Origin of the sequence: Hydrogenophaga intermedia, from assembly GCF_000723405.1 — a bacterium.
GTDB classification, from domain to species: domain Bacteria; phylum Pseudomonadota; class Gammaproteobacteria; order Burkholderiales; family Burkholderiaceae_C; genus Hydrogenophaga; species Hydrogenophaga intermedia.
This window is the reverse complement of sequence record NZ_CCAE010000018.1, coordinates 1-84,533: the sequence shown is the minus strand read 5'-3', so window position 1 is coordinate 84,533 and position 84,533 is coordinate 1. Positions and strand designations below refer to the sequence as shown.

General features: G+C 67.9%; 78 protein-coding genes, 1 tRNA gene and 1 pseudogene. 35 read left to right on the top strand and 45 right to left on the bottom strand.

Annotation, left to right across the window (positions count from 1 at the left end; all coding sequences use genetic code 11):
• A pseudogene (locus tag BN948_RS27275) lies at positions 1–347 on the bottom strand (SPOR domain-containing protein); the annotation flags it as partial.
• 29 nt (positions 348–376) lie between these two features.
• Positions 377–1,723, bottom strand: a complete 1,347-nt coding sequence (gene folC, locus BN948_RS12570; RefSeq protein WP_009518000.1) for a bifunctional tetrahydrofolate synthase/dihydrofolate synthase — start codon at positions 1,721–1,723, stop codon at positions 377–379.
• Between the two features lie 57 nt (positions 1,724–1,780).
• On the opposite strand from folC, the gene BN948_RS12565 reads away from it, so the two are divergent.
• The 3 genes from BN948_RS12565 (at position 1,781) to argG (ending at position 3,885) form a co-directional block, all read left to right on the top strand.
• The gene (locus tag BN948_RS12565) at positions 1,781–2,128 is read left to right on the top strand and encodes an ArsC family reductase (protein WP_009517999.1); all 348 of its coding nucleotides are present in this window, start codon (positions 1,781–1,783) and stop codon (positions 2,126–2,128) included.
• Positions 2,129–2,210: 82 nt separating this feature from the next.
• Positions 2,211–2,528, top strand: a complete 318-nt coding sequence (gene ppnP, locus BN948_RS12560) for a pyrimidine/purine nucleoside phosphorylase (RefSeq protein ID WP_009517998.1) — start codon at positions 2,211–2,213, stop codon at positions 2,526–2,528.
• Between the two features lie 25 nt (positions 2,529–2,553).
• Entirely contained in the window at positions 2,554–3,885 is a 1,332-nt protein-coding gene (argG, locus tag BN948_RS12555; RefSeq protein WP_009517997.1) for an argininosuccinate synthase, read from the top strand.
• An 81-nt stretch (positions 3,886–3,966) separates the two neighbouring features.
• On the opposite strand, the gene BN948_RS12550 is transcribed toward argG, so the two are convergent.
• The 3 genes from BN948_RS12550 to murB are packed head-to-tail and all read right to left on the bottom strand — an operon-like array spanning position 3,967 to position 5,953.
• Positions 3,967–4,530: a DUF4256 domain-containing protein gene (locus BN948_RS12550; RefSeq protein WP_009517996.1), complete on the bottom strand. Its 564-nt coding sequence runs from the start codon at positions 4,528–4,530 to the stop codon at positions 3,967–3,969.
• Positions 4,527–4,883 (bottom strand): DUF2200 domain-containing protein, encoded by a 357-nt coding sequence (locus tag BN948_RS12545; protein WP_236953911.1) that lies wholly within the window; start codon positions 4,881–4,883, stop codon positions 4,527–4,529. The genes BN948_RS12550 and BN948_RS12545 overlap by 4 nt, the downstream gene beginning before the upstream one ends.
• Before the next feature lie 17 nt (positions 4,884–4,900).
• Positions 4,901–5,953 (bottom strand): UDP-N-acetylmuramate dehydrogenase, encoded by a 1,053-nt coding sequence (gene murB / locus BN948_RS12540; RefSeq protein ID WP_009517994.1) that lies wholly within the window; start codon positions 5,951–5,953, stop codon positions 4,901–4,903.
• 33 nt (positions 5,954–5,986) lie between these two features.
• Here murB and BN948_RS12535 point away from each other — a divergent pair, with 33 nt between their 5' ends.
• Entirely contained in the window at positions 5,987–6,472 is a 486-nt protein-coding gene (locus tag BN948_RS12535) for a YajQ family cyclic di-GMP-binding protein (protein ID WP_009517993.1), read from the top strand.
• 2 nt (positions 6,473–6,474) lie between these two features.
• Positions 6,475–7,122 carry a retropepsin-like aspartic protease family protein gene (locus tag BN948_RS12530; protein WP_009517992.1) on the top strand — a complete coding sequence of 216 codons (648 nt, stop codon included), beginning with the start codon at positions 6,475–6,477 and terminating at the stop codon, positions 7,120–7,122.
• Positions 7,123–7,210: 88 nt separating this feature from the next.
• Here the strand turns inward: BN948_RS12530 and BN948_RS12525 are convergent, their stop codons facing one another.
• The 4 genes from BN948_RS12525 to BN948_RS12510 are packed head-to-tail and all read right to left on the bottom strand — an operon-like array spanning position 7,211 to position 9,798.
• Positions 7,211–7,582, bottom strand: coding sequence for a RidA family protein (locus BN948_RS12525; protein WP_009517990.1), 372 nt, complete (start codon positions 7,580–7,582; stop codon positions 7,211–7,213).
• On the bottom strand, positions 7,579–8,208 hold the full coding sequence (gene plsY, locus BN948_RS12520; protein WP_009517989.1) for a glycerol-3-phosphate 1-O-acyltransferase PlsY: 630 nt from the start codon (positions 8,206–8,208) through the stop codon (positions 7,579–7,581). The genes BN948_RS12525 and plsY overlap by 4 nt, the downstream gene beginning before the upstream one ends.
• A gap of 46 nt (positions 8,209–8,254) precedes the next feature.
• Complete coding sequence (locus BN948_RS12515; RefSeq protein ID WP_009517988.1) at positions 8,255–8,749, bottom strand: aminoacyl-tRNA deacylase; 495 nt, start codon at positions 8,747–8,749, stop codon at positions 8,255–8,257.
• Complete coding sequence (locus BN948_RS12510) at positions 8,746–9,798, bottom strand: aldo/keto reductase (RefSeq protein WP_009517987.1); 1,053 nt, start codon at positions 9,796–9,798, stop codon at positions 8,746–8,748. The genes BN948_RS12515 and BN948_RS12510 overlap by 4 nt, the downstream gene beginning before the upstream one ends.
• Positions 9,799–9,930: 132 nt before the next feature.
• Here BN948_RS12510 and BN948_RS12505 point away from each other — a divergent pair, with 132 nt between their 5' ends.
• Entirely contained in the window at positions 9,931–10,614 is a 684-nt protein-coding gene (locus BN948_RS12505; protein WP_009517986.1) for a YiaD family glycine zipper/OmpA-like lipoprotein, read from the top strand.
• A gap of 50 nt (positions 10,615–10,664) precedes the next feature.
• Here BN948_RS12505 and BN948_RS12500 read toward each other — a convergent pair whose 3' ends face one another.
• The 5 genes from BN948_RS12500 to BN948_RS12480 are packed head-to-tail and all read right to left on the bottom strand — an operon-like array spanning position 10,665 to position 16,092.
• Entirely contained in the window at positions 10,665–12,119 is a 1,455-nt protein-coding gene (locus tag BN948_RS12500) for a gamma-aminobutyraldehyde dehydrogenase (RefSeq protein WP_009517985.1), read from the bottom strand.
• Positions 12,120–12,149: 30 nt separating this feature from the next.
• A complete protein-coding gene (locus tag BN948_RS12495) occupies positions 12,150–12,950 on the bottom strand; it encodes an ABC transporter permease (RefSeq protein ID WP_009517983.1) in 801 nt (266 codons plus the stop codon).
• Complete coding sequence (locus tag BN948_RS12490; RefSeq protein WP_009517982.1) at positions 12,940–13,890, bottom strand: ABC transporter permease; 951 nt, start codon at positions 13,888–13,890, stop codon at positions 12,940–12,942. The genes BN948_RS12495 and BN948_RS12490 overlap by 11 nt, the downstream gene beginning before the upstream one ends.
• A 2-nt stretch (positions 13,891–13,892) precedes the next feature.
• Positions 13,893–14,900 carry an ABC transporter ATP-binding protein gene (locus BN948_RS12485; protein ID WP_009517980.1) on the bottom strand — a complete coding sequence of 336 codons (1,008 nt, stop codon included), beginning with the start codon at positions 14,898–14,900 and terminating at the stop codon, positions 13,893–13,895.
• Positions 14,901–14,904: 4 nt separating this feature from the next.
• Complete coding sequence (locus BN948_RS12480; protein ID WP_035621890.1) at positions 14,905–16,092, bottom strand: ABC transporter substrate-binding protein; 1,188 nt, start codon at positions 16,090–16,092, stop codon at positions 14,905–14,907.
• A gap of 202 nt (positions 16,093–16,294) precedes the next feature.
• Here BN948_RS12480 and BN948_RS12475 point away from each other — a divergent pair, with 202 nt between their 5' ends.
• A complete protein-coding gene (locus tag BN948_RS12475; RefSeq protein WP_035621887.1) occupies positions 16,295–17,215 on the top strand; it encodes a LysR substrate-binding domain-containing protein in 921 nt (306 codons plus the stop codon).
• 123 nt (positions 17,216–17,338) lie between these two features.
• Here the strand turns inward: BN948_RS12475 and BN948_RS26645 are convergent, their stop codons facing one another.
• Positions 17,339–17,518 carry a hypothetical protein gene (locus BN948_RS26645; RefSeq protein ID WP_138819964.1) on the bottom strand — a complete coding sequence of 60 codons (180 nt, stop codon included), beginning with the start codon at positions 17,516–17,518 and terminating at the stop codon, positions 17,339–17,341.
• Between the two features lie 66 nt (positions 17,519–17,584).
• On the opposite strand from BN948_RS26645, the gene BN948_RS12470 reads away from it, so the two are divergent.
• The 4 genes from BN948_RS12470 (at position 17,585) to BN948_RS12455 (ending at position 21,794) form a co-directional block, all read left to right on the top strand.
• Positions 17,585–18,319, top strand: coding sequence for a hypothetical protein (locus tag BN948_RS12470; protein WP_035621884.1), 735 nt, complete (start codon positions 17,585–17,587; stop codon positions 18,317–18,319).
• 14 nt (positions 18,320–18,333) lie between these two features.
• Positions 18,334–19,794, top strand: coding sequence for a phosphopantetheine-binding protein (locus BN948_RS25675; RefSeq protein ID WP_051756126.1), 1,461 nt, complete (start codon positions 18,334–18,336; stop codon positions 19,792–19,794).
• Positions 19,787–20,665 (top strand): alpha/beta fold hydrolase, encoded by an 879-nt coding sequence (locus tag BN948_RS12460; RefSeq protein WP_035621880.1) that lies wholly within the window; start codon positions 19,787–19,789, stop codon positions 20,663–20,665. The genes BN948_RS25675 and BN948_RS12460 overlap by 8 nt, the downstream gene beginning before the upstream one ends.
• A gap of 226 nt (positions 20,666–20,891) precedes the next feature.
• Entirely contained in the window at positions 20,892–21,794 is a 903-nt protein-coding gene (locus BN948_RS12455) for an HTH-type transcriptional regulator ArgP (protein ID WP_035621877.1), read from the top strand.
• On the opposite strand, the gene BN948_RS12450 is transcribed toward BN948_RS12455, so the two are convergent.
• On the bottom strand, positions 21,791–23,032 hold the full coding sequence (locus BN948_RS12450) for a hypothetical protein (RefSeq protein ID WP_411914399.1): 1,242 nt from the start codon (positions 23,030–23,032) through the stop codon (positions 21,791–21,793). The two genes, BN948_RS12455 and BN948_RS12450, sit on opposite strands and share 4 nt — an antisense overlap.
• A gap of 108 nt (positions 23,033–23,140) precedes the next feature.
• Positions 23,141–23,428, bottom strand: coding sequence for a hypothetical protein (locus tag BN948_RS12445; RefSeq protein WP_138819960.1), 288 nt, complete (start codon positions 23,426–23,428; stop codon positions 23,141–23,143).
• A gap of 1,002 nt (positions 23,429–24,430) precedes the next feature.
• Between BN948_RS12445 and BN948_RS26170 the strand changes: the two genes are divergently transcribed.
• Positions 24,431–26,659, top strand: a complete 2,229-nt coding sequence (locus tag BN948_RS26170) for an NACHT domain-containing protein (protein ID WP_162182746.1) — start codon at positions 24,431–24,433, stop codon at positions 26,657–26,659.
• Between the two features lie 109 nt (positions 26,660–26,768).
• Here BN948_RS26170 and BN948_RS12440 read toward each other — a convergent pair whose 3' ends face one another.
• Positions 26,769–28,523: an acetate--CoA ligase gene (locus BN948_RS12440; protein ID WP_051756124.1), complete on the bottom strand. Its 1,755-nt coding sequence runs from the start codon at positions 28,521–28,523 to the stop codon at positions 26,769–26,771.
• Positions 28,524–28,571: 48 nt separating this feature from the next.
• Here BN948_RS12440 and BN948_RS12435 point away from each other — a divergent pair, with 48 nt between their 5' ends.
• The 6 genes from BN948_RS12435 (at position 28,572) to BN948_RS12410 (ending at position 35,080) form a co-directional block, all read left to right on the top strand.
• Complete coding sequence (locus BN948_RS12435) at positions 28,572–29,489, top strand: alpha/beta fold hydrolase (RefSeq protein ID WP_035621920.1); 918 nt, start codon at positions 28,572–28,574, stop codon at positions 29,487–29,489.
• 59 nt (positions 29,490–29,548) lie between these two features.
• Positions 29,549–30,058: a hypothetical protein gene (locus BN948_RS12430; protein ID WP_009517975.1), complete on the top strand. Its 510-nt coding sequence runs from the start codon at positions 29,549–29,551 to the stop codon at positions 30,056–30,058.
• Between the two features lie 71 nt (positions 30,059–30,129).
• Positions 30,130–31,234 (top strand): peptide chain release factor 2 gene (prfB, locus tag BN948_RS12425; RefSeq protein WP_138819958.1). Its coding sequence is split into 2 segments (ribosomal slippage): positions 30,130–30,210 and positions 30,212–31,234, totalling 1,104 coding nucleotides; the frame shifts between segments, so codons are not numbered across the junction.
• Positions 31,235–31,237: 3 nt separating this feature from the next.
• Positions 31,238–33,913 carry an aminopeptidase N gene (pepN, locus tag BN948_RS12420; protein WP_174545017.1) on the top strand — a complete coding sequence of 892 codons (2,676 nt, stop codon included), beginning with the start codon at positions 31,238–31,240 and terminating at the stop codon, positions 33,911–33,913.
• A gap of 14 nt (positions 33,914–33,927) precedes the next feature.
• A complete protein-coding gene (locus tag BN948_RS12415) occupies positions 33,928–34,935 on the top strand; it encodes a class 1 fructose-bisphosphatase (protein ID WP_009517971.1) in 1,008 nt (335 codons plus the stop codon).
• Between the two features lie 69 nt (positions 34,936–35,004).
• A tRNA-Thr gene (locus BN948_RS12410) sits at positions 35,005–35,080 on the top strand.
• A gap of 80 nt (positions 35,081–35,160) precedes the next feature.
• On the opposite strand, the gene BN948_RS12405 is transcribed toward BN948_RS12410, so the two are convergent.
• The 3 genes from BN948_RS12405 to BN948_RS12395 form a co-directional block, all read right to left on the bottom strand.
• Entirely contained in the window at positions 35,161–36,588 is a 1,428-nt protein-coding gene (locus BN948_RS12405; protein ID WP_009517969.1) for a trypsin-like peptidase domain-containing protein, read from the bottom strand.
• A gap of 16 nt (positions 36,589–36,604) precedes the next feature.
• Positions 36,605–36,910, bottom strand: a complete 306-nt coding sequence (locus tag BN948_RS25670; RefSeq protein WP_009517968.1) for a hypothetical protein — start codon at positions 36,908–36,910, stop codon at positions 36,605–36,607.
• A 90-nt stretch (positions 36,911–37,000) separates the two neighbouring features.
• Entirely contained in the window at positions 37,001–37,447 is a 447-nt protein-coding gene (locus tag BN948_RS12395) for a host attachment protein (RefSeq protein WP_009517967.1), read from the bottom strand.
• Between the two features lie 155 nt (positions 37,448–37,602).
• Here BN948_RS12395 and BN948_RS12390 point away from each other — a divergent pair, with 155 nt between their 5' ends.
• Positions 37,603–38,052: a universal stress protein gene (locus BN948_RS12390; RefSeq protein WP_009517966.1), complete on the top strand. Its 450-nt coding sequence runs from the start codon at positions 37,603–37,605 to the stop codon at positions 38,050–38,052.
• 31 nt (positions 38,053–38,083) lie between these two features.
• Here the strand turns inward: BN948_RS12390 and BN948_RS12385 are convergent, their stop codons facing one another.
• The 6 genes from BN948_RS12385 to BN948_RS12360 form a co-directional block, all read right to left on the bottom strand.
• A complete protein-coding gene (locus BN948_RS12385) occupies positions 38,084–38,914 on the bottom strand; it encodes a universal stress protein (RefSeq protein WP_009517964.1) in 831 nt (276 codons plus the stop codon).
• 87 nt (positions 38,915–39,001) lie between these two features.
• The gene (locus BN948_RS12380; RefSeq protein ID WP_009517963.1) at positions 39,002–39,667 is read right to left on the bottom strand and encodes a tetratricopeptide repeat protein; all 666 of its coding nucleotides are present in this window, start codon (positions 39,665–39,667) and stop codon (positions 39,002–39,004) included.
• Complete coding sequence (locus BN948_RS12375) at positions 39,664–40,470, bottom strand: SDR family oxidoreductase (RefSeq protein ID WP_009517961.1); 807 nt, start codon at positions 40,468–40,470, stop codon at positions 39,664–39,666. The genes BN948_RS12380 and BN948_RS12375 overlap by 4 nt, the downstream gene beginning before the upstream one ends.
• A 10-nt stretch (positions 40,471–40,480) precedes the next feature.
• Positions 40,481–41,155, bottom strand: coding sequence for an iron-containing redox enzyme family protein (locus BN948_RS12370; protein WP_009517960.1), 675 nt, complete (start codon positions 41,153–41,155; stop codon positions 40,481–40,483).
• Positions 41,152–42,642 (bottom strand): AMP-binding protein, encoded by a 1,491-nt coding sequence (locus BN948_RS12365; RefSeq protein WP_009517959.1) that lies wholly within the window; start codon positions 42,640–42,642, stop codon positions 41,152–41,154. Before BN948_RS12365 ends, BN948_RS12370 begins: the two co-directional genes overlap by 4 nt.
• 4 nt (positions 42,643–42,646) lie before the next feature.
• A complete protein-coding gene (locus tag BN948_RS12360; protein ID WP_009517958.1) occupies positions 42,647–43,315 on the bottom strand; it encodes a thermostable hemolysin in 669 nt (222 codons plus the stop codon).
• A gap of 305 nt (positions 43,316–43,620) precedes the next feature.
• Here BN948_RS12360 and BN948_RS25665 point away from each other — a divergent pair, with 305 nt between their 5' ends.
• Positions 43,621–44,637, top strand: a complete 1,017-nt coding sequence (locus BN948_RS25665; RefSeq protein ID WP_009517957.1) for a porin — start codon at positions 43,621–43,623, stop codon at positions 44,635–44,637.
• 128 nt (positions 44,638–44,765) lie between these two features.
• Here the strand turns inward: BN948_RS25665 and soxB are convergent, their stop codons facing one another.
• The 7 genes from soxB to soxC all read right to left on the bottom strand — a co-directional run bounded on the left by soxB (position 44,766) and on the right by soxC (position 51,688).
• Positions 44,766–46,487 carry a thiosulfohydrolase SoxB gene (gene soxB / locus BN948_RS12350; protein ID WP_009517956.1) on the bottom strand — a complete coding sequence of 574 codons (1,722 nt, stop codon included), beginning with the start codon at positions 46,485–46,487 and terminating at the stop codon, positions 44,766–44,768.
• 83 nt (positions 46,488–46,570) lie between these two features.
• Positions 46,571–47,218, bottom strand: coding sequence for a sulfur oxidation c-type cytochrome SoxX (gene soxX / locus BN948_RS12345; protein WP_009517954.1), 648 nt, complete (start codon positions 47,216–47,218; stop codon positions 46,571–46,573).
• A 14-nt stretch (positions 47,219–47,232) separates the two neighbouring features.
• A complete protein-coding gene (gene soxA / locus BN948_RS12340; RefSeq protein ID WP_009517952.1) occupies positions 47,233–48,039 on the bottom strand; it encodes a sulfur oxidation c-type cytochrome SoxA in 807 nt (268 codons plus the stop codon).
• A gap of 136 nt (positions 48,040–48,175) precedes the next feature.
• Positions 48,176–48,487, bottom strand: a complete 312-nt coding sequence (gene soxZ / locus BN948_RS12335; protein ID WP_009517951.1) for a thiosulfate oxidation carrier complex protein SoxZ — start codon at positions 48,485–48,487, stop codon at positions 48,176–48,178.
• A 45-nt stretch (positions 48,488–48,532) separates the two neighbouring features.
• The gene (gene soxY, locus BN948_RS12330; protein ID WP_009517950.1) at positions 48,533–48,988 is read right to left on the bottom strand and encodes a thiosulfate oxidation carrier protein SoxY; all 456 of its coding nucleotides are present in this window, start codon (positions 48,986–48,988) and stop codon (positions 48,533–48,535) included.
• A gap of 203 nt (positions 48,989–49,191) precedes the next feature.
• Positions 49,192–50,340 carry a c-type cytochrome gene (locus BN948_RS12325; protein ID WP_009517949.1) on the bottom strand — a complete coding sequence of 383 codons (1,149 nt, stop codon included), beginning with the start codon at positions 50,338–50,340 and terminating at the stop codon, positions 49,192–49,194.
• Between the two features lies 1 nt (position 50,341).
• On the bottom strand, positions 50,342–51,688 hold the full coding sequence (soxC, locus tag BN948_RS12320) for a sulfite dehydrogenase (protein ID WP_009517947.1): 1,347 nt from the start codon (positions 51,686–51,688) through the stop codon (positions 50,342–50,344).
• 217 nt (positions 51,689–51,905) lie between these two features.
• On the opposite strand from soxC, the gene BN948_RS12315 reads away from it, so the two are divergent.
• The 3 genes from BN948_RS12315 (at position 51,906) to BN948_RS12305 (ending at position 55,610) form a co-directional block, all read left to right on the top strand.
• A complete protein-coding gene (locus BN948_RS12315) occupies positions 51,906–52,208 on the top strand; it encodes a c-type cytochrome (protein WP_050980651.1) in 303 nt (100 codons plus the stop codon).
• 11 nt (positions 52,209–52,219) lie between these two features.
• Entirely contained in the window at positions 52,220–53,497 is a 1,278-nt protein-coding gene (locus BN948_RS12310; RefSeq protein WP_009517944.1) for an NAD(P)/FAD-dependent oxidoreductase, read from the top strand.
• Between the two features lie 121 nt (positions 53,498–53,618).
• Positions 53,619–55,610, top strand: coding sequence for a heavy metal translocating P-type ATPase (locus BN948_RS12305; RefSeq protein WP_009517943.1), 1,992 nt, complete (start codon positions 53,619–53,621; stop codon positions 55,608–55,610).
• Here the strand turns inward: BN948_RS12305 and BN948_RS12300 are convergent.
• From BN948_RS12300 to BN948_RS12290, 3 genes are all read right to left on the bottom strand, one after another.
• The gene (locus BN948_RS12300; protein ID WP_138819956.1) at positions 55,604–57,643 is read right to left on the bottom strand and encodes a hypothetical protein; all 2,040 of its coding nucleotides are present in this window, start codon (positions 57,641–57,643) and stop codon (positions 55,604–55,606) included. The genes BN948_RS12305 and BN948_RS12300 overlap by 7 nt on opposite strands.
• A 51-nt stretch (positions 57,644–57,694) precedes the next feature.
• Positions 57,695–59,746, bottom strand: coding sequence for a PAS/PAC sensor signal transduction histidine kinase (locus BN948_RS12295; protein ID WP_009517941.1), 2,052 nt, complete (start codon positions 59,744–59,746; stop codon positions 57,695–57,697).
• A gap of 170 nt (positions 59,747–59,916) precedes the next feature.
• Positions 59,917–60,633, bottom strand: a complete 717-nt coding sequence (locus BN948_RS12290; RefSeq protein ID WP_050980650.1) for a hypothetical protein — start codon at positions 60,631–60,633, stop codon at positions 59,917–59,919.
• A 51-nt stretch (positions 60,634–60,684) separates the two neighbouring features.
• Between BN948_RS12290 and BN948_RS12285 the strand changes: the two genes are divergently transcribed.
• A complete protein-coding gene (locus BN948_RS12285; RefSeq protein WP_009517939.1) occupies positions 60,685–62,961 on the top strand; it encodes an ATP-dependent DNA helicase in 2,277 nt (758 codons plus the stop codon).
• A 1-nt stretch (position 62,962) separates the two neighbouring features.
• Here BN948_RS12285 and BN948_RS12280 read toward each other — a convergent pair whose 3' ends face one another.
• On the bottom strand, positions 62,963–64,282 hold the full coding sequence (locus BN948_RS12280; protein ID WP_009517938.1) for a hemolysin family protein: 1,320 nt from the start codon (positions 64,280–64,282) through the stop codon (positions 62,963–62,965).
• A gap of 23 nt (positions 64,283–64,305) precedes the next feature.
• Between BN948_RS12280 and BN948_RS12275 the strand changes: the two genes are divergently transcribed.
• A complete protein-coding gene (locus tag BN948_RS12275) occupies positions 64,306–65,139 on the top strand; it encodes a symmetrical bis(5'-nucleosyl)-tetraphosphatase (RefSeq protein WP_009517937.1) in 834 nt (277 codons plus the stop codon).
• Between the two features lie 23 nt (positions 65,140–65,162).
• On the opposite strand, the gene BN948_RS12270 is transcribed toward BN948_RS12275, so the two are convergent.
• The 3 genes from BN948_RS12270 to dcd all read right to left on the bottom strand — a co-directional run bounded on the left by BN948_RS12270 (position 65,163) and on the right by dcd (position 68,263).
• The gene (locus BN948_RS12270) at positions 65,163–66,611 is read right to left on the bottom strand and encodes a DEAD/DEAH box helicase (protein WP_009517933.1); all 1,449 of its coding nucleotides are present in this window, start codon (positions 66,609–66,611) and stop codon (positions 65,163–65,165) included.
• Positions 66,612–66,762: 151 nt separating this feature from the next.
• The gene (gene ypfJ / locus BN948_RS12265; RefSeq protein ID WP_009517932.1) at positions 66,763–67,644 is read right to left on the bottom strand and encodes a KPN_02809 family neutral zinc metallopeptidase; all 882 of its coding nucleotides are present in this window, start codon (positions 67,642–67,644) and stop codon (positions 66,763–66,765) included.
• A 52-nt stretch (positions 67,645–67,696) separates the two neighbouring features.
• On the bottom strand, positions 67,697–68,263 hold the full coding sequence (gene dcd, locus BN948_RS12260; protein ID WP_009517930.1) for a dCTP deaminase: 567 nt from the start codon (positions 68,261–68,263) through the stop codon (positions 67,697–67,699).
• Between the two features lie 96 nt (positions 68,264–68,359).
• Between dcd and hemP the strand changes: the two genes are divergently transcribed.
• The 10 genes from hemP to BN948_RS12210 all read left to right on the top strand — a co-directional run bounded on the left by hemP (position 68,360) and on the right by BN948_RS12210 (position 79,939).
• Positions 68,360–68,542, top strand: a complete 183-nt coding sequence (hemP, locus tag BN948_RS12255; RefSeq protein ID WP_009517928.1) for a hemin uptake protein HemP — start codon at positions 68,360–68,362, stop codon at positions 68,540–68,542.
• Between the two features lie 107 nt (positions 68,543–68,649).
• Entirely contained in the window at positions 68,650–70,866 is a 2,217-nt protein-coding gene (locus tag BN948_RS12250; protein ID WP_035621858.1) for a TonB-dependent hemoglobin/transferrin/lactoferrin family receptor, read from the top strand.
• Between the two features lie 20 nt (positions 70,867–70,886).
• The gene (locus tag BN948_RS12245; RefSeq protein ID WP_009517925.1) at positions 70,887–71,960 is read left to right on the top strand and encodes a hemin-degrading factor; all 1,074 of its coding nucleotides are present in this window, start codon (positions 70,887–70,889) and stop codon (positions 71,958–71,960) included.
• 10 nt (positions 71,961–71,970) lie between these two features.
• The gene (locus tag BN948_RS12240) at positions 71,971–72,855 is read left to right on the top strand and encodes a heme/hemin ABC transporter substrate-binding protein (RefSeq protein WP_009517924.1); all 885 of its coding nucleotides are present in this window, start codon (positions 71,971–71,973) and stop codon (positions 72,853–72,855) included.
• On the top strand, positions 72,852–73,934 hold the full coding sequence (locus tag BN948_RS12235) for a FecCD family ABC transporter permease (RefSeq protein WP_009517922.1): 1,083 nt from the start codon (positions 72,852–72,854) through the stop codon (positions 73,932–73,934). Before BN948_RS12240 ends, BN948_RS12235 begins: the two co-directional genes overlap by 4 nt.
• Positions 73,931–74,731 carry a heme ABC transporter ATP-binding protein gene (locus BN948_RS12230; protein WP_009517921.1) on the top strand — a complete coding sequence of 267 codons (801 nt, stop codon included), beginning with the start codon at positions 73,931–73,933 and terminating at the stop codon, positions 74,729–74,731. The genes BN948_RS12235 and BN948_RS12230 overlap by 4 nt, the downstream gene beginning before the upstream one ends.
• 109 nt (positions 74,732–74,840) lie before the next feature.
• Positions 74,841–75,431, top strand: a complete 591-nt coding sequence (locus BN948_RS12225) for a GbsR/MarR family transcriptional regulator (RefSeq protein ID WP_009517918.1) — start codon at positions 74,841–74,843, stop codon at positions 75,429–75,431.
• A 24-nt stretch (positions 75,432–75,455) separates the two neighbouring features.
• The gene (locus BN948_RS12220) at positions 75,456–76,817 is read left to right on the top strand and encodes a cytochrome ubiquinol oxidase subunit I (protein ID WP_009517917.1); all 1,362 of its coding nucleotides are present in this window, start codon (positions 75,456–75,458) and stop codon (positions 76,815–76,817) included.
• Positions 76,818–76,843: 26 nt separating this feature from the next.
• Entirely contained in the window at positions 76,844–77,842 is a 999-nt protein-coding gene (locus tag BN948_RS12215) for a cytochrome d ubiquinol oxidase subunit II (protein ID WP_009517916.1), read from the top strand.
• A 153-nt stretch (positions 77,843–77,995) separates the two neighbouring features.
• Positions 77,996–79,939 carry a metallophosphoesterase family protein gene (locus BN948_RS12210; RefSeq protein WP_009517915.1) on the top strand — a complete coding sequence of 648 codons (1,944 nt, stop codon included), beginning with the start codon at positions 77,996–77,998 and terminating at the stop codon, positions 79,937–79,939.
• A 43-nt stretch (positions 79,940–79,982) separates the two neighbouring features.
• On the opposite strand, the gene guaD is transcribed toward BN948_RS12210, so the two are convergent.
• From guaD to BN948_RS12190, 4 genes are all read right to left on the bottom strand, one after another.
• Entirely contained in the window at positions 79,983–81,266 is a 1,284-nt protein-coding gene (guaD, locus tag BN948_RS12205) for a guanine deaminase (protein WP_009517914.1), read from the bottom strand.
• A 73-nt stretch (positions 81,267–81,339) separates the two neighbouring features.
• Complete coding sequence (locus BN948_RS12200) at positions 81,340–82,440, bottom strand: BMP family ABC transporter substrate-binding protein (RefSeq protein ID WP_009517913.1); 1,101 nt, start codon at positions 82,438–82,440, stop codon at positions 81,340–81,342.
• Positions 82,441–82,598: 158 nt separating this feature from the next.
• The gene (locus BN948_RS12195; protein ID WP_009517912.1) at positions 82,599–83,603 is read right to left on the bottom strand and encodes an adenosine deaminase; all 1,005 of its coding nucleotides are present in this window, start codon (positions 83,601–83,603) and stop codon (positions 82,599–82,601) included.
• Between the two features lie 117 nt (positions 83,604–83,720).
• Positions 83,721–84,533, bottom strand: an 813-nt coding sequence (locus BN948_RS12190; RefSeq protein WP_035621855.1) for an aromatic ring-hydroxylating oxygenase subunit alpha, incomplete at its 5' end; no start/stop codon positions are given.

Here is an 84,533-nt window from a genome sequence, read left to right as displayed (position 1 = left end):
TGGCGGGGGGCCGGCGCCGGGGTCGGGCTCGGCGCGGGAGCCGGGGTGGGCGCCGCCGCTGGCGAAGGCGCCGGTGAGTGAGTGGGTGTCGGCGAAGGACTGGGCGCCGGGGCCGGCCGGCTCGCGCCCGCCAACGGCGGCGCGCCATCGCGGCCGGGGATCTCGATCGGGATGTCCACCGCGATCGGGCGCGGCTGGCTGTCGAACAGCAACGGGAAGCCGATGACGCCGGCGGCGACCAGGATGCTGGCGCCGATGAGGCGGTGCCGCGCCCGGCGGCGCACCGCTTCGATGGTGGGAGGCGGTGCGGATGCGCTGCCCTGGGAGCCGGAGCGTGAGCTGATCATGGGGTCGCGAGGGCCTGGGTCGGCACGGTTCAGGCGGCGAGGTGCGGGGCCGCGAGTTTCGGCAATCCGTCCTGCAGCACACCACCGACGGTGTAGAACGAGCCAAAGACCACGATTCTATCAGCGGGGTCCACCGCGCTCAGGGCCGCGGCCAATGCCTCACGCGGGCTCGCATGGGTGCTGGTTTCGCGCGGAATGGCGCCGGGCAGGGCCTCGATGAGGGGCCGCAGATCCGCGGCCCGGCTCGCGCGCGGCAAAGGCAGATCGGTGAGGTACCAGTGGTCGATCAGTGGCGCGATGCGCGCCAGCATGGTGTTCAGGTCCTTGTCGGCCATGGCGCCGAACACGGCGTGCGTGCGCGGGTAGAAGCCCATGGCGTCGAGATTGACCGCGAGCGCGGCCACCGAGTGCGGGTTGTGCGCCACGTCGAGCACCAGCGTAGGCCGCCCGGGCAGGATCTGGAAACGCCCGGGCAGCTCCACCAGCACGAAGCCGGTTCGCACCGCCTGGGCCGTGACGGGCAGGCGCCCCCGCAGGGTTTCGATGGCGGCGAGCACGCCGGCCGCGTTGAGCAACTGGTTGGCGCCGCGCAGCGCCGGGTAGGCCAGGCCGCTGTAGCGTCGCCCGCCGCGCGAGGGGTGCGTGGCCCACCCCCACTGCTGCTGGTCGCCCGCGACGTGGAAATCGGCGCCCACGCGCCAGAGGTCGGCGTCGATCTCGCGGGCGTGGTCGATCACGCTCTGCGGCACCGCCGGGTCGCTCACTACCACGGGGCGACCGGTGCGCATGATGCCGGCCTTCTCGCGGCCGATGCTTTCGCGGTCGGGGCCCAGCAGGGCCATGTGGTCGAGGTCGATGCTGGTGATGACGGCGCAGTCGGCGTCGAGGATGTTGACCGCGTCGAGCCGGCCGCCCAGGCCGACCTCGAGGATGGCCACGTCCACCGCCGCGCGCGCGATGACGCGCAGGATGGCCAGCGTGGTGAACTCGAAGTAGGTCAGGCTCACCTCGGGCTCGCCGCCCTGGCCGCGCCGCGCCACGTCCACCTCGGCCATGGCGGGCACCAACTCCTCGGCCGACACCACCTCGCCGCCGATGCGGCAGCGTTCCTCGAAATGCACCAGGTGCGGCGAGGTGTACACGCCGGTGCGGTACCCCGATTGCGTGTAGATGGACTCCAGCATGGCGCAGGTGCTGCCCTTGCCGTTGGTGCCGGCCACGGTGATCACCGGGCAATTCAGTTGCAGGCCCATGCGCCGCGCCACGGTCTGCACGCGCTCCAGGCCCATGTCGATGGCCTGCGGGTGCAGGCGCTCGGCGTGGGCGAGCCAGTCGGCCAGCGACACGGGATGGTCGGGAACGGGGATCTCAAGCATCCGGCGATTGTCCCACCCACCTCCTGGCCCGACAGTCGTGACGGACAATCCCCGACCATGATCACGCTGCATGGCATTCCCAACTGCGACACGGTGAAGAAGGCGCGCGCCTGGCTGGACGCCAACGGCCGCGAACACCGCTTCCACGACTTCAAGAAACAGGGCGTGCCCGAGGCCGAACTGGACGCCTGGCTGGCCAGCGCCGGCTGGGAAACCCTGGTGAACCGCAAGGGCACCACCTGGCGCAAGCTCGACGACGCCACCCGCGCCGCCGTGGTAGACACCGCCAGCGCGCGCCGCCTGCTGCTGGAGCAGCCCAGCCTGATCAAGCGGCCCGTGGTGCGGTGGAGCGACGGCGCCCTCACCGTGGGCTTCGACGCCGCGGACTGGGCCGGCAGGCGCTGAGCCGCATCACCCCACCCCGACCGCCTACCGCGGGGCCGCGACCTAAAATCGCGGCTTTGCCTTCTCCACGCCCTCCATCACCATGACCACCACCCAGATCAGCGGCGTCACCGTCGCCACCCAGGCCAATGTGTACTTCGACGGCAAGTGCGTGAGCCACAGCCTCACCCTGGCCGACGGCACGAAACAGTCGGTGGGCGTGGTCCTGCCGGCCGAGCTGACCTTCAAGACCGGCGCGGCCGAGATCATGGAATGCGTGGCCGGCGGCTGCGAATACCGCCTCGCGGGCAGCACCGAATGGAAACGCTCGGGCCCCGGCGAGCGCTTCTCCGTCGCCGCCAACAGCAGCTTCGACATCCGTGTGAGCGAGGCCTACCACTACATCTGCCACTTCGGCTGATCCCGCCACCCTCAGGACACCCGACATGGCCACCATCCTGCAACACCTGCCCACGCAACAGAAGGTCGGCATCGCCTTCTCCGGCGGCCTGGACACCAGCGCCGCCCTGCTGTGGATGAAGAAGAAGGGCGCCCTGCCCTACGCCTACACCGCCCACCTCGGCCAGCCCGACGAGGACGACTACGACGCCATCCCGCGCAAGGCCATGGCCTACGGCGCCGAGAAGGCCCGCCTGATCGACTGCCGCCTGCAACTGGCGCACGAGGGCATCGCCGCGCTGCAAAGCGGCGCCTTCCACATCAGCACCGCCGGCATCACCTACTTCAACACCACGCCGCTGGGCCGCGCCGTTACCGGCACCATGCTGGTGGCCGCCATGAAGGAAGACGACGTCCACATCTGGGGCGACGGGTCCACCTTCAAGGGCAACGACATCGAGCGCTTCTACCGCTACGGCCTGCTCACCAACCCGAGCCTGAAGATCTACAAGCCCTGGCTCGACCAGCGCTTCATCGACGAGCTCGGCGGCCGCAAGGAGATGAGCGAGTTCCTCATCGCCAACGGCTTCGACTACAAGATGAGCGTGGAGAAGGCCTACAGCACCGACAGCAACATGCTCGGTGCCACCCACGAGGCCAAGGACCTGGAGCACCTGAACTCGGGCATCCGCATCGTCAACCCCATCATGGGCGTGCCCTTCTGGCGCGAGGACTGCGCGGTCAAGCCCGAAGAGGTGACGGTGCGCTTCGAGGAGGGCCAGCCCGTCGCCCTCAACGGCCAGACCTTCGCCAGCCCCGTGGACCTGATCCTGAAGGCCAACGAGATTGGCGGCCGCCACGGCCTGGGCATGAGCGACCAGATCGAGAACCGCATCATCGAGGCCAAGAGCCGCGGCATCTACGAGGCCCCGGGCCTGGCGCTGCTGTTCATCGCTTACGAACGCCTGGTCACCGGCATCCACAACGAAGACACCATCGAGCAGTACCGCATCAACGGCCTCAAGCTCGGCCGCCTGCTCTACCAGGGCCGCTGGTTCGACCCGCAGGCCATCATGCTGCGCGAATCGGCCCAGCGCTGGGTGGCGCGCGCCATCACGGGCGAGGTCACGGTCGAGCTGCGCCGCGGCAACGATTACTCCATCCTCAACACCGACAGCCCCAACCTCACCTACGCGCCCGAGCGGCTGTCGATGGAGAAGGTGGAGGACGCGCCCTTCACGCCGCTGGACCGCATCGGCCAGCTCACCATGCGCAACCTCGACATCACCGACACGCGCAGCAAGCTGGGTGTCTACACCCGCACGGGCCTGCTGACGGGTGGCGATGGCACCGACATGCTCAAGCTCGGCAAGGACTGAAGCGAGTACACCGCCCCCGCTAGAAGGGCTCGCCAGTTGGCGGGCCCTTTTTTGTTGGCCACCCTCCGGCCAGCGCCGCGTTCAGACCCGCAGCAGGCCCCGAAACCCGCGCGAGGCGTAGTAGGACTGCACGCCGTTGTGGTACGTGAACACCCGCCCGAAGCGGCGATCACAGAACAGCCCCCCGCCGAGCGCGCGGATCTCCTTCGGCGCGACCACCCAACTCGAGGTCTTCAGGTCGAATTCGCCCAGCTCCTGCAGTTGGCGGTACCGCGCCTCGTCAAGCATCTCGATGCCCATCTCGTCGGCCAGGCCCATGGCGCTGCCCTGCGGCTTGTTCTCCTTGCGCGCGGCCAGGGCCTCGCGGTCGTAGCACAGGCTGCGACGGCCCGTGGGGGTTTCCGGCGAGCAGTCGCAGAAGAGGAACGGCCCCGAGGATTTCTCGCGACCGATGACGTCCGGCTCGCCGCCCGTGGCCTCCATCTGGCGCAAGGACTCCAGGGCCTTCGGGTTCTTCTCCAGCCGCGCGCGCACCTCTGCCCAATCCAGGCCCTTGTGGCGCTCGGAATGCTTCTCGAAGCGGGTCTTCAGCGTCTGCAGCAGTTGGTCGCGTTCGGTCGTCTTCATGGTGGTGTTGCCCTTCATTGCCTCAGGATCTTTTCCATGGCCTTGCCCTTGGCCAGCTCGTCGATCAGCTTGTCCAGGTAGCGGATCTTGCGCATCAGCGGGTCCTCGACCTCCTCCACCCGCACGCCGCAGACCACGCCCTTGATGAGCGCGGTATTCGGGTGCATGCGCGGCGCCTCGGCAAAGAAGGTCTCCAGGTCGTTCTCCCCCTCGATCTGCTGGCGCAGCCCCGCCGCGTCGTAACCGGTCAGCCAGCAAATGATCTGATCCACCTCTTCGCTGGTGCGTTGCTTTCGCTGGGCTTTTTGCACGTACAGGGCATGGATCTTCGCGAACCTGTACGAGAACACCGGGTGTCTGGCCATCGTCATGCCTCCCTGAAGTGCGTTCAGATCACCACCGGCTCCGGCTCCAGCCGGATGCCGAAGCGCTCGTACACGCTGGTCTGGATCGCCTTGGCCAGCGTGACCACCTCGCCCCCGGTGGCCCCGCCACGGTTCACCAGCACCAGGGCCTGCTTGTCGTACACGCCCGCGTTGCCCACACCGCGCCCTTTCCAGCCGCAGGCGTCGATCAGCCAGCCCGCCGCCAGCTTCACCGTGCCGTCGGGCATGGGGTAGTGCACCACCTTCGGGTCGCGGGCGATGATGTCCGCGCACTGGTCCGGCGTGACCGTGGGGTTCTTGAAGAAGCTGCCGGCGTTGCCGATCACCGCCGGGTCCGGCAGCTTGGCGCGGCGGATGCCGCAGATCCAGTCGAAGATCGTGCGGGCGTCCGGCGCGGTGTTGCCCGTTTCGGCGATCTTGCGCTCCAGATCCGCATAACCCAGCACCGGCTTCCAGGCCTTGGGCAGCCAGAAACGCACCCGCGTGATCAACGCGCGCCCGCCCAGGCCGAAGTCGCGTGCGTCGGTGGGTACGTGCTTGAACACCGAATCGCGGTAGCCGAAGCCGCATTGCCCGGCGTCGAGCGTGAAAGTCTCGCCCGTGCGCAGGTCGATGGCGTCGAGCGAATGGAAGCGGTCCTGCAGTTCCACCCCGTAGGCGCCGATGTTCTGCACTGGCGATGCCCCCACCGTGCCCGGGATGAGCGCCAGGTTTTCCAGCCCGGGCCAACCCTGCTCCAGCGTCCATTGCACGAAGGCGTGCCAGTTCTCGCCCGCGCCGGCCTCCACCAGCCAGCCCTTGGGCGTTTCCTCCACCAGGCGCCGGCCGGCGATCTCCACCTTGAGCACCAAAGGCCTCACATCGCCCGTGATCACCAGGTTGCTGCCACCGCCCAGCACGAACGGGGCGGCCACGCGGGTGAGCTCGTCCCAGGGCGCGCAAGCGCGCAGCGCGGCCAGGTCGGCCTCGTCGCGGATGCGCGCGAGGTGGTGGGCCTTGGCCACAATGCCAAAGCTGTTGTAGCCCTGTAGAGGCACCTGCTTCTCGACTATCATGGCCGCGATTTTCTCACCCACTTCGCACCCGCCATGCCCTCGTTCGACACCGTCCTTGAAGCCGATCTCGTTGAAGTCAAGAATGCCGTCGATCAGGTCGCGCGCGAGATCGGCACGCGCTTCGATTTCAAGGGCACCAGCGCCGCGATCGAGTTCAAGGACAAGGAAATCACGCTGCACGGCGACGCCGATTTCCAGCTCCAGCAGATCGAGGACGTGCTGCGCAACAAGCTGGCCAAGCGCAACGTGGACGTGCGCTTCCTCGACATGGGCAAGGTCGAGAAGGTGGGCGGCGACAAGGTCAAGCAGGTGGCCAAGGTGCGCAATGGCATCGCCACCGAAGACGGCAAGAAGATCCAGCAGGCCATCAAGGCCAGCAAGCTCAAGGTGCAGGCCGCCATCCAGGGCGACGCGGTGCGCGTGACCGGCGCCAAGCGCGACGATCTGCAGGCCACCATGGCCATCATCAAGAGCGAGATGAAGGATCTGCCCTTGTCCTTCAACAATTTTCGCGATTGAACATGCGGCGCGGGGTCCTCGCGGCGGTGCTGTGCAGCGCGGCCGCCATGGGCTTCGCGCAATCGGTGTCGCTCTCCGGCGTGTCGGGCAGCAAGGCCCTGATCGTCATCGACGGGGGCGCGCCGCGCTTCATGGCCGCCGGCCAGGCGCACCAGGGTGTGCGCCTGGTGTCCTTGCAGGGCGACACGGCGGTCATCGACATTGGGGGGAAACGCCAGACCCTGCGCTTGGGGGAAGCCCCGGTGCACCTGGGTGGCGTGGCGACCGAGGCATCAGGCGGGAGCCAACGCGTGGTACTCACGGCCGATGGCAGCGGCCATTTCATGCCCCAAGGCCAGATCAACGGCCGCGCCGTGCAGTTCATGGTGGACACCGGCGCCACGCAGGTCATCCTCGGCGAGTCCGAGGCCAAACGCATCAACCTCGACTACCAGCGCGGCCAGCGCGTCACCGTGCAGACCGCCAACGGCGCGGCCATCGGCTACCGCCTCAACCTCGATTCGGTGCGCGTGGGCGACGCGCAGGTGCATGCGGTGGGCGCCATCGTGCTGCCGCAGCCCATGCCTTATGTGCTGCTGGGCAACAGCTTTCTCTCGCGCTTCCAGATGCAGCGCAACAACGACCAGATGACGCTGGAAAAGCGCTACTGACGGAGCACACCCCTGCGGCGCTTCGCGCCACCCCCTCAAGGGGGCAACACCTGCGGCCCGGCAAAGCCGGTTCCGCGGTGTTTCTCGATCAGACAGCGCGCTCCGACACGGCAGCGGTGACGACGATCTCGATGCGGTACGCCGGGTTGGCCAGCGCGGCCTGCACGGTGGCGCGCGGCGGCGCGGCGCCGGGCACCACCCAGGCGTCCCACACCTCGTTCATGGCGGCGATGTCGCGGATGTCGGTGAGGTAGATCTCGGCCCGCAGGATGCGCGACTTGTCGCTGCCGCATTCCTGCAGGCGCTGCGCCACCTGCTGCAGCACGTCCTCGGTCTGGCCGCGGATGTCGGTGTCGCCCCGCTCGGGCACCATGCCCGCCAGGAACACGGTGCCGTTGAACACGGCGGCTTCGCTGTAGCGCGCGGCCATGCCGACGCGGGTGATGTCCTTCTGGCTCATTGTTTCTTCGCTCCCAGTTTGCTTTCCTTGCCGGCCAGCAGGCGGTTGATGTTCTCGGCGTGGCGCCACACCAGCAGCACCGCCATCACGGCCAGGCTCAGCACCATCACGCCCGGCGCCTCCCAGGCCACGCCGCCACCCAGCAGGTAGTAGGCCGGCGCGAACACCGCCGTGACGATCGACGCCAGCGAGGAGTAGCGGAAGAAGAAGGCGATGATCAGCCAGGTGAGCAGCGAGGCCAGCCCCAGCCAGGGGTTGAAGCCCAGGATGACGCCGGCCGCCGTGGCGACACCCTTGCCGCCCTCGAACTTGAAGAAGACGGGGAACAGGTGCCCCAGGAAGGCTGCCAGCCCCACCAGCGCCACCGTGCCCGCGCCCAGGCCGAAGGGCTCGCCCCAGTGCATCACCACGAACACCGGCAACCAGCCCTTCACCGCGTCCAGCAGCAGCGTGACGATGGCCGCCGCCTTGCTGCCCGAGCGCAGCACGTTGGTGGCGCCGGGGTTCTTGCTGCCGTAGGTGCGGGGGTCGGACAGGCCCATCAGGCGGCTCACGATCACCGCGAAGGAGAGGGATCCGATCAGATAGGCGGCCACGGTGGCCAACGCGGGATAGAGCGCTTGCAAGGGCATCTCCTCGGTCAATTCTTGTGGTGGGCGCGAAGCGCGCGCGTCATTCTGCCAGCGCGCACTGCACCGGTTTCGCGCCCAGCGGGCCGCTCAGCACGGCGGGCTCGATGCCCACCAGGAAGCCGCGCCGCCCGCCGTTGATCCACAGGCGCGGCAGCTCAAGAACGGTCGACTCCACGTACACCGGCATCGCCCGCTTGAGCCCGAAGGGCGAGGTGCCGCCCACCAGGTAACCGCTGTGGCGGTTGGCCACCTCGGGCTTGCAGGGCTCCACCGATTTCGCTCCGATCTGGCGCGCCAGGTTCTTGGTGGACACGGTGCGGTTGCCATGCATGAGCACGGCCAGCGGTTTGCCAGATTCGTCCTGCATGATCAGCGTCTTGACCACCGCGAAAGGATCCAGGCCCAGCACCTGTGCGCTGTGCTGGGCCCCACCGTGCTCCAGGTACTCGTAGGGATGCTCGGTGTACGGCACGCCATGCGCCTTGAGCCAGGCCGTGGCCTGGGTCTCGCTGACGTGCGTCGCCTTCTTGCTCACTGCGCGGGGTCGCGGCTGTCCCAGCGGATCTTGTCCACCGCAGCGAGCAGCTCGGGCGTAAGCGTGGTGCCCCAGGCGTCCAGGCACTCGTCGAGCTGGGCCACGGTGGTCACACCGATGATGGTGCTGGCCACGCGCCAGTTGGTGTAGCAGAAGGCCAGCGCCAGTTGCGAGGGCGTGAGGCCGTGCTCATGCGCCAGCGCGTTGTAGCGCTTCGCGGTGGCCAGCGCCTCGGGCCGGCCCCAGCGCTGCTTGCGCATGCTCTCGAAGATCGCCAGCCGGCCGTGCTCGCCCACCAGGCCAGTGTTGTCGTACTTGCCCGTGAGCAGTCCGAAGCCCAATGGCGAATAGGCCAACAGGGACACGCCCAGGCGGTGGCTGGTCTCATCGAGCCCGTTTTCGTAGCTGCGGTTGATCAGGCAGTACGGGTTCTGCACCGTCGCCACGCGCGGCAGGCCGTGCTGTTCGGCCAGGCGCACGAACTCGTGCACGCCATACGGTGTTTCATTGGACAGGCCGATGGCGCGCACCTTGCCCGCCTTCACCAGCTCGGCCATGGCCTCCAGCTGTTCGTGGATGGAGGCGCAAGGCTTGTCCTTGCTCGGGTCGAACACCAGTGCGCCGAAGGCCGGCAGGTTGCGCGCGGGCCAGTGGATCTGGTACAGGTCGATCACGTCCGTCTGCAGGCGGCGCAGGCTTCCCTCGCAGGCCTTCACGATCTCGGCCTTGCTCAGGCCCGCGTTGTCACCGCGGATCCACGGCATGCCGCGCGACGGCCCCGCCACCTTGGTGGCCAGCACCAGCTTCTGACGCTGGCCCGGGTGTCTGGCGAACCAGTTGCCGATGATGGTCTCGGTGGACCCGCAGGTCTCGGCGCGCGCGGGCACCGAATACATCTCGGCCGCGTCGAGGAAGTCCACGCCGCGCTCGACGGCGCGGTCAAGGATGCGGTGCGCGGTGGCTTCATCCACCTGCTCGCCGAAGGTCATGGTGCCGAGGCAGATGGGGGTGACTTGAAGGGGGCTCTGGCCGAGTGAAACGGGTTTCATGCAAGGATTTGTAAATTCAGAAGAGTCCTACGGAGGCGGTATCCGGGCAGGGGTATAAGTTTAGGCGCTGGGCTACAACCCCACGTCGCCGCGCGCCGCGGCGATCTTCCGATCAACAAGAGGAGTCTCATCATGTCCAACACCGTTTCCCGATTCACCCGTGGCTTCACCGTCCTCGCGGCGGCCGCGGCGGTGGCCGTCACCGGCTGCGCCAACATGAGCGAAACGCAGCGCGACAGTGCCAAGGGTGCCGGCATCGGTGCCGCCGCCGGTGTCGTGCTGGGCGGCCTCACGGGTGGCTCCAAGGGCGCGGCGCAAGGCGCCGTGCTGGGCGCGGGCGCCGGTGCGCTGGGCGGCTACATCTGGTCCACGCGCATGCAGGAACAGAAGAAGCAAATGGAAGCGGCCACCGCCGGCACAGGCATCGGCGTGAGCCAGACGGCCGACAACCGCCTCAAGCTCGAGGTGCCGGCCGACGCGGGCTTCGCCACCGGCCGCTCGCAACTCAGCCCCACGCTGGTGGGTGTGCTGAGCCAGTTCAGCACCACGCTGCAGCAGAACCAGGCCACGCACGTCACCATCATCGGCCACACCGACAGCTCGGGCAGCGACGCCATCAACAACCCGCTGTCTTTCGACCGCGCCAATGCCACGCGTGACTACCTGGTGGGCCGCGGCGTCTCGGCCACGCGCATCACCACCGACGGCCGCGGCTCGCGCGAGCCGGTGGCCGACAACGGCACGCCCCAGGGCCGGGCCATGAACCGGCGCGTGGAGATCTACGTGGCCGAACCAGCCAGCACCGCAGCGCGCTGACCGAATCCTGCTGTCACCTCCTTCAAGCCCGGCCGCGCGCCGGGCTTTTTTTACAGCTTGGCCATCACATGCCGCGCCACGGTGTAGTCCTCCAGCGCGTACATCGACATGTCCTTGCCGTAGCCGCTGTGCTTCAGGCCGCCGTGCGGCATCTCGTTCACCAGCATGAAGTGTGTGTTGATCCAGGTGCAGCCGTACTGCAGCTTGCGCGCCACCTTCAGCGCGCGGCCCACGTCCTGCGTCCACACCGATGAGGCCAGGCCGTAGTCCGAGTCGTTGGCCCAGGTGATCGCCTCGTCGGGGTCGGAGAAGCGCGTGACCGATACCACGGGGCCGAAGACCTCGCGCCGCACGATCTCGTCGTCCTGGCGGGCGCCGGCGATCACGGTGGGCTCGTAGAAGAAGCCGCCGCCCGCTCGCATCTTGCCGCCGGCCGTGATCTCCATGTGCCCCACCATCTGCGCGCGCTCCACGAAGCTGGCCACGCGGTCGCGCTGGCGGTCGCTGATCAGCGGGCCGAGTTCCACGCCGGCTTCGTCCTGCGTGCCCATCTTGATGGTCTTCACCGCGCTGCTGAGGTCGGCCACCAGCCGGTCGTACACGCGGCTGCCCGCGTACAGGCGGCAGGCGGCCGTGCAGTCCTGCCCCGCGTTGTAGTAGCCGAAGGTGCGGATGCCCTCCACCACCGCGTCGATGTCGGCGTCGTCGAACACGATCACCGGCGCCTTGCCGCCAAGTTCCAGGTGCGTGCGCTTGAGCGTGCCCGTGGCGGCCTGCAGGATCTTGCGGCCCGTGGCCACGTCGCCCGTGAGCGAGACCATGCGCACCAGCGGGTGTTCCACCAGCGGCTGGCCCACGCTGGCGCCGCGCCCGCAGACCACGTTGAACACGCCCTTGGGCAGGACGTCGGCCACCACACGCGCCAGCAGCAGGCTGCTCAGCGGCGTCTGCTCGCTGGGCTTGAGCACCACGGTGTTGCCCGCCGCCAGCGCGGGCGCGATCTTCCAGGCCGCCATCATCAGCGGGTAGTTCCAGGGCGCGATGGAGCCCACCACGCCGATCGGGTCGCGCCGGATCATGCTGGTGTGGCCCGCCAGGTACTCGCCCGCCAGGGGCCCGTGCATGTTGCGCACCGCGCCCGCGAAGTAGCGGAAGCAATCGGCAATGGCGGGGATCTCGTCCTCGAGGGCGCGCGGATAGGGCTTGCCGCAGTTGAGCGACTCGACGCGCGCGAAGGCCTCGGCGTTCGCCTCGACGGCATCGGCCATCTTCAGCAACGCGCGCGAGCGTTCCTGCGGCGTGCTGTCGCCCCAACTGTCGAACGCCCGGTTGGCGGCCAGCACGGCGCGGTGGATCTGCTCGTACGAGGCTTCGGGCACCTCGACCAGCAGTTCACCGGTGGCGGGGTTGAGCACCTTCTCGGCCTCGCCCTCGCCACGCACGAACTGGCCGTCGATGAACAGCTCGGTGTGCAGGCTGCTCGCGAAATCGGGGGTCTTGCCCATGGTGGTCTCCGTGTGCGTTCGAGGTAAAGATCAGCGCCCGGGTTCGTCGGCGCGCGTGAGGTAGTAGGCCGCTAGGATCGGCAGGAAGGTCAGCGCGATGACCACCACCGCCACCACGTTGGTGACGGGCCGCTGGCGCGGGCGGATCAGCTCCTGCAGCATCCAGATGGGCAACGTGGTCTGCTGGCCGGCGGTGAAGGTGGTGACGATGACCTCGTCGAAGCTCAGCGCGAAGGCCAGCAGGCCGCCCGCGAGCAGGGCCGAGCCGAGCTGCGGCAGGATCACGTGGCGGATGGTCTGGAAGGTGTCGGCGCCCAGGTCCATGGACGCCTCGATGAGCGAGGGGCTGGTGCGCCGCAGCCGCGCCACCGCGTTGTTGTAGACCACCACCACGCAGAAGGTGGCGTGGCCAATCACGATGGTCCAGTAGCTGAAGGGAATCTCCAGCGTGCTGTAGGCGCTGCGCAAGGCGATGCCGGTGATGACGCCCGGCAGCGCGATCGGCAGGATCAGCAGCAGCGAGACCGCGTCGCGCCCGAAGAAGCGCGTGCGCGCCAGGCCGGCCGCCGCCAGCGTACCCAACACCATGGCGACGGCCGTGGCCAGCGCCGCCACGCGCAGCGACAGGCCGATGGCGGCCCAGACGTCCTCGCGTTCCCAGGCCACGGCGAACCACTGCGTGGTGAGCGCGGGCGGCGGGAACACGTAGCTCTTGTCCTCGGCGCTGAAGGCGTACAGGATGATCAGCGCCAGCGGTATGTGCAGGAACAGCACCGCGCCCCAGGTGGCCGCGCGCAGGCCCCAGCCGGGCCTCGATGGGTCAGAGCGCATCGAAGGCCCCCAGCTTCTTCGCAAACCACAGGTACACGCCGATCACCACGATGGGCACCAGCGAGAACGCCGCCGCGAAGGGAATGTTGCCCGCCACGCCCTGCTGGCGGACCACCACCTGGCCGATGAACAGCGTGGAGTCGCCGATCACCTGCGGAATGATGTAGTCGCCCAGCGTGAGCGAGAAGGTGAAGATCGACCCCGCCGCGATGCCCGGCATGGCCAGCGGAAAGACCACCCGCCAGAACGTGGTGGCGCCGCGCGCGCCGAGGTCGCTGGAGGCCTCGATGAGCGAACCCGGGATGCGCTCGATGGCCGCCTGGATCGGCAGGATCATGAAGGGCAGCCACATGTAGACGAAGACGACGAAGGTGCCCAGGCGCGAGAACGACAGCGACGGCCCGCCAATGCCCGGTGTGGCGAGCAGTGCGTCCAGCAGCCAGCCCAGGTGCAGCTCGGCCAGCACCCAGCCGATGGCGCCCTCCTTGGCCAGCAGCAGCTTCCACGCATACAGCCGCACCAGGTAGCTCGACCACAGCGGCAGCATCACCGCGATGTAGAGCAGCGCTTTGTGCGGGCCGCGCGCGTAGCGGGCCATGGTGTACGCGATGGGAAAGGCGATCACCGTGCACGCCAGCGTCACCGCCGTGGCCATGAGCACCGTGCGCCACACCACGTCGAGGTTGGCGGGGTCGAACAGGTCGCGGAAGTTCTTCAGCGTCAGCGTGGAGCGGTCCACCACGCCCGAGAACTCGTCGAGCGCGAAGAAGCTGTTGGCCAGCAGCGCGAACAGCGAACCCAGATAGACCACGCCGAACCACAGCAGCGGCGGCACCAGCAGCGCGGCCAATGCCAGCGCGCGGTGGCGGTACAGCACGTCCGACAGGCGCCGCAGCGCGCCGCGGCGGGCGGGCGGCGCGAGCGGCAGCGTCTCGGCCATGGTCATCTCAAGCCCAGCGGGTGCACCGCGTCGGCCGCCCAGCGCAAGCCCACGCGCGTGCCGGGCGCAGGCAGCATCGGGTGCTGCTCGGGGTTCAGGTCCACCGCCAGTGCTTCGCCACCGCAGTCCACGCGAAGGCGCGAGAAAGCGCCGAAGTACATCGCATCAACCACCGTGCCCTGCACCTGCGAGCCGGCCTCGTCCACCAGGTGGATACGCTCGGGCCGCAGCATGGCGCTGGGCAGGCCGGTGAGCGCCTGTGCGCGCTGGCCGTCCAGCACATTGGCCGCGCCCACGAACTCGGCCACGAAGCGCGTGGCCGGCTGGTTGTAGATGGCCGCGGGCGCGCCCACCTGCTCCAGGCGGCCGTTGTTGAACACGCCGATGCGGTCGCTCATGGACAGCGCCTCGTGCTGGTCGTGCGTGATGAACAGGAAGGTGATGCCCAACTGCCGCTGCAGTGCCTTCAGCTCGGTCTGCATCTGCTCGCGCAGCTTCAGGTCCAGCGCGCCCAGGGGCTCGTCCAGCAGCAACACCTGCGGCCGGTTGATGAGCGCGCGCGCCAGGGCCACGCGCTGGCGCTGCCCGCCCGACAACTGCCCGGGGCGGCGCTCGCCCACGCCCGGCAGGCGCACCAGGGCCAGCATCTCTTCGGCGCGGCGGTGCCGCTCGGCCTTGTCCACGCCTTGCACCATGAGCCCATAGGCCACGTTGTCGCGGATGCTCATGTGCGGGAACAACGCGTAGTCCTGGAACACGGTGTTCACCGGCCGTGCGTACGGCGGCTCCAGGGTTACGTCCTGCCCACCGATGCGGATGCGGCCGGCCGTGGGCAGCGTGAAACCGCCGATCATTCGCAAGCACGTGGTCTTGCCCGAGCCCGAGGGCCCGAGCAAGGTGAAGAACTCGCCGCCCTCGATCACGAGGTCGACACCATCGACGGCACGAACCGCCTGCGCACCGCTGCCGAACTGGCAGGACACACCTTCGAGGGCGACAGCGACGGCCATGGGCTCAGCGGCCGCCGAGGACAGCGATGTAGTCCGTGACCCAGCGGTGGTAGGGCACGCAGGCGTTGTTCTGCGTCGCGCACTTGGTGGTGGGCGTCTTCCAGAACGAGATGCGCTCGAAGGACTCGAAGCCCTGGCGCGCGCAGCCATCGTCACCCAACAGCTTGTTGCCCTTGCAGGCCGCGGGCACCGCCGGCACCGAACCGAACCAGGCCGCCAGGTCCCCCTGCAGCTTGGGGTTGAGCGAGTGCTCCATCCACATGTACGCGCAGTTCTTGTTCTTGGCGTCCACGTGCATCATGGTCGTGTCGGCCCAACCGGTGGCTCCTTCGGTGGGCACCACGGTGGCCACCGGCCGGTTCTTGCTCTTGAGGATGTTGGCCATGAACTGCCAACTGCTGGACGCCACCACGCCCTCGTTGGTGAAGTCGTCGATCTGCACGAAGGCGTCGTGCCAGTACTTGCCCACCAGCTTGCGCTGGCCGCGCAGCAGGTCCAGCGCGGCCTTGTACTGCGCCTCGCTCAGTTCGTACGGGTCCTTGATGCCCAGCGCCGGGTTCTTCTTCATCAGGTAGAGCGCGGCGTCGGCGATGTAGATCGGGCCGTCAAAGGCCTGCACACGGCCCTTGTTGCTCTTGCCGTCGGGCAGCGTGGTTTCCTCGAACACCACGCTCCAGCTGGTGGGCGGCTTGTCCTTGAAGACCGTGGTGTTGTACATGAGCACGTTCCAGCCCCACTGGTAGGGCGTGCCGTAGTGCGTGTTGTTCACGTAGTGCCAGGGCGCCTTCTGCAGGCGCTGGTCCACGTTCTTGAAGCTGGGAATCAGGTTCACGTTGATGGGCTGCACGCGCTTGCCGGCGATGAGCCGCATCGACGCGTCGCCCGAGGCGGTGACGAGGTCGAAGCCGCCCTCGTTCATCAGCGCCACCATTTCGTCGGAGGTGCCGGCGGTCTTCACGTTGACCTTGCAACCGCTCTTCTTCTCGAAGTCGGTCACCCAGTCGAAGTTCTTGTCGGTCTGGCCGCGCTCGATGTAGCCGGGCCAGGCCACGATGTCGACCTGGCCTTCGCCCTTGCCGAGCTTGTCCAGGGCCTTCTGGGCCAGTGCCGCGCTGCTGACGGCGCCCAGCGCGAACGCGCAGAGCAGCCCGCCGGTGAGGCGTCGGGCGATGGGGTGGTGTGCGTGTCTCATGGGTCAATCACCTCGGTTGAGTGCGGGTTGAAAACGACCACAGGGCCGCACGGCGCCTGGGCTGCGGGGCATCCTAGGCAGGGGCTTGACCGTTTCAAAATACAAAATAAGCTCGGCCAGCGTTCGAAAAAATCGATAGCCCAAGGCAGCGATTCCTTTTTTGCACCGCAACAGGGCGCCTTCAATCGAGGCGTGCACCGCGATGAACCGGCACCTCACGCTCAAGCAGTTCCGCTACTTCCTGGCGGTGGCCGAATCGGACTCGGTGGCCGCGGCCTCGCGCGTGCTCAACATCGCGCAATCGGCCATCACCAAAAGCGTGCTGGAGCTGGAAGACGCGGTGGGCCTCACGCTCTTCGAGCGCAGCACCAAGGGCATGCGGCTCACGCCCGAAGGGCACCGCTTCCTGGTGAAGGCGCGCCGCGTCATCGGCGCCGTGGCCGAGGCCACGCGCGGCGCGCGCGAGGGCGCGGCGCCGCTGGCGGGCTCGCTGTCCATCGGCGTGACCAGCCTCGTGGCGGGCTACTACCTGTCCGAAGTGTTCGCCCGCTTTCGGCGCACCTGTCCGGCGGTGGAGGTGCAGGTGGTGGAAGACGCCCCGCCCTTTCTGGAACACCTGCTCATCAATGGCGAACTGGACATCGCGATCATGGTGTCGAATGCGTTGGGCGAACCGCAGGCGCTGACGGCGGAGACGCTGACGCGCTCACCCAACCGCGTGTGGATGGCGGCTGACCACCCGCTGGCCGCGCAGGAGGAAGTGGGATTGGCGGAGATCGCGGCGCAGGACCTCGTGGTGCTGCAGGCTGACCGCATCGAGGTGCTGATGCGCAGCGTGTGGGCGCGGCATCAGTTGAAGCCGCGCACCCTGCTTCGGACGTCTTCGCTGGAGGCCGTGCGCTCGCTGGTGGGCGTGGGCGCCGGACTGGCGGTGCTGCCGGACTTTCTCTACCGGCCCTGGACGCTGGACGCGGAGCACGTGGAGGTGCGCACCCTGCGGGATGCGGTGCCGACCGTGGACGTGGGGCTGGTGTGGCGGCGTGGGTCGCAGCCTCGAGCGGAGGTGCTGGAGTTCATCGAGGTGGCGAGGGACCAGTCGCGGTCGAGGAGGCCGGTGGCATAGCCGGTTCACCTCGGGTTACCGCCCGGGCGACATGGTCTGTCCTACAGCCAGACGGGGCGATGGCTGACACGCGATGCGCCCCCGCCTACCTACGATGGACCTGACCGTACCTATGGAGGCAACTCAATGAACACCATCATCTATATCGTCGGCCTGGTCGTGGTCGTAGGCTTCATCCTGAGCTTTATCGGGCTGATCTGACGTCCGTTCCCTTGGCGACGGCCATCCGCCACCGTTCCCCAGCCCCTTGCCCTGCGGCGCGTCAGGCGCCAGCACCGCCTCACCATGCCAGTAGCCGGTCATGCCGCCGTGCCCGAAGCCACCCGGCCTGATCGCAGGGCGCTCTCCTGGTGGCGTGCACTGTGCATCTTGGCGGGCGCGAACATCGGCCTGTGGCTGATCGCCTGGTACGTGGGCTCGGGTGCGAGTGCCTACGCGAACTGGCACTTGGCGCTCTCGGGCGTCTACGTGATGGTGTGTGCGTACCGCTCGGTGCTGCCCCGTATCGACCTGGAGCGGCGGGTGCTGGTGGACTCGCCCCTGTCCAGCATCATGCTGGGCCGAACCGCGGCCACGGTGGCGGAAATCTGCTTTGCCGTGCAACTGGGTCTGAGCGTGCACCAGTTGGCGGCAAAGGCCGGCCTGCCGACAGTGCAACTGGCCGCTTGGGGCATCCCCATGTTCATGACGCTGGCCCAGGCCTTCTGCTGGCACAGCGTGCTCACGCTCAACCACATCACGCAGGCCGTGGAGTCGCTGTTGTGGGCGGCGGGGTTTTCGATGACGGGGGTCCTGCTGGCGGTGGTGGCGGGCCACAGCAGCGGCTGGGTGCAGGCGGCGGCGATCACCGGGCTGGTGGGATCGCTGGGCTTCGTCACGTATGCGCTCACCGTTGATGCGCCGATGTACCTGCGCCGCTACCGCGTGTGCCGGGCCCAGGGGCAGTGCTACCTGGACCTGACGAGTGGCGCGCGCGATGCCATGCTCCGGCGCGTGCCGAGCCGGCAATGGGCGGCCTGGAAAGAGGATGCCTTGTGGCTGACACCGTACTTCAGCCTGGGCGCCTGGTTCAGCATCGGGATGGCGTGGGCGGCGTCTTCGTGAGCCGAAGCCTCCTCATGGATGCCGAATTCGAACAGGGCTTCAGCGGCGCCACGGCAGCGCCCGCGATCCCTCCCGCCGCGGTGCAAACGATCGCACCCGTTATCCAGGGTGGTCACCCGGTTCACATGCTCATCCAGCAGCAGATCCGGTTGATGTCGCAGCAGCTCACGCTGTTGTCGGTGATCGGTCAGGCGCCCGTGGCCGAGCCTGCCCGGGCTGCAACGAGAACGACTGTGCCGACCACACCGGCCCCGGCCCCGGCGCCGAACCCGCCGGCACCGGCGGCCCCAGTCGCCGCGCCGGCCAGCACACACCACACACGCCCCCTGCTGATCACGGCCCAAGTGGCGATGCGCGACCCAGCAGGCTTCGCCATGCCGGCAAACGCCGCCGAGCAAGCCATCGCGGCCATCTGGGCTGGCCTGCTCGGCGTGGTACAGGTCGGACGAAACGACAACTTCTTCAATCTCGGCGGCCACTCCCTGCTCGCCGTGCGCGCCGCCCGGGAGATGCAGCGGGTCACCGGCGAGAAGATCGCGCTGCGCCGCCTGGTCTTTGAATCGCTCAGCCAGATCGCCACTGCCGTCGCGATCGAACCCGCACCCGCCACGCCGGGCGATGCCCTTTCAGTCGAAGACCCAATCGGGTCTCAGGCCGCGAGCGGCTTGCCCGGCCTCGCCCTGACACCCGTGCGTTTTGGCCATCCCGCGCCTTCCCTGTACGGCGTCTTCCATGCCGGCGCCGTTCGTCAGGCGCGTCCACGCGCGGTGCTCTTCTGCAATCCCTTCGGGCAGGAAGCGGTGCGTATTCATCGCTTCTTCCGGGTGTTGGCCGATCGCCTGTCGGGCGCCGGCGTGCCCTGCCTTCGCTTCGACTACCACGCCAGTGGCGAATCCATGGGCGACGACCACGAAGCCGATCTTGATCGATGGGTGTGCGATGTGCTCGCGGCCGATGCGCTGCTGCGCCAACGCGCGGGCGTTCAGGAGGTGGACTGGGTCGCGCCGCGCCTGGCCAGCGCACTGGCGGTGCGCGCCTCGGTGCAGGCGCCGCAAGCCCCACGGCAGCTCGTGCTCTGGGAGCCCGTGGTTGCGGGCGCCCGCTACGTGGACCACCTGCTGTCGGTGCACGCCTCGGTCGTCGCCAACTTGCCCGGTGGTGCTGAACTCGCGGGCCACGAAGAGATCCTGGGCTTTGGCGCGAGTCGGCGCCTGTTGGATCAGATGCGCGCCGTCGTGCCCGTTGACTACCACCAGGCGCGGACCCGCCGCGTCCTGTTGATCGCGCCGGATCGGCAGGCCCGCGAGGCCGATGACTGGCTCACGCCCCTGAGCTGCCGGGGCGTGGCCGTGCGGCGCCAGGCGCTCAGCCTCGACTTCGACTGGACCTCCGAGGAAGCCTTCAACACGGCACTGGTTCCCGCCGAGGCGCTGAACGTTCTTTCGGCGGCATTGGCGGGAGACCGGCTTGAATGAGGTCTCCATCAGCTTCGGCTCTCAAGGACACCTGAGCGCCACACTGACCTTGCCCGCTCGTGAACAGCGCGCGCGCATGGGCGTCGTATTGCTCAACGTGGGCATCATTCACCGCATCGGCCCACACCGCTTCAACGCCAAACTCGCACGCGCCCTCGCACAAGAGGGTGTGCCCACGCTGCGCATGGATCTCTCCGGGCAGGGCGACAGCGGCACGCCGCAGGCGGCCCTTCCTTTTGAACAACAGGCCGTGGTGGACCTGCAGGCGGCCATGGACCACTTCCAGCGTCTCTGCGACGTCGGGCAGTTCGTCATCGCGGGCATTTGCTCCGGCGCGCACAGCGGTCTGGCGGTGGCGCTGGCCGACACGCGTGTGACCGCCCTGTGGATGCTCGACGGGTTCGCCTATCCCACGGCCAGGACGCGATGGAACCGGCTCACCCAGCCATTGCGCGAGGCGCCGCTGCGCACCCTCACATCATGGGCACGAAGGCGCGTCAGGCGCGCCGCCCGAGCCATCAGGCGTGTGGCCAGCCAGACGCCAAAACAAGAGTTGCTGGACCTGGGCCGCCGTGCACCGCCGCGTGAGGTCTTTGGCCGCGACATCCAGGCGCTCGTTGATCGCGGGGTGGCGGTGCATTTGGTGTACTCGGGCAGCATGCGCTGGTACTTCAACTACCCGGGCCAGTTGCGCGATGCCTTCAGCGAATTCGACTTCGTCGACCGCGTGCGCTGCGACTACCTGCCGCAGGCCGATCACACCGCCACGACGCTGGCGGCGCAACAGCGGTTGATTCGCGGTCTGGCGGACTGGCTTCGGGGCGTGCTGGATGGCGCCTGCGGCGCAAATGCACGGAACAAGGCCTCGTGATCCGGCGTGGGTGCGTATCGGGATGGTTTGGAGGCGCAGTGAGCCGCCTCCCGGGGCCGCGTGAGCGGCGTTTCTTTCAAAGCTCCGACCTGCCCGCCACGAGCTATCACCAAATTGGCAAGCGCTGACTTTCAGTCTGCCAGCGGGCGACAGTTTCCACTACGCTGCCGTGCTGTGGCCTGGGCGCTTCTGCAGTAGGAGCCGCGGTCGCATCAGGAGATCAGCCGTGCTGGACCGCGAGCATCTGGAAACGTTCGCCACCGTCATCGAAGAAAAGAGCTTCGAACGCGCCGCATCAGTTCTTAACGTCACACGCGGGGCAGTGTCGCAACGCGTGAAGGCTCTGGAAGAATCACTGGCAACTGTGCTGGTCGTTCGCGAAAGGCCGGTGGCGCAAACGGCGGCAGGTGAGGTGCTTCTCCGCCACGTGAAGGCCCTGCGGCTCTTGGAGAACTCCACACTATCGGAGCTAAATCCCCAGGACAAGAGAGTTGCGCCAGTCCCCGTCGCCATAGCCGTGAACGCCGATTCGCTGGCCACCTGGTTTCCCCGAGTATTGTGGCCGCTGCTGCAGCGCCATCGATTGGCTATCGAAGTGATCAGCGACGATCAGGATCACACACTTCAGCGCTTGGTCAAAGGCGAAGTACTGGGTTGCCTGTCAACCGAGGCGAAGCCGGCCAACGGTTTCGTGGCCGAAGCATTGGGTGAAATGGAATACCGCTGCTGTGCAACGCCCGCGTTTGCAAACGACCATTTCCGCCATGGCTTGACCGTCGCCGCCGTTCTTGAATCGCCCTCGGTCCTGTTCAACCGCAAGGACTCGCTCCACGACGAGTTCCTGGAACAGCTCTTCGGCTTCCGTGTAGAGCGTTACGGGCGGCACTATGTGCCCGCACCCGCCGTACTGCTGGACGCCATTCTGGCCGGTGTGGGCTATGGCCTGGTGCCCAGCATGCAGGCTCAGCATCAACTGGACTCCGGAGACTTGGTCGATCTGGCACCCACCAAGCCCAGCCGCGTTCCCTTGTACTGGCATCACGGGGCCGCGGAGCCATCGTTTGCTCAAGAGATCACTCACCACATCGTCGAAGGTGCGCGCCAAGCTCTCGGGACAGCTGACTGCTAGAGGCTTTCACGTGTGCTCGTCGGGTGAGGAAAACGCCTGAGAAAGAACAGAAAAGCAGCGAGCGACAGCAGAAGACCTACTCCCAGCGACACGAGATCGGATTCGCTGACCGCGGACAACGAGCTCAGGGATGCGAAGACATAGACGGTCACCGACCCCAGAAACCCTGAGGCCACCACAATGCCCGCCTGCCACGAGGTGAGCACCCGCCCGGTCAGCAGCCCGACAAAGACCACCGCGATGCTGCCGATGTACACGACGTTCACCGACACCATCGTCTCGATGATGCCCTGCCCACGGGCTGCAAGAAGAGCGCCGAGGAGAAGCGCCACTCCCGCCGAGCGCGTGGGCGAAACCTCGCCCGCAACGGAGGAGCGAAGCGCATCGGCCATCGCGCGAAGAATCGCCGCGCCGCACCCGAGCGCAGCCACCGACAGGCCTATCAACAGGATGGGGCCAGCGGCCAGGCCCAGGCTTCTGGAACCAGTCAACAACGCAACGGGGATTGCCTGCTTGGGATCGGCGAGCGCCGTCAACTGACCGCCTGCCTGGAGCCCGAGAACCACTGAAGCTGGAACGAAGCTGATCGCGGTCAAGATGGTGCCCGCCAGCAGGCACCCAATCACCGCGGCCCGCGGCGTCTTGGCCGCCAAAACGAACTGGTGATAGTCCCCTCCAGTGCAGACCAGGACAACCACGGCGACGACGATTGCCAATAGCGCAGCCGGGCGAAAGCTCGACAGATCAACAAGGAATTGGGCAGGACCTCTTACGTAGATGCTGCCGCCCGGCCCCGTCAGCAAGACGTAGACGAACACCAAGCCGCTGAGTGCCAAGAAGAACGTGAACAGCGATGACGCTCGCGACAGATCGAGCCTGGAGGCGCCAAAGATCGCACCCAGCACGACCACATAAGAAGCCAGCTCCCCGAGACCCAGCAGTTTGACGATGGCTACACCACCGTGAACCTGCGCAGCGAGAACGCCCGCCATCCAGATCAGGGAGAGCAGTGCGACGCAGCGTCCCAGCCCGCTTCCGTATGCCCTGCCAAACAGGTTCCAGATCGGCTCGCCCGTTCGCCACAAACGGCGCGCGAACATGGCCAGCAACAGCATGCCAACCGCCGTTGCCAAACCATAGACGCTTGCGCCCATGCCGTGCTGCAGGGCCATTTCACCCGATCCGAAAAGGAACCCTATTCCGTAGCTGGCGGAGACCAGCAGCGCCGCCACTTGCACGGGGTTCAAGCCTTTTCGGCTCATATTCGGCTTCCAACCCGCCAGCCCACCAAGCGGAATCGAACCATTGGGTGACAAGCTTTGACCCAGGACATGTTCCCTATCCGCTCACCCTTCCCAGCCTTGCAGACCTGCCGCCCGGTACACACCCTCTTGCGTCTGCCGGATATCGTCCTTTCGCTCAATCAGGTCCAGCAGGATCTCCATGATCAACTCGGAATCGGAGGGTGGCTGTCGATCTCGGTGTTCGCGCAGGAGCGTCAGCGCTCCGTGCGCGAGAGCGGCCATCTTCTCGCGACGTTCGTCCAACACCTCGAAACTGGCGTCGAAAACCGCCTTGTTGCATTGCATAGCTGAGCCTTTCAGTGAAATCTGCGAGCCGACCGGCTCGAACAATCCCCGCGCCATTCTGCGCAGTGGAAACTATTCGCCAAGCGATCATCGCGGAAGGTTAGGAAAGATCGCGAAGGCCAAATTTCCTAACTGACACAACGTACGTCGTCGGAGGCAGCTTGGCCTCAGACAAGCGCGACGTTTTCGGCTATAGCACCTTCTGACCACGGTGAGCGACAACGACCCGACACGTGAACGCGATCTCACAAGCTGCTTCAGCACATGACACCCTGGTTCATCCGGAGGTATTCGCGCTCTGACACTTTCCCGATGAGTCACGCGCAGGCTTTGGAGATCCATTACCAATTCAAATCAAGAACGATCACCTTGACTGTGCATTCGGTCTTGTAAGCGGTGGCCTTCCTTTCCCGCATAACCACCGTACTTGCCACCAGCGACATTTCTTGCAACGTGGTTTCGGCGCATCGCCACGATCCCGTCTTCTCCTCGAGGAACCGGTTGAGCAACGCTCTGCAAGTGCTGGATCTGACGACCGTGCCGCTGGCGCTGGTGGCGGGCAAGCAACAGCTGGGAGCAGGCGGCGGCAATCGCCAAGCTGGTAGGGTCGCGGGGCTTCGCCACCTAGGTGCTCACCATCGACGCGCCGATGTACCTGCGCCGCTACCGCGTGTGCCGGCCGCAAGGGCAATGCCACCTGAATCTGGCGAATGGCGCGCGCGATGTGATGTGACGCGCTATCGGAGATGGCCGCCAAGTCATACGACGTTCAGCCGCTTGACTCCGATTAAGGCGCACCCGAGTCCCAAGTGCGACGTTGCTGCGGATGCTTCCAACCACCACCAACGCCTGACCGTGGGATGAATGCACGCTGAACGCGCGCCTCCCGCACCTTGGTGCAGGCGATACTCCCCTGCAATCACCATCATGAGGCAGGGGGTAGCCGTGTCATTTTTTGCAGAATTCTGTTTGACGGTCGGGAATAAATTGATGGGTAGCGTCGGGGCCAACGCTCTGACATATGTTGCGAGAGCGTTGCGAAAGCGCATGCCTTCATCCCTGAACATCATCCGCTTGGAGCGCACCTATTTAAGGCGCGTGGCCAAAGAAGTAGAAAAAATGCCGGTCATTTATCGGGGTATAGAGTTGAACACGCGTACCGAGTATGTGGAAGCATCACTCAACACGCTAACAGAGGCAGCAGATTCTCTGCGCTTGCCGAGACGCGGGCATGACGCTACCAAGCTGAGGAATCATGAGGTCAATCGCGCCAGAAGAATTGTCTGGCTCGGGGAGGCGGGTATAGGCAAGACAACGCTCCTTCGTAAAACCGTTTTAGAGATCGCATCGAGACAGATTTCGGAAGAGAGCTTGATTAAGCAGGATGGACTAATACCCATTTATGTGCCTCTTAAAGCCGTTTCTGTCTCACATCCTGCTCCCGTGTTGTATTACATTTTGAACTCCATCGACTACTTTCGAGGCTATTGGGGGAAAAGGCGACTGTTACGGCTAGCGCGAAGTCAGCGATTAGCCATCTTCTTGGATGGCTATGACGAAATCCCATATATAGACAAGGCACGACTTATCGAGAGTGAACTTGGCATCCTTCTCTCAAATCATCTATTTCTCGACACCTGGCTCTCGCCTTCTCGTGACTATGGTGAAATTCAACGCGCCATGCAGACATGCAGAATTTGGATGACGTCGCGCAAAGAGTTCTTTTTCGCCCACAGGGTTTCGCTGTCAAAGGCAAGCTGTTTTGAAGTCTGTGGGCTTTCCAGTAATGGAGCGGAATTGATACGAAAAATCCTTATTTATTACCAGAAAAAAATTAAGCGAGAAGGCGGAAAACCACTCGATGAGGGAGCATTTCTAAGCTCTCTGCATACGGGAATAAAAATTGGCCTCGCCGACCTCTCCAACAATCCGCTATTTCTCACAATCCTTGCCTATGCGATCTTCGAGGCAATGCGCAATGGCGAAGAAGTCTCAAAAGTATGGCGCCATGGCCAAGGAGGAATAATTAGCGCGTGCGCGAATCAACTATTACTTGACATGGACAAAGAGAAGTTTGAGCCCATATCGAGCATCGATCGATTTCGGCTAGTTAACAACCGCGCCCGCTGGGCGCATCAAAAACTCTTGATTGTGCGGCGGATTGCATGGTGCGGATATGAACGTGGGATCGCGATCTATAACTCAGCCGATATTGAGCGTGTTGCACGGGAACTAGTAAACGATGCGAAAGGTATGCAGGACCGAGATGACATCTTGCGCGGGATGGGCAGTGATGATTTCAGTGTCAACGTGGTAGCCCAAATTTGCTACTCGGGCATTCTAGTGGGCGTCCTCAACAGCGAGCGCGAAGTTGTCTATGACTTTATCCATCGCAGATTCCGAGAATCTCTCGCTACGCAGTGCGTCCTCGAGGACGTTGGCATTGAACGGCTCTGTGAGTTAATTCATATTCCGTCAATGTCCGAACTTGGAATGGTAGTAGCAAGAGAGGAAGGACGATGGTACCAAGTGTCGCTAGCTGTAATGGAGAAGATTTTCGTTCTTGACAAAGAAAGGCAGGAGTATTGGCACGTTTCCGCATTGCTCGCCGGGCTTTTTCAACTACCTACAGACCTCCTCGACAAGCGATTGCTCTTCAGGCAGCTATTAGAGAAGTGCTTTGACCGCAGCGTGTACCCCGTACTAGACCATAGGCTACTTTCCTTCCTGAATATCCAGACCTGCCCGGGCGTCCGAGAGTTCATCTTAACAGCCATCAACGCCGCGGCACAGCATAGTGACTATGCAAAACTGGGCTTTTGCCTCCCAATTCTTTTGACAATCGATCCAATTGAGCATGAAGCACAGATAGAGAGACTTCTAGAATCGTGCAACAAGCTGAACGATTTCGCACGATCGGTTATGACGGCTGCTTCGACAAAGGCAACCGAACATCGCGTCGCTGTCGAGCGACTCTTGGCGAGAGCATTCAAAGAAGGCTTCACCCCAAATGACCCGATAACATTAGCAACCATTAACTTGTTTTTGAGAAAGCCCGGTGGCGGTCGGATCATCGAGTGGGACTTGTCGGGAGTTATCAATTTACTTCAGAAGAATGAGATCGCTTCAAGCACAATTATCGAAACGGTCATCTCATTTCAGGAACAGGTGAACAATCTTCCGGATGAGGAGAGTGGCGGAGGGTCAGCACGAAACAGACTGCTCGGGAGTCGATTCCCATTAGACGGCAACTGGAGGGAAGCAGCCGACAAGTAGTGTTCGGCAACCCGCCAAACAAATCGTCCGTCATGGCGTAGCCCGCGGTGACCAGCACATCCTGCGCACGGATAACAAGAGGCGCCAGATCCGCTGGCAGGCTGCCCTTTTACGAAGTTGCCCCCGCCCCCCCTATCTCTTCTTTAGCCCTCAGCACCCGCCTCTGCACCTTCCCAGTCGTCGTCATCGGCAGCGCATCAATGAATTCGATCTCCTTCGGGTACTCGTAAGGCGCGAGCCGCCCCTTCACGTGCGCCTGCAGCGCCGCAATCAAGGAAGCATCGCCCACATACCCCGGCGACAGCACCACGAAGGCCTTCACCACCGCCCCGCGCTCCTTGTCCGGTTTCGGCACCACCGCCGCGTTGGCCACCGCCGGGTGCTTCACCAGGCAGTTCTCGATCTCGCTCGGCCCGATGCGGTAGCCCGCCGCCTTGAACACGTCGTCCGCACGCCCCTGGTACCAGAGATAGCCGTCCTTGTCGCGCACCGCCAGGTCGCCGGTACGGCACCAGCTGTTCGCCATGTTGCCGGTGAACTTGCCCTGCGTGGCGGCTTCGTTCTTCCAGTAGCCCAGGAAGAAGACCGGGTCCAGCTCGCCGTGCACGTCGCGGCGGTGTACGGCCACGTCGCCGGGCACACCCACGGGGCATTCGTTGCCGTCGTCGTCGATGACGGCCACGCGGTGGCCCGGGTAACCCTTGCCCATGCTGCCCGGCCTCGCTGGCCACAGGCGCGCGCAGTTGCCCACGATGTAGTTGATCTCGGTCTGGCCGAACATCTCGTTCACGGTGATGCCCAGCTCGTCGCGGCACCAGTTGAATACCGCGTCGCCCACGGCCTCACCTGCGCTCATCAGGCCCTGCAGCATGAAGCGGAAGTGGCGCTTGGGTTGCGGGTAGGCCTTCATCATGGCCTTGAGCGCGGTGGGAAAGAGGAAGCTGTGCGTGACGCCGTGACGCTCGATCAACTCGAAGGCCATCTGCGGGTTGAAGCGGCCGTTGTGCGCCACGATGGGCCGGCCAAAGTAGAGCGTGGGCAGCAAAGCGTCCATCAGCCCCCCGGTCCAGGCCCAGTCGGCGGGGGACCAGAACACGGCCTCGCTCGCGCGGCTGGCGTCGAAGGGATCGAAGCCGAACCAGTTCTGGCTGCACACAAAACCCGTGAGGTTGCCGATGAGCGCGCGGTGCGGGATGAGCGCTCCCTTGGGGTTGCCGGTGGTGCCGCTGGTGTAGATCAGCACGGCGGCTTCGTCGGCGCGGGTGCGCGCGGGTGCGAAGCTCTCTTCCTCTTGCGCGAGCAGTTGCGCCCAGTCCAGCGCGCCGCCGCGCGCGGCGCCGTCCGGTGCGTCCACGGCGATGAGTTCGGTCAGCAAGGGGCAGGCGGCGCTCACGCCCTGCACGGCGGCCAGGGTGCTGGCGTCGCAGATGGCGAGCACGGCCTCGCTGTCGCGCAGGCGGAACTCCAGCGCCTCGGGACCGAAGAGTTGCGACAGGGGCATGGCCACCGCACCCATTTGCAGCACCGCCATGTAGGCCACGGCGGTCTCGAAGCGTTGGGGCAACACGATGGCGACGCGATCGCCGCGTTGCACGCCCAGGGCGTCGAGCGCGTTCGACAAACGATTGGCTTGCGCGAACAGCTCGGCGTAGCTGTGTTCGCGGTCGGCCTGGCCGGGGGCGGTGGCGATGACGGCGGTGCGGCGGGCGCTGGCCGCACCCGTGGCCCAGCGGCGCATGCAGGCATCGGCCATGTTGAACTCGGCCGGCACCTGCCAGCGGAATTCCGCGTGCAAGGCGGCGTACAGGTCGAGCGGTGCCTGCGTGGCGGTGTCGCGGCCTTGACGGCGGGTGGCTGTGGGCATGCCTTTGTCTCCGGGCCCCGCCATCGGAGCCTCTCTATGATCGCGCGAATGTACCAAGCACGACGCCCCTCCCACAGCGAGTTTCTCCCCATCCGTGGCTGGCGCTACCACCTGCGCCACTGGGGAACGCCCGATGCGTCCCGCCCGCCGCTGGTGCTGGTGCACGGCTGGATGGACGTGGCCGCATCCTGGCAGTTCGTGGTGGACGCGATGCGGGAGGACCGCCACATCATCGCCCCCGACTGGCGCGGCTATGGCGACACCACCTTCGACGGTGCCGCGCCCGACAGCTACTGGTTCCCCGACTACCTGGGCGACCTGGACGCGCTGCTCGACGCCATCGCCAACGACCAGCCGGTGGACCTGGTGGGCCACAGCATGGGCGGGCACGTGGCCACGCTGTATGCGGGCGCGCGGCCGCAGCGCATCCGCCGGCTCATCAACCTGGAAGGCTTTGGCATGCCGGCCTCGCCGCCGGAGCAGGCGCCCAAGCGCTACGCACAGTGGCTCGACGAGATCCGCGCCCAGCGGCGCGGCGACATGGACCTGAGCACCTACCCGGACGCCGTGGGCGTGGCGCGCCGCCTGATGAAGACCAACCCGCGCCTGCCGCAGGACAAGGCCGACTGGCTGGCCCGCCACTGGGCGCGGCCCAACGCCGAGGGACGCTGGGCGATCCTGGGCGACCCCGCGCACAAGGTCACCAACGCGGTGCTGTTCCGGCCCGAGGAAGCCATCGAGGTGTACCGCCGCATCACCGCACCCACGCTGTGCGTGGTGGCCAGCGACGACAGCCTGGGCCTGTGGTGGAAGGGGCGCTACACGCTGGACGAGTTCCGCGAGCGCATTGCGCATGTGCCGAACCTGCGGCACGCCGTGATCGACGACGCCGGGCACATGATGCACCACGACCGCCCCGAAGAATTGGCCACATTGATCGAAACATTTCTGTCAGACAAGGCCTGATTCACCGGCTGTTGCACCCTGCTGGCACAGCCTGTACGGTATTCGGGCAGACTTGCCCGATGCCGCTTCGCCGACCATCCCTTGCCCTCGCCGTCCTGATCGCCTCCGGACCGGCCTTCGCCGTCAACCTCTGCCCTGGCTGGGACGACCCATTACCCGAGGGCGAGCCGCGGTACGAGGTCTTTGCTTCGCCCTACACCCACCACTGGCGCTTCGACGAGGAGCACCGGCAGGTCTACCTGATGAGCCTGAGCCGGCGCCTGCCGAACAACCAGATGTGCGGCGTGGCGCTGTTCAACAACTCGTTCGGCCAGCCCTCGGCCTACGCCTATGTGGCCAAGAGCATCCCGGACCTGTTCACGCGCTGGCCCGAGGTCTACGTCTCCGTGAGCGCCGGCATCATCTACGGCTACGTGGGCAAGTACAAGGACAAGGTGCCGCTGAACGTGGGCGGCTTCGCGCCGGCGATCATCCCCTCCGTGGGTTACCGCCTCAACGATCGGCTCTCGCTGGAGGTGCAATTCCTGGGCACGGCGGCCTTCATGGTGGGCACCACGGTGCGCTTCTAGGTGCCCCGCCCCGATGCCCTCCCCTGCATGAGAAAATCGCCCTTTTTCGCCGAAGACACGCAGGAACCGCCATGGACGCCGAACAGATCAATGCCATCCGCACGCAACTCGATGACCTGACCACCCGCGTGGTCGAGCTGCGGAGGTATCTTTGACTACGATGCCAAGGCATCGAAGCTGAAGGAAGTCGAGTCCGCGCTGGAGGACCCCACCGTCTGGGACAACCCCAAGCGTGCCCAGGAACTCGGCAAGGAAAAGAAGAGCCTGGAAGACGTGGTGCTGGTGCTGGACCGGCTGGCCGGTGAGCTGGCCGACAACACCGAACTCCACGAGATGTCCGCCGCCGACGACGACCACGCCGGCCTGCAGACCATTGCGGCAGAGGCCACCAAGATCGCGGCCGACGTCGAGAAGCTCGAATTCCGCCGCATGTTCAACAACCCGGCGGACCCACTCAACTGTTTCCTCGACATCCAGGCCGGCGCCGGCGGCACCGAAGCCTGCGACTGGGCCAGCATGCTGCTGCGCCAGTACCTGCGCTACGCCGAGCGCAAAGGCTTCAGCACCACGGTGGAAGACGAGACGCCCGGCGACACGGCCGGCATCAAGAGCGCCACCATCAAGATCGAGGGCGAGTACGCCTTCGGCCTGCTGCGCACCGAAACCGGCGTGCACCGCCTGGTGCGCAAGAGCCCCTTCGACAGCTCGGGCGGGCGCCACACCTCGTTCGCCTCGGTGTTCGTCTACCCCGAGATCGACGACTCGATCCAGATCGACATCAACCCCGCCGACGTGCGCGTGGACACCTACCGCGCCAGCGGCGCCGGTGGCCAGCACATCAACAAGACGGACTCGGCCGTGCGCCTGACGCACATGCCCACCGGCATCGTGGTGCAGTGCCAGGACAGCCGCAGCCAGCACAGCAACCGCGACCTGGCCTGGCAGCGCCTGCGCAGCCGCCTGTACGACCATGAGATGCGCAAGCGCATGGAAGAGCAGCAGAAGCTGGAGGACACCAAGACCGACGTGGGCTGGGGCCACCAGATCCGCTCCTACGTGCTGGACAACAGCCGCATCAAGGACCTGCGCACCAACGTCGAGATCTCCGCCACCCAGAAGGTGCTGGACGGCGACCTCGACCCGTTCATCGAAGCCTCGCTCAAACAAGGGGTCTGATCCATGATGAGTTCTCTGCGTGAAGGCCCCACCACCGTGGTGCGCCGTGAAGATTACGCCCCGCCCGCGTACTGGATCGACACGGTCGAACTCACGTTCGACCTGGATCCTGCCAAGACGCGCGTGCTCAACCGCATGACGCTGCGGCGCAATGCGGCGGTGCCCGCGCAGTCGCTGCGCCTGGACGGCGAGGACCTCAACCTCGCGCGCGTGCTGGTCAACGGCGCGGGTTGTTCGTTCAGGATGGACGCCGGCCAGCTCGTGCTGGACAGCCTGCCCGAAGGAGAGGCCCCCTTCACGCTGGAGATCTTCACCACCTGCGCGCCCGAGAAGAACAGCCAGCTCATGGGCCTGTACGTGAGCCAGGGCACCTTCTTCACGCAGTGCGAGGCCGAGGGCTTTCGACGCATCACCTACTTCCTGGACCGGCCCGACGTGATGGCCAGCTACACCGTGACGCTGCGCGCCGACAAGCAGCGCTACCCGGTGCTGCTGTCCAACGGCAACCTGGTGGAATCGGGTGATCTCGCGGAAGGTCGCCACTTCGCCAAGTGGGTGGACCCGCACCGCAAGCCCTGCTACCTCTTCGCCCTGGTGGCGGGCCAACTTGTCGGGCGCGAGCAGCGCATCGTCTCGCGCAGCGGCAAGGACCACCTCCTGCAGGTCTACGTGCGCCGCGGCGACATGGACAAGACCGAGCACGCCATGAACTCGCTCATGGCCAGCGTGGCCTGGGACGAGGCCCGCTTCGGCCTGCCGCTCGACCTGGAGCGCTTCATGATCGTCGCCACCAGCGACTTCAACATGGGCGCGATGGAGAACAAGGGCCTCAACATCTTCAACACCAAGTACGTGCTGGCCAACGCCGCCACGGCCACCGACACCGACTTCGCCAACATCGAGTCGGTGGTGGGCCACGAGTACTTCCACAACTGGACGGGCAACCGCGTCACCTGCCGTGACTGGTTCCAGCTCTCGTTGAAAGAAGGCCTCACGGTCTTCCGCGACCAGGAGTTCAGCATGGACCTGTGCGCCGAGGCCTCGGCGCGCGCGGTCAAGCGCATCGAGGACGTGCGCGTGCTGCGCACCGCGCAGTTCCCCGAAGACGCCGGCCCCATGGCCCACCCGGTGCGCCCCGACAGCTACGTCGAGATCAACAACTTCTACACCGTCACGGTCTACGAAAAAGGCGCCGAGGTCGTGCGCATGATGCAGACCCTCGTCGGACGGGACGGCTTCGCGCGCGGCATGAAGCTCTACTTCGAGCGCCACGATGGCCAGGCCGTGACCTGCGACGACTTCGCCCAGGCCATCGCCGACGCCAACCCCGACAGCGCACTGGCGCGCCTGCTGGAACCCTTCAAGCGTTGGTACAGCCAGGCCGGCACGCCGCGCGTGCGCGCCGAGGGCCACTACGACGCCGCGGCGCGCCGCTACACGCTGTCGCTGACGCAGCGCTGCGCGCCCACGCCGGGCCAGGCGCTCAAGCAGCCCTTCGTGATTCCGGTGGCGCTGGGCCTGCTCGACGCGTCCGGCCGCGAACTGCCGCTGTCGCCCGAACAGCGCCTCTTCGTGCTGACGGACGTGAGCCAGAGCGTGGTGTTCGAGGATATCGACAGCGCGCCCGTGCCCTCGCTGTTGCGCGGTTTCTCGGCCCCCGTGGTGCTGGAGTGCGACTACAGCGACGAGCAGTTGCTGAACCTGCTGGCCCACGACAGCGACCCCTTCAACCGTTGGGAAGCCGGGCAGCGCCTGGCGCTGCGCCGCGCACTGGCGGCCATTGCCGCCCCCGGCCCGGTGGACGCACCGCTGGACGCCGCCTTCATCGGCGCCATGCGCGCGGTGCTGCGCCACCACCAATTCGACGCGGCCTTCAAGGAGCTCGCGCTCACCCTGCCCAGCGAGACCTACATCGCCGAGCAACTGGACGTGGTGGACCCGCAGCGCGTGCACGCCGTGCGCGAGGCCATGCGCGAACAACTCGCCGACGCCCTGCAGGCCGACTGGGCCTGGGCCCACGAGGCGCACAAGGACAACGGCGCCTACCGCCCCGACCCGCTGAGCGCGGGCCGCCGCGCCCTGGCGGGCATGGCGCTCACCATGCTGTGCCTGAACGCGCGTCGAACCGGTGACACCGTGTGGCCCGGCAAGGCCTACCAGCGCTTCAAGGACGCCGGCAACATGACCGACCGCTTCAACGCGCTGTCGGCCCTGGTGGTGGCCGACCATGCGCTGGCGAGCGAGGCGCTTGCGCGCTTCCACAGCCTGTTCCGCGACGAAGCCTTGGTGCTGGACAAGTGGTTCGCGCTGCAGGCCGGCGCGCCAGATCGCGGCGGCAACGTGCTGCCGGCGGTGAAGCAGCTCATGGCGCACCGCGACTTCAACCTGCGCAACCCCAACCGGGCGCGCAGCGTCATCTTCAGCTACTGCAACGCCAACCCGGGCGCCTTCCACCGCGCCGACGCTTCGGGCTACGTGTTCTGGAGCGAGCGCGTGATCGAGATCGACCGCTTCAACCCGCAGGTGGCCGCGCGCCTGGCGCGTGCGCTGGACCGCTGGAAGAAGCTGGCCGAGCCCTACCGCGGTGCCGCGCGCGAGGCCATCGCCCGCGTGGCCGCGCAGACCGACCTGAGCAATGACGTGCGCGAGGTCGTCACCCGCGCGCTGTCCGACGATTGAACCGAAGCAAGACCATGAGCCAACGCATCTCCCTCACCCGCTACCTCGTCGAGAAACAGCGCGTGGACGGCCACATCCCTTCGCAATTGCGCCTGCTGCTCGAAGTGGTGGCGCGCTCCTGCAAGAGCATCAGCCACGCCGTGAACAAGGGCGCGCTGGGCGGCGTGCTGGGCACCGCCGGCAGCGAGAACGTGCAGGGCGAGGTCCAGAAGAAGCTGGACATCATCGCCAACGAGGTCCTGATCGAGGCCAACGAATGGGGCGGGCACCTCGCGGCCATGGCCAGCGAGGAAATGGACAGCATCTACGTGGTGCCCAACCGTTACCCGCAGGGCGAATACCTGCTGCTGTTCGACCCGCTCGACGGCTCCTCCAACATCGACGTCAACGTCAGCATCGGCACCATCTTCAGCGTGCTGAAGATGCCCGAGGACGACCGCGGCGTGGATGAAGGCGACTTCCTGCAGCCCGGCCACAAGCAGGTGGCGGCTGGCTACTGCGTCTACGGCCCGCAGACCACACTGGTGCTGACGGTGGGCGACGGGGTGGCCATGTTCACCCTGGACCGCGAGCAAGGCTCCTTCGTGCTCACGCAGGAGGACGTGCAGATTCCCGCCGACACGAAGGAATTCGCGATCAACATGAGCAACATGCGCCACTGGGACGCCCCGGTGAAGCGCTACATCGACGAATGCCTGCAGGGCAAGGAAGGCCCGCGCGGCAAGGACTTCAACATGCGCTGGATCGCCAGCATGGTGGCCGACGTGCACCGCATCCTCACGCGCGGCGGCATCTTCATGTACCCCTGGGATAAGCGCGAGCCCGACAAGCCCGGCAAGCTGCGCCTGATGTACGAGGCCAACCCCATGAGCTGGCTGGTGGAGCAGGCCGGCGGCGCCGCCACCAACGGGCGCGGGCGCATCCTCGACATCACGCCCACCAAGCTGCACGAACGCGTGAGCGTGATCCTGGGCAGCAAGAACGAGGTGGAGCGCGTGACCGCCTATCACCGGGAGGGCTGAGCCCGCGCCGGGGCGCCCTGCCGCCACGGTCCCGGGCGGCCCGAAGGCTTGGCTATAATGCCGGGCTTCGCCGGTGTAGCTCAGTTGGTAGAGCAGCTCATTCGTAATGAGAAGGTCGGGGGTTCGACTCCTCTCTCCGGCACCAGATTCAAGACCCCGCACGCTGTCATGGTGTGCGGGGTTTTTTGTTCCGCGCGTCGCACGCGGGCAACGCGTGCAACGCGGTCACTGCGGGCGCGTCAACACCCGCATCACCGGCACATACAGCGACATCGGCCCGCGCATGACCAGCAGCGCCACCGTGTCAGCCGTGAGCCCGGCCAGGGCGGCGTCGAACTCCGCGGGCGAGGCCACGGGCGTGGCGTTGACAGCGACGATGCGATCGCCGCCATCCAGGCCTGCAAGCAAGGCGGCGCCGCTCGCGCTTTCCACGTACACACCGGGTGGCAACTGCGCCGCGCGCGCCGCAGGGACCAGCAGCAGCCCGAGGCGATGGGCCGGTGCGGAGTCTGGTGCCGCGTCGGACGTGAGCGCCTCGCTGCGCGCGGCGCGCAGCTTCACGCGCAGGGTCTCGCGCCGGCCGGCGCGCCAGACTGCGACGCGCATCGTCGTCCCCGGTGCGCGAGCCGCCACCGCGTCGTCCAGGTCATCGCTGGTGACGATGGCTTGGCCGTCGATGGCCAGCACCACGTCGCCACGCCGCAGGCCGCCGCCCGGGCCGGGCTCGGGGTCGTCACCAGACACCAGCACCCCGCCCGCCTGCGGCAGGCCGAAGGCGCGCGCGAGCGCGGGTGAAACCGGCTGCGTGATGGCCACGAAAGCCGCCGGCGGCCGAGCGGCGGCCATGCGCAAGCGCTCGGCCACCTGCAAGGCGCGCCCGATGGGCACTGCGAAAGAAATGCCGAGGTAGAAGCCGGCGGATGAAAAGATCATGGTGTTGACCCCCACCACCTCGCCTGCCGCGTTGAACAGCGGCCCGCCCGAGCTGCCGGGGTTGAGCGCCACGTTGAGCTGGATCACCGCCACGCCCGCATAACCCGGCAGCACGCGCGGCTCGGCGCTGACAACGCCGACGGTGAGGGTCCGTTCAAAGCCAAAGGGCGCGCCAAGCGCCGCCACCCACTGGCCAGCGCACACGGGGCCCGCTGTTGCCAAGCGCGCCACGGGCAAGCCCTCGGCCGCCACCTTGAGCAGGGCCACGTCAGAGTGCTGGTCGATGCCGACCACACGCGCTGGCAACTGGCGGCCATCGGACAGCACCGCCCAGACCTCGCGCCGCTCGAGCACCGCGTGCGCACTGGTGAGGATGAAGCCGTCGGGCGAGAGCACGAAGCCCGAGGCGGTGACGCGCTCGGCGTAGCGGGTCTGCGCGGAGTCGTCCGGCGCAGGGGCCGGGCGGGTGCCCGCCATCGGGAACAGGTGCTCGGCATCGGGCGCGGACGCCTCTTCGCTCCATTCGCGCACGGTGAGCAGGTGCACCAGCGCGGGCGTGTTGCGCGCCACGGCCTGCACGAAATCCGGCGGCGCCGTCGAGGCCCGTGCGGCGCAGGTGGCGATGCCACCGGCCCGTGCCTCGACCGCCGCGCCGAGGCACAACCCGAACAGCAGCCCGGCCTTCCACAGCCAGGAGCTGCGACGGGCGCGGGCACTCATCGCTCGGGTGCGCGGCTCACCGCGCAGGGCATGCAGCCTCAGGCGGGGACTGCATGGGCATGCCGCGTTCAGCTGCGCGGCGCTGCATCAGGCGCCGGTGTTCGTCCATGACGCGCTGACATTCTTCAGGCGTTTTGGCCGCTTGCAGCTGCGCGTGATGCTGCGCGCGCTCCTGCTCGCTCATCATCGACCAGCCAGGCGTGTGGTTCGGCCCGGCGTGCCAGGGGCCGGACATTGGCCGAGCGCCTTGCGCGCAGCCCGCGCTGACGGCGCCGACCAGGGAGAGCAACACGGCGATGGATCGAATGGAAAAGTGGTTCATGACACGCTCCTTTGCGTTGGGATTTGAGACTAAGCGCAGAGCGGCGCCATCACCTTGACGGGCATCAAGCGCAGGCGCGGTGCGTTCGATTCAAGTCGAGGCCAATTCGTCCTCCACGCGCCGCTCGATTTCGGCCGGGCCCACGTGGCTCAGGTCCACCGGCAGGCTGGTTCTGAGCAGCCTGCGCGTGCCATCGCTCAGCGCTTCGCGCAGATCGCCCAGGAATGGGTTGCCGGCGAACACCACGAGTGAACCGTAGGCACTGGCGCGGGCGCCCTCATCCAGGTAGTCGGCCAGTTCGCGCGCGAAGCGCTGGTGCTCCTTGTGCACGGGGTCCGTGCGCGGCTCGTAGGCCATGCCACCATGGCCGCGGTCCGCATATTCGCGACCGGCGCGGTCGTCGCTCAATTCGCTGGCCTTGAGCCGGGACTGCGGGTGCGAGAACGCAGCGACCTGCACCATGGGCATGCCGCGCTCGCGTTGCATCACCCGCGCGTGCGCGGCGCAGGCCACCAGAAACCATTCGACAGCAGGCATGTTCGTCTCCTTCGACTGCGGGCGTCGGTCGGGCACCGACGGAACAGCCACGATAGGCGCAGGGACAGCCGGCGGATTTGATCCATCGCAAGGCGCCTGCCCGCCCGGCCCGGCACAGTGGTGCCCATCAACAGCCCGATGCGGAGGTGCATGCCATGAACCCGTTCCAGCGAATCCTCGTGCCTGTGGATGGCAGCGAGACGTCGAAGAAGGCCCTGGACGCCGCCGTCCAGCTCGCCCGCGCCATGGGCGGCCAGATCCGCGTGATGCATGCGATCGACGAGCTGATGTACGTGAGTGGCTACGAGTACACGGCCGATCTGTTGGGTGCCGCGCGCACCTGGGCCCGCGAAGCGCTGGACGAGGCCATGGTCACGGTCAAGGCCGCGGGCGTGGCCTGCGACTCGCAGCTCATCGACGAACTGGGCCCGCGCCTGGGTGAGTCGGTGGCGCGGGTGGCGCGCGACTGGAAAGCCGACCTGATCGTCGTCGGCACGCACGGCCGCCGCGGTTTCAACCGCCTGGTGCTGGGCAGCGGTGCGGAACAGATCATCCGGCTGGCGCCTGCGCCGGTGATGGTGATCCGGCCCGACGACGCGATCTGATGCCCGCGCGACCGCACCGGAGCCGACAGGCTCAATGAGACATCAGCACCGGCAGCGTCATGGAGCGCAGCACGGTGCGACTCACGCCCCCCAGCACCCACTCGCGCACGCGCGCGTGACCGTAGCAGCCCATGACGAGCAGGTCGGCCGACAGGTCGCAGGCGCGTGAGAGCAACAGCTCGCCCAGGTCGGCAGGCTCGATGGGGTCTTCGTGCCACTGCACCGACACGCCGTGCAGCCGCAGCCAGCCGCGCAGATCCAGCCGCGGACCCTGCACCGCGGGGGCGGGTTCGGGCGCCCAGCACAGCACGTCCACCCGCTCGGCACGCTGCAGCAGCGGCAGTGCGGCGACCACCGCGCGCATCGATTCACGACCGGGCTTCCAGGCAATGGCGATGCGCCGCGGCAGTGGCTCGAAGTCGCCGGTGTAAGGCACCACCAGCGCGGGCCGCCCGCTGGCGGCGAGCACACCTTCCACGAAGTCGGGGGGCACGTCGGGCGCCGGCATGCTGCCGGGGTCGTGCTGGCCCAGCACCAACAGATCAGCGAACAGCGCCTGCTCGGCGAAACCCTGGATCAGGGGGAACACGGTGAGCTCGCTCCAGGCGGCGTCGCCATCGGGCTGGCGCATCTCGCGCTCGAAGACCGCGCGCGCCTCGGCGCAGCGCTGAAGCTCGCGCTGCAGCAGACTCGACGCGTGCTCGCCGAACTCGGGATAGGGCATGGCCGAAGGCACCAGGCTGGCGGCGTAGAGCGCATCCAGCACCGCGCCGTGAGCCTGCGCCATCTGGCGCGCGAGCTTCAGGCGCACGGCGGCGCGCGCCTGAGCATCCATGTGGACGAGAACCTGCTTGTAGGCCATGGGCACACTCCTTGAATCGCCCACGCAGCTTGCAGCGCGCCCACGCCCACCGACTTGATGCGCGTCAACTCCGCCGCGCCCGGCCCCTCACAACTTGCTTTCGATCTCCTTGAGGCGCTGGCGGATCTCGCCGCGCCGCCCCTCATCGGCCGCGGCGCGGCCCGGGCGATCGGGCGCCGCCAGCGCCTTCTCCAGCACCGGCCGAGCCTGCGCATAGCGCTTCTTGCGCAGCAGGAAGTCGCCGTAGAAGTAGTTCGGGTCGATCCCGTCGGGGTTGATCGCAAGCGCCTGCTTGAGCAGGGTCTCGGCCTTGGCGTCGTCACCGAAGCCCAGCGGCCAGCCCGGCACCTGGTAGTACAGGCTCCCCAGGCTGGTGTAGGCGGAGCCGTCGAGGGCCTTCGGATCAAGCTTGAGCGCTTCTTCCAGCTCGGTCCTGGCTTTCTTCACCAAGTCGAGCGCGCCCAGCCCGCCCTTGGCGCCTGCGTAGGTGCTGAGCACGATGCCGTGCCAGATGTGCAGCTCGGCCGCCGTGGGCTCGGCGGCCACGGCCTGCGCGGCCTGCTGGGCGAGTTCGGCGAAGGCGGCCTCGCGCTGCTTGTCGGGCAGCTTGTAGTTCACCTCGGCCCAGCGGGCCTGGATGCCGTCGAGCTGCTGGCGGGCGCCCTCGCTGAGCGCGAGAGCCGGCGAGGCGGCGCCCGCGCCCAATGCGGCAACGAGGGCGATGGCAAGAAGGTGTTGGCGGGCGTTCTTCATGGAGCGGTTCCTGGCTGGGCTTCGCGCGCGAAGCGCTGGATGATGGGCAACTGCTTGCGCAGCGCACGGTCCACCAGACGCGGCAGCAAGCCGTTGAGGCGGACGAAGAATTTCTCGGGACTGCCGAGGTAGATCTCTTTCGGTTCGTCGCGCAAGGCGTCGACGATCTGACGGGCCACCGATTCCGGAGCATCCATGGCCACCTGCAACTGACGGTTCATCTGCACCATGGCGTCCGCGTTCATCGAGGTGCGCGTGGAGCGCGGCGCGGCGTAGAGCACGCGCACCGGGCCGTCGGCCAATTCGCGGCGCAAGGCCTCGGCAAAGCCGCGCAGCGCGAACTTGGTGGCGCTGTAGACCGCCTGGCCCGGGTAACCGATGGAGCCGAAGATGGAGCCGAGAAATACCACCATGGCCCGAGGGCGCTCACGCAGCAGCGGCAGCAGGGCGCGCGTGAGCTGCAGCGTCGCCGTGAGATTGAGCGACACCACCCGCTCGATGGCCGCGTCGTCCATGCCGTCGAAGAGGCCGAAGTGGTTCACGCCAGCCGCGTTGATGAGCCCGTCGAAGTGGCCGATTTCGCGCGCGGCGTCCACCACGGCCTGGCGGCCGTGCGGCGTGTGCAGGTCGGCCACCACCACGCGCACGCGCTGCGGGTGGTGTTCGGCCAGGGTGAACAGGGCCTCGCTCTGGCGCCCGACCACCAGCACGCGCGCCCCGCGCCGGCACAGCTCGGCCACCAGGGCATGCCCGATGCCCCCGCTCGCGCCGGTGAGCACCCAACGGCTCGTTGCCAGGTCCATGGCGCGCTCCTCAGGCCGCGACCGCCGCCAGCCGCTCGGCCGGGCGCAGGGCGCGGAACATGTCGCCATAGAGGCGGTAGACCACGCGGGCCGTGTGCAGCACGGCCTGGCGGTCGCCTTCGTTGTCGAGGCGGTTGACCAGACCGGCAAAGAGCTGGATGTGGTCAAGGTCCAGCGCGCCATGCGAGCTGAGGTAGCTGAAGGCCGTGGGCGGCAGGCCCAGCGCCTCGCGGATGTGTCCCGCCGCGCGCGTGGCGAGCTGGATGCTGGTGCCTTCGAGCACGTTGACCATGCCAAAGAAGCTCACCGGGTTGTGGCGATGAATGCGGTCGTACACGTAGCTGACCATGAGCTCGGTGGCCAGGGCAGGTTCGCCCTGGCGCACCGCGTCGACGTCGCCACCGCAGGCCTGGATGTCGTTGAGGATCCACTCCTGGTGGCCGTACTCCTCCTCGATGTACTCGGCCACCGCTGCACGCAGCCATTCCAGCCGCTCGGGCAGGCGCGCGCCGCAGGCCATGAGCAGGGGCACGGTGTGCTTGACGTGGTGGTAGGCCTGCGTGAGGAAGGCGACGTAGTCCTCTGTGGTGACGCGGCCTTCCATGGCCTGGGCGATGATGGGCGCGCCGAGCAGGTAGGCGCGTTCGCTGGCGGTCTGTGCCTGCAATTGGTCGAAGAAGTTCATGCGATGTCCTGAATGGGGGAAAGGGGATCGAGGGCGGCCAGCGCGGTGGCGTAGTGCGCGCGCAAGGCCTCGCGGCGCAGCCGCCCGTTGCTGGTGGCCAGGCCGTTGGCGGCGGTGAAGGGCTGGTCCGCGCGCCGCCAGTGGTGCGCGCGCGCGTAGTCGGGCAGCGTGCCGTTGACGGCCGCCACGGCGGCGGCGAGTTCCGCGTCGCTGACGCCCGCGTGGCGCGGCACCAGCACAGCCAGGTTCTCGGGCAGGGCCTCGCCGTACAACCAGGCCTGCGCGATGGGGGCCTGCTGCGTGAGCTCGGTCTCCACCCACTCGGGGTTGACGTTGCGGCCGTAGGCGGTGATGAACTGGTGCTTCTTTCGCCCCTGCAGCACGAGATGGCCCGCCTCGTCGAAGTGGCCGAGGTCGCCGGTGGCCAGCCAATCGCTGGCGTCGGTGCCTTGGGATGCCTCGCCCAGGTAGCCGAGGAAGCATGCCCCCCGCACCAGCACCTCGCCGTCGTCGGCCAGGCGCACGCGCGCGTGCGGCAACGGCCGGCCCACGGAGCCGATTCGGTTGTCGCCGGGCGCGTTCAGGCACACCACCGAGGCGCACTCCGACAGCCCATAGCCTTCGAACACCGGCAAGCGCGCGGCGGCCGCGCGACGCAGCAGGGACGGCGCCACGTGCCCGCCACCGACCGCGATGAACCGCAGGCTCGGCGGCGGCGCCCAGCCGCGCTCGGCCGCGGCCACCAGGGCCTGCAGCAACTGCGGCAGCAGGATGAGGCTGTCCGGCTGGCTCTCACCCAGGCGGGCCAGCAGACGCGGCAGGTCCAGCCCGCTGGCGCCTTGCAGGCCGATCTCGGCCATGGGCCTGAGTTCGGTGCAAGCACCGCCCAGCAAGGGCGCGTACACGCCGGCCACGTTCTCGAGCAGCGTGGCCAGCGGCAGCACGGCCAGGTGGCGGCGCGCGCCGCTGGCACCCACCAGGTGCCACAGGCTGGCGGCCACCGCGAGCATGGACGCGGCGTCCAGGCACACACCCTTGGGCAGCCCCGTGGTGCCGGAGGTGTAGGTGATCTTGACCGTGCCAGCGGGCACCGGCGGCGCGATCGGCACCGGGCGCTGTGACAGGGAAGGCGCCACGGGATGGAAGCCCGCGTCCTGCGACCAAGGGGCCGGCTCACCGATGAGGGTATCCACACCCGCGCTGTCGACCACGTGGCGTTGCTGCGCGACCGAGAAGAAGCCGGGCACCGGCACACACACCAGGCCTTCGGCCAGCAGGGCCAGGTCCCACAGCACCCAGTCGATGCCGTTGTCCAGTGCCAACGCCACGCGGCGCGCGCCGAACCCGGCCAGTTGGGCGCGGCGCCGCTGCACCTGCAGCATCAAGTCCGCGTAGTCGAGGCAACGTGTGCCGTCGGTGATCGCAAGGCGCTCACCGTGCGAGGCGAGTGTCTGCCAGAAATGGGCGGAGGGGTGGGCGGGCGTCATGGCGTCACGCTACCCCGGGCCACCACGCTTGCGCGTCAGGGCTTTGCGCCAACTGGCGCTGGGCGGGCGGGATCTCGCCGAACACCACCTGCGGCTGCTGGGCGTAGTAGCGACCCCACTGCGGCAGCGCTTCGCCCATGCGGGCGGGATCGGCCGGCGCCAGCACGCGCGGCGTCAGGCCCAGGCGGCGAAAGCTGTTGAGCAGGCTGCGCGTGCCGGTGAACGCGACCCAGCGGTAACCCTGGCCGGCCAGCCAGTCCGTGAGCGCGACGATGAGCACGCGGGCGCAGCCGGGGCTGGTGGCCGCGAGGTTGCCGACCTCCACCACCTCGTGCCGCGCCACGGGCTCGCCGGCGACGGCGGCGATGGCCTGCTCGATGGGGAGGTCGACGTAGCGTTCGAGGAAGAGCGTCTCGCTCGCGGCGGGCCGGCAACCCGCCGCCCCGGCGAGCGCGCCAGCGGCGTCCAGCAGGCCCAGCAGGCGGGGCATGAAGTGGGTGAGTTGCGCCTGATGCTCTTGCTGGAAACGGCGCCGGATCAGGTCGAGGCCCCGGTCACGGGCCGCGCCCGCCAGGGGCCTCAGCACCAGGGGGCCACGTGGCGCTTCGCCCGGCGCGCCGGGCCCGCGGCAGGCGCTCGTCACGCCTGCGGGGTAGGAGATCTGGGTGTTCATGCCTCCATGCTCGGAGGCCAGCCTTAGATCAACATTAATGCGCGCCCCCCCATCAACGCGCCAGGCCAGGGCCACATCCGTTCGCCGCACGGGCGCGCACGCGATTAGCAAAGTTGCGCACACAACGACTACATGTCCGTGAAAGCCCCTTTACCGCTTACGGATGCGTGTTGCAAATAGGGCAAACCATTACGAATGTAATCGGACGGTTATTTTCGCGGCGTGGAATACGCCGGTCGTCCCGCACGGTGCGGGAGGCACGGGTCCCACCAGGACCCGGGACCCCACAACGGAGAAACCATTCCATGAAAAAGAGCCTGATCGCTCTGGCCGCACTGGCCACCATCAGCGGCGCCGCCATGGCGCAGTCCAGCGTCACCATCTATGGCCGCATGGACGCGTCCATCGGTTCCGAGAAGGCCGGTGCCGCTGGCGCCGCGCAGAGCACGTCGCAACTGCAGAGCGGCCTGCTGAGCACCAGCCGCCTGGGCTTCCGCGGCACCGAAGACCTCGGTGGCGGCCTGAAAGCCATCTTCCAGCTGGAAGGCGCGCTCAACGTGGACGACGGCACCGCCGCTGGCTACCGCTTCGGCCGCATGTCCATCGTCGGTCTGCAAGGCGGTTTCGGTACCGTCAAGCTCGGCCTGCACGACACGTCCTTCGACGACATCCGCGACATCAGCGTGAGCAGCGCGCTGTGGGACTCGGCCTTCACCCCTTCCACCATTGCGTACAGCAACTCGGTGGGCGGCGTGGCCGTGGGCCACGTGGCGGACTACTCCGCCCGCGCCAGCAACCAGATCCGCTATGAGTCGCCGAACTTCGGCGGCTTCACCGCGGGCGTGAGCTATGGCCTGGACGAGCAGGCCTCGCCCATCAAGCGCGACACCACCGCCTTCAACGTGCGCTACCGCGGTGGCCCGCTGGACGTGGGCGTGGGCTACCAGGAGCTGGACAACGAAGTCGGCGCGCTCAAGCGTGAGTACACGACCCTGGCCGGTGCCTACGACTTCGGCGTGGTGCGCGTTTCCGCCGGCTACAACATGGCCGAGCAAGGCGCCCTGGAGTCCAACGGCTTCGTGATCGGCGCCAACATGCCGATGGGTCCCTGGGACTTCTCGGTGGGCTACGCCTACAACAAGTCCGAGAACTCGGGTGTCGACACCGCCAAGTCCAAAGGCCTGGCGTTCGGCGCGACCTACTCGCTGTCCAAGCGCACCCGCGTGTACGCCGCTTACCTTGATGGTGACGCCGAGAACGGCGCCGGCACCGAGATCGCCGAGCGTCGCCTGTACGCCGTCGGCGTTCGTCACGACTTCTGATCGTGACCGCGGGGCCTTGCGGCCCCGCACCGGGGCCGCAAGGCCCCTCCCTTTCCAAGGTTTGGTTTTGACAGCCATCGCCCTCGCGGGCGGTGGCTTTTTTGTTGTCGGCGCGCGCTCACACCGGCTCAGGCGGCCCCGGGGTTGCCCTTCATGCCGATGAGGGTGGGGGTGTTGACCTTCACGCCCTTGATCACCTTCCTGGCGCGCAGGTGCGTGGCCACGACGTCCCACACCGGCTCGCCCTGGACGTTCTCCTGCACCGAGGCCCAGCCGGCCACCTTGTACTTCCTGTCCGCTTCGATGGGCTTGCCTTTGAGCATCATGTTCTGGATGCGCCCGCCCATGCGCTCCTTGGGCGCGATGCTGTAGCGCATGCCGCCCACGCGCACCATGTCGCCGCCCTGCTGGTAGTACGGGTCGGGGTTGAAGATGTTGTCGGCCACGTCTTCCAGGATCTCCTTGATCTGGGTGCCGGTGAACTCGTTGAGCGTCGTCGAGGGGTAGGTGATGGCCGTCTGGTCCATCAGCGCTTCCATGGTGATGGTGTCGCCCGGCAGCAGCGATGTGCCCCAGCGCACGCCTGGCGAGAAGCACAGGTCCGCGCCCTTCACCTCGATCAGCGCGTCGCAGATGACCTGGTCCCAGGAGCCGTTGAAGTTGCCACGTCGGTAGAGCAATTCTTCGGTGACCGCGAGCTTCTCTTGCAGCTTCGCCTGGTAGGGCGCGCGCACGCCGTCGATATGGGCCTGCATGTCGGCGTCGGCCGGCAGCAGGTTGGCGAAGATGGGCATGAGCTTGTACCGGTAGCCCTGCACCTTGCCGCCGCGCACGTCGAAGTCGAGCACGCCGAGGAACTTGGTGTTGGAACCGGCGTTGGTGACCAGGGTCTGGCCGCCGGGGTTCTTCACCACCGTGGGCGCGGGCATGCCGTCGTGCGTGTGGCCACCCAGGATGGCGTCGATGCCGCTGACGCGCGAGGCCAGCTTCAGGTCCACGTCCATGCCGTTGTGCGACAGCAGCACCACCACCTGCGCGCCCTTGCCGCGCACCTCCTCCACCATCTTCTGCAGGTGCTCCTCCTGGATGCCGAAGGTCCAGTCCGGCACCATGTGGCGCGGGTTGGCGATGGGCGTGTACGGGAACGCCTGGCCGATGACAGCCACCGGCACGCCGTTCATCTCGCGCAGGGTGTAGGGCTTGAAGACCAGGTCCTCGAAGTCGGTGGTCTTGATGTTGTGCGCCAGGAATTCGATGTGGCCCTTGAGGTCCTTCTCGACGATCTCCTGCACGCGTTTGGCACCGAAGGTGTGCTCCCAGTGCGAGGTCATGATGTCCACGCCCAGGCGCTTGCAGGCGTCCACCATGTCCTGCGCGTTGGTCCACAGCGAGGTGGCCGAGCCCTGCCAGGTGTCGCCGCCATCGAGCAGCCAGGCGTGGGGCCGGCTGGCGCGCAGCCGCTTGACCAGCGTGGCCAGGTGCGCGAAGCCGCCAACCTTGCCGTAGGTCTTGGCCGCTTGCGTGAAGTCGAGGTAGCTGAAGGCGTGCGCCTGCGCGGTACCGGGGCGGATGTTGAAATGCTTGAGCAGGGCCTCGCCGACCAGGTGCGGGGCCTTGCCGGTGGCATCGCCCACGCCCAGGTTCACGCTGGGCTCGCGGAAGTACACCGGCGTGAGCTGCGCGTGGCAGTCGGTGAAGTGCAGGAAGCTGACGTTGCCGAACGCCGGCACGTCGTAGAGCCGCTCACCGGCACCGGCCGTGGCGGCCAGCGCGTCGCGGTGGTCGAGCGCCATGCCGGCGGCGCTCGCGGCGGCCAGCAGTTGCATGAATTCACGACGGCTCAGGCTCATGGGGCACTCTCTTCAAAAGCAAACACTGATATTCAAAGGCGCAAAAAAGCCCAGGGGCCGCACGGGCCGCTGGGCTGCTTGACTCACTTGTTGACGGGCGAGTTCGGGTCGAGCAGCAGCGCCATCACGTGCTTGAGCTGCGTTTCATTGAGGATGCCCTTGTGGCCCGCGCGCGGCATCTGCGAACAGGCGTTGTAGGCGCGCGCGTTGTAGAGCTTGCCCCAGGTGTACTCGACGATGGGCTTGGACGCGGCGGCGTTCGGGTCGCTCACGCCGCGCAGCTTGCCGTAGTTGTAGAGGCTGGGGCCCAGGGTGCCGAAGGAGATCTCTTCCTTGCTGATCTGGTGGCAGTTGTAGCAATTGCCACCATTGGCCGCATCGGCCTTGTCGGTCCAGGTCAGGCCCCGGCCGCTCTGGGCGATCTTCTCGCCCTCTTTCCAGTCGCCCAGGAACTTGCCGTCCGCGGGCCACTTGATGGTCTTCATGCTGGCTTCTTCCACGGCCTTGGCCAGCTTCTCGTCCAGCGGCTTGCCGGACAGATCTGCCTGCAGGCAGGTGGCGTTGGCCTGGTCCTGGTCCAGGCGGTCGAGCGTGGCGATGCCCTTGGCCTGGAAGGAGTTCTTCATCGTGTCGGCGGTGGCCTTTTCCACGTCGGCCTGGGACGGCGGCATGGAGCAGGCGGCAAGCAGCGCGACGAGCGGGAGGAAGGCAAGGATGGTCCTCTTGTTCATCGTGGGTCTCCTCTTCAGCGCTTGATCGCGGGCACGGCGGACTCGGCGCCTTTGGCGTTGACGCCCATGTAGACGCTCAACGCCATGGTGGCGTCGCTGCCGAACTTGGGCTCGGGCCAGCGCATCTGGCGGAAGCAGTCGTTCAGGCGCAGTTGCATGCCCCACATCTGCGCGTTGGACACGCGATAGGCTGGCCAAGCCGCGAAGCCCACACCGTCGCCCGGGTTCTTGGTGAGGTTGGGCAGGTCCTGCAAGCGGATGCGCTTGTCGTCCGAGCCGTGGCAGGACGCGCAGGAGAAATCGTGCGTGCCGCCGCGCGTGAAGAACAGGCGCTTGCCCGTCTCGTACATGAGTTTTTCCTGCGCATGCGATTGCGGCAGGTTCATCTTCATGCCCTTGGACGCCGTGGCCACGTAGGTGGCGATGGCCGTCACGTTGGCCATCTCGCCGCGGCGGAACGGGGTCTTGCGGACCTCGTCGCCGTTGAAGCCCTGCAGCGTCTCCATGCAGGTGATGATGCGGCCCTCCAGGTCCTCCACGCGGTTGGTGTCCTTGAAGTAGCGCGGCAGCTCCACGAAGGCCCCCTTGATCACGCCCGGACCTTTACCCAGGTCGCATTGCTCCAGCGAAGCGTTCTTCGGACCGCGCTTCTGTTTCCAGAGCTCCTCGCCCTTCATTTCGTAGAGCTCGGCGGGGTTGCCGTCCTGCAGCATCTCGCGGTACTTGGCGATGCCATCGGCCGTGGACGACTGCGCGTGCGCGGCGGCGGCGCCAAGCACCAGCGCCGCAAGGGCAATGGCGCGGGAAACAGGTCGCTTCATGGGGAGATCTCCTCGTCTACTCGTTATAGAAACCCGTCGTGAGCCGGGGCAGTCCATCCAGGCCACCGCGGAACCGGCTTTGCCGGGCCGCAGGTGGCGCCCCCTGGGGGGGGGTCGCGCGAAGCGCGGCAGGGGGTTAGGCGACCGTTGCTTCGTCGGTGCGCGAATCGCCCTTGTTGTCGCTCCACTTCACCACGATCTTGTCGCCCTTGGCGCCGCCCTTGAACTTGAAGGACAGGAAAGGGTTCTGCGCCACGGCGCCAGTGAACTGGCCTTGCAGCACGGTCTTGCCGTTGTGGGTGCAGTCGACGTTCGTGATGAAGTGGCCGGGGATGAGGGCGCCGGCCGCGTCGCGGCGGGTGCCGGGTTCCATGATGTGCGACATGAGCACGCGAACAGTGGTTTCGCCGTCGGCAACGGCGGCGCGGATGCGCATCGGATCAGCCATGGTGGACTCCTGTGTACGTTGAATCTCGAAAGGGACGCGGGCCGATCAACCGCCGCAGCCGCCCAGGGTGACCTTGGTTTCCTTGGTCGCGGAGTAGAGCTTGCCGTCGGCCTTGACCACGGCAATCACGTTGGAGCTCTGGCCCATCTTCAGGCGCGTGGAGATCTCGGGCAGCGTGCCGGCCGGGATGGTGAAGGCGGCGGCCAGCGGCATCGGGTTCTTCTCGACGATGAGGAAGATCTCGGTGGTGTTGGGCAGCTTGCTGGAGGCGCCGATGGGCACCACGGCGCCGTTCTCGGCGATATCGGGGGCGACCACGGTGACCTGGTCGCTGTTGGCCGGCGTGCCGCCCACGGCCTTGAGCGCGTCGGCCAGGGTCTTGCCCTCGAAGCTCGAGCGTTCGAGCGCGGCGTTCGCCTGGCTCTGCGTAACGATGCCCAGCGAGACCAGGGTGGCAAAGGCACCGGTGGTCTTGAGGGCGTCTCGACGGTTCTGGTTCATGTTTGAACTCCTGTGCAAATTCGGGGCTTGAGGGGGGCGAGTTTATCGATCGAGACGCGAGGCCCGGGCACGGGCAGGCAATGCCCCGCGATCAGGGCCCGCGCTGGTGGGCGCGTCCACAAGAATGTCTATGCTCATACGCTAATGTTTCCTCGACGATAGGGACAGGGGGTAAACGCCAATGGGCATCGAGGGGCGGCCGCTCAACGCGGGCCACCCGCGATCCAGCGCGCGATGGCCAGGGCCTCGGCGTCCTTGAGCTGGGGCTGAGGCGGCATGGGGACGGCACCGTACACGCCACCGCCGCCGGACTTGATCTTGCCGGCCAGGTAGGTCTCCAGATCGGCCTTGCCCTTGTGCTTGGCGAGGATCTCGGTGAAGCCGGGGCCGACGATCTTGTTGCTGATGCCGTGGCATGCCGTGCAGCCATTGGCGGTGAGCAGCGCTTTCACATCCACCGCGCCCGGGGTGGCCGCCGGGGCGGCGGCCACCACCACCGGCGCGGGCGGGGGCACGCTGCCCACCGGGCCTTTGGGCGGCGGCTTCGTGGTGTCGGCACCGCGCACCGGGCCCACCACACGGTTCTGTTCCTGAATGTTGCCGTGCGCGTCGCGCGCGAAGTCGGGCAGCGAGGAACGCACCTGGGCCTCGGTGGGGCAGTCCTTCATGCAGGCCACGTTTTTCGCGTCGCCCTTGCCCGAGGCTTTCCACAGCGGCTCGTGAAACACCATGCCGTTGCGGTTGGGCATGCGCTTCTGCACTTCAGCGATGTTCTGGTCCGACAGCGTGAAGTCGGCCGGCACGATGTCGCCCAGGTGCAGGATGTACGCGAGCACGCCGTAGACCTCTTCGGTCTTGAGCGTCTTGGGCGCGTTCCAGGGCATGGCGCGGTTGATGTAGTCCCACAGCGTGGAGACAGTGGCCACCTTCATCAGCGTGGTGCGCTGCGGGAAGGTGTTGCCCGGCTCCAGGTTCTTCACGCGGCCACGTTCGATGTCGGCCTTCGTGGTGCCGCCCACGATGGGCGTGAACACCTCGTTCGATTCACCGAAGGAACCGTGGCAGGACGCGCACTGCGCCTCCCAGACCTTCTCACCCAGCGCGACGCTGCCCTCGCCCTTGGGCAGGCCCTTGAAGTCGGGGCGCACGTCGATGTCCCAGGCCTTGATCTCGGCGGGTGTGGCTTCGCGGCCGACCTCGTGCCAGGGTTGACTTTGGGCCAGCGCAAGCTGGCTCAAAGTCAGTGTGAGAACGCCGAAGCAGAACCGGGAAACACCGCGGAACCGGCTTTGCCGGGCCGCAGGTGTTGCCCCCTTGAGGGGGTCGCGCGTAGCGCGGCGGGGGTGATTCATATCAATACACCTGGACGTTGGACACTTCGCCGTTCTCCGCCACCTTCCACGACTGGATCGCGTTCTGGTGGTAGATCGAGCGCGTGCCGCGCACCGCGCGCAGCTGGTTGATCTTGGGTTGCACGTAGCCGGTGCTGTCGATCGCGCGGCTCTGCAGGATGGCGGGTTGGCCGTCCCACACCCAGTCGATGTTGAAGCGCGTGAGCGCCTTGTCCAGCACCGGGCCTTCCAGGCGCGCGGTGCGCCAGTTGCGCCCACCGTCCACGCTCACGTCCACGCGCTTGATGGACCCGCGGCCCGACCAGGCCAGACCGCTCACGTTGTAGTAGCCCTTGTCGAGCAGCATCTGCCCGCCCGAGGGCGTGGTGATCACGCTCTTGCACTCCTGGATGCCGGTGTACTGGCGGTGCGTGCCGTCGGGCATGAGGTCGATGTAGTGCACCGCCTCGTCCTTGCTGGCCCACTTCTGGTCGCCCACCTCCAGGCGGCGCAGGTACTTCACCCAGCTCACACCCTGGATGCCCGGCACCACCAGGCGCAGCGGGTAGCCGTTCTCGGGACGCAGCATCTCGCCGTTCATGGCCCAGGCGACGATGCAGTCCTCCATCGCGCGCTCCATGTCGATGGTGCGCGTCATCGACGAACCGTCGGCGCCCTCGGCCAACACGAACTTGCCGAGCTTCTTGTCCACGCCGCACATCTCCAGCAGCGTGGACAGGCGCACGCCCGTGAACTCGGAGCAGCTCACCATGCCGTGCGTGTACTGCACCGTGGGCAGGGCCACGTTGCCCCACTCGGGCGCGGAGTTGGCGCCGCATTCGATGAAGTGGATGCGCGAGACACTGGGCAGGCGCATCAGGTCGTCCATGGTGAACACGCGCGAGCGCTTCACCAGGCCGTGCACCATCAGGCGGTGCTGGCTGGGGTCGATGTCCCACCAGCCCTGGTGGTGGCGCTCGAAGTGCAGGCCACTGGGCGTGATCATGCCGAACAGGCCCTGCAGCGGCGTGAAGCTCACCGAGGCCTGCGGCACGCGCGTGAGGCCCGGGCTCTGGCGGCGCTGCAGGTTGGCTTCCCACTTGCTGGGTTGGCCGTACGGGTTCTCGGCCACCGGGCGGCCCAGGCCGCGCGTGTGCTCGGGCATCTTGAGGATGGCGGGGTCGCCCTCGCCTTCGCTCGCCAGCGCGCGCGAAGCGTGGCCCGCGGCCACGGCGCCCGCGCCCATCGCCAGGGCCTTGCCCATGAAGCTGCGGCGCGCCTTGCGCGCCTGCTCGAGGCGCTCGGCGTCGAGGTGGTTTTCGGGGGCGGGCAGCACCCGCCCGATCGTGTGTTGCAGTGGGTCAGACACGGCACGGTCCGTTCAGAAGGAATCTCAGGGGCGCGACTATATCGTTAATTGCTGATATTTGGATGAGCGTAAACCCTTGATGCACTTCCCCACCGGCTGGTCTTCAATGCCAGAGGGCCGCACCGCACCCCAGGCATACCGATATCTGTTTTTCGAGGAAGGCCCGCTGCTACAGTTTTGGGTGCGCTTCCATCCCAACCCGCAATCGGAGACGACGATGCAGAGAACAACAAGATGGCTGGCGGCGGCGACGCTGCTGGCCCTGAGCGCCGGGGCCCACGCCCAGGTCAACCAGGTCCGCGTGTGGGCCGCGGCCTGCGCCAACTGCCACGGCACCGACGGCCGCGCCGAGCCCGGCATGATCGGCCTGGCTGGCCGCAACAAGGACGAACTGCTGCAGCAGTTGCTGGCCTTCAAGAACGGCCAGCGGCCCGCGACCATCATGCACCAGCTGTCCAAGGGCTACAGCGACGAGCAACTGGCCCAGATCGCCGCGTACTTCGCGGCCCAGAAGAAGTGAGGAGCGGCACCATGAAACGTCGTCAATTCGTACAGACATTGGGCGCCGGCTCGGCGGTGGCGGGCCTGGGCCTGCTGGCCGGCTGCGCCACCGGCGGCAGCGGTGGACCGAAGGTGGTGGTGGTGGGCGGCGGCTACGGCGGCGCCACGGCCGCCAAGTACGTGCGTCTGTTCTCCGAGGGCCGCGTGGAAGTGACGCTGGTGGAGCCCAACGCCAACTTCGTGTCCTGCCCGCTGAGCAACCTGGTGGTGGGCGGCCACAAGACCCTGGCCGACATCACCGTCTCTTACGACCAGTTGCAGCGCAAACACGGCGTGAAGGTGGTGCGCGACACGGTCGAGAGCATCGACGCCGACAAGCGCACGGTGAAGCTCGCCAGCGGCGCCACCCTGCCCTACGACCGGCTCATCCTCTCGCCCGGCATCGACTTCATGCCCACCATCCCCGGTCTGGCCAAGCCCGGTGCGCAAGACAGGATCCTGCACGCCTGGAAAGCCGGCCCGCAGACCGCCGCGCTGCACGATCAGCTCAAGGCCCTGCCCGACGGCGGCACCTTCGCCATCGCCATCCCCCTGGCGCCCTACCGCTGCCCGCCCGGCCCGTACGAACGCGCCTGCATGGTGGCCAGCTACTTCAAGGTGGCCAAGCCCAAGAGCAAGGTCATCATCTTCGACGCCAACGACGACATCACCTCCAAGAAGGGCCTGTTCCTCAAGGCCTGGGACGAGCACTACAAGGGCCTCATCGAGTACCGGCCCAAACACAAGCTGGTCGACGTGGACGCGGCCACCAATACCCTGAAGTTCGACTTCAACGACGACTTCAAGGCCGGCGTGGCCAACGTGCTGCCCGACATGCGCGCCGGCGCCATCGCCGTCAAGAGCGGCCTGGCCACGGCCAACGCGCGCTGGTGCGAGGTGGACTTCCTCACATTCGAATCGAAGGCGGCGAAGAACATCCACGTGCTCGGCGACGCCATCCAGATCGCGCCAGCCATGCCCAAGTCGGGCCACATGGCCAACCAGCACGGCAAAACCTGCGCGGCCGCCGTGGTCTCGCTGCTGACGGGCCAGCAGCCGCCGCAGAACCCGCTGTACGCCAACACCTGCTACAGCTTCGTTACCGCCAAGGAGGTGGTGCACGTGGCCAGCGTGCACCGCTACGACGCGGCACAGAAGACCATGCTCACGGTGCCCGGCTCGGGCGGCCTGTCCGGCGCGGCCAGCGAGATGGAAGGCGCCTACGCCTTCGGTTGGGCGCGCAACATCTGGGCCGACATGCTGGCCTGATCGGCTTCGGCGCTTGACTACATCAAACCCCGCTTCGGCGGGGTTTGCCCTTTCTGGCGATGCAGGCTTGACTCCGTACCCGCTACAGGCCTTGCAATGGAGGCAAGGAGAACATTTCGCCATGTCCAAGGCCTGCTGCCCGCCCCCCACCGCCCCCCGTCCGCACAAACACCAACAGCCGCACGACGACGCGGCGCACGACCACGATCACGACGACGGTCACGGCCATGACCATGGCCCCGCCACCGCACGCGACTGGGTGCGCATGGGCCTGGCGCTGCTCATGGCCCTGGTGGCCGAAGGTCTGCACTTCCTGGCGCCCGAGACCTGGCCCTGGAAGGTAGCGGGCATGGGCGTCGCGCTGGCGGCCATCGCGCTCGCCGGCACCGAGGTGTTCCAGCAAGGCCTCGCCGCGCTGCGTCGTGGCCAGCTCAACATCAATGCACTGATGGCGGTTGCCGTCACCGGCGCCTTCCTCATCGGCCAGTGGCCCGAGGCAGCCATGGTGATGGCGCTGTACTCGCTGGCCGAGCTGATCGAGGCGCGTTCGGTCGAGCGCGCGCGCCACGCCATCTCGGGCCTGCTGGCCCTGTCGCCACCGCAGGCCGAGGTGCGCCAGGCCAATGGCCAGTGGGCGCTGGTGGACGCGAAGGCGGTGGCCGTCGGCGCGACCGTGCGCGTGAAGCCCGGCGAACGCTTCGCGCTCGATGGCCGCATCACCGCTGGCCACAGCGCGGCCGACCAGTCGCCCATCACGGGCGAGAGCATCCCCGTGGACAAGGGCCCGGGCGACGAGGTCTTCGCCGGCACCATCAATCAGCATGGCGCGCTGGAGTTCGAGGTGAGCAAGCCCGCGGGCGACACCGTGCTCGCGCGCATCATCCACGCGGTCGAGCAGGCGCAGTCCAAACGCGCGCCCACGCAGCGCTTCGTCGACCGCTTCGCGGCCGTCTACACGCCGGCGGTGTTCGCCTTCGCCCTGGCCGTGGCGCTGCTCGGCCCGCTGCTGTTCGGCTGGCCTTGGCTCACGGCCGTGTACAAGGCATTGGTGCTGCTCGTCATCGCCTGCCCTTGCGCGCTGGTGATCTCCACGCCGGTGACGGTGGTCAGCGGCCTCGCGGCGGCGGCGCGGCGCGGCATCCTCATCAAGGGCGGTGTGTACCTGGAAGACGCACGCCGACTGCGCGTGCTGGCGGTGGACAAGACCGGCACCGTGACCGAAGGCAAGCCGCGGCTGGTGGCGCAGGCGGTGCTGCCGGGCACCCCGGCGCCCGAGCGGGTGCTGGCCATCGCACGCGGCCTGGCGGCGCGCTCGGACCACCCCGTTTCAAAAGCCATCGCCGCCGGCCTCGACACCGCAGCCTCGGCCATCGACGGCTTCGCCGCCGAGCCCGGCCGTGGCGTGCGCGGGCAGGTCGAGGGGCAGGCCTACGCACTGGGCAACCACCGCTGGATGGAAGAGCGCCAGCAGTGCTCGCCCGAGCTGGAAGCACTGATGCGTGAGCACGAGGCCGAGGGCCGCACCGTCACCCTGCTCGCGGGCGATCAGGGCGTGCTCGCGCTGTTCGCGGTGGCCGACACCACCAAGGCCACGAGCCGTCAGGCCGTCGAGGAACTGAACGCGCTGGGCATCACCACCGTCATGCTCACCGGCGACAACCTCGCCACGGCCCAGGCCATCGCGGCCCAGGTCGGCATCGGCGAGGTGCGCGCCAACCTGCTGCCGCAGGACAAGCTCGACGCCATCGAGGCGCTGCGCGCCCAGGGCGACGTGGGCATGGTGGGCGATGGCATCAACGACGGCCCCGCGCTCAGCGCGGCCCGCATCGGCTTCGGCATGGGCGGCGCGGGCAACGACACCGCCATGGAAGCGGCCGACGTGATCGTGATGAACGACGACCTGCGCAAGGTGCCCGAAACCATTCGCCTGTCGCGGTGCACGCACGCGGTGCTGTGGCAGAACATCGCGCTGGCGCTGGGCATCAAGTTGGTCTTCCTGCTGCTGGCGGTGTTCGACAGCGCCACCATGTGGATGGCGGTGTTCGCCGACATGGGCGCGAGTTTGCTGGTGGTGTTCAACGGGCTGCGGTTGTTGCGGGCGAAGACTCAGTAGCCGAAGAAGATGGCGCTGGACCCGTCGACGTGCTTGCCACTCAGCAACAGCTCGCTGCCATCCCTTGTCATGGCCGTGGCCTGACCCAGCCACTGGTTTAGCTGAGCGTCAGGCGCCTTCAATCGCGCCTTGATCACCATCCTCGGCTGGCTGGGGTCGGGGTTCGGGTTGTCGACAAAGTAGTAGCCCGCGCCGGCTTGCGCGGGTGAGGCGGGGAGACTGTTGTCCTCGAGCGCGATGTCGGCCGCGCGCTTGAGGCCATCGTGTCGGCTGCCGTCCTCGCGAACACCGACAAGCAGCCGGGGCCCATTGACGTTCACCAACGAGACGCTGATGCCGAAGCGATCGGCCGCCCGTGGCGCATGGGCCAACAGCACCGAGTATTCGCTCCACAAGGTGTTCTGGCGTTGATAGACGACCACCTGGCCCGCGGCCGAACGGATCGCACTGCCGTCCAGGGGGTCGTAACCCTTGTCGGGGTAGCCCACGGCCAACCAGTCGCCACCGGCGCTCATGGACAGGGCACCGCCGAAGCCCTTGTAGGCGGAAGACGATGCATCCGGATTGGGAGACACCGACGAGGAGCGGTTGGCCGCCGGTGCGAAGCCGGACGCCAGCGAGGCAGGTTTCGTCGCGTCGGACCAGAGCCAGGCCAGGTCATAGATCAACACGCCGCCGGCAAACAAGCCGTTGAACGATGCGCGCGGCGCCCCCACGGCGACGCGCTGCGCGGACTGGTCCGCCGCGATGGCCGCCCCGAAGAAGACGGCGGTCGAGCCCGTTTGCACGGGCGGCTTCACGTAAGCCTTGAAGCTGTAGAGCTCACCACTGGCCGCGTACGCGTACACCGCGCCGCGGTCCTCGGCCGTGTTGTCGTCAAGCGCGTTGGCCTCGGCCGTGCCGTACCGATAAACGTCACCATTCGCACCGCCGTCCTCGTTCGGCGCGCCGACGAGGAGTTGTCCTTCGTTTCCGATGGCGACCGCAGAGCCGAACGCGTCCTTCTCGCCCGCATTGGCCGCCTTGATTCGCGCGACCAGTGTCCATCCGCTGCCGCTGGAATGCCGGTACACCTGCACCGCGCCCGAGCCGTCCACCAAGGGCGTGCCATCGGGCGGATTGGGGTTGACGCCGTCCAGGTCGGAGGGCGCGTCGTCGCCCGGTATTCCCACCGCCAGCCATTGCCCGCTGGGCGACAGCGCCACGCTTGCACCGAAGCGATCGGAGGCGACGCCATTCGTTCGCGCAAGGGACGTGGGCAAGGTCGACCACTGCGCGCTGCCTTCCGCCCGTTCGTAGACCAGAACCATGCCGCGTTCACCGTTGGCGCCGGGCAGGCCCACGGCGAGCACGTGCGTGCTGCCCCGTTTCGCGGTGGTCATCACACGGGCCACATTGTTGTCATCGACATCGGCACTCACCCCGACGATCGATTGGGCCAGGTCGCCGCTCACCGACGCGGTGCCCAACGCCAGGTTGCAGCCACTCACCCCACAAGCGGTGACCCGGTACTTGTGGTTCATCGCCTCCACGAGACTCAGATTGGTGAAGGTGCTCGAAGGAATCGACGATTCGGCGACCTGCGTGAAGCTGTCGGTGCCATCGGTCGCATCGACATCCCGCTCGATGCGGTAACTGGAGGCACCGGAGACTGCCGGCCAGTCGAGCTTCAGACCTCGCTGAGCCACGGATGCGATCGTCAGCGTGATGGAGGGCGTACCCGATCCGTTGCCCGGATCGGTGATCGGCCCCGTGCCCGAACCCGGCGGGGGAGACGCTGGCGGCGAGCCCGAAGGCGGCGGTGCCGAAGGCGGTGGTGGTGAGCCCGAGGGAGGCGGCGACGAAGGCGGGGGCGGCGGCGCAGAACCACCCGGATCGCCCCCTGGGCTAGGGCTCGGACTCGGTGCCGGCGCCGACCCGCTGCCCGATCCATCGCCATCAGCGGGTTCGTCCACCCCGCCACCGCAAGCACTCAGACAAACCACCGCCATCGCGGCCGCGAACCACTGCATCGAACGACGCACCGTCTGCATTCCTTGTTCCTTCAGAAAATCGAATCGAGCCGCGCACAACGGCCATTGCCATCAGTAGCCAAAGAAGATCACCTTCGAGAAGGGCTCATTCGGATCGTCCTGGTATTGCCCACTCAGCAAGAGCTCGTTGCCGTCCTTGGTCATGGCGGTGGACAGGCCCAGCCACTCCTGATGGATGCGATTGGGCGATTTCAGCCGCGCCTTGAGCACCATTGGCTGGCTGGGGTCGGCGTTTGCGACGAAGTAATGGGCCGCACCGGTTTCTGGCGTCGACGAGAAGCTCTCGGGCGCGATATCCGCCGCGCGCATCAGGCCGTTGTGCCCGCTGCTGTCCTCACGAGCACCCACGAGCAGTTGGAGTCCCTTGCCCTCGTTGACCAGGGACACGTTGATGCCGAAGCGATCGTTGGCGCGCGGCGCGGGCGCGGTGGGGGAGGAATGCCAGGCCCAGGCGCCCCCCTGGTGGCGATACAGGGCCACCTGGCCTGCGTTCGAAGGCAGCGAAACGCCGGTCCCGGTGACCAGGCCACCTTTCTCGGCGTAACCAGCCGCCACCCAATCGCCCAAGGCGCTCATGGCCAGCGCGCCGCCCAGCCCCCGGAATGCGGAAGACGAGAGAGGGGGGTCGTCCGTGAGCGGGACGCTGCGTTCACCGCCCGTTCCGACATGCTCCTTGAGCGCCGCTCCAGGAAAAACCTCCGTTGGCGTCGTGAAGTTCCAGCTCAGGTCGTAGAAAACCACGCCGCCAGCCCTCGAGCCGTTATAGGACGCACCGGGTGCGCCGACGGCCAGCCGCTGCCCCAGTGCGTCCAGCGCCAGGGCGGCACCGTAGTACAGCGAACGTCCTCCCCCATCGATGGGCGGCTTCATGTACATCACGCTGGAATAGCCCACGCTGCTTCTTCCATAGCCATACACGGCACCCCGGTCCTGGGCATTGGTCCGGTCATCACCCAACCCTGCCGGGATGAAGGAGTTGATCCAATATCCGCCTGGGGGAAGTGAGCCGTCTTCATTGGGTGCGCCCACGATGAGATGACCGTCGTTGCTGATGGCCACGGCGGCTCCGAACGAATCGCGCGGCCCCGCGTTGATCGCCTTGATCCGTGCGTCCGGCGTCCAGCCGGCACCCGCCACGTAGCGATAGACCTGCACGGCCCCCGAGTCCTTCACATCGAGCGCGGTGGGTAAGGGGTCGGGATTGACCCCGCTGCCGTCGGTCGCGCCGTCATCCCCAGGAATTCCCACCGCCAGATACATCCCGTTGGGCGACAGGGCCACGCTGGCGCCGAAATGGTCTTCCAACTCCAGCGACTCCAGCGAGAGGCCCGGCTGTGCTTCGACCCAGGCCCCGCCAGTGATGGGGCGTTCGTAGATCTTGACCGTGCCCATGCCCAGGTTCGCCCCGGGCAAGCCCACGGCCAGCACATGCCGCGAGTTGTCACGCAGGGCGGTTGCCATCGCGCGTGCCATGTTGCCGCTGGAATCATCCAGTGTGGTAGGGCCGCTGGTGATCGATGCGGCCAGGTCGCCGCTCACCGATTCCGCGTCTATCGCCAATGGAGGACCGGCTGCCCCAATGGCGCGAACCTGATATTTGTGGTTCATGGCTTCGACCAGAGGAAGGTCGGTGAACGTGCGAGACAGGGCCGGGGCCGCCACGAAGTCCACGGTCTGGAAGTTGTCGACCCCATCACTGGCATCGACATCGCGCTCGATTCGATAACCGACAGCACCAGCCACCGCGGTCCATTCGAGTTTCAAACCCCGCTGCGGCGCGGACGCGACCGTGACGGTGAACGGCGTGACCGGTCCGGGACCGGGATCGGGAATCGGTGCGGTGCCCGATCCCGGTGGCGGTGCGGCGGGGGGCGTGCCGACCGGCGGCGGTGCAGGGGGCGACGGTGGCGTACCGGCCGGTGGCGGCGCAGGCGGCGTGCCGCCGGGGTCTGGATTCGGGCCCGGACTGGGACTCGGGCTCTGATCGGCACTGCTCCCCGAGCCACCGGCGTCGCTGGGCGCATCGCCACCGCCACCACCGCAGGCGGTGAGCGACACCACCGCCATCGCGGCCGCGAACCACCGCATCGAACGACGTTCCATCTGCACTCCTTGTTCCCCAGGGACCTGGAGGCGACAAGGTAGCGATGCGACGCACGCTCCGGTATCCGCAGCCTGTCCGAGGCCAAGCCGGCAGGACGGCCGATGGCCCGATGGCCTGTCTTCGGGAATTCGCGAACGCCGATCGCGGCCCGCTTCTGCGCAGGCGCCGCTCAGAGCCCTTGCTGATCGGGCTCGTCGATCCGCAGCGGCGTGGCCTGCGCCAGAGCCAGCCACACGCCCAGCGGCAGTTGCGACACCGCGCGGCGCGGTGCTTCGCGGCGCATCTCCCAACCCGCAGCACCGGCGTCGATCAGCACGCCGCAGTCCTCGGGCACGTCGGTCTCGTCGCCCACCGGCCTGCCCTTGGCGTCGCGCCCCAGCACGTACCACACCGCACCCGCCATGCCCAGGTAGGCCGCGCGCTTATCGGCCTTGCGCAGGTCGGACAGCAGATCCGCGCGGCTCACCTTGATCTCGTGCACCACGGGCTCCAGCCAGTCGGCGCGCGAGCTGCGGCGAATCGAGTACACGTCGGGGCAGGCCATCACCCAGTCATTGGCCAGCGGTTCGCCCTCGCGCGGCAGCGGTGCGCGCAACGCCAGGCCGCACCAGGTAAGGCGGCCCGCACGCGTCTGCTCCAGCGCCACGCGCTGCACCAATGCCCCGTGCGCCGACAGCGCGGCGCGATTGCGCGCGTAGATGCGCGCCAGCAGCACGATGCCCTCGTCGCTCACGCGCAGGTGCTCGCGCCCGGCGCCGTCGAAGCAGCGCTGCAGGCAACCGGCCGCGATCAGCTCGACCTCGATGGCATCGTGGCAGGGCCAGCCCGCCGAGCGGTGCATCTCGCGCAGGCGCTGGTGGTGGCGTCGGGTCAGGGGAAGAGGCAAAGGAGAAGGCTCGCTCACAGCGGGATTTTCGTTCCGTATGATCCCCGCTCCGTGTCCGCCGAACCCGTCTCCGAGCCCCTGCGCGTCGCCGTGCGACGCCTGTGCGACTTCGCCGCGCGCGCGGGCGACCTGGACCACCGCTTCACGCCCGCGCCCAGCGCCTTCGAAGGCATCGCGGGGCACGCCAGCGTGGCCGCGCGCCGCCCCGCGCACTACCAGCGCGAACGCACGCTCTCGGGCCTGTGCGAAGGCCTGCTGCTGCAAGGCCGCGCCGACGGCTACGACCCCCAGGCCCGCCGTCTCGACGAAACCAAGACGCACCGCGGCGACCCGACGCTCATCACGCCCAACCGCCAGGCCCTGCACTGGGCGCAGGCGCAGGTGTACGGCTGGTTGCTGTGCGAAGCCGAGAACCTCGACGCGATCGAACTCGCGCTCATCTACTACGACATCGACAGCGGCCACGAGACGGTGCTCACGCGCCAGGGCACGCGCGACTCGCTGCGGGCTTTCACCCAGGACCTGTGCACGCGCTACCGAGACTGGGCCTGGCAGGAAGCCGAACACCGCCGCGCGCGCGACGCCGCGCTGGCCACCATGCCCTTCCCTTTCGAAGGCTATCGCGCGGGCCAGCGCGAACTCACCGAGGCCGTGTTCCGTTCGCAGCGCGCGGGCCGTCACCTGCTCGCGCAGGCGCCCACCGGCATCGGCAAGACGGTGGCCACGCTGTTCGGCGCGCTGCGCGCCATGCCGGTGCTGGGCAGCGACCAGTTGCTGGTGCTCACGCCCAAGACCACGGGCCGCGCCATCGCGCTCGACGGCCTGCGCCGGCTGAACGCACAGCCGATGCGCGTGCTGGAGCGCCTGGCGCGCGAAAAGGCCTGCGAGCACCCCGACAAGGCCTGCCACGGCGAGTCCTGCCCGCTGGCGCAGGGCTTCTACGACCGCCTGGGCGGCGCGCGCGAAGCCGCCGCGCGTGTCGGTTGGCTGGACCGCGAGGCCCTGCGCGAGATCGCGCTCGCGCACCGCATCTGCCCCTACTACCTGGCGCAGGAGATGCAGCGCTGGGCCGACGTGGTGGTGGGCGACGTGAACCACTGGTTCGACCTGAACGCGCAAGCCTGGTCCCTCGCGCAGGCCGAGGGCTGGCGCGTGCAACTGCTGCTGGACGAGGCCCACAACCTGGCCGAGCGCGCGCGCCGCATGTACAGCGCCGAGCTGGACCCGCAGCGCTTCGGCGCCTGGCGCGCGCAGGCGCCGAAGGCCTTGAAGGCCACCATGGATTCGGTGCACCGCGCCTGGGGCGCGCTGGCGCCACAGGCACCTGAAGCAGCGCCCGACACCCCCGCGCTCGACGACGCCCTGCCCGCCGCCTTCATGGCCACGCTGGGCCGCCACGTCGCCACGCTCACCGACTTCATGGCGCGCCATCCGCAGGCCGCCGTGGGCCTGCAGCCCTGGCTGTTCGAGGCGGTGCACTTTCTGCGTGTGGCCGAGCGTTTCGGCGCGCACTCGGTGGTGGAGCGCTCGCCCGGCCCGCCCGCGCGCCGCGGCAAACCGCGCCCGCGCCTCGCGCTGCGCTGCCTGCTGCCGGCCGAACTGCTCACGCCGCGCTGGGCCGGCGCGCACGCGGCCACGCTGTTCTCGGCCACGCTCGCGCCCATGGCGCACGCGCAGCGCCTGCTGGGCCTGCCTGAGCCGGTGGCGCGCCTCGAGGTGGACTCGCCCTTCGACCCGGCGCAGTGGTCGGTGCGCGTGGCGCGCGGCCTGTCCACGCGCTGGGCCGACCGCGTGCGCACCCTGCCGCGCCTGGTGGACGAGCTCGGCGCGCACTACCGGGCGCACCCGGGCAACCACCTCGCCTTTTTCAGCAGCTTCGACTACCTCACGCAAGCCATGGAGGCGTTCCGCGCCGCGCACCCGGACGTGACCGTGTGGTCGCAGTCGCGCAGCATGGACGAGGCCGCGCGCGAGGCTTTCATCGCGCGCTTCGTGGAGGGCGGCCAGGGCATGGGCTTCGCGGTGCTGGGCGGCGTGTTCGGCGAAGGCATCGACCTGCCCGGATCGCGCCTGGTGGGCGTGAGCATCGCCACCCTGGGCCTGCCACCACCCGACGCGCTGAGCGAGGCCCTGCGCGAACGCTTGCAGCACACCGGCGCACAGGGCTGGGCCGACACCTACCTCTACCCCGGCCTGCACAAGGTGGTGCAGGCCGCCGGCCGCCTGATCCGCACGCCGCAGGACCGGGGCACCCTGCTGCTGCTCGACGAGCGCTTCGCCAGCCCCGAGGTGCGCGCGCTGCTGCCGCCCTGGTGGGGCGTGCGCTGACTCAGCCGTCCTCGCCCGGGACGAGGGTGTCGGCTTCCTCTGGCGGCAGCGGGGTGATGAGCACGCGTGCGATGCGCCGACCGTCCACCTCGCGCACCTCGAAGCGCCAGCCCGCGCCCTCCACAAACTGCCCCTGGTTCAGCAACTCGCCGGCCATGGAGTGCATCAGGCCCGCGACGGTGGCGTAGCGGCCCTTGTCCTCGTCGGGCAGCGCGTCGATCTCCAGGCGCGACTTCAGCTCCGCCACCGGCATCGCGCCATCGACTTCCCAGGTGCCGTCGTCCAGTTGGCGTGCCCAGGCGTCCAGTGGCAGCTCGGGCGAGAGCTCACCGGTGATGGCCTCCAGCATGTCCAGCGGCGTGAGCAGCCCCTGCACCACCCCGTACTCGTCCACCACGAACACCATGCGCGAGGCCCGCGCGCGGAACTGCTCGAGCAGCTCCATGCCCGTGAGCGTCTCGGGCACGAAAACGGCCGGCTGCGCGTGCGCGCCCACGACGCCCTGCTCGCCTTCGGCCTGCAGCGCCAGCAAGCGCGGCACGTGGATCACGCCCACCACGTCTTCCAGCCCCCCCCGGCACACCGGGTACCAGGAGTGCCCCGAGACAGCGGCCTGACGGACCGCTCCGTCCACGTCGGTGGCCGCGTCGAGCCATTCGATGTCGGAGGCCCGCACCATGATGGAGGTGAGCAGCCGGTCGTCGAGCCCGAACACGTTGCGCACCATGCGGTGTTCCTGCGCCTCGATGATGCCGGCGTCCACGCCCTCGGCCAGGCTGGCCTCGATCTCGGCCTCGGTCACCACCTGCGCGGCCGAGTTGTCCACGCGCAGGGCCTTGAGCACCCACTGCGTGGTGTGCGTGAGCAGCCACACGAAGGGTTTGGCGCCACGCGCCACCGCGGCCATGGGGCGCGACACCCAGCGCGCCACCGCCTCGGGGTAGAGCTGGCCGATGCGCTTGGGCACCAGCTCGCCAAAGACGATGGTGATGAAGGTGATGACGGTCACCACGATCGCCGTGGCCAGCACGCCGGCCACCGTGTCCTCCAGACCGAACGACTGGAACCACCGCCCCAGGTCGTCGCTGAACGCCGCCTCGCCCACGATGCCGTTGAGCATGCCGATGGAGGTGATGCCCACCTGCACCGAGGAGAGGAACTGCGTGGGGTTGTCGAGCAGTAGCAGCGCCGTGTGCGCGCCCTTATCGCCGGCCTCGGCCATGGCCGCCAGACGTGCCTTGCGGCTGGAGGCGAGCGCGAGCTCGGACATGGCGAACGCGCCATTGAGCAAGGTCAGGAAGACGATGAGGAGGGTGTCCATGGGGTCCTACCCATAATCGGGCGATGGCAATTTATCTCATTGGCGATGTGCAAGGCTGTGACGAAGCCCTGGGCCGCTTGCTCGAGCGGATCGACTTCTCCCCGAGCCGGGACCGCCTGGTGGTGCTGGGCGACCTGGTCAACCGGGGCCCCGCGTCGCTGGCCGCGCTGCGTCGCCTGATCGCGCTCGGCGGCAGCGGGCAGTGCCTGCTGGGCAACCACGACCTGCACCTGCTCGCGGTGTCCCAGGGCGTGCGCAAGCCGCATCGCAGCGACACCATCGGCGACATCCTGTCCGCGCCCGACCGTGTGGAACTGCTCGACTGGCTGCGCCAGCGCCCCTTGGCCCTGATGGAGCGCGGCTGGCTGCTGGTGCACGCGGGCGTGCTGCCGCAGTGGGACGCAGCCGAGGCCCTGCGGCTGGCTCACGAGGTGGAGACCGTTCTGCAGGCACCTGACTGGGGCGACTTCCTGCACCAGATGTACGGCAACCAGCCCGCGCGCTGGGCGGACACGCTGCAAGGCAGCGACCGCCTGCGCGTGATCGTCAACGCCTTCACGCGGCTGCGCTTCTGCACGGCCGAAGGAGAGATGGAGTTCGAGACCAAGGACGGCGCCGGCGCCGCGCCCGAGGGGCATTTCGCCTGGTTCGAGGTGCCGGGGCGACGCACGGCGGACACACCGGTGGCCTTCGGCCACTGGTCCACGCTGCGCGGCGTGCACCAGCCGGACCTGCTGGCGCTGGACACGGGTTGCGTGTGGGGCGGCTGCCTCACGGCCGCGCGGCTGGGTGCGGGGCCGGGTGAGGTGGAGCGCTTCGAGGTGAAATGCGCCCAGTCGCAGCGACCGGGCAAGTGATCAGGCGACGCTGATCCGGCCGATCACGAATTGGCCGGCGGCGGCGCGCTGGACTTGAACAGCGCGGGCACCTTGCGGCGCTGCTTGATGTTGGGCGACAGGCTCTTGGGCGCGTTCGCGCGCTGCGCCGTGTCCCATTGCGGCGGCGGGGCGTCCTCGCTCACGGGCTTGGCCTCGTAGGGCTGGTCGAAGAAGGGATCGGCCGGCGCACGCGACACGCGGGGGGCCGACGGCGCGCGTGGCGGACGGGACTCGCGCGGTTCGCGCTCGCCTTCCTCGCGCTGCCAGGCGCGCTGGCCGTCGTTGAACCGGCCGGCGGGGCGGCGGTCCTGCTCCAGCTCCAGCGCCTCGATCTCCAGCTTCTTGCCCAGCAGCTTTTCCAGCTCGCCCACCAGACGCGCGTCGCGACCGGAGACGAAGGACACCGCCAGGCCCGAGGCGCCCGCGCGGCCCGTGCGGCCGATGCGGTGCACGTAGTCCTCGGCGTTGAACGGGATGTCGAAGTTGAACACCGCCGGCACGTCCTTGATGTCCAGGCCGCGCGCGGCCACGTCGGTGCAGACCAGCAGGTCGACGTTGCCCTGCTTGAAAGCGTCCAGTGCCTTCAGGCGCTCGTCCTGGCTCTTGTCGCCGTGCAGCGCGGCGGTGTTCAGGCCGTCGCGCTCCAGCGAGCGCGCCAAGCGCGCGCAACCCAACTTGCTGTTGACGAACACGAAGGCCTGTTTCAAGCCACGGTCGCGCAGGATCTGGCGCAGCGTGCCGCGCTTGTCGTCGTCGTCGACGCGGTAGAAGTGCTGCTCGACGGTGGAGGCCGTGGCGTTGGAGCGCGCCACCTCCACGGTGATGGGGTCTTGCAGGTAGCTGTTGGCCAGGCGCTTGATCTCGGGCGAGAAGGTGGCCGAGAACAGCAGCGTGGTGCGCTGCTTGGGCAGGTAGCTCAGGATGCGTTGCAGGTCCGGCAGGAAGCCGATGTCGAGCATGCGGTCGGCCTCGTCGAGCACCACGTACTCGACCTGGTTCAGCACACAGTTCTTGGCCTCGATGTGGTCCAGCAGACGGCCCGGCGTGGCCACCAGCACCTCCACGCCCTTTTTCAGCTCCAGGGTCTGCGGCTTCATGTCCATGCCGCCGAACACCACCGTGCTGCGCAACTGCGTGTACTTGGCGTAGAGCTTGACCTGCTCGGCCACCTGGTCGGCCAGTTCGCGCGTGGGCAGCAGCACCAGGGCGCGCACCGGGTGGCGCGCGGGCGAGGTGGACGCGTTTTCGTGCTTGAGCAGGCGCTGCAGCAGCGGCAGGGAAAAGGCGGCGGTCTTGCCGGTGCCGGTCTGGGCGGCGCCCATCACGTCGCGCCCGGTGAGCACCTGGGGAATGGCCTGCGCCTGGATCGGCGTCATGGTCTCGTAGCCCATTTCGGCCACGGCCTTCGCCAGCGCGGGCGCGAGATTGAGTTCGGAGAAGCTTTGGGTCATGTCGGGAGCGCCAGGGTGGCGGTAAGCCCGCTATTGTCGCACCCACCCAACAACCCCGCCCGGTACCCGTCCAGGGGCGACACGGAACCGGCTTCGCCGGGCCGTTGGCGCCGCCCCCTCGAGGGGGTCGCGCGAAGCGCGGCGGGGGTGGTCAGAGTGAGCTTGTTTTGAACGTGTCGCAGGCGCGCACGTCACCTGTCTCCAGCCCCTTGTGGAACCAGCGCTGGCGCTGCTCGCTGGTGCCGTGGGTGAAGCTGTCGGGCACCACGTGGCCCTGCCTTTTCTTCTGCAGCGCGTCGTCGCCGATGGCCGCGGCCGCATTGAGCGCCTCCTCCACGTCACCGGGCTCGAGGATCTGGCCGCTCTTGTGGTTGTGGTTCGCCCAGATGCCCGCGAAGCAGTCGGCCTGCAGCTCCAGCCGCACCGACAGCGCGTTGTACTCGCGCTCGCTCACACGGCCGCGCGCCTTCTCCATCTGGTCGGTGATGCCCATGAGGTTCTGCACGTGGTGGCCCACCTCGTGCGCGATCACGTAGGCCTGGGCGAAGTCGCCCGGCGCGCCGAGCTGGCGGCGCAGGGTGTCGTAGAAGCTCAGGTCGATGTAGACCTTCTGATCGCCCGGACAGTAGAACGGCCCCATGGCCGACTGCCCGGTGCCGCAGGCCGTGGGCGTGGCGCCGCGAAACAGCACCAGGCGCGGCTTCTGGTACTGGGCGTTGGCGGCCTGGAAGATGCCGCCCCAGGCGTCCTCGGTGCCGCCCAGCACGGCGGCCACGAAGCGGCCCATGTCGTCGCTGGGTGCGCCGGTCTGGGCCTGCGGCGCTTCCACGGGGGCCTGCAGGCCGCCGCCGTCCAGCGCGCCCAGGATGGTGAGCGGGTTGATGCCGAACACCCAGCCCGCGATCAGCGCGATGGCGATGGTGCCGATGCCGATGCCCCGGCCACCGCCGATGCGCGGCATGCGCCCACCCCCGCCGGGGCTGTTGCGCCGGTCCTCGATCTGATCGGACTGCCGGTTGTTTTCCCACTTCATCGCGAACTCCTTCGCCCGGTGCGCGGGCAGGTTCGCGATGGTAGGCCAGAGATCAGGCCTTGGGCAGCGTCACGCCCACCTGGCCCTGGTACTTGCCGCCGCGGTCCTTGTAGGACACGTCGCAGACCTCGTCACTTTCGAAGAAGAGCACCTGCGCGCAGCCCTCGCCCGCGTAGATCTTGGCCGGCAGCGGCGTGGTGTTGCTGAACTCCAGCGTCACGTAGCCTTCCCACTCGGGCTCAAAGGGCGTCACGTTGACGATGATGCCGCAGCGCGCGTACGTGCTTTTGCCCAGGCAGATGGTGAGCACGTTGCGCGGGATGCGGAAGTACTCCAGCGTGCGCGCCAGCGCGAAGCTGTTGGGCGGGATGACGCAGACGTCCTTGTTGATGTCGACGAAGCTGTTCTCGTCGAAGTTCTTCGGGTCCACCACCGTGCTGTGGATGTTGGTGAACACCTTGAATTCGGGCGCGCAGCGGATGTCGTAGCCGTAGCTGCTGGTGCCGTAGCTGATGACGCGCTTGCCGTCGACCTCGCGGACCTGCCCGGGCTCGAAGGGTTCGATCAGGCCGTGCTGTTCGGCCATGCGGCGGATCCACTTGTCGCTCTTGATGCTCATGGGCGGCGATTGTAGGCAGCGGCCATTGGCATCCCTTCACCGATTTCTTTTTGCATCTTGTTGCGAATAGTTCGCATTTGTGTTTATGATGGCGGCATGCCTTCCGTCAAACCCGCCCCTCCGTCCACGCCCCCCACGCCCGCACCCGTTCAGGTGCCGGCCGTGCAGGTGCAGTTCGGCCAGCTCAGCGGCGGCCGGCGCGACGTGTTCATCGAACACGACGGCCAGCACTACAAGCTGAGCCTGACCGCACAGAACAAGCTGATCCTCACCAAGTAGGTTCCGCTGGCGCGCCACGGCGCGCGCCGCTTTTCTCAGCCAGCCAGTTGCCGCTTCGCGGCGCGCGAGCCAGCCCGTGTCTTCCACAACACACAACGGGTGCACTCGTGCCACGCCATTCCCTTTCCGCTTCCCCCCTTTCCGTCCTCCATCCCGTCGCGCTCGCCTGCGCGCTGCTCGCGGCCGCGCCGGCCCATGCACAAACCACCACCACGGCCTCTGCCGGTTCACTCAAGCCGGTGGTGATCTCCGGCTCGCGCAGCGAGCGTGAGCTGGACGACGTGCCCGCCCGCATCGACGTGATCGAAGGCGAGGCGCTGGACCCGACGCGCGCGCAGGACATCCGCGAACTGGTTCGCGAGCTGCCCAACGTGGAGGTCAAGCGCGCGCCGCAGCGCTTCGGCGCGGTCACCGGCTCCACCGGCCGCGACGGCAACGCCGGCTTCAACATCCGCGGCCTGGACGGCAACCGCGTGCTGCTCACGGTCGACGGCATCCGCATGCCGCGCGAACTCAACAACCAGGTGTTCGGCGCCGCCGCCTTCGGCCGCGACTACTACGACCTCGGCCTGATCTCGCGTGTGGAGATCCTGCGCGGCGCGGCCTCGGCGCTGTATGGCTCCGACGGCCTGGCCGGCATGGTGTCCATGACCACCACCGCACCCAGGGACCTGCTGAAGAACGGCCAGACCTTCGGTGGCCGCGTGGGCGTGCGCACCGACACCGAGGACAAGAGCGTGGGCACGGGCGCCACGCTCGCGGGCATTGCCAGCGACAGCCTGCAGTGGCTGGGCAGCGTGCAGGTGGGCCGCGCCAAGGCACTCGACAACATGGGCGAGAACCACTCGCTCGACAGCAACCGCACCGCACCCAACCCGCAGAAGGACAAGAGCGTCTCCGCCCTCGGCAAGCTCATCCTCACGCCCGGTGCCGGCCAGACGCACACCTTCACCCTCGAGCACGTGGACAAGGACACCGAGGTCGAGGGCTACACCGGCCGATCGCCCACCGCCAGCGGCGTGCAGGACCTGGACGGCACCAGCGAGATGCAGCGCACGCGCGCGAGCTGGGACGGCCGCTTCCAGTTGCAGTCCGCCTGGGCCGATTCGCTGCGCGCCACCGTGGGCTACCAGCAGTCCGAGTCGGGCGAGTGGTCGCGCGAGGTGCGCACCGCCGTGCCCAACGTGCGCGAGCGCGACGTCACCTACACCGAAGACCTCTGGCAGGCCGTGCTGCAGGCCGAGCGCACGCGCTCGCTCGGCAACGGCTGGGCTCACACACTCATCTATGGCGCCGACATCTCGGTGGCCGAGCTCGACAACCTGGTCACCGGCGTGGCCGGCCCGGCCTACGAGACCTACCCGCTGCAGCGCTTCCCCAAGACGCGCGAGACCAACAGTGCGCTCTTCGTGCAGAGCGAGTTCGTGAACGAACGCTGGAGCCTCATCCCCGCGCTGCGCTACGACCGCTTCTCGCTCAAGCCGCAAAGCAGCCCGCTGTACCCGCTGACGCCGGCCGAGCTGTCCGACAGCGCGCTCTCACCCAAGCTGGGCCTGATCTTCCGGCCCCAGCCGCACTGGCAGGTGTTCGCCAACGCGGCCGCAGGCTTCAAGGCGCCCAGCCCGCTGCAGCTCAACAACTTCTTCCAGAACGCGCTCGCCAACTACCGCACCCTGCCCAACCCGGACCTCAAACCCGAGACCAGCCAGACCCTGGAACTCGGCGCGCGTGGCGAGCACGGCCGCTTCCACTGGCTGGCCACCGCCTTCACCGGCCGCTACAAGGACTTCATCGAGGACAACGTGCGCGTGGGTGGCACCGGCGCGCCGGGCAATCCCATCCTCTTCCAGGCCATCAACCGCGGCCGCGTCAAGCTCAGCGGGTTCGAGCTGGAAGGCCGCTGGGCCGTCACGCCGGCCACCACGCTCAAGCTGGCCTACGGCCAGACCAGGGGCCGCGACACGCTGCTGGACCAGCCGCTGAATTCCGTGAACCCGGCCAAGCTGGTGATGGGCGTGGACCACCGCATCGCCGACTGGACGCTGGGCGCCGTGGTGACGCACGCCGCGGCCAAGGACGACGCGGACATCAACCGCAGCACCACGGCGCAGCAGTTCGCCACGCCGTCGTGGACCACGCTGGACCTGCGCGCCACCTGGCGCATCACCCCCAGCACGCGCCTGAGCGCGGCCGTGCACAACGTGACCGACCGCAAGTACTGGCTGTGGAGCAGCGTGCAGGGCGTGGCCGGCAACCTGGCCACGCTGGACGCCTACACCTCGCCCGGCCGCAGCCTGTCGGTGGCGCTGGTCACCGACTTCTGAGCCCCCCAAGGAGAAACAACATGGACACCCACGAGCTCCGGACCGCCTACCAGGCCGCGCGCGCCAAGGGCCTTCGCGCCCGCGACGCGGCCGCCGCCATCGGCGTGAGCGAAGGCGCGGCCCTGGCCGCGCACATCGGCGCCACCGACGGTCCCACGCGCGCCGTCGCGCTCAAGACCGAATGGCTGGCGCTGCTGCAATCGCTCAAGCCCTGCGGGCCGCTGCTCGCGCTCACGCGCAACGAGGGCGTGGTGCACGAGAAGACCGGCGTGTACGAGAAGCTCTCGGGCGAGGGCGCCATCGGCCTGGCCCTCGGCGAAGACATCGACCTGCGCCTGTTCTTCCACCAGTGGCACGCCGGCCTGGCCGTGACCGAGTTGCCGCAGAACCCCGGCAACGAGGTCCTGCCCAGCCTGCAGTTCTTCGACCGGCACGGCACCGCCGTGCACAAGATCTACGTGCGCGAGACCACCGACCGCGAGGCCTGGCGCCGCGTCGTCGGCCAGTGGCAAGACCCTGCCGCCGCGCCCAGCTTCGAACCCGTGTCCTCGCCCACCGCGAAGGCCTCCGCGTCGGTCGACGCCAAGGCCTTCTCCGAGGCCTGGGGCGCCATGACCGACACGCACCAGTTCTTCCCGCTGCTGCGCCAGTTCGGCGTCGAGCGCCGCCAGAGCTTCCGCCTGGTGGAGGGCCGCTACACGCGCCGGGTGGACCGCCACGCCGTGCGCGACACGCTCAGCGACGCCAGCTTCGACGGCACGCCCATCATGGTCTTCGTGGGCAGCCCGGGCTGCATCCAGATTCACACCGGCCCCGTCAAGCGCGTGGAGCCGATGGAGATGAAAGGCCAGGTCTGGCTCAACGTGCTCGACCCCGGCTTCAACCTGCACCTGCGCGAAGACCTCATCGACGAGGTCTGGGTGGTGGAGAAGCCCACCAGCGACGGCGTCGTCACCTCGCTGGAGGCCTTCGATGCGGGCGGTGAATTGATGGCCATGTTCTTCGGCGCACGCAAACCCGGCCAGGCCGAACGAGGCGCCTGGCGCGGCATCCTCGCGCAGCGGCCCACGGTGGATGCGCCCACCCCGGCCTGAGGAGCGCGCCATGGCACACGACTTCCCGCGCCGCCGCGCGCTGCTGCAGGGCGCCGCCGCCCTGGCCACCAGCGCCACCCTGCCCGCCTTCGCACAAGGCCAGCCCCGCGCGCCGCGTCTGGTCACGGTGGGTGGTGGCATCACCGAGGTGGTCTACGCGCTGGGCGCGCAGGACCAGCTCGTGGGCACCGACACCACCAGCCTCTACCCGGCCGCCGCGCTGGCCACGCCCAAGGTGGGCTACATGCGCCAGCTCTCGGCCGAGGGCCTGCTCTCGCTGCGGCCCGACGCCGTCATCGCCCAAGGCGACGCGGGCCCGCCCGTGGTGCTCGACCAGTTGCGATCGGCCGGCGTGAAGGTCGACCTGATCGACACCACCCACGACTGGACCGAGGTGCGCCGCAAGGTGCAGGCCGTCGGCCGCGCCGCTTCGAAAGCGCGCGCCGCGCAGGACCTGCTGGCCACGCTGGACGCGCAATGGGAACAGACGCAACAGCGCGTGAAGGCGCACCAGGGCAAGCCGCGGCGCGTGCTGTTCGTGCTGGCCCACAGCGGCAGCCCCATGGTGGCCGGCGAGGCCACGGCCGCCAACGCCCTCATCGGCTTCGCCGGCGCGCGCAACGCGCTCTCGGGCTTCAAGGGCTACCGGCCCATGACAGCCGAGGCCATGGCCGCCGCCGCGCCCGACGTGATCCTCACCACCACGCAGGGCATCGAAGCCGTCGGCGGCGAGGCCACGTTCTGGCGCCGCCCCGAGGTGCAACTCACCCCCGCCTGGCAACGCCGCGACAGCGGCCGCGCACTGGTGCACCTGGACGCGCTGGAGCTGCTGGGCTTCGGCCCCCGCATGCCGCATGTGGTGGGTGATCTGCACCAACGCCTGGTGGTCGCTTGAACACGCTCGTGCGCACGGCCACTTCGCCCTGGCCGCCCGGAGAGCCGCGCGGGCCCTGGACCCTCGCCCTGCTGGGCCTGCTGCTCCTTCTGTGCGCCCTGTGGGCGGCCGGCCAAGGTGCCTACGGTCTGCCCTTGCGTGAGCTGCCCACGCTGCTGTGGGGTGCGCTCACCAGCGGCGCCGAGGCCGCGCGCAGCGGGCCCGAACTCGTCTTCTTCAACATCCGCCTGCCGCGCCTGCTGCTGGGCGTGGCCGCGGGCGCGGGCCTGGGGTTGGCCGGCGCGCTCATGCAGGGCCTGTTCCGCAACCCGCTGGCCGATCCGGGCCTCATCGGCGTGAGCAGCGGCGCGGCGCTGGCGGCGGGCTTCACCATCGTGCTCGGCGCCACCTGGCTGCCCGATCTGCCGCGCGCCCTGGGCAGTTGGCCCCTGGTGCTGATGGCCTTCGCGGGCGGCCTCGCGGTCACCGCGCTCATCTACCTGCTCTCGCACAGCGAGGGCGGCACGCGCGTGGGCCTCATGCTGCTCGCCGGCATCGCGGTCAACGCGCTGGCGGGCGCGGGCCTGGGCCTGTTGAACTTCCTGGCCACCGACGAGCAATTGCGCAACCTGCAGTTCTGGCTGCTGGGCAGCCTCGGCGGCGCGCGCTGGAGCGCGGTGCTGCTGGTCAGCGGCATCACCGCCGTGGCGCTGGGCATCGGCCTGCGCCTGGCGGGCGCGCTCAACGCGTTGGCGCTGGGCGAGGCGCAGGCCGTGATGCTGGGCGTGCGGGTGGAAGGGCTCAAGCGCCTGTGCATCGTGGTCACGGCGCTCGCGGTGGGTGCCATCACGGCCACCACCGGCATCGTCGGTTTCATCGGTCTGGTGGCACCCCACATCGTGCGCCTGCTCGCCGGGCCCGACCACCGCTGGGTGCTGCCGGGCGCGGCCCTGCTGGGCGCCTGCCTGGTGCTGGTGGCCGACGGTTGGGCGCGCACCGCGTTCGCACCCGCCGAACTGCCACTGGGCGTCATCACCGCCGCGGTGGGCGTGCCCTTCTTCCTGGCCCTGCTGCGCAGCGCGCACGCGAGAACGCTGTGAGCGGCGATCATCAATCGCTGCGCGCCGAAGGCCTGCGCGTGCGGCACGGCGCACGTGAGGTGTTGCGGGGCGTGGACTTCGCGCTGCGCGCGGGCGAGGTCGGCGTGATCCTTGGCCCCAACGGCGCGGGCAAGTCCACCCTGCTGGGCGTGCTCGGTGGCCTGCAGCGCGCCGACGCGGGCCGCGTGTGGCTCAACGGCCAGCCGCTCGACACCACCACCGCGGCCTCGTTCGCGCGCCATCGCGCCTACCTGCCACAAGACCTCGTGCCCGCCTTCGACTTCACCGCGCAGGAGGTGGTGGACCTGGGCCGCTACCCGCACCGGCTGCAACCGGAGCCCGACGAAGCCGCCATCGTGCGCGCCGCCATGCAGGGTGTCTCGGTCGATGCGCTCGCGCGGCGCGGCATCCGCCAGCTCAGCGGCGGTGAACGCGCGCGCGTGCAGATCGCGCGCGTCATGGCCCAGGTGTGGCGGCCCAGCCCCGACGGCTTGCCGCGCTGGCTGCTGCTCGACGAACCCACCGCCGCGCTCGACCTGCGGCACCAGCACCAGTGCCTGTCCGCGCTGCGCGACTGGTCGCGCGCGCAGGGCATCGGCGTGCTCATGGTGCTGCACGACCTGAACCTGGCGCTGCGCTACGCCGACCGCGTGTGGGTGCTGGCGCACGGGCACCTGGTGGCCCAGGGCGCCACCGCCGACGCGCTCACCGCCGCGCTGGTGCAGACGGTCTGGCGCGTGAAGGCCCACCCGGTGCGCGACCCGGCGGGCGTGCCGCAGTTCGTGATGACGCCCTGAAGTCCGGGGCCGGCCGGGGCGGCGGCAGCGCCGATCCAAATCCCTTTTCCGCATCCTGAATTTTCAGTAATTACTGAAATTTCAGGCGAAACCGGCTACAGTGCCGGCCATGCCGCTGCAAGACCACCTCCCGCCCCTCAACCGCGAGTTCGTCGCCCACTTCGGGGAGATGGGCAGCCGCTGGGGCATCAACCGCACCGTGGGGCAGATCTACGCCCTGCTGTACATCAGCAACGAGCCGCTGTGCGCCGACCAGATCGCCGAGACGCTGGAGTTCTCGCGCTCCAACGTCAGCATGGGCCTGAAGGAGCTGCAGGCCTGGCGTCTGGTGCGCTTGCGCCATTTCGCGGGTGACCGCCGCGAGTTCTTCGAGGCGCCCGCCGACGTGTGGGAGATCTTTCGCGTGCTGGCGGAGGAACGCCGCCGCCGAGAGATCGAGCCCACGCTGTCGATGCTGCGCACCGCGCTGCTGGAGACGCCGTCGTCCGAGGCCGAGCGCCACGCTCAGCAGCGCATGCGCGAGATGCACGACCTCATCGACCGCCTCATGACCTGGTTCGACGACGTGCAGAAGCTCGCGCCCGAAACGGCCTTGCAACTCATGGGCATGGGCGCTACGGTCACGCGTGTGCTCGAACTGAAGGACCGGCTCACCGGCAAGGCCCCCGCCGCGCGCCCCGACAAGAAGAACGCGGCCTGACCCCACGGCAAGAAGGATCGCCCCATGGACCTCGACACCCTGCTGCTCTCGCGCCTGCAGTTCGCCGCGAACATCAGCTTCCACATCCTCTTCCCCACCATCACCATCGCCCTGGGCTGGTTCCTGCTGTTCTTCCGCATCCGCTTCGTGCAGACGCGCGAACAGGCCTGGGAAGAGGCGTACTACTTCTGGACCAAGGTGTTCGCGCTGAGCTTCGCGCTCGGCGTGGTGTCGGGCGTGACCATGAGCTTCCAGTTCGGCACCAACTGGCCCGGCTTCATGGAAAAGGCGGGCAACATCGCCGGCCCGCTGCTCGGCTACGAGGTGCTCACCGCCTTCTTCCTCGAGGCCAGCTTCCTCGGCATCATGCTGTTCGGCCGGGGCCGCGTGAGCGAACGCGTGCACCTCATCGCCACCTTCCTCGTGGCGCTGGGCACCACCTTCTCGGCCTTCTGGATCCTCAGTCTCAACTCCTGGATGCAGACGCCCGCGGGTGCCGAGTTGGTCAACGGCGAGTTCATGCCGCTGGACTGGTTCGCCATCGTCTTCAACCCATCGTTTCCCTACCGCCTGGCGCACAAGCTGCTGGCCTCGGGGCTCACCGCGTCCTTCCTCGTGGCGGGGCTGTGCGCGTGGCAGCTCATCAAGGGCAGTGCCACGGGCGGCACGCACAAGGCCCTGCGCACCGCCGTCTTCGCGGCCGTGCTGCTGGCGCCGGTGCAGATCTTCGTGGGCGACCTGCACGGCCTGAACACCCTGCAGCACCAGCCCGCCAAGATTGCCGCGCTCGAAGGCATCTGGGAGACCGAGCGCGGCGCGCCGCTCACGCTGATCGGCATTCCCGATGAGGCCGAGCGCACCACGCACTACGCGCTCAAGGTGCCCAAGCTGGGCAGCCTCATCCTGGCGCACGACTGGGACGCCGAGATCAAGGGGCTGTCGGAATTCCCGAACGCGCACCCGCCCGTGGCCCCGGTGTTCTATGCCTTTCGCGTGATGGTGGGCGTGGGCACGCTGATGCTGCTGGTGGCGCTGTGGAGCGTGTGGAAGGTCTGGCCGCAGCGCACCAGTGCGCGCATCGCGCTGCCGCGCCCGCTGTTGTGGACACTCGCGGCCATGACCTTCTCGGGCTGGCTGGCCACGCTGGCGGGCTGGTACGTCACGGAAATCGGCCGCCAGCCCTTCATCGTCTACGGCCTGCTGCGCACGGCCGACGTGGTGACGCCGATCGCGCCGGCCAACGTGGCCGCCACGCTCGTGGCCTACCTCGTGGTGTACGGCCTGCTGCTGATCACCTACGTCGGCGTGCTCAAGTACATGGCCGAAAACCCCGTGAAACACGCGCCCGAAGCGCCCTCCGGCGAAATGGGCAAGGCCGGCGCCTGAGCGGCCGCGAGCAAAGGAGACACGACATGACCTGGGCCGAATTCCTCCCCCTGATCTTCATGGCCGTGATGGGCCTTGCGCTGCTGGCCTATGTGGTGCTCGACGGCTACGACCTTGGCGTGGGCCTGCTGCTGCCGCTGGGCGACGAGGTGCAGAAAGACACCATGGTCAGCAGCATCGGCCCGTTCTGGGACGCCAACGAAACCTGGCTGGTCCTGGGCGTGGGCGTGCTGCTGGTGGCCTTTCCCAAGGCGCACGGCCTGGTGCTGCAGGCCCTGTACCTGCCGGCAGCCATCATGATCGTCGGCCTGATCTTGCGCGGCGTGGCCTTCGACTTCCGCGTCAAGGCGCCGACGAAGTACCTGCCGTTCTGGAACCGCGCCTTCTTCGCCGGCTCGCTGGCCGCCAGCGCCTCGCAGGGCTGGATGCTGGGCAGCTACATCACGGGCTTCGACACCGGCGTGCTCGGCCTGCTGTTCAGCCTGGGCATCGCCATCACGCTGCCCGCGGCCTACCTGCTGCTCGGCGCGGGCTGGCTGATCATGAAGACCGACGGCGAGCTGCAACAGAAGGCGGTGCGCTGGGCGCGCGGCGCGCTGTGGCCCATGGGCGTGGCGCTGCTGGCCATCTCGGTGGCCACGCCGCTGGTGAGCCCGGCGGTGTTCGAGAAATGGTTCGGTCTGCCGCAGATCTTTGCCCTGCTGCCGGTGCCGCTGATCTGCGCGGTGGCCTTCTTCGCGGTGCAGTGGGTGGTCACGCGGCCGAACCTCATCGCCGCCGGTTATGGCTGGCTGGTGTTCGTGAACACGGTGCTGATCTTCGTGCTGGCCTTCTTCGGCCTGGCCTACAGCATCTTTCCCGACATCGTGATCGGCCGGCTCACCGTGTGGGACGCGGCCGCCGCCACCAGTTCGCTCACCATCATCTTCATCGGTGTGGCGATCACGCTGCCGATGATCATCGTGTACACGATCTACCTGTACCGCGTGTTCTGGGGCAAGGCGCACCCGCTGAGCTACGGCTGATCCGAACGGCCCATGGTCCGATGGGTGCTCATCCCATCGGATGCCCCTGAAAGGTCTCCAAAGGGCATGCATTCACGTGCATGCAATCGGTCTTCCGCATTGTCGGCTTGCCAAGCATTCAAGCGTTGGCATCACACAACCCGGAAGACCTTCATGTTTGCCAACAACAATCCCCGACTCCGTATCAGCGCGATCGCGCTGGCCACCAGCCTGATGCTCGCCGCCTGTGGCGGCGGTGGTGGCGATGGCGCAGCCAACGGTGGCAACCCGCCCACCACCCCGCCGGCATCCCAGACCCCGGCCACGCTCAGGATCGGCGTGCTGCCCGACACCCAGGGCAGCTCCTCCGGCGTCGCCCAACATCCGATGAAGGCTGTTCTCGACTTCCACGTCCAGCAAGGCGTGAAGATCGTGCTCGCGGTGGGCGACCTGGTCGAGAACGGCACGCCCGAGGAATACGCGCTGTGGCGCGAGGTGGCCGACCAGTACAAGGACAAGCTCACCATCCTGCCCGTGATGGGCAACCACGAGCCCAAGGGAACGGACCAGGACTGGCACGACGCCGTCGAGTCCTTCATTCCGGCCGACGCCGAGCACATGCCCGGCGCGCGCAACAAGAACTACGCGCTGGTGCGAGACAACGTGCTGCTGATCAACATCTCGTACGGCTGGTTCGAGCGCTCCTACGAATTCGTCGAAGCCATGGTGAACAAGCACACCGCCAAGGTCGACCACATCATTCTGCAGACGCACAACTCCTTTGCTGGCAGCCGCTACGGACTGGTGCGCGAAAACATCATCGACGGCAGCATCTCCATCGAGAACGACGTGCTGTTCCGCGACGTTTACGACAAGTACCGCAAGCTGCTGGCCGCACACGACGTGATCTACGTCAGCGGCCACGAGCACCACTACTCGCGCAGCCTCATTCGTGACAACACCGAGCGACCGTTCGTGCAGATCATCTCGGGTAATGCGGCCTACAAGGGCTACGAGACCCGCTTCAGCGAGCACGAGCGCATCCAGGACTACCTGATGATGAAGGTGCAGAACGAAGGCACCGGCTTCGTCGATGTCAACGCCTCGGTGTTCGAGGTGACGGGCCCCAGGATCGACTACCGCTCCTACTTCATCACGCACTCGGTGTTCGCCAACACCGACCCGCTTCGGGAGCTTGCGACCCCGAACTGGACCCTGATGGACCGCTTCGTGCGCACCAAGGACCGCTGCGCCAAGACCGTGTACCCCTCCAGCGTGCCCTCCGACGTGCAGCGCTTCGGTGTGTACGACCCGAGCTACCGAACCAGCACCTGCGTCTCGGCCGGTGGCAGCCGCGCGCGCCTGCTTGACGGCGTGAACAACACCTTCAACCGCCACGACAGCCGCACACGAACCATGTCCGCCACCCCGGGCTATTCCTTCGCGAACAGCAATGTGGAGATGGAGTCCATGATGTACCGCTACATCTTCCAGCGCCACCAGAGCTACAGCCCCAACCTCAACAACAGCCAGCGCGCCCGGATCGTCAACGTGGGCGCGCCCGACGAGGAAGTGGAAGTGCGCGGCACCACCATCGACCTGAAGAAGCAGGTGCTGCTGAACTGGCAGGCCAAGGGCACGGCCACGCTGAGCGACGAGCTCATCATCAGCGGCATCAACGGGCAGGACGGCACCTACATCGATCCGTATGGCGCGGTAAAGGACATCGCCGCGGACACCGGCCTGCCGGGCAGCTACGGCAACGGCACCGAGCTCGGCAAGGCACCCGTGGTGCTGCCCGCGCATGCCAACAAGGGCTGGGCGCTGGCGGATGACAAGGTGGGTGACAGCTACGTGGTCGAGTTCATGGCGCCAACGGGCCGCAACGCGTCCAACAGCGCGATCGCGCGCCACGACACGACCACGAAGGCCTGGGTGCCGCTGGCCAGCGCGGCCTGCGTGAGCGCGATGGCCTACCAGACCAACTACCTCACGGCGCAGCCGGCCGACGTGAACGCTGCTTGCGGCAACACCACGGTCGTGGGCTTCAACGCCAACAACGGCGCCTTCTGGGCCCGGCTGAATCGCGACGAACGCCTGGCCATCGTGGCGCGCTGATCGGCCGCGCTGGCCCGCGCCCGCCATTGAGCCGGCGCGGGCCTCAGCGCCCGTTGACCACCGTGCGCGACACCACGCGGTCGTCGCCCAACACGATCAGCGCGAACAGCAGCTCGTCCAGGCTGTTGGCCTGCGCGGTCTTGCGCGTCAGCAGCGGCGTGGCCCGCGGATTCAGCACCACGAAGTCGGCCTCGTTGCCGGGCTGCAGGTTGCCCACCACGCCCTGCAGGCCCAGCGCGCGCGCCGCACCGGCGGTGTGCTGCCACCACAACTGGCCGGGCGTGAGGCTCAGGCCCGGCTTGGTCTGGCCCTCGCGGCCCACGGTGTAGGCCGCGAGCATGGTGCGAAACGGCGAGAAGCTGGTGCCGCCACCCACGTCGCTGGCCAGGCCATAGCCCATGCCGGCCGCGTCAGCGGCCTGGTAGTCGAAGAAGCCGCTGCCGAGGAACAGGTTGCTCGTGGGGCTCACGGCCGCCACGGCGCCGGTGGCGGCCATGCGCTCGCGGTCGGCCTGGCTCAGGTGGATGCAGTGCGCGTACACCGCGCGCTCGCGCAGCAGGCCGAAGTCCTCGTAGACGCCGAGGTAACTGCGACTGTCGGGGAACAGCTCCCTGGCCCAGCGCACCTCGTCGCGGTTCTCGGCCACGTGCGACTGGATCCACACGTCGCCGTACGTCGCCGCCAGTTCGCCGGCACCCCGCAATTGCGCGGGCGTGCTCGTGGGCGCGAAGCGCGGCGTGACGGCGTAGCCCAGGCGGTCCACCCCATGCCAGCGGCGGATGCCGGCCTCGGTGTCGATCAGGCTCTGCTCGGTCTGATCGCGCACACCATCAGGGCTGTGCCGATCCTGCAGCACCTTGCCTGTGATGAAGCGCAGGCCGCGCGCGCGGGCCTCCTCGAAGGCAGCGTCCACCGAAGCCGCGTGCGAGGTGGCAAAGGTGAGCGCGGTGGTGACGCCATTGCGGGCGAGTTCGTCAAAGAAGAAGCGCGCCACCTCGCGCGCGTGGACCGGATCCTGGAAGCGCGATTCGTGTGGGAAGGTGTAGTGCTCCAGCCAGGGCAGCAGGCCGGCCGCGGGCGCGCCGATCACGTCGGTCTGCGGGTAGTGGATGTGCATGTCCACGAAGCCCGGTGCGATGAGCTTGTCGCGCAGCGCTTCCACGGCCACGCCGGGAAAGCGGTCGATCAGCGCGCCGTGCGCACCCGCCGCGCGCACCACGGCCCGGCCGGTGGCGTCGGGGCCGATCACCAGCAGGCCGTCTTCATCGAACAAGGGGGCGCCGCTGTCTTCGTCGAAGCGCAGCAGCCTGGCACGGTAGGCTTTCATGGGCCGCGAGCCTACACGGCCCCGCGCGCGCTGTCATATGGCCGCGCCGATGGCGGCCATGCGTTCGCGCGGATCAGGGCGTGAGCGTGCCTTGAACGCCTTCTACAAACCAGTTCATCTTGAGAATCTGTTCGTCGCTCAGGCGCTGGCCGGCGGCGATCACGGCTTGGCCGTTCTGGCCGAGCACGGGGGCCGAGGCCGGTGCCGCGAACACCGGCAGGCGGCCCGCCGCCATGTCGGCCTGGCGCGCGTTCACTTCCTTCTGCACCGCTTCGGGGACTTTCTTGCCGAAGGCCTCCACGCGGATGAAGCCCTGCCCCACGCCGCCCCACACCTGCTCGCTTCGCCAGGTGCCGTCCAGCACGGCCTTCACGCGGCGCGTGTAGTAGTCGCCCCAGCGGTGGGTCACCGCCACCACCTGGGCGTCGGGCGCCACCGAGCGCATATCGGAGTGGTAGGCCACGGCCAGCTTGCCGCGCTCCTGCGCGGCCACCATCACGGCGTTGCTGCCGGTGTGAAAGGCCAGCACCTCGGCGCCCTGGTTCATCAGCGTCATGGCCGCGTCGCGCTCGCGCGGCGGGTTGAACCACTCGCCCAGCCACACCACCTTCACCGTGGCGCGCGGGTTCACCGAACGCATGCCCAGCGTGAAAGCGTTGATGCCCTGGATCACCTCGGGAATGGGAAAGCCCGCCACGTAGCCGGCCTGCGTGGCCAGCCTGCCCGCCGCCACGCCCGCGAGGTAGCGGCCCTCGTAGTAGCGCGCGTTCGCGGTGGCCACGTTGGGCGCGGCCTTGTAGCCGGTGATGGACTCGAACTTCACGTTCGGGAAGTCGCGCGCCACCTTCAGCGTGGGCTCCATGTAGCCGAAGCTGGGCGTGAAGATGACGTGATGGCCCTGCTGCGCGAGGTCGCGGATCACGCGCTCGGCGTCGGCGCCTTCGGCCACGTTCTCGACGAAACGCGTCTCGACGCGATCGCCCAGCGCGGCCTGCACGGCCTGGCGGCCGAGTTCGTGCTGACGCACCCAGCCGGCCTCGGTGAGCGGCGCCACGTATACGAAGGCGGCCTTCACCGGCGGCTTGACCGCCTGGGCTTGAGCGACAAAGGGAGAGAAAAACAAGGCGGCCAGAGCCGGCGCGAAGGCGCGCCAGGCCGCGAGGTTTTTGTACATGGTGTTCCTCGACATGGCTTCCAATGATGAAAAAACGCGAGCCGGGGAAGCACCGGCTCGCGTCGGGGCGGTATTTTAGGCGCTGCTCAGGGCACGATCTCGTAGCCCGCGCTGCGTCCGCCGGCCGGCACGCGGCGGATTCACCGCACCGCGCGCCTTCAGCCCAGCGCCGCGTCCACCCGCGCCAGGTAGCGCCGTCGGGTGTCTTCGTCGATGAAACTTGCCTCGAAGCTGTTGCGCGCCAGGGTGATGACCTCCTCGCGCGACAGACCCAGGGCCTCCACCGTCTGCACGAAGTTGGCGTTGAGGTAGCCGCCGAAGTAGGCCGGGTCGTCGCTGTTGACGGTGGCGCACAGGCCGGCGTCCAGCAGTTGCTTCATCGGGTGCTCGCTCAGGTCCTTCACCACGCAGAGCTTGAGGTTGGACAGTGGACACACGGTGAGCGGCGTACGGCGGCGCGCCAGCTCCGCCACCAGCGTGGGGTCACCGAGCGAGCGCACGCCGTGGTCGATGCGCTCGGCCTTCAGGTCGTTCAAGGCGGACCACACATAGGCGGGCGGCCCCTCCTCGCCCGCGTGGGCCACGATGCGCAGCCCCAGCTCGCGGCAGCGCGCGAACACGCGCGAGAACTTCTCGGGCGGGTGGCCCACCTCGCTCGAATCCAGGCCCACGCCGATCAAGTGCTGGCGGTACGGCAGCGCCGTCTCCAGCGTGGCGAAGGCCTCCTCCTCGCTCAGGTGGCGCAGGAAGCACAGGATGAGCCGGCTGGAGATACCCAGCTCGGCCTGCGCCCATTCGCAGGCGCGCTGCAGCCCGCCGATGACCACGCCGATGTCGACACCGCGCGCGGTGTGGGTCTGCGGGTCGAAAAAGATCTCGGCGTGGATCACGCGGTCGGCGTAGGCGCGCTGGAAGTAGGCCCAGGCCATGTCGAAGAAGTCGTCTTCGCGCAGCAGCACGCTGGCGCCCGCGTAGTAGATGTCGAGAAAGCTCTGCAGGTTGGTGAAGGCGTAGGCCTCGCGCAGGGCTTCCACGCTGGCGTAGGGCAGCTTCACGTGGTTGCGCTGCGCCAACGCGAAGATCAGCTCGGGCTCCAGCGAGCCTTCGATGTGGATGTGCAGTTCGGCCTTGGGCAGGTGGGCAGCCAACTCGGCTGGACTCATTGAAACACTCCGGATGAAAAGGAAGTTGTCGCGAGGTAGCGCGGAACCGGCTTTGCCGGGCCGCTGCTGCCGCCCCCTCGAGGGGGTCGCGCGAAGCGCGGCGGGGGTGTACTCATGTCAACAGGTGCCCAGGGCGATGCCCAGGCGTTGAAGGTAGCGGCGGTAGGCGCTGCTCACGCGGTCGGCGGGGCCGTGCACCTCGCTCACGCGCGCGGTACGGCCGATCGGCAGTGCCTTGGGGCTCTGCGATTCCACCACGGGCCGGTCCTGCGCGAATACCGTGTCCTGGAAGTCGATCAGCGATTCGTCACTGGATCGGTCGTTCTGCGTGGCCATCACGAACCACGCGGTGCAGGCCTCATCGCCGTCCGGGCGAATGAACAGCGCGATGGCGTTGCGCACCGGGTCGCCATCGCTCGCGTCCTTGCGCAGCAGTGCGGCATAGGGGTGCGGCACCTCGTAGGCGTAATCGATCCAGGCGCCGCCCTCGGCTTCGGCGTAGCCGCGCGGCTGCCAGGCGCGGGCCTTGAGCACCTGCACCCCTTCCGGGCTTTCGCTCACCACACCGCTCATCACCTGCGCGTGGCCCCGTTCGCCCAGCCAGCCCTCGTGCACGAAGCCGAAGTGGCTGAGGTCGAGGAAGTTCTCCACCAGGCGCGGCGCGCTGGTGGCCACCGCGTAGGGGCCGCAGACCACGCGGCGCCAAGCGCTGTCGTCGGCCTCGGCGAAGGCGGGCGGCGCATCAGGGAGCTCGGCCCCGGGCGCGTCCAGCCGCACCCAGACCAGGCCGTGCGCCTCCCGCGCCTCGAATGCCGTGGTGGCGTGGCCAGGGGGCGGTTGAAAGTCGGGCGAGGCGGGCACGGGACGGCAGCGCCCGCCGGCCTCGAACTGCCAGCCGTGGTAGGCGCATTCCAGCCGCGGGCCGGGGAA

Coding starts and splice junctions, on each gene's coding strand:
- BN948_RS12215 (WP_009517916.1), top strand. CDS start 76,844: ATGACCTGGGCCGAATTCCTCCCCCTGATCTTCATGGCCGTGATGGGC.
- BN948_RS12395 (WP_009517967.1), bottom strand. CDS start 37,447: ATGCCTGCTGTCGAATGGTTTCTGGTGGCCTGCGCCGCGCACGCGCGG.
- BN948_RS12535 (WP_009517993.1), top strand. CDS start 5,987: ATGCCCTCGTTCGACACCGTCCTTGAAGCCGATCTCGTTGAAGTCAAG.
- BN948_RS12565 (WP_009517999.1), top strand. CDS start 1,781: ATGATCACGCTGCATGGCATTCCCAACTGCGACACGGTGAAGAAGGCG.
- BN948_RS12440 (WP_051756124.1), bottom strand. CDS start 28,523: ATGCCCACAGCCACCCGCCGTCAAGGCCGCGACACCGCCACGCAGGCA.
- BN948_RS12415 (WP_009517971.1), top strand. CDS start 33,928: ATGAGCCAACGCATCTCCCTCACCCGCTACCTCGTCGAGAAACAGCGC.
- hemP (WP_009517928.1), top strand. CDS start 68,360: ATGCCTTCCGTCAAACCCGCCCCTCCGTCCACGCCCCCCACGCCCGCA.
- BN948_RS12300 (WP_138819956.1), bottom strand. CDS start 57,643: ATGCAGACGGTGCGTCGTTCGATGCAGTGGTTCGCGGCCGCGATGGCG.
- BN948_RS12200 (WP_009517913.1), bottom strand. CDS start 82,440: ATGTACAAAAACCTCGCGGCCTGGCGCGCCTTCGCGCCGGCTCTGGCC.
- BN948_RS12430 (WP_009517975.1), top strand. CDS start 29,549: ATGCCGCTTCGCCGACCATCCCTTGCCCTCGCCGTCCTGATCGCCTCC.
- BN948_RS26645 (WP_138819964.1), bottom strand. CDS start 17,518: ATGACCGGCTACTGGCATGGTGAGGCGGTGCTGGCGCCTGACGCGCCG.
- BN948_RS12490 (WP_009517982.1), bottom strand. CDS start 13,890: ATGGCCGAGACGCTGCCGCTCGCGCCGCCCGCCCGCCGCGGCGCGCTG.
- BN948_RS12220 (WP_009517917.1), top strand. CDS start 75,456: ATGGACCTCGACACCCTGCTGCTCTCGCGCCTGCAGTTCGCCGCGAAC.
- BN948_RS12495 (WP_009517983.1), bottom strand. CDS start 12,950: ATGCGCTCTGACCCATCGAGGCCCGGCTGGGGCCTGCGCGCGGCCACC.
- soxY (WP_009517950.1), bottom strand. CDS start 48,988: ATGAACCAGAACCGTCGAGACGCCCTCAAGACCACCGGTGCCTTTGCC.
- BN948_RS12240 (WP_009517924.1), top strand. CDS start 71,971: ATGGCACACGACTTCCCGCGCCGCCGCGCGCTGCTGCAGGGCGCCGCC.
- pepN (WP_174545017.1), top strand. CDS start 31,238: ATGATGAGTTCTCTGCGTGAAGGCCCCACCACCGTGGTGCGCCGTGAA.
- soxA (WP_009517952.1), bottom strand. CDS start 48,039: ATGAAGCGACCTGTTTCCCGCGCCATTGCCCTTGCGGCGCTGGTGCTT.
- BN948_RS12525 (WP_009517990.1), bottom strand. CDS start 7,582: ATGAGCCAGAAGGACATCACCCGCGTCGGCATGGCCGCGCGCTACAGC.
- BN948_RS12360 (WP_009517958.1), bottom strand. CDS start 43,315: ATGAACACCCAGATCTCCTACCCCGCAGGCGTGACGAGCGCCTGCCGC.
- BN948_RS12275 (WP_009517937.1), top strand. CDS start 64,306: ATGGCAATTTATCTCATTGGCGATGTGCAAGGCTGTGACGAAGCCCTG.
- BN948_RS12545 (WP_236953911.1), bottom strand. CDS start 4,883: ATGACGATGGCCAGACACCCGGTGTTCTCGTACAGGTTCGCGAAGATC.
- soxB (WP_009517956.1), bottom strand. CDS start 46,487: ATGAGCCTGAGCCGTCGTGAATTCATGCAACTGCTGGCCGCCGCGAGC.
- folC (WP_009518000.1), bottom strand. CDS start 1,723: ATGCTTGAGATCCCCGTTCCCGACCATCCCGTGTCGCTGGCCGACTGG.
- BN948_RS12280 (WP_009517938.1), bottom strand. CDS start 64,282: ATGGACACCCTCCTCATCGTCTTCCTGACCTTGCTCAATGGCGCGTTC.
- BN948_RS12270 (WP_009517933.1), bottom strand. CDS start 66,611: ATGACCCAAAGCTTCTCCGAACTCAATCTCGCGCCCGCGCTGGCGAAG.
- guaD (WP_009517914.1), bottom strand. CDS start 81,266: ATGAAAGCCTACCGTGCCAGGCTGCTGCGCTTCGACGAAGACAGCGGC.
- BN948_RS12550 (WP_009517996.1), bottom strand. CDS start 4,530: ATGAAGGGCAACACCACCATGAAGACGACCGAACGCGACCAACTGCTG.
- BN948_RS12510 (WP_009517987.1), bottom strand. CDS start 9,798: ATGAAACCCGTTTCACTCGGCCAGAGCCCCCTTCAAGTCACCCCCATC.
- ypfJ (WP_009517932.1), bottom strand. CDS start 67,644: ATGAAGTGGGAAAACAACCGGCAGTCCGATCAGATCGAGGACCGGCGC.
- soxZ (WP_009517951.1), bottom strand. CDS start 48,487: ATGGCTGATCCGATGCGCATCCGCGCCGCCGTTGCCGACGGCGAAACC.
- ppnP (WP_009517998.1), top strand. CDS start 2,211: ATGACCACCACCCAGATCAGCGGCGTCACCGTCGCCACCCAGGCCAAT.
- BN948_RS25670 (WP_009517968.1), bottom strand. CDS start 36,910: ATGAACCACTTTTCCATTCGATCCATCGCCGTGTTGCTCTCCCTGGTC.
- murB (WP_009517994.1), bottom strand. CDS start 5,953: ATGATAGTCGAGAAGCAGGTGCCTCTACAGGGCTACAACAGCTTTGGC.
- BN948_RS12225 (WP_009517918.1), top strand. CDS start 74,841: ATGCCGCTGCAAGACCACCTCCCGCCCCTCAACCGCGAGTTCGTCGCC.
- BN948_RS12390 (WP_009517966.1), top strand. CDS start 37,603: ATGAACCCGTTCCAGCGAATCCTCGTGCCTGTGGATGGCAGCGAGACG.
- BN948_RS12305 (WP_009517943.1), top strand. CDS start 53,619: ATGTCCAAGGCCTGCTGCCCGCCCCCCACCGCCCCCCGTCCGCACAAA.
- BN948_RS25665 (WP_009517957.1), top strand. CDS start 43,621: ATGAAAAAGAGCCTGATCGCTCTGGCCGCACTGGCCACCATCAGCGGC.
- BN948_RS12385 (WP_009517964.1), bottom strand. CDS start 38,914: ATGGCCTACAAGCAGGTTCTCGTCCACATGGATGCTCAGGCGCGCGCC.
- BN948_RS25675 (WP_051756126.1), top strand. CDS start 18,334: ATGGATGCCGAATTCGAACAGGGCTTCAGCGGCGCCACGGCAGCGCCC.
- BN948_RS12530 (WP_009517992.1), top strand. CDS start 6,475: ATGCGGCGCGGGGTCCTCGCGGCGGTGCTGTGCAGCGCGGCCGCCATG.
- BN948_RS12500 (WP_009517985.1), bottom strand. CDS start 12,119: ATGGGCAAGACCCCCGATTTCGCGAGCAGCCTGCACACCGAGCTGTTC.
- soxX (WP_009517954.1), bottom strand. CDS start 47,218: ATGAACAAGAGGACCATCCTTGCCTTCCTCCCGCTCGTCGCGCTGCTT.
- BN948_RS12480 (WP_035621890.1), bottom strand. CDS start 16,092: ATGAGACACGCACACCACCCCATCGCCCGACGCCTCACCGGCGGGCTG.
- BN948_RS26170 (WP_162182746.1), top strand. CDS start 24,431: ATGCCTTCATCCCTGAACATCATCCGCTTGGAGCGCACCTATTTAAGG.
- BN948_RS12310 (WP_009517944.1), top strand. CDS start 52,220: ATGAAACGTCGTCAATTCGTACAGACATTGGGCGCCGGCTCGGCGGTG.
- BN948_RS12370 (WP_009517960.1), bottom strand. CDS start 41,155: ATGAACTTCTTCGACCAATTGCAGGCACAGACCGCCAGCGAACGCGCC.
- BN948_RS12405 (WP_009517969.1), bottom strand. CDS start 36,588: ATGAGTGCCCGCGCCCGTCGCAGCTCCTGGCTGTGGAAGGCCGGGCTG.
- BN948_RS12485 (WP_009517980.1), bottom strand. CDS start 14,900: ATGGCCGTCGCTGTCGCCCTCGAAGGTGTGTCCTGCCAGTTCGGCAGC.
- BN948_RS12315 (WP_050980651.1), top strand. CDS start 51,906: ATGCAGAGAACAACAAGATGGCTGGCGGCGGCGACGCTGCTGGCCCTG.
- BN948_RS12505 (WP_009517986.1), top strand. CDS start 9,931: ATGTCCAACACCGTTTCCCGATTCACCCGTGGCTTCACCGTCCTCGCG.
- BN948_RS12295 (WP_009517941.1), bottom strand. CDS start 59,746: ATGGAACGTCGTTCGATGCGGTGGTTCGCGGCCGCGATGGCGGTGGTG.
- BN948_RS12245 (WP_009517925.1), top strand. CDS start 70,887: ATGGACACCCACGAGCTCCGGACCGCCTACCAGGCCGCGCGCGCCAAG.
- BN948_RS12210 (WP_009517915.1), top strand. CDS start 77,996: ATGTTTGCCAACAACAATCCCCGACTCCGTATCAGCGCGATCGCGCTG.
- BN948_RS12325 (WP_009517949.1), bottom strand. CDS start 50,340: ATGAATCACCCCCGCCGCGCTACGCGCGACCCCCTCAAGGGGGCAACA.
- BN948_RS12380 (WP_009517963.1), bottom strand. CDS start 39,667: ATGAAGAACGCCCGCCAACACCTTCTTGCCATCGCCCTCGTTGCCGCA.
- BN948_RS12475 (WP_035621887.1), top strand. CDS start 16,295: ATGAACCGGCACCTCACGCTCAAGCAGTTCCGCTACTTCCTGGCGGTG.
- BN948_RS12365 (WP_009517959.1), bottom strand. CDS start 42,642: ATGACGCCCGCCCACCCCTCCGCCCATTTCTGGCAGACACTCGCCTCG.
- BN948_RS12435 (WP_035621920.1), top strand. CDS start 28,572: ATGTACCAAGCACGACGCCCCTCCCACAGCGAGTTTCTCCCCATCCGT.
- dcd (WP_009517930.1), bottom strand. CDS start 68,263: ATGAGCATCAAGAGCGACAAGTGGATCCGCCGCATGGCCGAACAGCAC.
- BN948_RS12195 (WP_009517912.1), bottom strand. CDS start 83,603: ATGAGTCCAGCCGAGTTGGCTGCCCACCTGCCCAAGGCCGAACTGCAC.
- argG (WP_009517997.1), top strand. CDS start 2,554: ATGGCCACCATCCTGCAACACCTGCCCACGCAACAGAAGGTCGGCATC.
- BN948_RS12375 (WP_009517961.1), bottom strand. CDS start 40,470: ATGGACCTGGCAACGAGCCGTTGGGTGCTCACCGGCGCGAGCGGGGGC.